Raw genomic sequence first — 87,669 nt, forward strand, 5'->3', positions numbered from 1 at the left:
TTCTTCAGCCGCGATCGAGCCACCAGCGCATCAGCACGTGCGCCACCGCATGGGCAGGCGGTGCGCCAAACGCCTTGCCGCTTTCGCCGCGCCCCACCGCTTCCAGCGCCTCCGCCACCTCTTCGCGCGTGAACCAGCGGACATCCTCCAGTTCGGCGGCGTCGATGGTGATCGCATCGTCATCGGCGAAGGCATGGCAACCGATCATCAGCGAGGACGGGAACGGCCACGGCTGGCTGGCGACATAAGTCACGTCGCGCACGCGCACGCCGGCTTCCTCATGGATTTCGCGAGCCACGGCTTCCTCGATGGATTCGCCCGGCTCCACGAAACCCGCCAAGGTCGAATAGCGCCCCGCCGGGAAGCGCGGCTGGCGGCCCAGCAGGGCGCGCCCCTCATGCTCCACCAGCATGATCGTGACCGGATCGACACGCGGGAAGTGTTCGGCCTGGCAATCGAGATTGGTGCAACTGCGCTGCCAGCCGCCCTTGGCAAGCACGGTGGGATGGCCGCAGACCGCGCAATGGCGGTGGCGGCTGTGCCAGCTCACCAGCGAGCGCGCGCCGCCATAGGCCGCCAGTTCGCCCGGATCGAGCACGGCCATGGCATGCCAGTTCACCGGGGTGGCGAGCGGTCCGCCGGGCGGAACCACTACCGGCACTTCGGCGAAACAGGGCACCGAACCGTCCAGCCCGAGGAAGATCATCTCGCTGCCCGGCTCCGCATCGGCGAGCGTGCCCCAGACCAGCGAACCGTCCTCGGCCAGCACCGCGTCGAGCCCCTCCATCCGCATCAGCCGCGCCTCGGTGGACTGGAGCGCGAAGAGGGCATCGGGATCGTTGCGGATATGATCGGCGCGGTCGAGGTGCGAACCGGCAAAAGCGATGGGCTTGTTCAAGAACGGGTCTCCGGGAGATGCGCGAGCAGGGCCATGACATCGGCCTTCAGCGCGGTCTGGAACTGGGGAATGAGATCGAAGGCGTTTGGCGGCATGAACTGCACGAACAACTGCGAGCGCAGGCCCCGGATCATGTCCACCATGCCCACCGTCCCTGCCGCCCCGGCCCAGCCGAACAGCCCGTTCTCCGCGCCCTTGCCCACGCGCCCGCCCGCGCCGAAGCCGCTGCCAGCCGGAAGCATGGCGGAAAACGCGACGCCGGGGGGCAGCAGGTCGGCGGTGCCGGTCTCCACCGCGCTTTCGGCCAGCACCCGCCTGCCGTCGATCGTGCCGCGCTGGGCAAGCAGGCGCAGAAACCGGTCATAGTCGCGCGGGGTACTGACGAGGCCGGAGCCGCCGAAGGGAAACGCCGGTGTATCGAGGAACACCGAGTTGCCCGGCTCGTCGATCGGCACCAGCACCTTGCCGAGCGCCGCGTAATTGGTGGTGAGGCGCTTCGCCTCTGTTTTGGGCACCTGGAACGCGGTGCTGGCCATCCCCGCCGGTTCGAACAGGGCCTCGCGCAGATAGGCGTCGAAGGGCCGCCCGGTGACGACCTCGATCACCCGGCCCATCAGGTCCAGCCCGAGCGAATAGCTCCAGTGCGTGGCGGGATCGTAGACCAGCGGCACCTCGGCAAGGCGGTCGGCGAACGCGGCAAGGCTGGGTGCGGGCGCAGCATCGGTGAAGCCGGGCACCTTGAAGCGACTCACTTGTCCGGCGGCAAGCCCCTTCGCCTGCATCAATTCGCGGATCGGCCCGGTCTGTACGATCGAATAGCCCAGGCCCGAGGTATGCGTGAGCAGGTGCCGGATCGTGATGGCGCGCGGCGCCGGATGGAGCGCGGCGAGCGAACCGTCGTAACGGTCCTGCACTTTCATCTGCGCGAAACGGGGCAGGATTTCGTGCAGCGGCTGGTCCAGCCCGAGCCTGCCCTGCGCGATCAGATCCATCGCCATGATCCCGGTGACGGGCTTGGTCATCGAATAGATGCGGAACAGGCTGTCGGCGGTGATCGGCGCGGAATCGTTGAACCCTTGCGCGCCGCGCGTGACGAATTCGGGCTCCCGCCCCGGCTGGCCGAGCGAGGCGACCATGCCCGGCAGCAGGCCCGAGCCGATCCACCGTTCCACCAGCGCACGCACGCGGGGCAGGTTCTCGTCCTGCTCCGCAGCCCAGGCGAGATGCGGCATGAGCGCCGCGCCGATCCCGGCAAGTCCCGCCATGTGCAGCAGCGAACGACGGTCGATCCGCGCCTCCAGTCGCCGGCGTTCCGTGCTCATGCGACGGGCGCCCGCGCCAGTGCGGCGGCCTTGGCGAAGAGCGTGGGCAGGCCGGCATCGTCCAGCCGGTCAACCGGCCACCATTCGCCCGCCCCCGGCGGATCGGCCGAAGCCGCGCCGCAATGAACCGAAAGCGAGAGTTGGAGCGAGAAATGCGTGAAGACATGCCCGACCCGGCCCGCGCTTTCCCACGATCCGGGCAAGGGCGCCTCTCCATGCCCGTCCGCCCGCGCGGACCAGCCGTCGTCCGGCAGGGCGCGCATTCCGCCCAGCATTCCTTTGTCCCCGCGGCGCACCAGCCAGACCTTGCCGTCCCGCTCGATCCAGAAGGCGCGGCCCTTGCGGGCAGGCCTGGCCTTCTTCGGCGCCTTGACCGGATAGCGTTCCGGCTCGCCCTCGGCCCTCGCGCGGCAGGGCGAGGACAGCGGGCAAAGCAGGCAGCGGGGGCTGCGCGAGGTGCAGACCGTGGCGCCCATGTCCATCAGCGCCTGCGCAAAGTCTCCGGCGCGGTCCTGCGGGGTGATCGTATCGGCAAGCGCGCGAATTTCCGGCCGCGATCCCGGCAAGGGCGCTGTGACCGCGAAGAGCCGCGTGACCACCCGCTCGACATTGGCATCCACCACCACGGCCCGCCGCCCGAAAGCGATCGCGGCGACGGCGGCGGCGGTATAGGCCCCCAGTCCCGGCAGGGCGCGCAGGCCCTCCTCGGTATCGGGAAACACCCCGCCCCGCGCGGCGACTTCGCGGGCGCAGGCCAGCAGGTTGCGGGCGCGGGCATAATAGCCGAGCCCGCCCACGCCGCCATGACGTCCTCGTCCGATGCGGCGGCCAGGTCCATGACGGTGGGCCAGCGATTCGTGAACCTGGCGAAATAGTCCTTCACCGCCGCCACCGTGGTCTGCTGCAGCATGACCTCGGACAGCCAGACGCGGTAGGGATCGGGGGCCGCCGTGCCGGGAGGGGCGCGCCACGGCAAGGCACGGGCATGGGCATCGTACCAGTCGAGAACCTTGCGGGAGATCGTATCGCGGCTGGCGTCCATCAGCGCCCTATGGCATTGGAGCGGCCACAATGGAACGGGATCAGTTCAAAGGATCGGACAAGGGCGAAACTGCGTCGCCCATGGGCGCCAAGTCCGCGCCTGAAGCCATGCCGAAGCGCGGCGCCCGGGCCGGAACCAAAGCCGGCTCGAAAACCGCGGCCAAGACCAAGCCCAAACCCGCCTCCCCCCGGCTCTACGAGCGCCCGCGCGGCGGCGGAGCCCGCGCTATTTCCGACCTCATGCCCGAAGTGGGCCGCACGGCGTTCCGCCGGTTCGGCTTCATCCAGTCCAGCGTGGTGACGCGCTGGCCCGATATCGTCGGGCTGCGCCATGCGCGCGTCTGCTCGCCCGAATCGATCCGCTTCCCTCCGGGCGAGAAGTGCGACGGCATTCTCCAGCTGGTGGTCCTGCCCGCCCATGCCCCGATGATCCAGCACGTCGTGCCCGAGATCATGGACCGGGTGAACCGCTTCTTCGGCTACATGGCCGTGGCAAAGGTGAAAATCCGGCAAGGCGAGGTCAAGCCGCCGCCCGCCACCCGGCCGAAGGCGCCCCCGCCCTCGCTGAAACCCGTACCCTACGAACTGGGCGAATCGCTGCGCGACATCGGCGATCCCGAGCTTCGCGCGGTGCTCGAATCCCTGGCCCGCAGCCTCGGTGCCCAGGAAGATGCCCAAACGGAAAATCAGGAAAAGCAGTGATGAAGTCCACGTTGCGTCTTGCCGCCCTTGCCGCCTGCGCCCTGCTGAGCGTTGCAGCCGCCAAGCCTGCTTCCACGCCCGTCCGCAAGCCGCTGGCGCCCAGTTCCAACCCCGCCTCCAACTGGGCCAACCAGATCGTCGTCACGCCCGACGGCAGCCATATGTACGGCAACCCGAAGGCCCAGATGCAGCTTACCGAATTCGTGAGCTACACCTGCCCGCACTGCGCGCACTTCAACCGCGAGGCCGATCCTACGCTGCGGCTGACCATGGTGCCCAAGGGCCAGATCGGCGTCACCGTCACCACCCTGCTGCGCAACCCGATCGACCTCACCATCTCGATGCTGACGACCTGCGGCGATCCCAAGCGCTTCTTCGTGCGGCACAATGCCTTCCTCGCCAGCCAGGACAGCTGGATGGGCAAGCTCGAAAAGATGAGCGAGGAACAGGAAAAGCGCTGGTACCAGGGCGCGCTGCCCGATCGCATGAAGGCGATCGCCAGCGACCTGGACTTCTATTCCAAGGTCGCGGCATGGGGCATGAGCCGCACCCAGGCCGACGCCTGCTTCGCGAACGAGGCCGTGTTCGACACGATCAAGCAGCAGCAGGCCACCGTGGCCAAGAGCGGCGTCAACAGCACGCCCAGCTTCATCCTCGACGGCAAGCTGCTCGACACGCACGACTGGGCGGGCCTCTCCAAGGAGATCACCGACAGGATGGCCGCCCGCCGCAAGGGCTCGATCTGACGGTGCGCGCGCGGGCAGCCCGATTTCGGGCGCCCGCTTCGAGGCACCGGCCCATCATCTCGCCGAAAGCACGGAAAACGGGCGGATTCCTGTGGGAAAGCGCCCGTCTTTCCGCCCTCTCCCGCTGTTATCCGCCCAAGCCTTGGGCTAGTTTCCCCGTCCTCTCACAAGGATTCGCTGACATGATCCGCATCACCATGCGCTCCCTCGCCCTCGGAATGATCGCCGCACCGCTCGCACTGGGCCTCGCGTCCTGCGGCAAGAAGGACGAAGGCGCCGGAGAAGCCCCCAAGTCGGCCCAGCCGCTGCCCAAGGTCGCCGCACCCGCCGGCAAGACCTGGGCGGAGGACGTGGTCAAGACGTCGGAAGGCGGCTACCGCATCGGCAACCCGGACGCACCGATCAAGCTCGTCGAATATGGCGCGCTCTCGTGCTCGCACTGCGCGGAATTCGCGCAGAAGGGCTTCGACAAGCTGCGTGACGATTACGTCGCCAGCGGCCGCGTGAGCTACGAACTGCGCTACTTCATGCTCAACGCCTTCGACATTCCGGCCTCGCTGCTCGCCACTTGCGGCGCAACCGAGGCGGTCCTGCCGCTCAGCGAGCAGTTCTGGGCCTGGCAGCCGAACATGTTCCAGAACCTGCAGTCCGCCGGAGACGCGCGGATGAAGCAGATCCAGGACCTGCCCAAGGACCAGCAGATGGCCGCCATCGCCGAAGTGGGCGGCATGACCGAATTCTTCGCCTCGCGCGGGATTTCGCGCGATCAGGGCAAGGCCTGCCTCGCCGATACCGCCAAGGCCAAGGCCTTCGCCGACCAGACCCAGAAAGCCACCACCGAGTTCAAACGTCACAGGCACCCCCACGTTCATCATCAACGGCAACACCGTGGGTTCGATGGGCTGGGAAGAACTCGAAGCCAAGCTGCAGGAAGCCGGCGCGCGCTGACGCGCGCGCCTTTCGTGAACTGATCGAAGCAAGATGCGCATAAGACGGCTCAAGCTCAGCGGTTTCAAGAGCTTCGTTGAACCGGCGGAACTGCGCATCGAGCCCGGGCTGACCGGCGTGGTCGGCCCGAACGGCTGCGGCAAGTCCAACCTCCTCGAAGCGATCCGCTGGGTCATGGGCGAAAGCTCGGCCAAGTCGATGCGCGGCGGCGGCATGGAGGACGTGATCTTCGCGGGCACCGCCACCCGCCCGCCCCGCGCCTTCGCCGAAGTGGTGCTGCAGGCCGAAACCGCGCCGGACGCCAACGGCACGCGCGAGGAACTCGAAGTGGTCCGCCGCATCGAGCGCGGCGCCGGCAGCGCCTATCGCATCAACGGCCGGGACGTGCGCGCCAAGGACGTTTCGCTGGTCTTCGCCGATGCCGCCACCGGCGCGCACAGCCCGGCGCTCGTCAGCCAGGGCCGCATTGCCGCCGTCATCGCCGCCAAGCCCGCCGAACGCCGCGCCATGCTGGAAGAAGCGGCGGGCATCGCCGGCCTGCACGTCCGCCGCAAGGACGCCGAACAGAAGCTGCGCGCCACCGAGGCCAATCTCTCGCGCCTCGAAGACCTCATGGCCGGGCTCGACAAGCAGGTCGCCGGCCTGCGCCGACAGGCCAAGGCGGCAGAGCGTTACAAGGCCCTGTCGGACCAGATCCGCCTGGCCGAAGCCCGCCTGGTCTTCGCCCGCTGGCGCGACGCCGCGCAGGCCGCCGAGGCTGCGCGCAAGGAATCCGAAGGCGCCGAAGCGCGGGTGACCGCCGCACAGGATGCCGCCAGGCAGGCGCAGGATGCGCAGGCCAAGGCCGCCGAAGCGCTCGTCGAAGCGCGTGACGAACTGGCCGACCGCCGCGACGACGCCAGCGCGCAGGGCCACCGCATGGCCACATTGACCAGCCAGCTCGAAGCCGCCGAACAGCGCCTACGGGACCTCGATCGCCAGAAGAACCGGCTCGACGAGGATCGCGGCGACGCCGACCGCATGACCCGCGACGCCGCGGAAGCGCTTGCCCGACTCGAACGCGAACTGGCCGATGGCGCCCGCCAGCTCGAAATCGACGAAGCGCAGCGCCCGCGCCTCGCCAATGCCCTCGAAGGCGCAGACCGCGCCGCTCGCGCCGCCGAACTCGATCTCGCGCAGGCCACCGCCGCGCAGGCCGGGGTAGAGGCCGAATGGCGCATACGCCGAAGCCGAACTCTCGCAGGCGCGCAGCCGGCTGGACCGGCTCGCCGCCGAAGCCGCGCGCCTTGCCGCGCAAGTCGAGGCGCTTGACGCGGCGGGCGATCTCGCGGCCGCCGTCACCGATGCGCGGACCCGGGCCGAAGCCGCCACCGCCGCCCTTGCCACCGCGCGCGAGGGACTGGGCGCGCAGCAGGCCCGCAAGACCGCGCTTCAGGCCGAACGCGATGCCGCCGCATCGACGCTGGCCGGCGCCCGCGCCGACCTGACCGGGATCGAGCGCGAACATAGCGCCCTGCTCAAGGACCGCGAAGCCCGCGCCAAGGGCGCCAAGGCCGCGCATGGCCTGCCGGTCGCGATCGATGCCCTGCGCGTCGCCCCCGGCTACGAACGGGCCGTCGCCGCCGTGCTCGGCCGCGATGCCAAGGCCCCGCTCGGCGAAATCGCCAGTGCGGACGGCCGCTTCTGGACCGGCGCGCAGGCTCCGGCTGCGGTGAAGGACAGCCTGGCCGCCCACGTCACCCGGTGCCCCGCGGAACTCGCGGCGCGCCTTGCCCTCGTCCATGTCGTCGATGAGGACGATGGCCGCCAACTCGGCACCGGCGAATGGCTCGTCACCCGCGCCGGTGCGCTGCGCCGCTGGGACGGTTTCGTCGCGCGCGGCGAAGGCGCGGCCGAAGCGGCCCGGCTGGAGGCGGAAAACCGCTTCGAACAGCTCGCCGCCCAGCTTCCGCCTCTGCGGGAGGCCGTTGCAGCTGCCGAGGCACGGCAGGCCGAAGTACAGCAGCAGCTTTCCGCCCACGCCGCCGCCCTCGTCGCCGCCGAACGCGCGATCGCCGATGCCGCCAATGCCGAACGCGGCGCCCTGCGCGCCGCCGATCAGGCCGAGGATGCCCGCGTCCGCCAGGAAAGCCGCCGCGCCGAGGTAGATCGTGCGCTGGGCGATCTGGCGGAACAACGCCAGGCCGCCGAACAGGACATCGCCGTAGCCGAAGGCAAGCGCTCCGTCCTGCCCGATCCCGAGAAGGGCCGCGCCGGGCTCGAAGCCGCGCGCGAAAAGAACGACAGCGCCCGGGCGACCCTCCAGATTTCCACGGCAACCCTCGCCTCGCACGATCAGGGGCTGGCCGTCGCGCGGGAACGCACCGCCTCGCAGCGCGGCGATATCCGCAACTGGCAGGCACGCGCCGGAGATGCCGCCAACCGCCTCGCCCAGATGGCCGGACGGCTTGAGGAGATCGAGAGCGAGCGTGCCGTCGTGGCCGCGAAGCCCGCTTCGCTCATGGAGCAGATCGAGCAGGGCGAAGCCGTGCGCAATCGCATCGCCGAGGAACTGGGCAAGGCCGAGGCCGCCGTCGCCTTCGTGACGGACGCCGCCCGCAAGGCCGATGCCGCGCTGGCCGCCACGCAGGAACTGCTGGCCAGCGCCCGCGAGCATCGCGCCGGGGCCGCCGCCCGCGCCGAGAACGAGGACGCCCGCCGCGTCGAGATGACCCGCGTTTCGGGCGAGCGCTTCCAGTGCCCGCCGCCCGTCCTGCCCGAGCGTTTCGAATTCGCCCCGGCCGAGGTCGGCGAGGCGCAGGCCGAGATCGCGGCGATGGAACGCCTCGTTGCCGATCGCGAAAGGATCGGTCCGGTCAACCTCGTGGCCGCCACCGAACTTGCGGAGGCGGAAAGCCAGCTTGGCACCAGCATCACCGAAAAGGCGGAGCTGGCCGAGGCGGTGAACCGCCTGCGCGGCTCGATCGGCAATCTCAACCGCGAGGGCCGCGAACGGCTGCGTGCGGCTTTCGAAGCCGTGGACGGCCATTTCCGTCACCTCTTCTCGCGGCTGTTCCAGGGCGGACAGGCCCATCTCGCGCTCGTCGATTCCGACGATCCGCTGGAAGCCGGCCTCGAAATCTTCGCCCAGCCGCCGGGCAAGCGGCTCCAGTCGCTGACGCTGCTTTCGGGCGGCGAACAGGCATTGACCGCCGTGGCCCTGATCTTCGCGCTGTTCCTCACCAATCCCGCGCCGATCTGCGTGCTGGACGAAGTCGACGCCCCGCTGGACGACGCCAATATCGAGCGTTTCTGCGACCTGCTCGAAGCGATGACGCAGGAAACCGACACGCGCTACCTGATCGTCACTCACAATGCGGTGACGATGAGCCGCATGCACCGCCTGTTCGGTGTGACGATGGTGGAAAAGGGCGTTTCGCGGCTGGTCAGCGTCGATCTGGTCGGCGCCGAGGAACTGCTGGCGGCGGAATAAGCCGTGTCGCTCATCGACGGCTACCTGCCCCGCTTCCAGTTCTCGGAAGTTCACGCCTGCCGGATCGCCGCCGATGCGGCGACGATCCTCGATGCCGTCGCGGCCTACAGGCCGGAAGAGGATGCGTTCTTCCGCATCATGATCGGCTTGCGCGAAGTGCCTGCCCGGCTGACCGGGCGGCGCGGCGCGGAGCCTTTCGGAATGCGGAACTTCACCCTGCTGGAGCGCGGCGAGCACGAACTCGTCTACGGGCTGGTCGGGCAGTTCTGGCAGGCCGACTACGGCCTGCGCCAGATCGCAGGCGGCGCGGCCTTCCGGGCTTTCGGCGAAGCGGGTGTCCCGAAGCTGGCGCTCGGTTTCGAACTGGCGCCGGAAGCGGGCGGCACGCACCGGCTGACCACGCGGACCCGGGTGTTCTGCCCGGACGAAGGATCGCGGCGGAAATTCCGGCCATACTGGCTGCTGATCCGTCCGGTGAGCGGGCTCATCCGCAGGCGCATCCTTGCCGCCGTTCGCCAGGCGGCCGAAGCCTGAACCGGCTCAGAGGATACCGGCGTTGCCGACCACCCAGCAGGCCAGCGCCATGACCAGGCCAAGGTCGCGATTGGAGCGGAACCGCGCGAGCGCATTCTCGCCGTCCTCGGTATCGAGGGTAGCGACCTGGAAGCCGAGGTGCAGAGCCACCGGCAGCAGGCCGACCAGCGCCACCCAGTCATGCCGCAGCGTCCAGAAGGCCAGCGCCCAGAACGCTACCGCCAGAAGGTAGAACCCGGCGACACCGCCACGAACGTGGTTGCCGAGACGCAGGGCTGAGGAACGGATGCCAACAACGGCGTCATCCTCGCGGTCCTGAAGCGCGTAGATCGTATCGTAGCCGATGCACCAGAAGATCGACCCGGCATAGAGCGCGGCGATCACCGCGAGATTGTCTCCCCGGATCTCCACCCAGCCGACCAGGGCGCCCCAGGTGAAGACCATGCCCAGCCATGCCTGCGGCCACCAGGTGATCCGCTTCATGAAAGGATAGGCCGCCACCAGGGCAACGCTGCCCAATGCCACGAGCTGCGCCTGCCAGCGCAATTGCAGCAGGACCACGAGACCGATCGCGCAGAGCGACAGCAGCCAGACCCACGCCGCCTTGACGCTGACCTGCCCACTGGCGACCGGGCGCGTCGCGGTGCGGGCCACCTTGCGATCGAGGTCGGCATCGACGATGTCGTTCAGCACGCATCCCGCGCCGCGCATGACGATGGAGCCGAGCAGGAGCCAGAGGACCAGTCCCCAGCGCGCTTCTCCGCCCGCCAGCAGCACGCCCCAGGCGCAAGGCCAGAACAGCAGCCACCAGCCGATCGCCGATCGAAACGGGCCAGCATGGCGTAGGCGCGCGGCTTGGCCGGCAGGGCAGAAATGAGCCCGCGGTGCTGCGTATCCGGGACGAGAAGAGAGTCGCTCACGTCCGGACGAGTAGCTTATCGAAATCGGAATGTCATGGCCGAACGTGCTTAGTGCACATGTGCACGCCCGCGCCCGGTTGCGCCCGCAGCCGCTTCGCGCGACAAGCAGGCCCCCGTTTTCAGGAGTTTCGACAAGACCATGGCCGCCACCCCCGCATGGCCCCCGCGCAGCGCGCCGCGCCTTTTCGTCACCGGCCCGCTGGCCGCGAACGGCAGCGTCGTGATCGATGGCGGGCAGGCGCATTACCTGTCCAAGGTCATGCGAGTCGCACCCGGCGACGCGGTGATCCTGTGCGACGATACAACCGGCGAATGGGCCTGTGCCGTCACCTCCGCCGGCAAGCGCGACGTGATCCTGGAAGTGCGCGACCATTTGCGCGAACGCGAGGCGGTGCCAGACTTCTGGCTCTGCGCGGCGCTGCTCAAGAAGCCCAACTTCGACCTCGTGATGGAGAAGGCGACCGAACTGGGCGTGGCGCGCATCCAGCCGGTCGTCACGCGCCGCTGCGTGGCGGACAAGCTCAACCCCGAACGCGCGCTCACCATCGTGACCGAGGCGGCCGAGCAGTGCGCCCGCACCGCCCTGCCCGAACTGGCCGGGCCGTTGAAGCTGGAAGCGCTCCTGCGGGACTGGCCGGAAGGCCGCACGCTGTTCTTCGCGGACGAGACCGGGGGCGCCCCGGCGGCCGCGCAGTTCGCGGCGCACGCCGGTCCGGCCGCATTGCTGGTCGGGCCTGAGGGCGGGTTCGACGAGGAAGAGCGTGCTCTCATCCGCGCCCATCCGATGGCGCGGGCCATCACGCTGGGGCCCCGGATCCTGCGGGGCGAGACGGCGAGCATCGGCGCCACCGCCTTGTGGATGGCCACCGCGGGCGACTGGTGAAGCACTGCGGCCACGCCTTGCCGAAGCGGTCCGATACCCCGCTGCGAGCGGCAACCGGGAACCGGCGCGCCATGCTTCCGAAACCTCAGGAAACCGCCGTTTCGGAAAGAAACAAACCGCTCGGTACAAAAAGTTGTAGCGTCCGGCGGCGGGCCGCACTAACTCCGCGCCCATGAGCACCCGTGAGGTTTCGGATCGCGAAGATCCGGTGATCGAAAGCCTGGACCAACTCGCCGCGCCGATGGCTGCGGGCGAAAAGCCGCGCGATGCGTGGCGGATCGGTACCGAGCACGAAAAGTTCGTCTACGACACGGGCGATCACCACGCGCCGTCCTATGCCGAAACAGGCGGAATCCGCGACCTGCTGATGGCGCTGACCGAATTCGGCTGGGAACCCATCATCGAGGGCGGCAACGTCATCGCGATGAAGGGCAGCGACGGCACCGTCAGCCTCGAACCGGCGGGCCAGCTCGAACTTTCGGGCGCGCCGCTCGAAAACCTGCACCAGACATGCGCCGAAACCGGCCGCCACCTCGCCCAGGTCAAGACCATCGGCGATCGTATCGGCAAGGCGTTCCTCGGCCTCGGCATGTGGCCCGACAAGACCCGCGCAGAGCTTCCGATCATGCCCAAGGGCCGGTACGACATCATGCTGCGGCACATGCCGCGCGTGGGCTCCATGGGGCTCGACATGATGCTGCGGACCTGCACCATCCAGGTCAACCTCGACTATTCGAGCGAGGCGGACATGGTGAAGAAGTTCCGCACCAGCCTTGCGCTCCAGCCGCTGGCCACCGCGCTGTTCGCGGCCTCTCCCTTCACCGAGGGCAAGCCCAACGGCTTCCTTTCCTACCGCAGCCATATCTGGTCGGACACTGACCCCGCGCGCACCGGCATGCTGCCCTTCGTGTTCGAGGCCGGCTTCGGCTACGAGCGCTACGTCGACTACATGCTCGACGTGCCGATGTACTTCGTGTTCCGCGACGGCAAATACATCGACGCGGCCGGCCATTCCTTCCGCGACTTCCTGAAGGGCGAGCTTTCGGTGCTCCCCGGCGAACGTCCGCGTATCTCGGACTGGACGGACCATCTTTCCACCGCCTTCCCCGAAGTGCGGCTCAAGTCGTTCCTCGAAATGCGCGGTGCCGATGGCGGCCCGTGGGGCCGTATCTGCGCCCTGCCCGCCTTCTGGGTCGCCTGCTCTACGATCAGGCCGCGCTCGACGCCGCCTGGGACCTGGTCAAGGACTGGGACATGGAAGGGCGCGAACGGCTGCGCAATTCGGTTCCGAAACTGGGCCTCGACGCACCGCTGCCCCAGTCGTTCCGCGGCGGCGGCGGCACCCTGCGCGATATCGCGGGCGAAGTGCTGAACATCTCCCGCTCGGGCCTGGCCTCGCGCAACCGCCTCAATGCGGGCGGAGACAACGAGACCGGCTACCTGGAACCGCTGGCCGAGATCGTCGCCACCGGCAAGGTTCCGGCGCAGCGCCTGCTCGACCTCTACAACGGCGAATGGGGCGGCGACCTGTCGAAGGTCTACGCGCTGAAGAGCTTCTAGGAAACCGAAGGGCTAAGGCAGGGGGCCTGGCTCCCCTGCCCTCTTCGCGGCGCCGAGCGCCACCGCGAGGGCCTTCCCCTATTCCGCCGCCTGCGGCTCACGCACTTTCGGCCGCAGCCTTTCGCCCAGCCTCGTCAGCGTCCGCGTGATCGGTGCGTTCCTGGCCATCCAAGCATGATAGGCGCGGTACTTCGCGTCCTCGGCCAGCAGGTGCGCTTCCTCGGTCCGCGCGCGCCAGTAGTAGATGCCGCTCACCACCCCCAGCAGCACGGTGTTGCGCACCATGTCGGTCAGCGCGTGGCTGGTGACGAGGAACGGCAGCGTCGAAGTCCACCAGAACAGGTTCTTCGACAGGTAGGCGGGATGCCGGGTGAAGCGATAGGGCCCGTTGGTCAGCACGCCCCTGTAGGTGAGGTTGGAGAAGCGCAGGCCGAAAGCGAAAGTTGCCCAGGCATAGACCGCGGTGAGGAACACCATGAACCCCGCCCAGAGCCACAGCAGCGCATCGTGGCCCGCCAGCCAGTAGGACCAGCCGGGGGTATTGACCTCGTAGCCCAGCACGTCGGCACGGCCCATGGTGCCCCAGACGAAGGGCGGATAGCACATCAGCGCCGCCACCCAGCCCGCCAGCAGGGGATTGCCGCTGCGGATATGCGCATCGAGCGGACGGAAGGTGAAGATGTAGCCCACAGTGCCGATCTGCACGTCGATCAGGAACAGCAGCGCGATCACCGTAGAGGCGAGCGGGACCGGATCGTGCACCATGGCTCCGAAGTTCGCCTCGACGACCTGTGCGAAGCCGCCGGGCAGGATCGAGATCATGAAGGCGCCGAAGAAGGCCTTGATGGCCCAGGCGCGGCCATGCTTCTTCACCGCCTCGACGTCCCAGGCATCGCGGCCGATCAGCAGGGCGCCGAAGTGCCAGGCCTGATCGCGCGGATCGATCAGCCGGCGATCCAGCCAGAGCACATAGGGGATCGAGAGCACGAAGACCGGCAGCGCCGCCGCGCCGATCACTTCCATCGCGAAGAGGTACTGCCCGTCCCAGTACCAGCGGCCGATGCAGTAGAACACGCCGATCAGCGCCCAGGTGGCCCAGAGCCCGGCCAGCTTGGTGACTGACACGTCCACCGCTTCGGCGAGCGGGCGGCGCAGGTTCCAGTCGATTCCGGTGGAAGGCCGGCGGTGGACCTTGTCCACGAACACGGACCAGAGCGCCATCGCCGTGCCCGTCACGAAAAGCGTGGCGACGGAGGCGTAAGGCCCGCTCATCGGCGCGTGCGGGCCGGGAAGCGCCAGGGCTTCGGCAATGGCGGCCCAGTTGCGACAGACCATGAGCCAGGCAAGCAGCGCCGCCAGCCCGGACAGGCCGACACCGGCGGAAACGTCGCTCGGGGGCAGGTCTTTCGCGGAATTCGGGGCGCTGCTCATGCCGGAGGGACTAGCCGCAATTGGTTAAGGGGTGAGAAACGCAGCGGGATGCGAAAACGGCCCGCGCCTCCGGGGAGGCACGAGCCGTTTTCAGGATGCCGCCGATGGACGGGGCCCATGAGCGGGGCCGTTCAACGATAAGCGCTGATCTGGCCCGAATCGTCCAGCACGTAGAGCGTCTGGTTGGCCACGACCGGTGCCAGCGAAACGGCATCGCTCAGTTCCACGAAGGGCGTCAGCTTGCCGGTCGTGGGATCGACGGTGCCGACTTCGCCGCGCGAATTGGCGACCCACAGCTTGTTCCCGGCGAGCACCGGGCCGACCCAGAAGATCGGACCCTTGCGCTTCTTTTCCTTGGCGTAGCGCGCGAGCTGGGTCAGCCAGCGGACCTTGCCGGTGGTGCGGGCGATCGCGAGGATCTCGGCATGATCGTCCAGCGTGAAGACCCAGTCCCCCACGACGATCGGGGTCGAGATGCCCGCGAGGTTGAGTTCCCAGATGCGCTGCCCGGTGACGAGTTCGTAAGCGGCCATGCGGCCGCCCTGGCCCAGCGCGTAGACACGGCCGCGATCGATGATCGGGTCTGCGTCGACGTCGGTAAGGCTGCCCACTTCGGTCGAGATCGAGGTGCGCGCCAGTGCGTCAGACCAGAGCTGGCGGCCGTTCTCGTAACGGTAGGCCACCAGTTCGCCCGAGGAATAACCCGCGATCACGGTGCCCTGGCCGGCCGCCGGAGCCGCCACGCCGAACACGCCGGCCTGCGAGAGCGAGCCGGACTCGTTCCACAGCACATTGCCGTCGCGGCGTTGAGCGCGAAGATCTGGTTGTCCTGCGAGATCACGTAGACCGAGTTGAACGAGATCGTCGGCGAACCGCGCAGCGGGCCGCCGGGCTTCTTGGTCCAGATCTGGCTGCCGTCCGCCGCCTTGAGCGCGGCCACTTCGCCGAGGCCGGTGGTGACGTAGAGGTTGCCCGAATCGTAGCTGACGCCGCCGCCGAAGATCGACTGCGAACCGTCACCCGAAACGGCGAAGTCCTTGGTCCACAAGTGCGCGCCGGTCTTGGCGTCGAAGGCGTGGACGACGCCCGCGGTGTCCATCACGAAGAGCTTGTCCTCGCCGATGACAGGCGCTGCGGCCAGACGGGCGCGGGGGGTGGAACCGGCAATCTGCGCGGTCCAGACCTTGCCCGGATGGTCGGCCAGCGCGAGGTGGCCGTAGGACTTGCCGGCATTGCCGCCCGCCTGTGCCCATTCGGCATTGGCTTCGGCCGGGGGCAGGATCACCGAGACCGCTTCGAGCGAGGGATCGACCTTCGCACCGCTTTCGATTCGCGAAAGGATCGGCACGCGTTCGCCCACGGTGGGGGTCTTGGGGCCCTTGCTGTTCGACTTGCACCCGGAAAGGCCGGCGACGAGCGCCAGCGCGATCAGCGGAACGACCTTCGCACGGCTGGATTTGAACACCGATGCCGTCATGCGCTTAGTCTCAACCATTGTCATTCTCCGGCGGGCGCGGCAACCGCGCGTCTTGGCATCAGGCTTGCCGATCGGCTCGCCGCGTTCATCGACGACATCCTCGATCGCATCGACGCCGAGCACGGCGGCGAGCTGGCGGGCGCGGCTGCGCAGGCCGGCTTCGACCTGCTCGTCCTTGGCGATAGCGGCGAACAGCGGACCGGCCTGGTCCTGCTTGTTCATCTTGATGTAGGCCATGCCGACCATTTCGCCGGCAACGCCGAACCAGGCATTGCCCGGCGCGGCATAAGGCTTGAGTCGGGCCACGACGTCTTCAGGCTTCATCGCATCGAAATTGACGGCGACGCCGCGCACGGCCGCAAGGTCGCGCAGCGGCTGCGGCGCCTTGGCGTCGTTCGCCACTTCGCCATAGAGCCTGACCGCATCCGGCACGCGCTTCTGTTCGGCGGCGATCCCGGCCAGCAGCAGCTTGGCCGAAGTCGGGCTGCCGCCCGAACCCTGCGCCGCAAGCGGTTCGAGCTTGCCCTTGGCGGCATCGAGGTTGCCCGCCTTCATGCTGTCGAGCGCCTGGACATAGGCCTCGGCATTGGCGTCGCGCTGCTGGGTCTGGCGGTGGCTCCAGTAGAGCCAGCCGCCGAAGGCGAGAAGCGCAAGGACAACCGCCGCGAGCACCGGCTTTCCATAGCGGCTGAAGAAGCCCTCCACCTGGTCCTGGCGCAGGGCATCATCGACCTCGCGCAGGAATACATCCTGCTGCGCGGCGATTCGCTCGGCGGACTTCGGGTTGGACGGCGTGTTGCTGGAAGGAGGCAGAGCCAATTTGCGGGCGCTTTCTGCGGAAATCAGGATGGTTGCCGGGCTGTTTAGCGAATGGCCACGGCTTTTCAACGGTGATGATCGCTGCACCGGTCGGGGTGAAGCCTTGCTGAATGGTGTCCGCGTGTCAAATCAGCCGCTCCCGGCCCAGCGCTTCGCCGTAAGTGCGGCTGTAGGCGGAGAGCATCGCCGCCTCGTCGTAGCGGTCCCGCGCAAGTGCCCGGTTCGCCGCGCCGAGCCGGGCGCGAAGCCGCTCGTCGCCCGCCAGCCGCAGCAGGGTGGAGGCCAGCGCCGCCTCGTCTCCGGGGGGCGTGACGAGCGCCCGATTTTCCACCGATACCATGTCCGCGACATCGCCGACGGCGGGCGAGGCCACCGGCAGCGCCGCCGCCATCGCCTCGACGACGGAGATCGGGAACTGCTCGCTCTCGGAAGACAGCGCGAAAACGTCGAACAGGCCCACCGCATGGGAAGGGTCGGCCACGAAGCCCGGCAGGTGGACCCGGCCCGAAACCCCGCAGCGCGCGGCCTCGGCCTCGATCGCGGCGCGGTCCGGCCCCTCGCCGAGAATCACCAGCCGCCACGGCTCCGGCAGCGGCGCGAAGGCGCGGACCAGCCGCGGAAGGTTCTTCACCGGCCGCAGCCCGGCCAGCGTGCCGACCCAGCGCTCGCCCGGTTGCTTGACGATGCCCGGCAGGACATCGGGCCGCGGACGGTCGAGATAGGCGTCGCAATCGATACCGTTGGTGATCAGCCGCACCCGCCCGCGCGGCTGGCGCCAGGCGGAAAGCGCAATCGCCTCCAGCCGCCGCGAGGGGACTACCAGCGCCGAGGCCCGCCGCAGCGCGATTCGCCGGTAGCGGTTGCGCGCGGGCTTGAGCCCTGCCGCCTCGTCCTCGTTGAAGCCGTCCTCGTGATGGACCAGCGGCGGCAGCCCCAGCAGACCGCTGAACAGGCCATGCGCCATGACCGCGTCCATCGCCCCCCAGTTGTAGGTCAGCACGAGATCGAAGTCCGCCATCGCCTTGGCGATCCGCCAGAGACGCGCGGGCGCGGGGCGCCCCTGGAGGCCGGGAAAATCTTCCGGGAATGTCACATCGAGCGCCGGATCGAGCACGATCGCCGCCCCGTGCGCGCCCGGCTGGGCCGAAACCACCGCATGGGCGATGCGCGGCCCGAACAGGTTCATCAGCCGCACCGCGCGCAGTTCCTTGCCGCCGGCGGCAAAGCTCGAATGAAGATGGAGAATGCGCAAGGCCGATGCCGGTCCGGCTCAGGGAACCTGGGCGAGCAGCCGCTCGATCGCGTCCATCGCCTCCGGCTCGTCCAGCGTCGGGGCATGGCCGACGTTTTCCAGCGTCACCGCCTCGGTCCCCGGCAGGCGGCGCAGCATCTTTTCCAGAGTGGCGGCGGAAAGCAGGTCGGACAGGTCGCCGCGCAGCACCAGCACCGGACGGCCCGCCAGCGCTTCCCATGCCGGCCAGAGATCGGGCTGGTCGTCCACGTCGTACCCAAGGAAGGGTTCGGCGATCTTCATGTCGTAATCGAAGACCACGCGCCCCGAATTGGACAGCGTCATCAGCCGCTTGGCGCGCCCGATCCAGAAATCCAGCGGCTGGCCGGGATGAGCTTCGCCCTGGTTGTCCTCCAGCGCGCGCGCGGCATGGACCCAAGTGGGATAGCTGCGGCCCTGCCCGACATAGTCCTTGATCCGCTCCACCCCGGCAGGTTCGAGGAATGGCCCCACGTCGTTGATGACGGCGGCGACGATCCGTTCGGGAAACATCGTCGCCAGCCCCATCGTCATCAACCCGCCCAGCGAGGTGCCGATGGCCACGAAACGGTCGATCCCTTCCTGTTCCAGCAGCGCGAGCAGGTCCTCGCCATATTGCAGCGGGTTGTAAGTGGCCGAATCGCGGGCATATTCGCTATCGCCCCGGCCGCGCATGTCCGGGCAGATCACGCGCCAGCGGGGCGAGAGGACTTGCGCCACATTCTCGAAGTCCCGGGCGTTGCGGGTAAGGCCGTGGAGACAGACGATCGGCGGTTTTCCTTCGGATTCGCCCGGATAATCGCGAAAATGCAGCTTCAGACCATCGCGGCTCGACCAGAACCGATCCTCATAACCCGTCATGCCGAAGCTGCGACCTCCTGTTCGCCCGCCTTGCTAGACCGGCCTTGCATCGCCACTATCGCCTGATGCGAAGCGAACCGCAAGCAAGTGCCTATCGTCCTGCCCCGCGTATCGAGGCGATTTCCGACTGGATCGCCAGTCCCGTGAGCGCCGCGGCGTTTCCGGCCCATACCCTGCGCTTCCGCAATGACCGGTGGGCGCGGGCAGTCGGGCTGGACGGGCTGGACGATGCCGGCTGGACCGCGCATTTCGGCCGCTTCGAACCGCTGCCCGGCAATCTCCCGCAGCCGCTGGCGCTGCGCTATCACGGCCACCAGTTCCGCGTTTTACAATCCCGACATCGGCGATGGGCGGGGCTTTCTCTTCGCCCAGTTGCTCGACGGGGCCGGAAACGGAACCGGCCGCGTGCTCGACCTCGGCACCAAGGGATCGGGCCAGACCCCCTACAGCCGCGAAGGCGACGGAAGGCTGACGCTGAAGGGCGCGGTGCGCGAAATCCTCGCCACCGAAATGCTGGAGGCGCTGGGCGTCCATACCAGCAAGACCTTCTCGGTGATCGAGACCGGCGAGGAACTCTGGCGCGGCGACGAACCCTCGCCCACCCGTTCGGCGGTCATGGTGCGGCTCAGCCAGGGCCATATCCGCATCGGCACCTTCCAGCGCCTGCTGGCACTGGAAGAACGCGACCACATGGCCGCGCTCGTCGCCTATTGCCTGGAAACCTTCCCCGGCGGCCCGCCGCCCGAGGATGCGCCCGGGCGCGAGCAGCCCGCGGTGATCCTGCTGCACCAGGTGGTGGAGCGCATGGCGGACCTCGCCGCGAGCTGGATGGTCGCGGGCTTCGTCCACGGCGTGCTCAATACCGACAACATGAACATCTCGGGCGAAAGTTTCGATTATGGCCCCTGGCGCTGGCTCCCGCACTGGGACCCGCGCTTCACCGCCGCCTATTTCGACCGAACCGGCCTCTATGCCTTCGGCCGCCAGCCGGAAGCGGTGCTGTGGAACTGCGGCCAGCTCGCCATGGCGCTGCGCCTGCTGGTGGGAACCGCCCCGCTGGTGGCCGCGCTGGACCGTTTCGCCCCGCTCTACCAGGAAGCGATGAGCCGCCGGTTCGCCTGGCGTCTCGGCGTGGTGCCGCAGGGGGTGAAGGACGATGCCGCGCTGATCCAGGCGGCCGAGCAGGCCATGGTCGCCACCGGCGAGGCGCCGGAGCAGTTCTTCTTCCGCCATCGCGGCGGGCGTGACGGCGGGAACGACCTGTTCGGCCAGCTCATGCACAATTATCGCCCCGCCGCGACGGCGGACGATCCCTTCTGGAAGCGCAAGGCCCCGCCCGGCATCCTGATCGACGAGGTGGAACGCATCTGGGCGGAGATCGACCAGCATGACGACTGGTCCGCGCTTCACGGGAAAGTGGACGAAATCCGGGAGCTTGGCCGCCAGCTCGGCCCGGCGCCCGCCCCCGCCGGCCACCCCTTCCCCGCCTGAGCGACAAAGGATTACAGGTCCTGTTAGCTTCCCGGTAGGGAACTTGTGCAAGAGCATGTGCTGCAGCGAGTTACCCAAGCCAACGGATCAGCCAAAGTCATGGGCGGTACAGCCACGAGGCCGGCGCAGGATGCCACCAGAGATCAGGAAACCACCGAAACCGTGAACAATGCGGACATCGTTTCCCACGAACCGGCTACCGGCGCGGAAATCTGGCGGGGCAAGCCCTGCAACGTGGACGAGGTGGTGGACCGCGCGCGGCGGGCCTGGCCGAACTGGGCCGCGCTGCCGCTGGCCACCCGCATCGAACTGCTGCGCCGCTTCGCCAACGAAGTGCGCAAGGATGCCGACCGGCTGGCCGTCACGATCGCCCGCGAAGTGGGCAAGCCGCTGTGGGAGGCCCGCGCCGAAGTCGAGAACGTGATCGCCAAGGTCGAAGTCTCGATCCGCGCCTATGCCGAGCGTACCAGCCAGCGCAAGCTGGACTCCGCGCTCCAGGGCACCATGGCGGTCCGCCACAAGCCGCACGGCGTGCTCGTCGTGCTGGGACCGTACAATCTCCCGGCCCACTTGCCCAACGCCCACATCGTGCCCGCCCTGATCGCGGGCAACGCGGTGATCTTCAAGCCGAGCGAGAAAGCCCCCGCCACCGGGGAAATGCTGGCGCGCTGCTTCCACCGCGCCGGGATTTCCGCCTCGGTCATGCAGCTTGCGGTGGGCGGCCCGCTCGAAGGGCAGGACTTCGTGGCGCATGGCGGGGTGGACGGGGTGCTGTTCACCGGCTCGGCCAATACCGGCATCTCGATCAACCGCCGCCTCGCCGCCCGTCCGGACAAGCTGGTCGCGCTGGAAATGGGCGGCAACAACCCGATCGTCCTGTGGGACACCCCCAAGCTGACCGATGCCGCCGCGCTCATCGTCCAGTCGGCTTTCGCGGGCGCGGGGCAGCGCTGCACCGCCGCGCGGCGGCTGATCGTGAAGGGCGCGATCTACGACGCCGCGATCGCCGAAGTGAAGGCGCTGGCCGACCGGCTCATCGTCGGCGCCCCGTTCGACGAACCGGCACCCTTCATGGGCCCGATGATCGACAACATGGCGGCGGACGGGCTGACAGAAAGCTTCCTCTATCTGCTGAGCAACGGCGGCAAGGCGATCAAGCATCTTGTCCGCCCGGACGACGCGCTGCCCTTCCTCAGCCCCGCCATCATCGACACCACCGCGATGAAGGACCGCCCCGACGTGGAACTGTTCGGGCCGATCCTCCAGGTGATCCGCGTGGACGATTTCGACGAGGCGATCGCCGAGGCCAACAATACCCGCTTCGGCCTTGCCGCATCGCTCGTCGGCGGCAGCCCGCAGGACTACAACCGCTTCTGGGCGAACGTTCGGGCGGGCATCGTCAACTGGAACCGCACGACCACCGGCCCCAGCCACGCCGCGCCGATGGGCGGCATCGGCCTTTCGGGCAATCACCGTCCCTCGGGCTATTATGCGGCGGATTACTGCGCCTATCCGGTCGCCTCGGGCGAGATGGAACAGCCGCGCGCGGTGATCGGCGTGGGACTGAAATAGGGCCTCACTGGCCCGAGGTCACCAGGTCCACTTCCGTCACGCCGTTCGCCAGCTTGCGGGCATATACCACATAGGCCAGCGCGCCCTTGCGGCCGCCGATCGCGTGATCGGCCCCGTCGACCCGGTATTCCGCGCTGTATCCGCCCTTCTGCGCCATCGCGTAATAGAACGAGATCACGTCTGCGGGGCTGACGGCGGTGCCGTAGTTGACCACCCGCAGGGCGCAGCCTTCCGTGTCGGTTCCGGCCGCTTCCTGCACCGCGCCGCGGGGATAGACCGGAAGCGCGGCGGGCAGCTTCGTGGCCCAGCTGTCGGAATAGCGGACCTTGCCCGCGCAGTCGGTCTTCGCGCGCGGCTGGCCTGCGTGACCCGCGCCGCGCTCGCCGCGCCTTCGGCCAGCGGGGATGCCGAACCCTTCTGCGTTGCCGGGGCCGCGCCCAGCGCGCCGCCGGCCGCTTCGGCCGCGGCCTTCTTCGCAGCGGCGACAGCCTCGGGAGAGCGGGCGGCGGCGGGCAGAACGATGCCGTTCCCGCTCGCAGCCGGTGCCGGGTTCCTGCCGCCGGTCATCTCGGGATCGACGACGATCCGGTCCCCCAGCCCGCCCGCCAGCGCGGGATCGCTTGCCTCGTCCACCGGCTTCTTCTCGTGCGAATCGCAGCCCGCCAGCAGCAGCGCGGCGCCCATGCCGGCGAGGAGGAGAGAAGTGCGGCCCATGGAGGGATGTCTGGCCTTCATCGTCGCGTCCTTTTCCCGCCGGGGCCAGGATCTTGCGAGCGGCACTGCGGCATGAATATCTGCCGTCCAGCCTTCCCGGCAATTGGCGCGAAGACAAGGGGCCGCGCCCTCCGATCGCGGCCGCGTCCCAATTCGGGATGCCCGCCACCGGCTTCGTCAACCCATGGAAAAGCGCGGAAACCATGCGGCGTGAACAGGTCGAGGGCGCCCGCAGCCCAAAGGCCACGGACGCCCTCTCCCACCCGCCCCCAACCAAATGGAGCCCGGGAGGTCTCCCCCCGCCAGTCGCCGTCCTCGCGGGGGAAGCCAGTCAGTATTCGGGTGGCTTAGCGGCAGCGCGAGCCGCCACGGTCGACCTCGCGGCCCAGCAGGGCACCGCCGACCGCACCCAGCAAGGTGCCGGTGGTGCGATCACCGCGGCTGTCGATCTCGCGGCCCAGCAGGGCGCCCGCCGCACCGCCTACCAGCAGGCCGGTGGTGCCATTGGAGCGACGGCAGTAGTCGCGACCGTCGCGACCGCGCCAGGTGTCCCCGCGATAACCGCGATTGTCGCGGTAGTAGCGGTCCCGGCTGCCGTAGCCGCGACGATAATCCTCGCGCGAGTAGCGCTGGCGGCCATGTTCGTAAGTCTGCTCGCCGGGAGCCTGGAAGCTGGCGGGGCCGAAGCTGGTCGCGGCCGAAGCGGGCATCGCGGTGGCCAGGCTGGCAGAGGCGGCGGCGAGAGCGGCGGCCTTGAAGAATGCGTTCATTTCGAATCTCCTCGTCATTGCGGGAGGGGCTTGTTGGCCTCGATCCGCTGTATGCATTCATCTTTAGGGCACCCAAGCTGAACGAAGCGCAACGCGGCTGTCAGAATTCGCGATATCGACGAGGCGAGGGACGTGTTGCGACGAACCGCTTGCCGCAAGGCATTCCGGCACTTATCGCGACCGGCCACCAAGCGAAGGTTTCCCATGCGACACGTCTCCCAGAACCCCGGCCGCCAGTCGGGCGGACTCCTGCAGGCATTGGGCGCCTATTTCATCTGGTGCCTGTTCCCGCTCTACTTCGCGGCGCTGCATACGGTGGCCCCGTTCGAGGTCGTGGCCTGGCGGCTGCTGTTCACCCTGCCGTTCTGCCTCATCATGGTCGCGGTGCTGCGCCAGGGGCCGCAACTGCGCGCCGCACTCGGCAATCCGCGCATCCTGGGCGCGCTGGCGCTGAGCGGGCTGCTGATCGGCACCAACTGGCTGGTCTACGTGATCGCCGTGCTCGAAGGCCACGTGCTGGCCGCCAGCCTCGGCTACTACATCAATCCGCTGGTGAACGTGCTGGCCGGCACGATCTTCCTGCGCGAGCGGTTGACGCGGCTGCAATGGCTGGCGGTGATCCTGGCCGGGGTCGGCGTTGCCATGCTGGCCTGGGGCGCGATCGACACGCTGTGGATCAGCCTCAGCCTCGCGCTGAGCTTCGCGGGCTATGGCCTCGTGCGCAAGCTGGCACCGGTCGAAGCCCTGCCGGGCCTCACCGTGGAAACGCTGGTGCTGCTGGTGCCGGCGCTGGGGATGCTGGGCTGGCAGGCGCAAGCCCGGCCGGGCTCGCCATGGGGCAGGCGCCGACCACCAGCATCCTGCTTGCCTGCGCAGGGATCGTTACCGGCGTTCCGCTGCTGCTTTTTGCAAGCGCGGCGCGGCGGCTGGATTTCTCGGTGCTCGGCTTCATCCAGTTCGTGACGCCCACGGGCGTGTTCCTGCTCGGCCTCTTCGCCTTCGGCGAGCCGCTCAAGCGGGTGCAGGTCTACTGCTTCCTGTTCATCTGGACCGCCATCGCCGTGTTCTGCTGGGACCTGCTTTCGCGCAAGCGCAAGGTCGCCGCAGCCTGAACCGCTGCCGTCAGGCGCGCCTGCCGCGCTGGAGAAGCGCCTGAACGAAGGCGTCGAGATCGTCCACCTCGACGTCGAGCACTTCGTCCCACTCGGCCAGCAGCGCCTCGATATCCGCGCGCGTATAGGGATCGGGCGCCTTGTGCTGCACTTTCGGCGCGCGGTGCGGCCAGGGGTGGCCGGTGAGGTTATTGTATATCCACCCGAACTGGCTGAGAATCACGACATTGAGCGCCAGCGGAACGAGATAGCTGATGCCCCAGGCCTGGCTGCCCGTGGCCCCCAGCGCATAGAGCAGCGCGCAGGCACCGCCCGGAGGGTGCAGGCTGCGGGTGAGCGACATGGCCGCGATCGCCAGCCCCACCGCAACCGCGCCTGCCAGCCACGGATCGCCCAGCAGGTGGCCCACCGCCAGCCCGACCATCGCGGAAATGAGATTGCGCCGATCACGGACCACGGCTGCGCCAGCGGGCTGGCGGGAACGCAGAACACGAGCACGGTCGAGGCGCCGAGCGGCGCGACGAGAAACGGCAGCGCCGCCAGTTCCGAACTCTGCAGCAGCCAGGTGACACCGCCGGCAATGGCGATTCCCAACATGCCGCCGAAAGCCCCGCGCATCCAGCCGAGGCGCCCCAGCCCGCCGCGCGCCAAGCCGCCGCGCAATATCGTCATCAATCCCGCCGCCACCGGCCCCGCTCTCCATTACAGTGCGAACGGGCGGCCTATGGACGAGTCGCCCAGCCATGGCGAGGCGAGTCGTGCTTGGGCACCGGAAAGCCGGTGTGTGACGGGCTTCGTCATCCTCGCCGCGCCATGCTGCCGCAAATAGGCCACGATCGCGTGTTTGCCTGCGCTCTCCCGATGGAGCGCCCCATGCCCGCGATCGACGCCGCACCTGCTGTCCCCGCTGCCGAGCAGACGATCGACGCCTTCGACCTCAGGCAGTTGCGCGCCCCGCCGGATGCCCGGTTCAGCGCCGTGCGCCCGCGCTGCCCCGAAGCGCGCTCGGGAGAGATCGTGGTCTGCGCGCCAGACCCGGAGCGGGAACGGCTACGCCCGCTCCCCGAAGGCTATGACATTCCCGAAGGTCCGCCCCGGCTGGAGATGAAGCTGGATGAAACCACCAGCGCCGATGTGCATCTGGAAGCCCAGGTCTTTCCCAACGGCACGGTCAGCAACCGGCTGATGGTGGGCCTGAAGAAGAAGTTCTGAAGCACCTTGGCCACATGAAAAGCCCGTCCGCCCGAGGGAAAGGCGGACCGGGCCCGTTGGGCGTCCCGGCGACAGGAGGGGGAAGTGTCCGGGACGCTTATAGGGTTCAGGCGAACTTGCCGGCCCGGGCGATCTCGGCCACCGGCTTGCGGCCCGAGGCCACTTCGCGTTCCTGAAGGAATTCGGGAAGCTGGCTCTTGTCGCCGATCCGGCCGATGGCGAAGGCCGCTTCAAGGCGGTGATCGGCGGGAATGCCAAGCGCCTGCTCGGCCTCGCCGAACTTCAGCCCGGTCATGCCATGCGTATGGTAGCCCAGCGCCTGCGCCTGGAGCGCCGCCAGCGCCCATACCGCACCGGCATCGAAGCTGTGGCTGTGATTGTCCGAATTGCCCTTGTCCGAGCGCATCTGGCTATCGGACACGACATAGACGAGCGCCGAGGCGTCCTTGGCCCAGCCCTGGTTGAACTCGATCAGCTGCGAAAGCAGCAGGTCCCAGTTGGCATCGCCCTTCTTCGCATAGAGGAAGGTCCAGGGCTGCACGTTGTAGGCCGAAGGCGCCCAGCCGGCAGCCTCGAAGATCACGTCGAGGTCTTCCTGCGAAATCTCGCTGCCATCGAAGGCGCGCGGCGACCAGCGGTTGACGATCAGCTTCTCGACCTTGGGATGGGCAGTACGTCCGGTCATGTCGATTTCCTTGGTTGATGAGAATGTTGGGAGAGAAAGGGAGATTCAGGCCGCGTCGACCAGGACGAGCTCGGCATCCTCGATGGCGGTGACGGTGATGGTATCGAGCCCGGTGATCGCCACGCCGTCGCGCGGCTGCGCTTCGACATCGCCCACCAGGATGCGGCCCTTCGCGGAAACCAGATAGGCATGGCGCCCGCGCCCGGTTTCGTAAGTGACGGTGTCGCCCGCCTTGACGGTGGCACCCAGCACGCGGGCATCGGCTCGGATCGGCAGCGCGTCCTCATCCCCGGCGATGCCGCTGGCGAGAGTCACGAAGCGACCGGTGCGATCGTCCTTCGGGAACGGCCGCGCCCCCCAGCCCGGAGCCTCGCCCCGCTGGTCCGGCAGGATCAGATCTGGAACAGGGTGGTCGCCTCGTCCTCGAGATTGAACTCGGAATGGACGATGCCGGTCCCCGCGCTCATCACCTGGACGTCACGCGCGTGCGCCGCTTGTTGCCAAGCTGTCCTGATGCGTGATCGCCCCGGTACGGACATAAGTGATGATTTCCATGTCGCGGTGCGGGTGCGGCGGGAAACCCGAACGCGGGCCGATGGTATCGTCGTTCCAGACCCTCAGGCGCCCCCAGTTGGTGCGGGCCGGATCGTGGTAATCGGCGAAGGAAAAATGGTGATGGGCATCGAGCCAGCCGTGATCGGCGGCTCCGAGGCTAGCGAAGGGACGAACTTCGATCATGTGGCCCTCCTGGGTCAGTTTGTGTGCCGTTCTGTGCCCCCTAGGTAGCGCTTGCCGAGCCACCGGATAATTGGGATAAAATCGATCGAGATGTTCAACTAAACTGAAGGCTTCTTCTACCGATGGTCGATATCGCGCCGCCCAGCCTCGATCACTTGCGCACCTTCCTGCTCGTCGTCGAGGAAGGCAGCTTCGGCGGCGCGGCCCGCAAGCTGGGCCGCGCGATCTCGGTGGTGAGCTATGCCATCGCCCAGCTCGAAACCCAGCTCGACGTCCGCCTGTTCGAACGGGAAGGCTCGCGAAAACCGAAGCTTACCGAGCAGGGACGCGCCTTGCTGAGCGAGGCCCATGCCATCGCCGACGATGTCGACGCCCTGCTCGCCAAGGTGCGCAGCCTGCGGCAGGGACTGGAAGCGGAACTCTCGCTGGCGGTGGATGTCATGGTGCCGGGCAACGTGCTGGCAAAGCTGCTGCGCGACTTTCAGGTGATGTTCCCGAGCGTCCCCCTCCGCCTCCATGTGGAAGCGCTGGGCGCCGTCGCCGCGCTGGTGCTGGACAGCCGCGCGACTCTTGCCATCGCCGGGCCCGATATCCTCGATCTTCCCGAAATCCAGCGCGAAACCGTGGGTTCTGTCGAGATGGTGCCGGTGGCCGCCCCCGGCCATCCGCTCGCCGTGCCCGGCCCGATCGCCCCGGGTGAGGCGCGCAAGCACCTGCAACTCGTGCTGACCGATCGCTCTCCATTGACGGAAGGCCGGGACTTTTCGGTCTTCAGCCCCCGGTCCTGGCGCCTCGCCGATCTCGGCGCCAAACATGCCCTGCTCAAGGAGGGAATTGGCTGGGGATCGATGCCGCGCCACCGGATTTCCGCCGATCTTGCCAGCGGCGAACTGGTCGAACTCCACCTGCCCGAACGGCCGACTATCGACTATGCCCTCGTCGCCCTGTGGCGCAAGGACAGTCCGCCCGGCCCCGCCGCCGTCTGGGTTCTCGACGAGATTCGCGAACGTCTCGCGAACTGCGCGCCGATCGCCGCCCCTGCTTCCCCCAATCGGACACTTGCGTAGCTCGCGGCGCTGCCCCACTTATCGGCCATGACCGCCAGCCGCCTGTTCGACCGCGCCGTGATCCGGCTTTCCCCCCGCCCCGATTCGAACGAAGATGTCGCCGAATTCCTGCAAGGCCTCGTCACCGCCGACGTGACGAAAGTGCTGCCCACCTGGGCTGCGCTCCTTTCCCCGCAGGGCAAGGCGCTGTTCGACTTCCTCGTCTGGCCCGGCGGCAACGGCCTGCTGATCGATTGCGAGGCGGAAGCTGCCGACGCGCTCGTCAAGCGACTGTCGATGTACCGCCTGCGCCGCGCCATAGACATCGTTCGTGACGATACGCTGGCCATCCACTGGCGCCCCCACACCGGCGACGGCGCCGCGCCCGACCCCCGGCATCACGCCTTGGCGAACGCTGGATCGCGCCGTCGACCCCACCGATCCTTCCGAATCCGAAGGCGCCGACCTTGCCTGGCGTGCACACCGGCTTGCCATGGGCGTGCCGGAAGGCCGCGCCGAGCTTGGTGACGGCGAAACGCTCTGGCTGGAATGCAACGCCGTGGAACTGAACGGCGTAAGCTTCACCAAGGGCTGCTATGTCGGGCAGGAAAATACCGCGCGCATGAACTGGCGGCAGAAGGTCAACCGCCGCCTGATCGTGGTCCCGCTCGCCCGCTCCGACGAAAAACGTCGCCGCGCGGCCTATCCCGAACTGGGCTTTGCCGTGGATCATCTGCGAGTGGAGGACATCGACCCCCAGCTCGCGCCGAAGTGGCTCGAACTCCAGGTCTGACCGTCCACCCCTGAAAGCCGAAAGCGATCAGGCCATCATCGCCGCGCCGTTCGCCGCATTCACCGGCGCGCGGTGCTCGAGATCGGCCACGTAGATCCGCGCGCTGACCGGCATTCCCCGACCAACACTGAACCGCTCGCGGTCCTCACCGCTGTCCGCAAAGCCCGATGCCTCCAACACGCCCAAGGTTGCGGGATTGTCGGCAAAGTGGCTCGCCACGATGCGGCGGTGGCCCAGTGTCCGGGCCTGGTCCAGCACGGCGCGAACCGCTTCTCCGGCAAATCCCTTTCCCCGGTGGGACGGCACAATCCAGTAGCCGAGCTCGATGTCGCCCTCGATACGGCCCAGACCGATCCCGCCCACGAGTTGAGGGCCATCCGGCGCGCGCAAGTACATGAAGAAATGCGGCAGGCGCGGATCGCGCGGCTTGCCGAGATATTCGCGCATGGCGCGACTGGAGCGCGGCATTTCGCCAACACCCAGATTACGCTGAACGGCTTCATCCGAAATGGCTTCGACCAGTTCGTCGAAGTCTTCCGGCCAGCCGGGCCTCAGAAACAGTCTCTCCGTGCGGACGAACATGTGACGGTTCTCCGTTATCTCTTTTTCCGCGGCAGCCCCTATGCACAAAGCTCCGGCCCAATGCACGGCTTTTGCTATGCTCCGGGCCTCTGCCGCGACCAAGCCGCGCTATCGCGCCGATATGGCTGGAAAGACTGAAATGAGGAGGCGGTGCAGCCCCGGCGACAAGGCGCCGGGGCTGCACCGATCATGCGGCGCGCTGACGCGCGATGCCGGATCCGCCGCCAAGACCGGTATTGCCGCGATCATCATCGCAATCGCTGGGCGAATCGAACTCCAGCGCATATTCGCGCGCCGGATAGGCCATGCCGCGGCTTTCGCTGAACCGCTCGACCAGGCGTCCTGTCCGGTGGAAACCGGATTTCTCGAGCACGCGGCCGGATGCCGGGTTATCGATGAAATGGCTGGCAACGATCCGCTTGTGCCCGATCGCCCGAGCGAGCGAGAGGACGGCGCGCACCGCCTCGCTCGCGAAGCCCTGCCCCCAGTGATCGCGTGCAATCCAGTAGCCGAGATTCACTTCGCCATCGAGATCGGACAGGCCGATGCAACCGACCAGCCGCGAACCATGGGCGCTGGGCTCCGTGATCAGGAAACGCGGGAGCAGCATGTCCTGATCGGTGCCCAGGAAACGCCGTGCATCCTCGCTGGTGTAAGGCCAGGGCGCCTTGGCGAGATTGCGGACGACCTTTTCGTCGTCGATCAGCGCCAGCAGTTCTTCCCAGTCCTCGGGCCATCCAGGCCGCAGGAACAGCCGTTCGCTGCGAATGAACATAGTGTATCTCCACTCATCCGCCCCGCGCCATCGGTATCAGAAGCGCGTGACATTGCGATTACGCACAACGCGCGAAGGCCCTGAAATATCCGCGCAAATTCGTAAGAAAGTGTACGGATCGGTCGCCTTGCGAACGATTGTGCGGTGCTGTGAGGGAGACACGAAAAGAGGGAGACGGGTAGGCCCCTCTCCCTCGATCAGCCGATCACGAAAATCGGCGGGGCCATCCCGTCAGGATGGCCCTTTTATCGACCATCCGATTATTCGGCGGCTTCTGCCATGACGTCTACGGAGACGTACTTACGGCCCTGCTTGCCGTCGTGGAAACGCACGCGACCTTCGGCGGTGGCGAACAGGGTGTGGTCCTTGCCGATGCCGACGTTCACGCCCGGATACACACGGGTACCGCGCTGACGAATGATGATGTTGCCGCCGATCACTTCCTGACCGCCGAACTTCTTCACGCCAAGACGGCGGCCTGCAGAGTCGCGACCGTTACGCGACGAACCGCCAGCTTTCTTATGTGCCATTGTTCAGTCCTTCCGATCTTTGGCTCAGGCGACAGACACGATGCGCAGCAGCGTAAGCTGCTGGCGGTGACCGTTCTTGCGGCGATAGTTATGGCGGCGGCGCTTCTTGAACACCACGACCTTTTCGCTCTTGGCCTGTGCGATGATCTCGGCCGAAACCGTGATCTTCGAGGCGTCAGCGACTTCGCCGTCGTTGCCGGCGAGCAGAACGTCGCCCAGCGTGATGGTCTCACCGGCTTCACCAGCCAGCTTTTCAACCGCGATCTTGTCTCCGGCGGCAACCCGATACTGCTTGCCGCCCGTGCGCACAACTGCGAACATGGTGCCCTTACCTAATCTCAATGAGCCCTAAACAGGCCGAAACAACTCTGCCCCGGCCGCTCTGGTCCAGGAAGGAACCGTGGAGCCTTGCGGGCGACGCACCGGCATCCCATTTGCACGGGGTACCGGAAAGAAGGGTGCCGTTAGTCCACCACCCGATTCGTGTCAACCAAGGAGTGGCCCGGGTCCGGCTGCGAAACGCGATTCAACCGTGATTGAGGCTCGCGATCAGCCATGGCCATGCTATGTCATGCCCATGACCCGTACACCAGTCCGTTTTCTGCCGCCGATCCCGCATCTCTGCCTGACTTTGGCGCTGCCCCTGGGGCTTGCGGCCTGCTCGACGGCGGGAAGCTATCCCTCGCTGGCCTATCGGGGGGCCGAACGCAGCGCCTTGCCCGCGCCGGCGGAACCCGCGCCGCCGCCCGTCCAGCTTCCCCCGCCGAGCACCGATCTCACCACGCGAATCAGCGGACTCGTCACGGCGGCCCAGGATGCAGACCGTCAGTTCGCATCGAAGCGCCCCGCCGCCGAACGGGCGGTGAGCGCCGCGGCCCGCGCTGCGCGGACGAGCGATTCCTGGGTTTCGGCCCAAGTCGCCGTTTCCGCACTTCAGGCCAGCCGCGACACTGCCGTTGCCGCTCTCGCGGATCTCGATTCGCTTTATGCCGATGCGCGCACCGCCGCCCCTACCGACGAATCCCCCAGCACCAGGGCCATCGATACCGCGCGCAGCAGGTCCAGGGTCTCGTGAATGCCCAGAACGACATCATCTCGGGCCTCGATGCCCGACTGAGGAACTGAAACGGAAAAACCCCTCCCTCTTGACGAGGGAGGGGTCTCCGAAGCGCCCGATCCTTGTCCGAAAGCCCCCCGGCCCGGACAGGTGGATCAGTTGAAGGCGACGATGACGGCGACGGCCAGTCCCCAACCCAGGATCAGCACGGGAAGCAGGAGGACCTGAATGGTCGCCTCGCCCGCGGTCAACCTTCCGCTCAGAGTTTCGACGCCGCGCGCGCGGAACTGCCCCCAGTCTGGCGTCGCGGTGCGATTGTCGGGCTTCATGCGCGTCCAGTAACCGGCAAGGCCGAAGGCAAAGACGACGAAGCCCGCGAAAATCACCATCGGTATCGCAAGTTCCGAATTGAGGAACGAGGCAGCCATGACACCGATGAACCCCAGGTAGAGCGCCACTGTCGCGATATAGAGCCCCGTCGGCAGGCCGAAGCCGCGATCGACGACCGTCGCCGCCCGGACCTGCGGGGCATCGATGGCGACGGCAAGTTCCCGAAGTTGCTGCAAATCGAGACGCTGCGACATGGCACTGGCTCCCTTGAGAGACGATCTCCCTGTGGGATCAGCTATGCACCGTGCGGGGCCCGATGAAATTGACGAGGGTCAAACGGAAGGTGAAGTACGCTGCATCCGCGCGAAATTTCGTTCCCGCCGTCAGGCCCAGCGGGCCAGATCCTCGATATCCTGTTCGCGAGGCTCGATCCAGCGCCACTCCCCGGCGACTTTTTCACGCTTCCAGAACCATGATTCGCTCTTGAGATGGTCCATCGCGAAATCCGCGGCGACGAAAGCATCGCGGCGATGCCGCGCCGCTGCCGCGACCAGGACGATCGGTTCTCCCGGCACCATCGTTCCACTGCGATGAACCACGAGCAGCCCGTGCAGCGTCCAGCGCGCCAGTACACGCGCCGCCAGCGCTTCCATCGCAGGAAGCGTGAGCGGTTCATAATGACGCAGTTCGAGCGCTTCCACGCCGCCTCCCTCGCGAACCTGCCCGAGAAAACTGACGATACCACCAGCCTGCGGCCGCGCGGCGGTGAAATCCCGCAGCAGTGACGCCGGATCGAAAGCCCCGGTCAAGAGGCGGACATCACCGGCCATGTCAGCCACCGGAAACCGGCGGCAGGAAGGCGATCTCGTCGCCCTCGCCCAGTTCCGGCTGACCTTCGCCGCTCAGGACGACTCCGTTCACGGCAACCCTTACCCGCGAACCCCGCAAGGCATCGGCCAATCCCGCCTCCAGCGCACCGATGACCTCCGCCAGCGTGGGCAAGAACGGAACGGCAAGAGAGGCAGCACCTGCCGCATCCTCCAACCGGCCCAGGAACACGAGACGCAGTGCCATCGTCAACCGCCCGTCATCGACATGTGGCGCGCCAGCGCAGGTGCCGCTCCGCGCGCATCGATCGCGAAATTGTGCCGCGCCGGCTTGATCTTCATGGCCATGTCGAGCGCCTCGTCCAACGCAGCCTCGGGATGCTCGCTGCGCAAGGCGGCCCGCAAGTCCACCCGCTCGTTACCACCGAGGCAGGCGTAAAGCTGGCCCGTCGCCGTCACGCGGATGCGGTTGCACCCCTCGCAGAAGTTCTGGGTAAGCGGCGTTATCAGTCCGATGCGCCCGCCGGTTTCCGCCACGTCGAAATAACGCGCCGGTCCGCCCGTGCGGTGCTGGCTGGGTACCAGCGTCCAGCGTCGTTCCAGATCTTCGCGAACCGAGGAAAGCGGCAGATAGTGATCGAAACGATCCTCCTCCACCTCGCCAAGCGGCATGACCTCAATCAGGGTCGATTCGAAACCCTGCCCATGCGCCCAGGCGACGATTTCGGGAATCTCGGCCTCGTTCAGGCCTTTCAGCGCGACGGTGTTGATCTTGACGCGCAGGCCGGCCGCCTTGGCCGCCGCCAGCCCTTCCAGCACTTGCGGCAGCGAATCGCGATGCGTCAGCCTGGCGAAGCCCGCACGGTCCAGCGTGTCCAGCGAGACATTGATCCGCTGGATCCCGGCAGCGGCCAGATCGTCGGCAAATTCGGCCAGCCGGGTTCCGTTGGTCGTGAGGGTCAATTCCTCCAGCCCATCGCCCAGCTTGCGGCCAAGGGCCTGTACCAGGTCGATCATGTCCCGCCGGACAAGCGGTTCTCCGCCGGTCAGCCGCAGGCGGGTAATGCCACGGCCGATGAAACCGAGCGCCATGCGGTGCAGTTCGTCAAGACTGAGAACATCCTTCTTCGGAAGGAAGGTCATGCGTTCGGGCATGCAATAGGCGCAGCGCAAGTCACACCTGTCAGTCACCGAGAGCCGCAAATAGGTGATGCGGCGCTGGAACTGGTCGACAAGGGGCGAACATGTTCTCATTGCTACGGTTATAGTAAGGCCCCCGCGCCCTTTCCAGCAAGCGAAAGGTATTGCCCCGTCACGGCGGGCGCCAGATTCAGCCACTCGGCCGCGGCGGCTATCGCCTCGGCATCGTCGCCCGCAAGCCCATTGACGCGGCGCGGCGCATGTTCGCGGGCAAGCCCCTGCACGGCAGCGAGCCGCCAGCCACGATGGGCATGGCCGGCGGCCGTGAAGACCAGAACCAGCGACGTCTCGCCCCCTGCCAGTACCGAGCGGGCTTCGGCCAGGGCGCCGGCGTGAAACTGCGCGGCGGCATCGAGCGGATCATCCGCCAATGGTCCAACGCGCAGGATCATGGTTCAGCGACGCAGCCGCGTAAGCGTCATGCCGATCTTCTCGCCGGCTTCTGCGATGGCCAGCTTGACGATCTTCACCGTTACCGCCTCAACCCGCTCGTCCTGAAGGAACAGCGTTTCGCAGACGTGATCGGCCACCGCCTCGATCAGCTTGAAGTGGACACCCTGCGGCAGCGCTTCGCTGGCTGCGAACTTGAGATCCATGTAGTTCTTGCTGGCGGTCAGCGGCGTGTCCGGCGCGTAGTGATCGGCGGGCTTCATGTGCACGGTGATCGTGAAGCGCAGCGGCTGCGGCTTGCCGGTCTCTTCCGAATAGATGCCGGTGAGGACATCGTGTTCGAAATCGGCGACTTCGAGAATGAGCGAATCGGTCATGGCATTGGAGTGCATGGCGGGGGCCCTTAGCCGTTATTTCGCCAGCGCGCGAAGATTGCGGTGGGGAGGAGACGGCCCTCCCCGTCTTCGCGCACGGCGAGGTCGCCATGCTCGATCGTGCCGGGCAGGTCGCGGAACAGTTCCTCCATCAGCCCCGCCAGCGCCAATGACGACATGCGCACGGCATAGACGGTTAGAAACAGGAACTTGCTGTCCGCGTCGAGCAGTTGGCGGCAATCGGCAAGCAGGCCGGGAAGGTTTTCCTCCAGGCGCCAGGTTTCGCCGGTAGGGCCGCGGCCGAACTTCGGCGGATCGAGAATGATCCCGTCATAGCGTTTGCCCCGGCGCACTTCGCGCGCGGTGAACTTGGCTGCATCGTCGATCAGCCAGCGCACCGGACGATCTCCCAGCCCGGCCAGTTCCGCATTCTCACGCGCCTGGGCGACGGACTTCTTGGAGGCATCGACGTGCGTGACCGGGCCATGGGCCGACAGCGCAAGCGTGCCGACGCCGGTGTAGCCGAAGAGGTTCAGCGTGCTGGCATCGTCTTGCCCGGCAAGCATGTCCCGCATCCAGTCCCACACCGGGGCCATGTCCGGGAAGAACCCCAGATGGCGAAACGGCGTGCACTGCGCGGTGAAGCCGACTTCGTTCCAGGCAAGCGGCCAGCCTTCGCGCGGAACCATCTTGTCGAACAGCCACCGGCCGCCGCCATCCTCGTCAGAGCCCGGCACGAATTCGCCGTGCGAATCCCAGTTCTCGAGCCGCGGCGTCCACATCGCCTGCGGTTCGGGGCGCACGAAGCGGTAGCTGCCGTAGCGTTCCAGCTTGCGTCCGTGCCCCGAATCGACGAGGCCATAGTCATCCCAGCCCTCCCCTGCGAGGATCAGCGGCTGGGTTGCGATGTCTGCCATGGAGCCCTCTGTCAGACCTTCGGGGTCGCGTGCTCGGCCACGAACGCGGCGATCGCCTCGTAGTCGCCCGGCAGTTCGACGCACTTTTCCTCGCGCTCGAACAAGTCGCCCACGCGGGCGGGCAGCCCGGAACGCTGACCGGTCGCGCGCTCTACCGCGTCCGGGAACTTGGCGGGATGCGCCGTCGCCAGCGTTACGACGGGAACGGCAGCGTCGATCCCGGCGGACCGCGCGGCGAACAGGCCGCAAGCGGTGTGCGGGTCGATCAGTTCGCCGCAGTTTTCCCAGGCCCAGCGGATCGCCTGCGCCATTTCGTCACCATCGGCGCGGGCAGACTGGAACAGTGCCGCGACACCTTCGCGCTGGGCTTCGGTGAGCTTCATGGCCCTGGTCGCCTCGAACCCTGCCATCTGCGCAGCCAGCGCGGCGCCATCGCGGCGGCCCAGATCGAACAGGAGGCGTTCGAAGTTGGACGAAACCTGGATGTCCATCGAGGGTGCGGCAGTTGGCGTGACAGTGCCCTGCGAATAGTCGCCTTCGGCCAGCGCACGGTGAAGGATGTCGTTGACGTTGGTGGCAACGATCAGCTTCTCGACCGGCAAGCCCATCTGCGCGGCGACGTATCCGGCGAACACATCGCCGAAGTTGCCGGTAGGCACCGAGAAAGCGACCTTGCGGTGCGGTGCGCCAAGCTGGAGACCTGCAGCAAAGTAATAGACCACCTGGGCCATCAGGCGCGCCCAGTTGATAGAGTTCACGGCGCCGATCGCGAAGCGTCCCGTCACGTCGCGATCGTTGAACATGCGCTTCACCATCGCCTGCGCATCGTCGAAAGAGCCGTCGATGGCGATGTTGTGGACGTTCGGTGCCAGCACCGTCGTCATCTGGCGGCGCTGCACATCGGAGACACGGCCGTGCGGGTGGATCATGAAGATATCGACCTTGGCCCGTCCGGCCACCGCGTCGATCGCCGCCGAACCGGTGTCGCCCGAAGTCGCGCCGACAATGGTCAGGTTACGCTCCGAGCGGCCGAGAAATTCCTCGAACAGCAGGCCCAGCAGCTGCAGCGCCACGTCCTTGAAAGCCAGTGTCGGCCCGTGGAACAGTTCCAGCACCCACTGCTGCTCGTCCAGCTGCTTGAGCGGCGTTACCGCCTTGTGCGCGAAGCGGCCGTAAGCCTGGGTCGTCAGCTCCAGCAGGCGGTCGTACGTCAGGCTTCCCTCGACGAAGGGGAACATGATCTTCGCCGCCAGCTCTGCATAAGGCAGGCCCGCCATGGCCGCGATTTCGTCAGCCGAAAAGCGAGGCCACTCGCGCGGAACATAAAGACCGCCGTCGGAAGCCAGGCCGGCCAGTGTCGCGCCTTCGAAATCGAGCGCGGGAGCGCTGCCACGGGTGCTGATATAGTCCATCGGGCGCGGTTAGCGGCAGGGGCGCGAAATGAAAAGCCTGTCGTGCAGGTTGGGCAAGAACAATTCCTAAAGCTGGCCGAGGCGAAATTTCATTCCGGGCTCCGCCTTGCGGTCAGGGCCGGCGCCCTTTCGCCAATGCAAGAACGTAGATGACCAGAGCCGTCGCCGCGAAAAAGAACCACTGCACGGCGTAGGACAAGTGATTGTTCGGTATCTCGGCAGGATCGGGAATGGCGTTCGCCTCCAGCCCCGCCAATGGAGGCGCAGCGACGAGCCTCGGTCCGGGTGCGATCACACCGTGGACCTCGCCCCCTGCCCAGCCGCCGGCGGCCATGGGCATGCGCGACCATCCGAGTACGACCAAGGCCTTCGTTCCGTCTGCCAAAGTGCAGTCGGCGGTCTGCGCGGCGCCCGATTCGTCCTTGGCATTGCGCCCGGCAATGCTCGAATGGCCGGTGACGACAGCGCATTCGAGCCGAGCGCGGCGGTACAGGAAGCCCTGCTGCTTTTCCTTGCTGCGCGGCCATTCCACTTCGCCGGGCAATTTTTGCGCGCTGGCATAACTGGAAAGCAGCGCTTCCTTTTCGTGAAGGCGCTGCAATTGCCAGAAGCCGAGCCCCACCATCAGCCCTGCGGCGGCGAGCACGACCAGGGTCGAGAAAATGGGAATGCGGTGCATCGTGCTTCCTCGAATCGGGGCCTGCCCCGGATCAGTGTTCCGAAACCGAAAGGGGCAGCCGACGCGAAGTCGGACTGCCCCTTTCGATCGGATCGCCATCGCCCGAATCGGGCGGCAGCATCAATGCGTCGGGTAACCCCAGCCGCCCCAGATGTAGATGGCGACAAAGAGGAACAGCCACACCACGTCGACGAAGTGCCAGTACCACGCAGCAGCTTCGAAACCGAAGTGCTGACGCGGCGTGAAGTCGCCGTTGTACGCACGCTTCAGGCAGACGATCAGCATGATGGTGCCGACGATGACGTGGAAGCCGTGGAAGCCCGTCGCCATGTAGAACGCCGAACCATAGGTGTTCTGGCCGAAGGGGAACGGCGCGTGAACGTATTCATAGGCCTGGATGCAGGAGAACAGCACGCCAAGAAGGATGGTTGCCCAGAGGCCCTTCTTCAGGCCTTCGCGATCCCCATGGATCAGCGCGTGATGCGCCCAGGTTACCGTGGTGCCCGAGCAGAGCAGGATCAGCGTGTTCAGCAAGGGCAGGTCGAACGGGTCCATGACCGCCTCGATCGCCTTGGGCGGCCACTGTCCACCGACCGCTTCGGAAAGCGTCGAGGGGAACAGCGAAAAATCGAAGAAGGCCCAGAACCAGCCGACGAAGAACATCACTTCCGAAGCGATGAACAGGATCATGCCGTAGCGCTGATGAAGCTGCACGACCGGCGTGTGGTCGCCCGCGTGCGCTTCCTTGATGATCTTCGAGAACCACATGAACATCGAGGCGATCAGGATGGCAAGGCCCAGCCAGGGCACGAACTTGCCGCCCGCCATGTCATGCATGAACAGGACCATCCCCGACGTGAATGTCAGCGCGCCGATGGTGGTGGCCAGCGGCGCGATGTCCGGCGGAAGAATGTGGTAATCGTGATTCTTGGTACCGGCCATGGTGCCTTCTTCCCCGTTCTCGAAACTTCGGTGTTCGATTCTTCCGGTGGGGTAATGCTCCCCCCGTGATTTGTTTCCCGCCCCGGGACTTAACCGCCCGTTTGGCTGTGGTCCAGTGTCTTTGCATCGGAGACGCTGGTGACATGGAAGGTGTAGCTGAGCGTGATCTGCTCCACGTCCTTGTTGTCGGGATCGTTCAGGATTGCCGGATCGACGTAGTAGATCACCGGCATCTTCACCGCTTCGCCCGGCTGGAGCGTCTGCTCGGTGAAGCAGAAGCACTGGATCTTGTTGAAGTAGCGCGCCGCCTGCTCAGGCTCGACATTGAAGCTCGCCGTGCCGGTGATCACCTTGTCGGAATCGTTTTTGGCCCAGAAAAGCGCCATATCGCGCTCACCGATGGTCACGGTGTCGGTGCGCTGGAGTGGCTTGAACTGCCACGGCATGCCTCGTTCGACATTGGCGTCGAAGCGGATCGACATGGTCTTGTCCGTCACCTGCACGGCTGCCGCCTGCGTCTCGTCCACACGGCGCGTAGTCCCGTTGTAGCCGGTAACCTGGCAGAAGATGCGATAGAGCGGGACGGAAGCGTAACCGAGGCCCAGCATCAGCAACGCCATCGACAGGGCGATGAAAGCGACGCGCCGGTTGCTGCGGACAGGTGCGATCGCCGTCTCCATCAGCCCATCTTCGCGATCGAGATGAAGAACACCAGCACCACGAACGCCGCGAGGCTGAGCGCCAGCACCCGGTTCCGGCTCCGCCGAATCTGCTCCGGCGTGCGGATATCGGGCGTTCCGGGTTCTGGTTGCGGGATGTCGTTCATGCTTCGATCTTTCACAGGACGATGAAGCGATCCACCACCAGCGCCGCGAACAGCACGAAGAGGTAGAGCACGGAATAGGCGAAGAGCTGCTTTTCCGGCTTCATCGTATCCTCGAGTCCGCTGCGTTCCCGCAGCCCGACACGAACGGAGAACGCCAGGAACAGCGTGGAAAGCACGATCGCGGAAACCCCGTAGACGGCCCCGGCACCGCCGATCCACCATGGCAGCACCGAAAGCGGCAGCAGGAGGATGGCGTAGAGCAGGATCTGGCGGCGCGTGGCCTTCTCGCCCGCGACGACCGGCATCATCGGGATGCCGACCTTGGCGTAATCGCTTTTGACGAACAGCGCGAGCGCCCAGAAATGCGGCGGGGTCCAGAAGAATATGATGGCAAAGAGCAACACCGGCATCAGCGTGACATGTCCGGTCGCGGCAACCCAACCGATCAACGGAGGGAACGCGCCGGCGCCGCCACCGATCACGATGTTCTGCGGCGTGCGCGGCTTCAGCCAGATCGTGTAGATCACGGCATAATAGATGATCGAGATCGCAAGGATCGCAGCAGGAAGCCAGCCGACCGCGAAGCCCATCAGGAATACCGAGACGGCGCAGAGCACGCCCGCGAAATCGCGCGCCGTGGTGCGGTCGAGACGGCCCTGCGGCAGGGGGCGCTTCGAAGTGCGCTTCATCCCGGCGTCAAGATCCGCTTCCCACCATTGGTTGAGCGCGGCCGCCCCTCCCGCGCCCATGGCGATGCACAGGATCGCGGTGAACGCGAGAACAGGATTGATCCGCTCAGGCGCGGCAAGCAGGCCGCAAAGGCCGGTGAAAATGACCAGGCTCATCACCCGCGGCTTGGTCAGCGCGAAGAGATCGCGCCAGTCGGCCGGGAGCGGAGCGGCGGCAGTAGTGGGACTCGTAGTCATCATGGTGCTTGGCCCCATACACCCGCAAAGGCCCGAAAAGCGAGGGCCTGGGAACCGGTCGTCGTCCCGGCACTCGACGAGAGAGGCTCGATCAGTGGTGAGCCGCATCCTCGATCACGGGGAGCGTCTCGAACTGGTGGAACGGCGGCGGGCTGGTCAGCGTCCACTCAAGCGTGGTCGCACCTTCACCCCAATAGCTGTCCTCGGCCTTGCGACCGGCCAGGAAAGCATAGGCGATGTTGATGAACCAGACCACGAGGCTGGTCGCCATGACCATGTAGCCGATCGTCGCGACGTGGTTCCAGTGCTGGTACGCCTCAGCATAGTCCGGATAGCGGCGCGGCATGCCCTGCAGCCCGAGGAAGTGCATCGGGAAGAAGATCATGTTCACGCCGACGAAGAAGATCCAGAAATGGACGTGAGCGAGGAACTCGGAATGCATCCGGCCGCTCATCTTCGGGAACCAGTAGTAGAACCCGGCGAAGAGCGCAGTGACGGCACCCAGTGAGAGCACGTAGTGGAAATGCGCCACGACGTAGTAGGTGTCGTGCAGCACGTCGTCGACGCCGCCGTTCGCCAGCACCACGCCGGTCACGCCGCCGACGGTGAAGAGGAAGATGAAGCCGATCGCCCAGACCATCGGGCTCTTGAACTCGACCGAACCGCCCCACATCGTCGCGATCCACGAGAAGATCTTGATGCCCGTAGGCACCGCGATGACCATGGTGGCGGCGGTGAAGTACATCTTCGTGTTCACCGACATGCCGGTGGCGTACATGTGGTGTGCCCAGACGATGAAGCCGACGACACCGATCGCGACCATCGCATAGGCCATGCCGAGGTAGCCAAACACCGGCTTCTTCGAGAAGGTCGAGATGATCTGCGAGATGATGCCGAAGCCGGGCAGGATCATGATGTAGACTTCGGGGTGACCGAAGAACCAGAACAGGTGCTGGTAAAGCACCGGATCGCCGCCGCCCGAAGGATCGAAGAAGGTGGTGCCGAAGTTGCGGTCGGTCAGCAGCATGGTGATCGCAGCGGCCAGAACCGGCAGCGAGAGCAACAACAGGAACGCGGTAACCAGCATCGACCACACGAAGAGCGGCATCTTGTGCATGGTCATGCCGGGGGCACGCATGTTGAAGATCGTGGTGATGAAGTTGATCGCGCCCATGATCGAGCCGGCGCCCGAAAGGTGCAGCGCGAAGATGCCGAAGTCGACCGCGGGTCCGGGCGAGCCGGTGGTCGAGAGCGGGGCATAGACGGTCCAGCCCGTACCCGCGCCAAGCCCCGTGCCACCAGGCACGAAGGCCGAGCACAGCAGCGAGATGAAGCCCGCCACGGTCAGCCAGAACGAAATGTTGTTCATGCGCGGGAAGGCCATGTCCGGCGCGCCGATCATGAGCGGCACGAACCAGTTGCCGAAGCCGCCGATCATCGCCGGCATGACCATGAAGAACACCATGATGAGGCCATGGGCCGTTATCAGGACGTTCCAGACATGCAGCGTGGAGTTGAAGTCAGGGTTGGTCGCGCCGAACCAGCGGGCGAAGATATCCAGGTACTGGATGCCCGGTTCGGCCAGTTCGACGCGCATCATGCCCGAAAAGGCGCCGCCGATGATCCCCGCGATGATCGCGAAGATCAGGTACATCGTTCCGATGTCCTTGTGGTTGGTGGACATGAACCAGCGCGCGAAAAAGCTCGGCTTATGGTCGTGATCTGCGTGTCCGTGGTGATCCACGTGACCTTGGAAATGCTCTGGAGCGGTGGTTGCCATGGTTGGACCCTGTCCTTCGATTCGCTCTTATTCGGCTGCGGCTGTCGCGTCGGAGGCGGCTGCCTCCGTCGCTTCGGCCGTGGCGACTGCGGCAGGGGCCGCTGCGGTGGATGCTGCCGGCGCAACTGCGGCGGCAGGCTTGGCCTGACCATCGATCACGCCGCCGGCGTGGGACAGCACCCAGGCATCGTATTGTGCACGGGGAAGCGCTTCGACCGCGATCGGCATGTAGCCGTGCTTGGCGCCGCACAGTTCCGAGCACTGGCCGTAGTAGACCCCGGGCTTCTCGACCAGGAGCACCTTCTCGTTGATGCGGCCGGGAACGGCGTCGAGCTTGAACCACAGCGAGGGCACCGCAAACGAGTGAATCACGTCGGCTGCGGTGATCTGGAGCCGGATCGGTTCACCCACCGGCACGACCATGCGGTTGTCGACCTCAAGGTGCGAGGGACCGTCCCAGGGCTTGGAACCCACTTCGCGCACGCCGTTGTTGATGACCGGCTGACCGGGAAGGTTGAGCATGTTCGAGACGACTTCGAAGTCGCCATTGTCGGGGTAACCGTAAGTCCAGAACCATTGGTTGCCCGTGACCTTGATGGTCAGCGCGCCTTTCTGGGCCGGCTTGTACTGCTTGGCGATCAGGTCGATCGAGGGAACCGCGATGCCGATCAGGATCAGCACCGGAACCAGGGTCCATACCACTTCGAGGATCGTGTTGTGGCTGGTTTTCGACGCGACCGGGTTGGCGCGGCGATTGAAGCGCACCGCGATGATCACCAGCAGCAGCAGGACGAAGAGCGTGATCGCCGTGATGATCGGCATGAGCACGCCATCATGGATCCACTCGCCATATTCGCCGAGCTTGGAAAATTGTTGCTGGAGACCGATTCCGCCTTCGACCGGCATGCCGATACCCGGCGTCGGCTTCATCGGCGTATAGCCGGCCACCGCTGCGGGTGCCGCATCGGAAGCACCTGCCGCCGCAAGCGCCGGAACGGTGAAAAGCGCCAGAACTCCGGCTGAAACGATACCGAGAGCCTTTGCAGCCTCGCCCAAGGTACGAACGGTTTTGCCCAATATCATGGTTATAGCGCTTCCGTTTTCTTTATGAACGCGCAGTGAGTCGCCTCCCAAGCGCGCACCCCTATTGCGGAGGCTTTGTGCCCCCCTTCACCGGGGGCTATACGCGGCCTTGCCGCCCGTCTCAAGCGCCTCTAGGGGATTTTTGACGCGCGGGGCCTCGCCGCCGTGCCAGAACATTGCAAATTGCACCAAAGGATTACCCCCCGATGCAGGAAGAAGAAGTCCTCGCCGAGTTCCGCGCCAGCAAGGCTTTGCTTGAGGGGCATTTCCTGCTTTCCTCGGGCCGACACAGTGCGCACTACCTGCAATGCGCCCGTGTTCTGATGAACCCCGACCGCGCCGCGAGACTCGCCGTCGCGCTCGCCGCAAAACTCCCCCACGATATTCGCAAGTCCATCACCAAGGTCGTTTCCCCGGCGATGGGCGGGGTCATCATCGGCCAGGAAATGGGCCGCGCGCTTCAGGTCGACGCGATGTTCGTCGAGCGCCCCACCGGCACGTTCGAACTGCGCCGCGGCTTTGCCCTCGAACCGGGCGACAAGGTGCTGATGGTCGAGGACGTGGTCACGACCGGCCTGTCCAGCCGCGAGGCGATCAAGGCGATCGAGGAAGCCGGCGGCGAAGTGGTTGCGGCAGCCTCGCTGGTTGATCGCACGGCCGGCGCCGTCGATCTCGGGGTGCCGTTCTTCCCACTCGTCGCGCTCAACTTCCCGACTTACGCCGATGACGAAGTTCCGGCCGAACTGGCCGCCAAGCCCGCAACCAAGCCCGGCAGCCGGGCACAGGTCTGAGCCTCTAGGGGGAAGCGATGGTGAGCAGCGTTCTCAATCCGGGGCGGCTTCGCCTCGGCGTCAACATCGACCATGTGGCCACCATCCGCAACGCGCGCGGCGGCGAGCACCCCGATCCGGCGCGCGCCGCCCGGATCGTCGCCGAGGCCGGCGGCGACGGCATCACCGTGCATCTGCGCGAAGATCGCCGCCACATCCGCGACGAAGACCTCGAACGCGTGGCGACTGCAACCGGGTTGCCGATCAACCTGGAAATGGCGGCAACGACGAGATGCTCGAGATCGCCCTGCGCCATCGCCCTCATGCCGCGTGCATCGTGCCGGAACGGCGCGAGGAGCGCACCACCGAAGGCGGACTGGACGCCGCCGGCCTGCACAACAGGCTTGCCCCGATCGTCTCGCGCCTCTCGGACGCCGGCATTCGCGTGAGCCTGTTCATCGCCCCGGAAGCGCGCCAGATCGAAGCGGCCATGAAGCTTGGCGCGCCGGTGGTCGAGTTCCACACCGGCGAATATGCCCATGCCACCGGCGCCGACGTCGCCACCGAACTCAGGCGGATCGCCGACATGGCCGCGCTGGCGGCCAAGAACGGCATCGAGCCCCATGCCGGGCACGGCCTTACTTACGAGAATGTCCAGCCGATTGCCGCGATTCCGCAACTGGCGGAACTCAACATCGGCCACTACCTTATCGGCGAGGCGATATTCTGCGGGCTCGACGCCAGCGTGCGCAAGATGCGCGCCCTGATGGACGAGGTCAGGTAAAAAGGACCCGGCATTCCATGATCATCGGCCTCGGCTCGGACTTGTGCAACATCGAGCGAATCCAGAACTCGCTCGACAGGTTCGGTGAGCGTTTCGAGAACCGCGTCTTCACCGAGCTGGAGCGCACCAAGGCCAATCGCCGGCCTTTCACCAAGGCCGGCACCCTGGCGAAGCGGTTCGCGGCGAAGGAAGCGTTTTCCAAGGCGGTCGGGACCGGCTTCAAGGCCGGAGTGTTCATGAAGGACATCGGAGTGGCCAATGCCCCGTCCGGCGCGCCCACCCTGGCTCTCACCGGCGGGGCGAAGACGCGGCTTGATTCCCTGATTCCCGCCGGTCATGAAGCCGTGGTTCACCTCACGCTCACCGACGATCATCCATGGGCGCAGGCCTTCGTAATCATCGAAGCACGCCCGATTCCCCATTCCTGACGCCGAGTATCCCCGGGACATGATTCACCAGCCCACGCCGACTTCCAGCGAGGTCCCCATGAAGGCTCCTCCGGCGACGGAAAAGGTCAACTGGCTTCACGAATTTCGCGGACTGGCGCTGATGCTGGTGGGCGTGCTCGCGTTCCACTCGCTGATCGCCAAGCCGTTCTACATTCCGTCGATCTCGATGATGCCGGGGTTGCTGGTGGGGGACCGTCTGGTCGTTTCCAAATATCCCTATGGCTGGAACTGGTCATCGGCCAGCTTCCACATGCTCCCGCGCAGCACCCGGCGCATTCTGGGCCAGACACCGGAATACGGCGACATCGTCATCGTCGTGCCCGGCAATCGCAAGGCCGATCTCATCAAGCGCGTGGTTGCGCTCCCGGGTGATCGGATTGCGGTCATCAATGGGCGCATCCGGCTGAACGGCCGCTTCGTTCCGCGCGAGGTTGAGCCGCCGGTGCGCCTTGCCGCCGACGATTCGCTGCGCTGCGAAGGCGATGCCGAACCCGGCCACTGCTATGACGGCTTCGAACAGTTCCGTACCCGCCTGCCGAGCGGCAAGGAAGTTTACGAGATGCCGACCTATCGTGAAACATTGCCGAACGGCGCCAGTTATGACGTGATCGACTACATCGACCAGGAACTGGACGATTATCCGGAGATCAAGGTGCCAGAAGGCCACGTTTTCCTGATGGGTGATGACCGCGACCGTTCGGCAGACAGCCGTGCGCCGTTCGAAACCGACATGTTCGGCCAGCCCGGCGGTGGCCTGGGCGGGCCAGTGCCCCTCTCCGACATTGGCGGAAGAGCGGAATTCGTCACGTTCTCGCTCGACGGAACCCAGACCTGGAATCCGCTGACCTGGTGGGGCGCACTGCGGCCCGGCCGATCGTTCTCCAGCCTGCGTCCCCCGGTGGACGAGACCAAGGCCTGGAAATGATGGCAACGGGGGCGGAAGACGAAACGGGGACCGACATCGCCGAGCGCGCCGGCCCCACCGATATTTCCGATCCCCTGATCCGCACGGAGGCCCGCAGGGCGTTCGTCTGGATCGGCATGGCCGCCCTGCTGGCGCTGGCTGTCTTTCTTTCCCAATCGCTGCTCGTGATCTTCGGCGGCATCGTGTTCGGTGCCCTGATCGACGGCGGCGCCCGCCTGCTGGGCAAGATACTCAAGATTCCGCGCGGATGGCGCGTGGGCCTCGTGCTGCTCTTCGCCATGCTGTTCCTGCTCTGGGTCGCACGCTTCGCCGGCAGCCAGATCGCACTTCAGGCAGCCGAACTTCCGGCCACCATCGAAAGCCAGTTCCGCCACGGGCTCAACTGGCTTCATGCGCACGGGATTCAACCGCGCGTCACCGAGCTTCGCGGCATGGCGCAGGAAGCAGTCGGCGGGATCGGGCAGGTGACACGCGTGGTCGGCGGCCTGATCGGCGTGTTCACGACACTGTTCCTGATCCTTGTCCTTGGCATCTACTTCGCCATGGAGCCGCGCCTCTATCGCCGCGGCGTGGGCTGGATGCTCCCGATCGACCGGCGCGACCATTTCGAGGCGACGGTCAAGGTCATGGGCCAGGCCCTGCGCCGGCTGCTGTTCGGGCGCCTGATCGGCATGACCGTGGAGGGCCTGTTCACCTGGGCGATGCTGCAATTCTACGGCGTGCCGATGGCGGCACTGCTTGGCCTCATCACCGGCCTCCTGGCCTTCCTGCCCAATATCGGCGCCCCGATCTCGGGCATGATCATGGTGCTCGTCGGCTTTTCGGGCGGCTACGAGATGGGGCTCTACACGATCTTCGTCTATCTGCTGATACACCTGATCGACGGCTATCTCATCGTACCGATGATCGCCCGCAAGACCGTGGACCTGCCTCCCGCCCTGGTGCTCGCGGCACAGCTCATCATGGGGGTGCTGTTCGGGCTGCTGGGGCTTGCGCTGGCCGATCCGCTGGTGGCGATGATAAAGATCTGGCTCGAACGCGAAGCTGCCCGCAACGGTGAGGATGGAGAGCATACCCTTGATCGTGGCGCTCCGGATACCGGCGCTTGACCGTCACGCACCGGCGGGCAAGACCCTGAACCATGGCTCGCAAGTTCCTCTACGCAATCGCCGTTATCGTCGCACTGCTGATCGGTTCGCTGGTGGCCCTGCGCCTGTGGTCGGATCGGCTCACGGAAATGGCGTTCGTGCCGAACGTGACCTTCGCGTCGCAGCAGAAGCTCGGGCCTGAAGCCTGGCGAGATCCGCACATGTGGATTTCCCGGCCGGGGATCGAAAACGATCCGGCCCACTGGCTTCCACCCGGCGTGATCCCACCCGCCAAGCCCCTGCCGGTCGCGGTGTTCTTCGTCCATCCCACCAGCCTGATCGATCGCAGCGCATGGAACGCCAGCTTCACGGACAAGGTTTCGCAGGACCGCGCCGCCCTGTTCGTGAAAGGCATGGCGAGCCCGTTCAACGCCGCGGGCGAATTATGGGCACCCCGCTACCGCCAGGCCGCCATCGGCGCGTTCCTCACCGGGGAGAAGCCGGCGAACGAGGCCATCGATCTCGCCTATTCGGATGTCCTGGCCGCATTCGACACTTTCGTGAAGGCCGTGCCCGGCAACCGCCCGATCGTGCTGGCCGGACACAGCCAGGGCGCCTTCCTCCTGCGCCGTCTCATGCGCGACCGGGTGGCGGGAACGCCGCTCGCGCGCCGTATCATCGCCGCCTACGTGATAGGGTGGCCGGTCTCGCTGGCCCATGACCTGCCGAAGATGGGCCTTCCCGCCTGCCGGAACGCCGATGACGTCAATTGCGTGGTGAGCTGGCTTTCGGTGGCCGATCCCGCCGATACGCAGATGCTGCTGAAAGCCTATGCCCGCCGGACCGGGCTCGATGGGCAGAGCGTGGCCGCCAGCCCGTTTCTCTGCACCAATCCGATCACCGGCACCGACGGGGGAAGCGCCGATGCAGCGGCCAACCTCGGCACTCTGGTACCCGATTTCGCCACGGCGACCGGAACCTTGGCGAAGGCGACGATCCCCGCCGCTTGCGGTACCGACAATTTTCTCCACATCGGCCCGCCTCCCGCACTCGAGATGGGCCCTTACGTTCTTCCCGGAAACAACTACCATCTCTATGACGTGACCCTGTTCTGGGCGAACCTTCGCGCGGACTTCGAAGGACGGGTTGCGAAATGGCAGAAGGCACAGTGATCACCGCGAGCGCGCTGGATTATCGCGATGCCCTGCCCGAAACCGGCGGCGCGCTGCTGGGGCTCGATCTCGGCACCCAAACGATCGGCACCGCTTTCTGCGATGCAGGCTGGCGCTTCGCTTCGCCCGGCAAGACGCTCAAACGGGGCAAGTTCGGCGCGGACAAGGAACTGCTGATGGAACTGGTCCGTGAACGTTCCATCAAGGGCATCGTCATCGGCCTCCCCCTCAACATGGACGGGTCCGAAGGCCCGCGGTCCCAGTCCAGCCGCGCCTATGCGCGCAACCTCTCCGCACTGGGCCTGCCTATCCTGCTCTGGGACGAACGCTGGTCCACTTCCGGCGCGGAACGCGGGCTGATCGAACAGGACATGAGCCGGGCCAAGCGCGCCACCCGCATCGATTCCGCGGCTGCCGCCGTCATCCTGCAAGGCGCGATCGACGCGATGGCGGGTGGGCTCTTCTAGGTCGTAAACTGACGCGCCGCTTGCTCCCTTCTCCGTTTTCGTGCTTCGGCAGCCACCCACCGGCTGCCGCACTGCTCCGCATCCCTCCAGACCGCATCGCGCAAAGCGGCATCCGCGGTCCCGCTCGCCAAGGCATCCCACGCGACCAGCCGCATGCGGTCGCTCGGGTGCGATTTTCCGAAGCGGCTCGCGATGTCCAGCGCCTCTTCCCCGCCCAGTGCCACGGCGATGCGCAGGAAACTCTCGCTCGGGCCATGTCCCAGCACGCGGGTAACGGTGCCACGCTCGATATCGAACTCGCAGTGATCCATCCACGCCTGCCCAGGCTGTGTATGCACGAGGTTCAGCGCCACCGAGAGGGATGCCGGAGGGTGCTGCACATGAACGTCGCGCTGCGCCCGGTAATGGACGATGCGGCCCTGCTCCAGCACGAGAGGTCCTTGCGGACGTAGTTGCACCGACTGCGACATGCCACGATACGGCTTCGCGATCGTACTCATACTCATCCGAGAGATACCCCGGGCCGAAATATCCCAGCGCCAGCAGGTCGTAGTTATGATCGTGCGCCTGTCCGTAGCCGAAAGCCTCCGGCCCGCTGGCACGGAACTGGGAATCACCGGGCGCCGGCCAGATTCTCGCGTTAAGGAAGAAATTGCCTTGTCCCGGCGTGACCAGCATGATCGATTCCGGCCCCACGCCTGCAAGCGCATCGGCGCCATCGGGAACCGGCGAAAGGCCGGCTAGCATGTCCACGAGCAGGTCGCCCAGGAACGTCCGATCGTTACCGAGCCGCTGCAACCAGTTGGCGGCGTGGGAAAGACTGACCTCCTCGCGCGGATCGAAACCCCAGCCCGAGATCGCGTCGACAAACTCCGCGAGCGAAGCCACCGTCGGGTCGCGCATCGCCATTACCCGCGCCATTGGGCCACCTTTTCCAGTTCCGGCCACTGGACGAGCAACGACCGACGCAGCTCTTTGGCCGGCGACGCGAGCACAGCGTCGTCGCTTGCCGCCACATTGCCCAGCAGCACCATGCCCGCCCGCGTGTCGAGCGCAAGGATGGCCCGCAGCGCCTGCCAGCGCAGCTCCGCAGCCCCATCTCCAAGCGCAATTTTCGACATCAGCGGCACCGCATCACGCCGGCCCAGCGCCGCAAGCACGGCCATCGCCATGTCGAGCCGGGTCTGTTCCAGACGTGCGGCCGCCCTGCGTATCAGCGCGCCATCGGCCAGGCCGTATTCACGCACGGCATCGGTTTCAGGAACGAACCTCTGTAGGCGCAGCACGACGAGACTGCGCGCACGGAACGGACCTGATGCGCTTGCCGCGATCCGTCCCGGTAAAGCCGCGTTCCCGCGCGCAGCGGGACAGTTTCCCGGTGGAATTCCGCCTGTTTATCCGAGACGGGAATGCGTTCGATCCGCTCCGCCTGCCCCTCCCCCGCAAGAACCAGAGCCCAAGTCTCCAGCCCCGCGAATTCGACGGTCTCTGGCGCCGGCTGGAGTTGCAGCGCTCTTTCATCGTAAAGGGAAAGCGCCAGGGTGGCGTTCCCGGTATGAGCGAGCAGGACGGTATCAACCACCTCCCGGCGGCTGTGACGGAGCGGTAATTGCCCCAGGGGATATCGCCGCAGCACCGAAAGTACCCGGCCAACGAGATCATCCACGAAAGTCCGTGCCGAAACGCCGTCAGCGGTGAACAGTGCACTCAGCGGCTGACAGTCCTCGAACCTTTCCCCGCGCCCGAAGCGGTCCATCGCCGCCAGGGTCGGTGCGGCGCCGGGCACGGCCCGCCAATCGGCCACTGCCTGGGCGAGTTCGCGTTGCCCCTCGGTCCATTGCGCGTCTGGGGAAAGCGCCTGAAATGCGTCCTGCTGCATTCTATGCGACCAGTATCACGTACCCGGATGCAGTTCGTAAAGGCAGGGGACAAGAAGCGCACGATTGTCATCTAGGCATTGCAGGCGGTCACGATCCGCAAGGGTACCGTGAAGTGCAACTGGACTATCGAGATCGGGAAGCAGGGCAAGATCGATCTGCGGCAACTCAAAAATCATTGAATCCGTTCGCTGCAAAACATCCCCCTTCGGCACTGATGAACCGCCGTAAATAACAAGGTTGCCGCACACCCGCCTTCCGGCTTAATTAATTTCCTGCAATTGTAAATATACAATTAACCGACGTAATTGACCATCAATATTGTCGCACTTTGGATGTCTTATGGGAATCAACCTGAGGAGGCCGCGCGCAGCACGATCGTCAGGCCCTCGGCGGATGCAACCGCCCCGTCATCGGCCGGGATCGGAAAACGGCCCGCATCGGCGCGGGCGCGTTCCAGCACGGCTGACGGAACAGCCGGTTCATGCATGACCCGGTCTGCCGATCCCAGAAGCCGGGCCTCTCGCAAGGTCAAGTCTTCGGGGTCCGCGCTTCGCAGCCGGATTTCCACCATGCCGGTCGAGACAGGGGTCGCATTCGCCAGCCAGCCTTCGATACGCGCTGCGCTCTGCTCCACCAGCGGATCGAGCGGGCCGCCCTCACCCAGCGCGGCATCAAGGGCGCGCCGCCGCTCACCGGCATCGGGAAAACGCGTCCGCAACGCTGCACGGGCAGAGAACAGCCCTTGCGCGAGCGCGCCCAGCGTCTGCGGCAAGAGCATCTCCAGCCGCAGGCGGAGTTGCTTCGCCAGCCCTGCCGAAGCCCCGCCCGTACCGATCGCCAGCAGAACCGGCGTCCGATCGAGAATCGACGGCACAGTGAAATCGCATAGTGCGGGCCGATCCGGCACATTGACCAGGAGCCCGGCTTCCCGCGCGCGCGCCGCGTCGGCCAGTGCCAGCGCCTCGTCCTCATGCGCGACAAAGGCTATTCGCGCGCCTTCGAGGATCCCCTGCCCAAGGCTTGCGACAGAGCGCGCGCCAGCCCGTTCCACCAGGCGGCGCTTGGCTTCCGCCGCTTCGCCCGCTCCCAGCACCACCACCGGTTGGCCGGTGAGGCGGTGGAACAGCGGTAAACTTTCAATCATGAAAAACGGCCTCGATAGGAACGACGGACTGCGCCGTTCCTATCCGTTCAGGCCATGATTGTCGAAGCCCGCGGGACTGTTCCGGGTCAGGCCAGCCACTCCGGCACGGTTTCCGCCGCGAGGATCGTTTCCGGCTCGATCCGGGCGGCAACGATCGCCCACTTGTCTCCGTCAACCATCACTTCGGGCACCAGCGCACGGCTGTTGTAGGTGTTCGCCATGGTCGCACCATAGGCGCCTGCCGTGCGGAAGATCGCCAGATCGCCCGATACGACCTCATCGATCTCGCGGCCCATGGCAAAAGTATCGGAGCTTTCGCAGATGGGTCCGACGATGTTGGCGGTCATGGTCCTGCCGTTGGGCTTCACTGCCGCGAAGTCGTGCCAGGCATCGTACATGGCGGGGCGCGCAAGATCGTTCATCGCCGCATCGACCACGACAAAGGGATTCACCGCGCCTTCCTTGACCCGGACGACTTCGGTAACGAGCACGCCGGAATTCCCGGTGATCACACGGCCCGGCTCGAACATCAGGGTGACGCCCCAGTCCTTCGCCACCGATGCGACCATCGCGCCGTAGTCCTGCGGTGTCGGCAGCGAATCGGTGGCCTTGTAAGGCACGCCCAGCCCGCCGCCGAGATCCATGTGCGTCACCGAATGACCTTCGGCACGGATCGCCTCCATCAGCTCGCCCATCTTGATGAAGGCGAGGCGCGAGGGTTCGAGATCGGAAATCTGGCTGCCGATATGAACCGCAAGGCCCTTCATATCCAGCCCGGCCAGCCCCGAGAGACGAGCATAGATCCCGGCCGCACGGTCATAGGCAACGCCGAACTTGTTGTCCGCCTTGCCGGTGGAAATCTTGGCGTGCGTGCGCGCATCCACATCCGGATTGACCCGCAGGGCGCAAGGCGCGCGCAGGCCGAGTGCGGCGGCGATCTCCGCCAGTTCCACACCTTCTTCCTCGCTTTCGAGATTGAACTGGCCGATCCCTGCCTTCACAGCGGCGGTCAGCTCGCGGCGGGTCTTGCCCACGCCCGAGAACACGATGTCCCCGGCAGGAATTCCCGCAGCGAGGGCACGGTTCATTTCACCCTCGGATACGACGTCGGCACCGTAACCTTCCCTGGCAAGCAGGCGAAGCACCGCAAGATTCGGGTTGGACTTCACGGCGAAGGCGATGTGCACCTTTGGCAGTTCCGCCAGCGCTTCGCGGAACACGCGTGCATGGCGGCTGAGCGTGCTGCGGGAATAGACGTAAACTGGCGTGCCGACTTCGGCGGCAATCGCAGCCAGCGGCACGTCTTCGGCGAAAAGCTCGCCGTTCGTGAGTTCGAAATGGTCCATGGTCGTCTCGGCTAAGGCATTTTCGAGCCAGGCGAACGGCCCGGCCCACGAAAACGCGGCAAACAGGAAAGAGGCTTATTCCGGGGGCGGGAGGTCGAAAGGATCGTCCTCACGCGATTCCGAGCGGGTGCGCAATTCGACGCTGCGCTCGGGTATCGCCAGCGTGGGCGTATTGAGCAGCTCCGCGCTGCCCGGTTTCTGCTCGCGACCATAGGGCGCGGGCGGAAGCTGCTGCCCCGGTTTCAGCGCGAGCGCGGACCGCTGGCCGCAGGCCGAAAGGGCGAGAAACAGGATCAGGGCAGCCGTCTTGCGCATTCAGATCACTCCAGACCGAGCGCGAGCCGGGCTTCGGCCACGCGCAGGCGTACCTGCTCGGGCGCGGTGCCACCGTGCGACTTGCGCGCGGCGACCGAAGCCTCGACCGAGAGCGCCTTGAATACGCGCTCGTCGATGCGGCTGTCGATGGCCTTGAGGTCTTCCAGCGGCAATTGGTCCAGCGCGACACTGCGCTGCTCGGCCAGCTTTACCGCCGAACCGGTGATGTGGTGCGCCTCGCGGAAGGGAATGTTGCCTTCGCGCACCAGCCAGTCGGCCAGATCGGTGGCAGTGGCGAAGCCCAGTTCGGCGGCGCCGCGCATGCGATCGGTGCGGAAGCGGGTTTCCGCAACCATGCCGGTCATCGCCGCGATCGACAGCGCCAGCAGGCTGGCCGCCTCGAAGACCGGCGGCTTGTCGTCCTGCATGTCCTTCGAATAGGCCAGCGGCAGACCCTTCATGGTGATCATCAGGCTGGTGAGGCAGCCAACGATCCGGCCCGAATGGCCCCGCACCAGTTCGGCAGCGTCCGGGTTCTTCTTCTGCGGCATGATCGAGCTGCCCGTGGACAGCGAATCGGGCAGTGCCACGAAACCGAAGGGCTGGCTGGCCCAGATGATGAATTCTTCGGCCAGACGCGAAAGGTGCAGCGAGCACTGGCTGGCCGCCATCAGGTAATCGAGCGCGAAATCGCGGTCCGACACCGAATCGAGACTGTTGTCGGTCGGCGCGTCGAAGCCGAGCGCCTGCGCGGTCATCGTGCGGTCGATCGGGAACCCGGTTCCGGCAAGCGCCGCGGCACCGAGCGGGCTGCGGTTCATGCGCTTGCGAGCGTCGGCAAACCGCGAACGGTCGCGGCCGATCATCTCGTAATAGGCCATGAGGTGATGGCCCAGCGTCACCGGCTGCGCGGTCTGGAGATGGGTGAAGCCGGGCATGATCGAATCGGCATGCTCACCGGCACGGGCGACGAGCGCCTTCTGGAGCGCTGCGAGACCCGCATCGGCCTGATCGACGGCATCGCGCACCCAGAGCCGGAAATCGGTCGCCACCTGGTCGTTACGCGAACGGGCGGTGTGGAGGCGTCCTGCAACCGGGCCGATCAGTTCGGCAAGGCGACCCTCGGTGGTCATGTGAATGTCTTCAAGGTCCCAGTTTTCGGGAACTCCGGAGACTTCGTACTCGGCCGCAACTTGATCGAGGCCATCGCGAATCGTGATCGCGTCCTCGGCCGAAACCACGCCGCAAGCCCCCAGCATCGCGACGTGCGCCTTGCTGGCCGCGATGTCCTGCCGCCACAATGCCTTGTCGAAGGGGATCGAGGCATTTATCTCGCGCATGATTGCAGACGGTCCACCTTCGAACCGTCCCCCCCACATCTGGTTGGAGCCTGCCGCCTTGCTGTCTTCCAAATCGCTCAAGTCGCTCGTCCTGTGTTCCATCGCGGGGGCAGGCGCCCTCCTGGCCGCGGGCTGCGATAGGCAAAGCGGGAAGGACGCGCAACAGGAGGCTTCGGCGCAAGCTTCCGAAAGCGCCGCGCCGGCGGCCGCAAAGCCTGCTGGCAAGCTGGACCGTTCGCACAAGGGCGATCCGATGCCGGACGTGACCCTGGTGGACAATACCGGGGAGAGCCTCGACCTCATGTCGCTGAAGGGCAAGCCGCTGCTGGTAAACCTCTGGGCGACCTGGTGCGCCCCCTGCATCGCGGAAATGCCGACTCTTGAAGCCCTTGCCAAAGACCCCAACGGGCCGGTGCAGATCCTGCCGATCTCCGAGGATACCGGAGACACCTACAAGGTCGTGGAGATCCTTCGTCGCCGCAAGCTGGACAATATCCAGCCCTGGGTGGACGAAAACGGCGACCTCGGCTTCCAGTACGGCGGCAACCTGCCCGTAACGGTCCTGTTCGACAGCCAGGGCCGCGAGGTCTGGCGCTACACGGGCGGCAACGACTGGAGCTCGCCGGAAGCAGCCAAGTTGCTGGCGGAAGCCAAATAGGCGGATCGGGGGCCCGCGGGGCCGGGAGAACCATGGTCATGCTCGTGCGGGCGCCGCGTCTTGGCAGGACCGGCACAAGGCGCCGCTGATCCGCTTCAGGCGGTCTTGACGAGTTCCGCCAGCCGCGAACCAGCCGGCGGATAGCCCGCCGGTGTCGCTCCAGTAAACCAGATCAGCCGCCCCTGCGCCGCTTCCGGCACAACGGCGAAACGCGTCTCGGTATCTCCGGTCAACGGGAGCCCCTTGCCGCGCAAGTATTGCGCGGCGGCTGTGGCATCACGAACCTTGAAGACGAGGTGCCGGATTCCCTTCACCTCGCGCGCATGGACGGAAACGGCGTCGCTCTGCTTGCGTCCTGCCAGAACTTCGAGGACGGTATCGCCTATTGCAAAGGCGGCACAGCCCCCCTCGGGCAGTGCTCTTTCGCCAAGTTCCGGCAACCCGAGTTTCCCGTGGAACATTTCGCGCGCATCGTTCAGCGATGGCACGGAAAGGCCGATGGCCTGCAATCCCTCGATCCCCAGCGGATGCCCGTCCCGCCACTTCGCCGCGCTCCACGACGGATCGCGGCGAGGATCGCCGGGCATGTCCTGCTTCACGATCTCCAGCCGCAAGCCCATGACCTGTCCGCGCGGGATCAGGAAATAGAAGGCTTCCATACCCGGATCGTAATGCCGCTTGAAGCCGCGCGCCGCGAACCAGGCGTCTGCCGCCGCCAGGTCGTTCGTCTTGAGGGCGATGCCGATCCAGCGGTTCTCCCCTGCCGAGCGCCGTAGCATGTCGCCGAGCGGATGCCCCGGTTCCGCGCCTCGACCGGCCGGGGCGATCGGGATCAACATGGTGTCGCCCACCATCAGCAAGCTCTCTTCGCGATCGAGACCGAGCTTTTCGGTTTCCGGCGTTATCAATATCTCGTGCGCGGTCTCCGCGCCGAACACCTCGCGAAAGAACGCGTCGCAAGCGGGACGCAGGCCATTGTCGGCAAGCGCCCAGCTTACGTGAACCAGCGGCATTCCCTCCATCGGCTGGGGCCGATCAGTAGGTTTCGGGGCTGCCCGAGCCCATGAACCTGGCAAGGTTCATGTGCAGGCTCGCCACTGAGCGTTCCATGTAGGGGTTGGGCTGCGCGCCCCGGAAACCGACGTTTTTCATGCCTTGCTGGACGGCAGCCATGTTGGCGAAGTCCTGCTGGAGAACAGGCGGCCAGTCATTGGGGGCGGTGTATTCCCATTCCGTTTCGGGAGCTTCACCCTCGGGCCAGAGTTCGTAGACGGCAGCCTCGAAGATGCACTTGTCCGGATCGGCGCCATAGGGCCGTGCCTGATAGCAGAGCATGTTGTTGACCGCGTGGCCGATCTGGAAGTTCGGGAAGATCTGCCAGGCCGTGCCCGCCTGGGCGGTGTGCTGCGGATCGACCTGCGCCCACACCACGCCGCGTTCAGCGTCTTCCTTGCGCGCGGTGCCGATCCAGTAGGCCGACACTTCCGCCGCCGGGGTGCCTTCGGGCAGTTCGTCCTTGAGGCGGTTGGCAACGCCGACCAGTGTCATCGTCGTGTTGGTATTGGCATTCGCCCAGGTGAAATTCTGCATTTCCGCCGTGGTGAGCCGCGGGTCCTCGCCCGCGCCGAGGCGCAGTTTTCCGGAGTCTTCCTCCTGCCCCTTGGGCGCTTCGTAGCCGATGTTGGAGTGCAGTCCCTGGTTGCGGGCCCAGCCGCGGAACTGGCCGAATTCCATGAATTCGGGGTGCGTGGTGGAAACATGGTAGGTTTCGCAGAAGGCCTCCATCGCGACCTTCCAGTTGCACTCGAACACCACCCATTTGCGCCAGCGGGGACGCATGTTTTCAAGGCCATAGGGGTCGAGCATGCCCGCTGCCGGGTGGAGATATTCGGCCAGCGGCATGCAATCGGGGTCGAGATTGATCCAGACCCAACCGCCCCAGAGACCGACCTGAACGACACCTAGATCGGCCTGACCGCCACAGAGCCGCCCCTGCCAGTCTTCCTGATGTTCTAGATAGGTGTTGGCCCCGTCCAGCCCGAAGGTCCAGCCATGATAGCCGCAGATGAAGTTGCGGCGCGTGCCCCTGGCATTGCGCATTCCCGGCGGGGTATCGACCAGCTTGCGGCCGCGGTGCGGGCAGACATTGTGGAAAGCGCGTATCTCGGTTTCCGAGGCCCGGACCACGATCACCGAATCGTCGAGGATGTCGAAAGTGATGAAATCGCCGACTTCGGGAATGTCTTCCAGGCGCCCCGCCTGAAGCCAGACCTTGCGCCACAGCCTGTCGCGTTCGGCCTTGGCGTATTCCGGTGAAACGTAGGCCTCGGCCGGAACGCGGACCGGGACGGTCAGGTCCTCGGCAGCCTGCACGATCGTGCCAATTTCACCCATGCGTTCTCATCCCGTTATCTTCGCGCCGATTTGCGCCCGTTATCCCATTATTCGCACAGCGGAGCAAATCGCCGTGGCGCTACCGCGTTCACGCCGGCGCGAAAGCGAGGCTGCGGCGCGGCAGCGTGCCGATCGCCAGACTGCTTGCCGCCATCATGCCGATCGCCAGCCAGAGGAAGCTCTCGTAGCTTCCCGTCCGGTCGTGGATCACCGCCGCCGCGAGCGGACCGATGGCCGTGCCGATCGACAGCGCCGCCAGCACCCCGCCATAGAGGCCGCCGAAGTTCCGAAGCCCGAAATGCCGGGTGATGAGGTAGACGACGACGTCGATCTCGGCCCCCAGGGTCAGGCCGATCAGCGCCGAGGCCAGCGTCAGCGCCGCCAGCGAAGTGCCGGAACCCAGCAACAGGCCGCAGCCCGCCACCGGCAGCAGGAACACCGCCGCGCCGACCAGCGAAGCCGGGAAACGATCGAGCAGGACGCCCGTGCCCAGCCGCCCCGCCAGCGAGAACCAGCCGACGAACGAGGCGATGGCCGCCGCCGTCATCGGGTCTGCCCCCCGGTCTCCCAGGATCGAGACGAAGTGGACGACCAGGGCAATGATCGTGAACGTGAACAGCAGGCTTGCCGCGAACAGGCGGTGGTAGACGCTGGAGCGCAGCCCTTCGCCCAGCGAAGCGCCGGGCAAATCGCGCCGGACCGGCGCCTTGGCGGCCCTGCTGCGATCGTGCGCGCCGCGGAAGAACATGAGGATCGCCGGGAAGGCGAGGAGGAACCACAGCCCGCCGTGAACCGCAAAGGCCAGCCGCCAGCCGAAAGTCCTGATCGCCCATGTCCCCAGGATCGGGAACAGGCCCGCCGCGATGGAGGCGCCGCAAAGCGTCACCGCCAGGGCCAGCCCGCGCGAAAGTTCGAAGCGCGAAGCCACCGCGCTGGTCCAGACCGAAGCCTGCACCGGCAGCGAGACCATTGCGATCAGGCCCCACAGCAGGTACCACTGCGAAAGGCTTGCCCCCACCGTGCCGAGCAGCGCGAAGGCCAGCGTCAGCAGCACCGCGCCGATCACCCCGAACCTGCGCGGACCGAACCGGTCGACCGCAAGGCCGATGAACACGCCGCCCACGGCCTGCACCAGGGTTGCGATGGTGAGCCCGAAGGTCACTTCGGTGCGGCTCCAGCCCATCGCTTCGGCCACCGGGCCGATGTACGGTCCGATGCCGTAGATATGGATCACGCTGGTGGCATAGCCGAGGCCGGCCGCCACCGGCACCAGCCCGTATTTTCCCCACTCCTGCCGAGCCGATGCCGCCTCAGTCACCGTAGGAAAGCTCCACCCGCGTGGGCTCGCCGTTCGGGCCCATCGGCGAATCGTATTCGATGCAGGTACAGACCGGATTGGCGTGGCCGGCGAAGAGTTTCTCCTCGTCCGCCATTGTCATCGGCCGGCGCGCGGGATCGCTGATGATCGCCTGCGAGCGTTCGAAGTCCTCGCGGCTGTTCCACCAGATTTCCATCACGCAGTCATAGCCGGGATCGTGGATCTCGCCGGTGATCGGGTTCTTCTCCGGCACCAGATAGCGCCGGACGTAGCGCACCGCGCCGGGGATCGCCGGCGCCGCGCCCATCTTCTTCGAGAGCTGCGAATGCTGGTTTTCATAGTAGTCCATGAACGCGTCCATGGTCATGTCGGCGCGCTTGCGGAAAAAGCAGAGCTGCTTGAGCATGATTACGCCTTCCTCAGCGCCAGGACGCTGCCTTCGAGATCGGCGCAGATCCACACCGTGCCGTCCGGCCCCACATCGAGCCCGGTCATGTTGCCCATCGGCCCGCACATGTCGCCGACCCCGCCGAGCGGCCGGGGATCGGTGCCTTCGGGCGTGCCTACCGGCAGGTCCGAGGCGATCACCTGCCGCGCGCCGCCGGACAGATCGCACTGCACGACCTCCCGCCGCTTCACGTCGAGCACGGTGACGATGCCGTCGCGCACGGCCAGTCCTTCGGGCCGGACGAGATCGTCGAGCACCGTTTCGGTGCGCCCGCCGACCAGCCTGACCACCCGGCCCGCTCCGCTTTCGGCCACATAGACGGTACCGTCCCCGGCAACGGCGACGCCCTTGGGCCGGTCCAGCCCGGAGGCCAGTTCCTCGACCCGCCCGCCATCGGCCGAATGGACCTTGCCGGTGCCGTATTCCGCGAAGACCACCGCGCCCGAAGGGGCCAGCGCCACACCCATCAACTGGTCGAAACCGCTCGCCAGAACCTCGCTCGCCGGGCCGCGGGGTGGAACCTGGCCACATCGCCATTGGCGGTGGTGACGATCATCGTTCCTGCCCCCGCCGCAACGACCCCGCGCGAGTAGCCGGGGAAATTCGGGCTGAACAACATGCCTTCCAGCTTGGCCATCTCGCCCGCGCGCAGCGAGAAGACGAAGCCGCCGTCGGCGATCCACAGCACGCCGTCCTCGCCCATCGCCACGTCGAGCGGCCATTGCAGGCCCTTCTCGACCAGCGGCTTCACCAGCCCGCCCGCGCTTCGGGGCGTGGTGATCTCATGGATCGAGCCCAGGATGTGCGAGACGAACAGGCGGTCCCCCACGAAAGTGCAATTGTCCAGCCCCGCGCCGATATCGGCCAGCACCGTCTTCTCGCCGGTGCGCGGATCGATCCGCAGCACCTGGCCGCTGGCGACCTGGGTGGAGACGATCATGCCCTGCGCGTCGAATTTCAGCGAATCCGGCACGCCAAGGTCGCCGCAGACCACTTCCGGCTCGCCGCGCCCGTCAAGATCGACCCGCCAGATCGCGTTGGCGCCCATCACCGGCATGTAGAGCTTGCCGTCGGGGCCGACCTCGAAGGCATTGGGCATCGGCACGTTATCGGCAATCACCCGCGCGCCGCCGCCCTCGCGGTCCAGTTCGACGACTTGCGCGCCGATGTGGCAGCCCGCCGCGATCAGGCGGCCTTGCGAAAAGGTGATCGGGTTGGCCACCGGCAGGTCCGCGATCACGGCGCTGCTGCCGTCGGGGCGCAGCACCGAAACGCGGCCTTCGGTGATCTCGGTGGCGTAGAGATTGCCCGCATCGTCGAACACGAGATCGTCCGGGGCGGTGATCGCGCCGCCCATCTCGCTCACCACTTCCACCGCGCCGCTGTCGGGATCGATCGCCGAAACGCGGCTGCCCGCGACTTGCGCCACATAGATGCGCCCATCGGCGCCCGTGCGCAGGCCGTTGGCGCCGTTGAGGCGCGAAGGCGGGGTCAGCCGGTGCAGCGTCCAGCCTTCGGCCGGGCGGGCGGAGACGACGCCGTGATTGCGTCCTGCGGGTTCGAGCATCGTCAAGAATGTCCTCTCGTCCGGCCCTGCTGCGGCCGTTCTTTTGCGTGCCGAGCCTATCCAGCGTGTCCGGGGCAGGCAACGCGGTGACCGGGACGAAGCGCCTGGGAACGCGCACTATCGCCCCGCGACGTTGCGCGGCTTTGTTCGATTGCCCCGCCCCGCCCTGTACGCATATTCGATCGACAGACGGAAAAGAGACCACCCCGATCAGGGACGGTCGGCCGGGAGAGTTCCATGGAAGAGATGCGCTTTGACGGCCGCGTGGCGGTGATTACCGGAGCCGGCCGCGGCCTTGGCCGGGCCTATGCGCTGCTGTTGGCGGCGCGCGGGGCCAAAGTGGTGGTCAACGATCTGGGCGGTGCGATCCGGGGCGACCTCGATGCACCGGGCGCCGACGAGAGTGTGGCGCAGAGCGTGGTGGACGAGATCGTGGCGGCGGGCGGCGAGGCCATCGCCAATACCGATTCCGTCTCCACCCCCGAAGGCGGCAAGGCCATCGTCCAGGCCGCGCTGGACCAATGGGGCCGGATCGACGTGCTGGTCCACAATGCCGGAAACGTGCGCTACGGCTCGATCCGCGAGCTTTCCGCCGCAGACCTTCACGCCGTGCTCGACGTTCACCTGCTCGGCGCCTTCCACGTCGTGCAGGCCGCGTTCGGGCCGATGTGCGATGCCGGTTACGGGCGCATCGTTCTGACCAGTTCGGTCGGCGGGCTCTACGGCAACCTCAACTGCGTGAACTACGGCATGTCGAAGTCGGCGATGCTGGGCCTCTCCAACATCGCCGCGCTCGAGGGCGAGGCGCACAACGTGAAGTGCAACGTGATCGTGCCCGGCGCGGTGACGCGCATGGCCGAGGGGCTCGACATTTCGCAGTATCCGCCGATGGACCCCGAACTCGTGACGCCGGTGGTCGGCTGGCTCTCGCACGAGCAATGCCCGGTCACCGGAGAGACCTTCGCCTCGATGGCGGGCCGCGTGGCGCGCATGTTCGTGGCGGAGACGCGCGGCGTCTATCGCCCGGAGTGGACGATCGAGGACGTGGCCGCCGCTGCCGATGCCTTCCGCGACAAGGCCGAAGTGCTCGATTTCGGGCTTCACGGGCATGTCGATCACATCGGCTACTCGTTCCGGATGGCGACGGCGGGCGCCGATGCGTGACCGGGCTTAATGAACAACATTGTTGACAACTAACTGCCGGCTGCGCCAGATTCGGCAGCAACGGGCGACCGGAGCAGAGTCGCCACCCAAGAGGATGCCCATTCGATGGAAATGACCTGCCTCAAGACCGACGTGCCAAGCCCCGAGGAACTCGACATCCCGGCGCTGAAGGCCAAGTATCGCCAGGAGCGCGACAAGCGCATGCGGCGCGAGGGCGGCGAGCAGTACGTGCGGCCCACCGAAGACTTTTCCGACAATTACGCCCACGATCCCTTCACCCCGGTGGCCGAGCGTGAGCCGATCGTCGAGGATCTGGACGTCGCCATCCTCGGCGCCGGTTTCTCGGGCATTCTGGCCGGCTACCACCTGCACAAGCAGGGCGTTTCCAACGTGCGCAACATCGATCACGCCGGCGGCTTCGGCGGCGTATGGTACTGGAACCGCTATCCCGGCGTGCAGTGCGACAACGACGCCTACTGCTACCTGCCGCTGCTGGAAGAAACGGGCTTCATGCCCAGCAAGAAGTTCTCGGACGGCTGGGAAATCCAGCAGTACTGCCAGGACATGGCCGAGCGGTTCGACCTCGTGGACAAGGCGCTGTTCCACACGCTCGTCACCTCGATCCAGTGGGACGAAAGCATCAAGCGCTGGCACGTGAAAACCAACCGCGGCGACGACATTCGCGCCCGTTTCGTGGTCATGGCCGGCGGCGTGATGAACATGCCCAAGCTGCCCGGCATCCCCGGCATCCACGACTTCAAGGGCAAGATGTTCCACACCAGCCGCTGGGAGCATGACTATACCGGCGGTTCGTGGACCGCGCCGGAGCTGGAAAAGCTCAAGGACAAGCGCGTCGCCATCGTCGGCACCGGGGCTACCGCCGTGCAGGCGGTGCCCTACCTCGGCAAGTACGCCAAGCATCTCTTCGTGCTCCAGCGCACGCCGTCGAACATCGACGAACGCCCCAATCCGCCGACCGACCCGGACTGGGCCGCCTCGCTCGCGCCGGGCTGGCAGCAGGAGCGCATGGCGAACTTCCACCGCGCCGCGCAGCAGTTCTTCCTGCCGGGCGAGCCTGACCTGATCTGCGACATCTGGACCGAGATCAGCCGCAACCTCGCCGTCGAACTGGCGGAGGAAGGCTGGCCCGCGCTCGATCCGCTGGAGTTCATGGATCGCCGCGAAGTCGTGGACTTCCAGGTGATGGAACGCCTGCGCCGCCGTGTCGATGCCATCGTGCAGGACGAGGAAACGGCCGAGAAGCTCAAGCCGTGGTTCCGCTTCATGTGCAAGCGGCCGCTTTCCAACAACGAGTTCTACCCGACCTTCAACCAGCCCAACGTCACGCTGATCGACGTTTCGGGCACCCAGGGCGTGGAACGGATGACCGAGAAGGGCTTCATCGCCGATGGCGTGGAGCACGAGGTTGACCTGATGATCTTCGCCTCCGGCTTCGAAGTGACCAGCGACCTGAAGCGCCGCTGGGGCATCGACACGGTGGAAGGACGCGGCGGCAAGTCGATCTACGACCACTGGACCAACGGCGCGAGCACGTTCCACGGCGTGATCACCGACGAATTCCCGGCGATGTTCTACATGGGCTACATCCAGGGCGCCACGAACTCCTCCACGACTGAGCAGTTCGGCCGCCAGGCGGAGCACATCGGCTTCATGGTGGGCGAAACCCTGCGCCGCGGCGCCAGCACCGTCGCCGCCACCAGGGAGGGCGTCGAAGGCTACTGCGCGCACTGCAAGGAAAACGAAGTCGACATGTCCGGCTTCCAGAACGACTGCACGCCCAGCTACTTCAACAACGAGGGCGACAAGGAACTGAAGTGGGCCCTGTTCCGCGGCTATCTGCCCGGCTGGGACGCCTTCCGCGACATGCTGGCCGACTGGCGCGGCAGCAAGGAACTGGACGGGGTAAGGTTCGAGGCCTGATTCTCGAATAGCCCTTTCCGGCCGGGGGCGCGGGTTTCGCCCGCCCCCGGCCAGCATTTACCCGACGCGGCGGCGATGGTGCCGGCGGCGGCGGCAATTCCCGGACGGAACCGGCGTAACGCCGAACTCCGCACTTGCCGAGGCCGCCGCGCGGGCATCGCCGCCGACATGACCGCGCCGACCGACCGCACCGCCCTTCTTGCCGGCCTCTCCATCGTCGTGGCGCAGGCCTCGATCAATCTCGGCGCCGCTTTCGCCAAGAGCCTGTTCCCGATCGTCGGGCCGGAAGGCGTCGCCGCCCTGCGCACCGCGATTTCGGCCGCGATCCTGCTGGCCATAGCCCGCCCCTGGCGCAGCCGCATGAGCGGGCGGCAATTGGGCTGGCTGCTGGTCTACGGGCTCGTGCTGGGCGGCATGAACCTGATGATCTACTGGGCGTTCCGGCGCATCCCCATTGGCATTGGCGTTGCCATCGAGATTTGCGGACCGCTCGGCGTGGTCCTGGCGACCTCGCGTTCGCTGCGGGATTTTCTCTGGCTCGGCCTGGCGCTCGGCGGACTGGCGCTGCTGATCCCCTGGCCGGGACGCGCCGCCCCGCTCGATCTGGCCGGGATCGGCTTCGCGCTTGGCGCGGCGGCCTGCTGGGCGCTCTATATCCTTTGCGGGAAACGCGCAGCGCAAGTCGGCAGTTCGACGGCGGTCTCCATCGGGATGACGGTGGCCTGCCTCGTCACCGTGCCCTTCGGGATCGCTTCGGCTCCGGCCAGCCTGCCGCTGCCCGCGCTCGGCCTCGGGTTCGTCGTCGCGATCCTGTCCAGCGCCTTGCCCTACATGCTTGAAATGCGGGCGATGACGCAGCTCCCCAGCCGGATCGTCGGCCTGCTCAGCAGCATGGCCCCCGCACTCGGCGCGATCGTCGGCTTCGCGGTTCTGGGCGAGCGGCTGACCGGGCTGCAATGGCTGGCGGTGGCAATGATGATCGCGGCAAGCGCGGGCTGTTCGCTCGCCGCCCGGTCCCCCGTGGCAAGCCCCCGCGACGAGGCGATGGCCTGAACCGCCGCCTCAGCCCTCGATATCGAGCTGCCGCAGCACTTCGGCTATCGCGCGCGGATCGCTGGCGAACCCGAGGTGCGAACAACGGATGGCCACGGCGCGGTCGCGCTCGTGCGGCCATCCGCAGGCGGAGCGCGGATGAATCACCCCGTCGCGCGGGCTCCACAATGCGATGGTCGGTACGGGCGGCTTCGCGGCGAAATCGCAGTCGATCGGCGGTGCGTCCACCGAATGGCCGGTGACCACCTGATAGGCCCGCCAGGCATTGTTGGCGCGCGGATCGCCGGAAAAGGGCGTGCCCATCGTCACCACCTTGCCCACGCTGTCCGGCTCGCGGCGGGCGATCTCGCGGGCGAACCAGGCCCCCCAGGCTCCAGCCGACCAGCGTGACAGGCGCCCGGTGCCGCCGCGCCAGCGCGCCGACGCGGCGCATCAGGAACTCGAAGTTGGTCTGGTTGGGGCCGAAGTTGAAGCCGAGCCCCCATTCGTGCACGTCATGCCCGGCCTGGGCGAGGGCCTCGGCCATCGGCTTCATCCGGTTGGGATGGGCGCCGAAGCCGGGAAGCAGCATGACCGGCTGGGGATGAAGCGCTTTCTCGACGCCGAGCAGCTTCGCGCCGCGGCTGCGGAGAGACGCGAGTTCCGCCAGGAACAGGCGAAGCGACGGCTTGCGGACGCCTTCGGGATGCGGTTCGCGCGCCAGCGCGCGCGGCGCGCGATGGCGCTGCGCATGACGCCGAACTGCCGGGGGGCCGGACCGTTCACGCCCCTGCGGACTCCTGTCCGATCGACCGCCGACATGCTGTCATCCCTGCCGCCTTCACTCCTTGCAGTCGCCGACCCGCGTGGTCGTCATGTGCATCGTCATCTTCATCTGTCCGTTCTGGGCGCCTGCGCGGTTCCCGTCATGTCCATGGCCACGGTGATGTCCGAACTGTCCTCGGCCACTTTGCCGTTCAGCGTCATGACCGCCTTGCCGCCGTCCTTCGCCGTGCAGTTCATCTGGGCATCGAGCTTGCCGCCATCAACGGTGAAGCGCGAATAAGCGCATTCCTTGTCCTTATCGACACTCTCGAACATGTCGCGGTAGCCTTTGTCGGACTGTTCCCTGGTCAGGCAGAACTCGCTGACCTTCTCCTTGGCCAGCATCGCCTTCATCTGGTCGACGGTTTCCTTCGGCATTCCCGGCAGGTCGATCCCGGTAACCGCGATCTTCTGGCTGTACTGGCCGGGCTTGGGACGATCCAGCTTGGCGGCTTCCTGCTTCACCTCGTCGATCGATTTCGCGCCCTCGGCCTCGTGGCCGGAGTCCTTCGAACCGCAACCGGCAGCCAGCATTGCCAGACCGATCGCCGCGGTCATCGTCACGTATCGCTTCATCTCGCCTTGATCCTTCGCACCATCCCCGGATGTGAGCGGGGTACCATCGGCGCGTCGTCACTGCCAACGACTCATTGCGGGCGCGTGGCATATACCCCATATGTTCTCCCATGGCAGAACTGATCATTCGCCGGGGCCTTGAGGAACCGGACACCTCGGGCACGTTCGTCCCTCACAAACCGCAGCGTCCCGACAAGTCGATGCCGGGCAGGCCGTTCAAGGTCGTTTCCGAATACGAACCCAACGGCGACCAGCCCACCGCCATCGCCGACCTCGTCTCGACCGCCGAAGAGGGCGAGAAGACGCAGGTGCTGCTGGGCGTCACCGGCTCGGGCAAGACCTTCACCATGGCCAAGGTGATCGAGGAACTGCAGCGCCCGGCGCTGATCCTCGCGCCGAACAAGATCCTCGCCGCGCAGCTCTATGCCGAAATGAAGGACTTCTTCCCCGAGAACGCGGTCGAGTATTTCGTCTCCTACTACGACTATTACCAGCCAGAGGCCTATGTCGCCCGGTCGGACACCTACATCGAGAAGGAAAGCTCGGTGAACGAGGCGATCGACCGGATGCGCCACTCGGCCACGCGGGCATTGCTGGAGCGGGACGACGTGATCATCGTCGCCTCGGTCTCGTGCCTCTACGGGATCGGCTCGGTCGAGACGTATTCGGCCATGATCTTCGACCTCAAGACCGGCGACACGCAGGACCAGCGCGAGATCATCCGCAAGCTGGTCGCCCTCCAGTACAAGCGCAACGATGCGGCCTTCACGCGCGGCACCTTCCGCGTGCGCGGGGACAACCTGGAACTGTTCCCCTCCCACCTTGAGGACACCGCCTGGCGCATCTCGTTCTTCGGGGACGAGATCGAGGAAATCGCCGAATTCGATCCGCTCACCGGCAAGAAGGGCTCCGCGCTCGAAAAAGTGCGGGTCTACGCGAACTCGCACTATGTCACGCCGGGGCCGACGATGAAGCAGGCCAGCGAGGCGATCCGCTTCGAACTGACCGAGCGTCTGAAGGAACTCGAAGCCGAAGGCCGCCTGCTGGAAGCCCAGCGGCTGGAGCAGCGCACCAATTTCGACCTCGAGATGATCGCCGCCACCGGCAGTTGCGCGGGGATCGAGAACTATTCGCGCTTCCTCACCGGCCGCATGCCGGGCGAACCGCCGCCGACGCTGTTCGAATATCTGCCGGACAATGCGCTGCTGTTCGTGGACGAAAGCCATCAGACGGTGCCGCAGATCGGCGCCATGTCGAAGGGCGATCACCGCCGCAAGATCACCCTTGCCGAATACGGCTTCCGCCTGCCCAGTTGCATCGACAACCGCCCGCTGCGCTTCAACGAATGGGATGCGATGCGCCCGCAGACCATCGCCGTCTCGGCCACGCCCGGCCACTGGGAGATGGACCAGAGCGGCGGCGTCTTCGCCGAACAGGTGATCCGCCCCACCGGCCTGATCGACCCGCCGGTGGAGATCCGCCCGGTCGAGGATCAGGTGCAGGACTGCATCGTCGAATGCAAGACCACGGCGGAGCGCGGCTATCGCACCCTCGTCACCACCCTCACCAAGCGCATGGCGGAGGATCTCACCGAATTCATGCACGAGGCCGGCGTGCGCGTGCGCTACATGCACAGCGACGTCGAGACGCTGGAACGTATCGAACTTATCCGCGACCTGCGCATGGGGGTCTACGATGTGTTGGTGGGCATCAACCTCCTTCGCGAGGGGCTCGACATTCCCGAATGCGGGCTGGTCTGCATCCTCGATGCCGACAAGGAAGGCTTCCTGCGCAGCGAAACCTCGCTGATCCAGACCATCGGCCGCGCCGCGCGCAACGTGGATGGCCGCGTGATCCTCTATGCCGACCGCATGACCGGATCGATGGAACGCGCCATCGCCGAAACCGACCGCCGCCGCACGCGCCAGGAAGAATACAACACCGAGCACGGCATCACCCCGCAGACGATCAAGCGCCGCATCGCCGATATCGTGGCGGACACCGCCAGCCGCGACGGCGTGCTGATCGACATCGACGCGGAAGGGCAGAACAACCTCGTCGGCCACAACTTGCGCGCTTATATCGAGGAACTCGAACAGAAGATGCGCAATGCCGCAGCCGACCTCGAATTCGAGGAAGCCGGCCGCCTGCGCGACGAGATTCGCCGCCTGGAAGCCAGCGAACTCGGCATCCCGGACGATCACAAGAAAGCCCCGATCGTCGGCCGCAGCAACGAGGGCAAGCCGGGGACGCGCAAGACGCGCTATGGAAAATCCCAGAAAAAGCGGTGGGGCAGCTGAGGCAAGGCCGGTTCACGGAAGACGGGGTTGCTCATCCGCGCATCCGCCGATGCCGGATGGCAAAATGCCCGGGAGCCTGAAGAACAGGTCCCGGGCAGTGTCAGGATGGCTTGTCGCCGATCCTTCGGGTCGCAGGGTTATCCTGTACTGATTCCAGGGCGGCGGCATACCATGTTCATGGTACTTTCCCGGAAGATCCATCGCATAACGGTACTTGTTAAGTACTGTTACCCGCCCCATGATATCGTTTGTGGGCATTGACAGGGACCAGTCTCGCGCAGGCGATCTTGCGGAGCTTTTCACGCGCGCACCGTTCGAGGATGCAGGGTGGGACAAGGCGCTGAAGGCGCTTGCCAGTGAAACCGGCTCCTCGCGTGCGCAGCTTCTGGCGCTGGGTGACCGCAACACCGCCTTCAACTGGGTGACGGACAGCGACCAGACCTTCATCGACGAGTTCGTCTCGATCGGCGGTTACCGGCCCGACGTGAACTACCGGGTCGCCGCCACGCGCCCGCCGCTCGAACTGTCATGGGAAGCGCATTACGCGGCGGCGCGCGCCGTTTCCACCAATGAGAGCTATCTCGACTATGTGCGCCGCCACGATGCCGAATTCGGCGTCCAGATGGTGCTGAGCCAGCGCCCCCGCGTACTGTTCGGGATCGCCGCGCTGCATGGCACCCGGGACGGCCCGACGACCGAGGCCCAGCGCGAGGTCTTCGCCCGGATCGGGCCGACCGTGCTGGACGCCATCCGGCTTCAGGATTCCATAGAGCATCAGGGCGCGGCGCTCCTGCAAGGATCGCTCGAAGCCATGAGCAGCGCCGCGATCCTTCTCGACGCGGTGGGCAAGGTCTGTGGAATGACTGGCGCCGCCCGCGACCTGCTGGGCCCACGAACGCTGCAGGTTCGCGCCAGGGTGCTTCGCGCCGCGCGGCAGGACGTGGACCTTGCGCTCCAGACGCAGATCGGCGCGGCCCTTGCCGGCACCCGCACCGGACCGGCCGATCTCTGGCTGCACGCCGACGAAGGCCCGGTCCTGCTCGACGTCCGCACCCTGCCGCGGCAGGACTGGACCTTCGGTTTCGCGCCGCGCGTGATCGTCACGCTGCGCGCGCCGATCACGCCCGCCAATGTCCCGCCGCAGCGGCTGGCAGACGCCCTGAAGCTGACCATGGCCGAAGCCGAAGTCGTCATGTTGCTGGCGCAGGGCCATTCGCGGCAGATCATCGCCGGAATGAGAAACGTCAGCGTCCAGACCGTGGTGGCCCAGTTGCGCACGATCTTCCAGAAATGCGGCGTCAATCGCGAGGCGGAACTGGTCGCCACGGCAGGATCGGTGATAGAAATGGTGTCGCGATAAGGGGAACGGACCAGGCGGATTCTGTCATGCATCCGCCGCAACCGTGTGTTTGGACTTTGCACTGGATTCGTCGCCCCCGGAGGCCGACTGGCGCTTCCAACGTCATTCAGAAACGAAGAGGATGCCCATGCGCATTGAGAGTCCCGAGCTTCGCTCCAAGGTCATGCCGGCAGAAGAGGCCGCGCGCCTGATCGAAAGCGGCACCGCCGTGGGCATGAGCGGCTTTACCGGCTCGGGTTATCCCAAGGCCGTGCCGCTTGCCCTTGCCGCCCATATCGAGGCCGAACACGCCGCGGGCCGCGCCTTCAAGGTGCGCATGTGGACCGGCGCCTCGACCGGCCCCGAGCTCGACGGCGCGCTGGCCAAGGCCGACGGAATCGAGTTCCGCCTGCCCTACAATTCCGATCCCATCGCCCGCGAACGCATCAACAAGGGCGAGATGAACTACTTCGACATGCACTTGTCGCAGGTCGCGCCGATGGCCTGGCAGGGCTTCCTCGGCCCGCTCGACACCGCGGTGATCGAAGTGGCCGGCATCCGCGCCGACGGCAGCCTGATCCCCTCCTCCTCGGTGGGCAACAACAAGACCTGGCTCGACCGCGCCTCCAAGGTGATCCTCGAAGTGAATTCGTGGCAGAACGAGGCGCTGGAGGGCATGCACGACATCTATTACGGCACCGCCCTGCCGCCCGCGCGCGTGCCGATCCCGCTGGTGAAGCCCGATGACCGCATCGGCGAACCCTACCTCAAGGTCGATCCCGCCAAGGTCGTCGCCGTGGTCGAGACCGACCGGCCGGACCGCAACGCCCCGTTCAGCCCGCCGGACGAGAAGGCCAGGGCGATCGCCGGCCACATCCTCGAATTCCTGAGCCACGAAGTGAAGCTGGGCCGCCTGCCCTCGGCACTGCTGCCGATCCAGTCGGGCGTGGGCAATATCGCCAATGCCGTGCTGACCGGCCTTGTGGATTCGCCGTTCGATGCGCTGACTTCCTACACCGAAGTGATCCAGGACGGCATGCTGGACCTGCTGGATTCCGGCAAGCTGCGCATGGCCTCGGCCACCGCCTTCTCGCTCAGCCCCGAGGCCGCCGCGCGCGTCAATGCGGACATGCACCGCTACCGCGACAAGATGATCCTGCGCCCGCAGGAAATCTCCAACCACCCCGAACTGATCCGCCGCCTCGGCTGCATCGCCATGAACGGGCTGATCGAGGCGGACATCTACGGCGCCGTGAATTCCACCCACGTCATGGGTTCGCGCATCCAGAACGGCATCGGCGGTTCGGGCGATTTCGCGCGCAATGCCTATATCTCGATCTTCATGACGCCCTCCACCGCCAAGGGCGGCAAGATCTCGGCCATCGTGCCGCAGGCCAGCCATGTCGATCACATCAACCAGGACGTGCAGGTGATCGTCACCGAGCAGGGCCTGGCCGACCTTCGCGGCCTCAGCCCGCGGGAGCGCGCCAAGGTCATCATCGCCAACTGCGCGCACCCGGACTATCGCCCGCTGCTGGAAGACTATTACGCCCGCGCGCTCAAGGGCTCCTACGGCCTCCAGTCGCCCTCGCTGCCGGGCGAGGCGCTGTCCTGGCACCAGCGCTTCATCGAGACGGGATCGATGCTGCCCTGAACGGTTTCGGACGGCACCCCCGAGCCGTCCGAACGCTGGCCTGCCCTGCCTTCCGATGGCTTAACCCATGGCCAATCCCCGGAAGGCAGGACGGGCCAGGCACCATTTTTTCCGGTCCGAACCCTTGTCGTATACTATCTTCGAGTTCTAGGTATCGCCCCATGAGCGCCCGTTCGGGCGCAGTCCAAAAGGGGTCGTTCCTTTCATGCGCAAAGTTTCGCTGGCCTGCCTGGCCATGGTTCTCGCCGCCACCTCGTTCCCGGCCTTCGCGGCCGCAAAGCCCGCCGACAGCGCCGAAGCGAAGAAGGGCGACGATGCGAAGGGCGACGAACTCCCCATGCTGCCCGCGCCCAAGTCGATCAAGCAGAGCGCGGTGATCGGCGGCAAGACCGTGAATTACGTCGCCACCGTCGGCGCGCTGCCGATCAAGGACGAGAAGGGCAAGACCATCGGCGAGGTGGTCTACACCGCCTACACCGTGCCCGGCGCGCCCACTTCGCGCCCCGTGACCTTCGCGTTCAACGGCGGCCCCGGCGCGGCCTCGGTCTACCTGAACCTCGGCGCCATCGGCCCCAAGCGCGTCCAGTTCGGCGCGCAGGGCGATGCCCCATCCGATCCGGCCGTGCTGCATGACAACCCGAACTCGTGGCTGGACTTCACCGACCTCGTCTTCATCGACCCGATCGGCACCGGCTTCTCGCGCAGCCGCGTCGACGCCGAGGAGACCAAGAAGGCGTTCTACACCTCCGAGAACGACATCAAGTACCTCAGCCGCGTGGTCTACGACTGGCTGAACCAGAACGGCCGCCTGACCAGCCGCAAGTACCTTTCGGGCGAGAGCTACGGCGGCTACCGCGTGCCGCGCCTGGCCTATTACCTGCAGACGCAGATGGGCGTGGGCATCTCGGGCATGACGCTGGTTTCGCCCTATCTCGATCCGCCCGCCATCGGCGAGGACGACGCGCTTTCGCCGCTGCCCTGGATGATCAACCTGCCCGCCATGGTCGCAGGCCACTTCGAACGTCAGGGCAACCTGAGCGAGGCTTCGATGGCCCCCGTCGAACAGTACATCCGCACCCAGTACGTGCAGGACTTCCTGGCCGGCCCGCAGGACAAGGCCGCGACCGACCGCCTCTCGGCCAAAGTGGCGGAACTGACCGGGCTCGATCCGGCCCTCGTGCGCCGCATGGACGGCCGCGTGGATATCGGCACCTACTTGCGCGAAATCCGCCGCGACCAGGGTCTTGTCGGTTCGGTCTACGATTCCAACTTCACCGCCTACGATCCCTTCCCGGCCAGCGCCCGCCCGCAGTACAGCGACCCGCTGCTGACCACCCTGATCGCGCCGACGACTTCGGCGATGGTGGACTTCGTGACGCGTCAGGTCGGCTGGAAGGTCGATGCGCGCTACAACGCACTGTCCTATGAAGTGAACAACGCCTGGGAACGCGACGACAGCGACAATCCGGTCAAGGACCTGCGCCAGGCGATCTCGATCGACCCGAAGATGACCGTCGACATCGTTCACGGCTGGGACGATCTCTCGTGCCCCTACTTCGGTTCGCGCCTGATCATGTCGCAGATGCCGCAGTTCGGCCGCCCGGACCGCGTGCGACTGCACATGTACCCCGGCGGGCACATGTTCTACTCGCGCACGGACAGCGGCGCGGCGCTCCGCCGCGATATCCTCGAAAGCTACCGCGCGGCGTCGTGACGCAAGAAAAACGGGGCTGCGGACGATCCCGCAGCCCCGTTTTCTGCCGCCCGGGCGGCATAGGAAAGGGACGCTTGCGAGCGTCCCTTTTTCGCGTTCAGAGCTTGCCGAACTTTTCTTCGTAAGCGCCGGTGTCCCCGCCGGAGAGCAGGCGTGCCTGTTCCACCCAGCTATCGCGGCGCGGACGGCCCGCGAAGGCCCCCAGCTTGCCGTCCAGCTCATCGAGATCGGCATCGGTCCAGGCGGCGATCTGCTCGAAGCGGGTCACGCCGAGCGCGGTCAGCAACGTGAGCATCTTGGGGCCGAGGCCCTTGATCTTGCGCAAGTCGTCGCCCTCGCTCGCCGGCGCGGCGGCAGGTGCGGGCGCGACTTCGGCGGGCTCAGGCGCCGGAGCCTCGGGCTCGGGCGTAGGCTCAGGTACAGGCGTAGGCGCGGGCGCAGGCGCCGCTTCCGGCTCGGCCGCGATGGTCTGCGGCGGCGGGGTGGCCGCATCCACTTCCTGCTGCGCGGCCACGGCGATCACTTCGCCGATCCCGGCCATCGTCCCCGCCATGGCAGGCGGATCGATATGGACGGGCGCGGTGAACTGCGCAGCGGGCGGCGCATCGTCTATCAGGGCCTGATTGCGCTGCGCGGGCGCGGCGCCTTCGTCCAGCACGTCGGGACGATGGGCGCGGGGCGCGGGCTTGGAGGCGCGCGCGAACAGCCAGTAGGCGACGACGATGCCGACCAGCAACGCGACGATGAAGATCAGCCAGTTGGCCTCGATCATTTGCACCACAACTTATCCCTTCCGGTTCCAGACCAGCCAGCCGATGCCGAAACCCGCCATGTAGGTCAGCAGCACCGAAACGGCCATTTCAAGCCATAGCGGCATCGGCGGCTCCTTTCATCGTAATTTGCACGGTCATTCGGCACCCGGCGTATCGATCGGGGTTGGCTTGACCGGGGCCGAGGCGATCACCGAAAACTCGATCCGGCGATTGGCAGGGTCGAGCGGGTCCAGACCTTCTATGGGCGTCTTCGATCCCAGCCCTGCCGCGCGCAGGCCGTCGGCGGGAATGCCGCGGCCGATCAATGCCCAGCGCACCGATTCCGCGCGGGCGAGCGAAAGCGCCTTGTTCGCCTGCGGGTTGCCGGTGGCGTCGGTATGCCCGGTCACCGCGATGATGCTGCCCACGCAGGGACGCAGGGCCCTGGCCACTTCGTCGAGCAGGCGTTCGCTGACGGGATCGATCCGGGCGCTGGCCTCGGTGAAGCGGATCGTGCGCGAGGCGAGGATGGCCTCCACGTCGTCCTGGCAGCGCAGCCGGGTGCCGCCGGTGCCGTCACCCTCGCTCGACCAGGTGATTCCGCCGATGCCCGGTACTTCGGTCACGGCGGCGGCAACGCGGGTGCGGGTCTCGGCGTCCAGCCCCTTGCCGCCCGAAAGCACCGGATGGCGCGTCAGCCAGCCGTAGCGGTCGCGGAAGGCGAGATCGACGCCGCTTCCGCCCGCCCGGTCGCGCACGATTTCCGCCTGCCGTTCCAGATTGCCGATGAAGATCGGCCCGCGCACTCTCGTCGCAACAAAGGAAAGCGCCAGACATAATGCGGCGCCGGCGGCAACGATGGATGCGCGGCGGGGGTTCATGAAGGCAGCCTAGACGAAATGAAGTGCCGGAGGGAACACCTGAAAATACGGATCAGGCGGCCTTTGTCTTCTGGAACAGCTTGCGGTCCTCGGGACCGAAGGCCTTCTTCCAGATAACGAGGAAGTAGGACCCCAGGATCGCGGGAATGCCGAAGGCCAGCTCCGCCCATTCCGGCAGGAACTGCGTGGCGAGATAGCCCAGTACGACCGCCGGAACCGCTGCCCATACCAGCGCCCAGCGCCAGTTGTTGATCGGCTCCCGGAGATAGTTCGCCAGCATCTTGGACTTCACCAGCGAGGCGAAGCCCAGCGCCGTCATCAGCGCGGCCGCCGCCGTCGCCGCCTGATAGAGCGAATTGTAGCCCAGCTTCTGCATCGCCAGAATGCCGCCCAGCGTCAGCACCGCCTGCAGCGCGATGGTGACGAGCGAGACCACGAGGTTCCTCATGCGTGCGACATAGACCAGCGCCGCTTCGCTGACGACGGCGGTGGCCGCCACCACTTCGGCGGCGAGCAGGAACGCCAGCGCCCCGGTGCCGCCCACGAATTCGCGGCCGACCAGACCCATCACGCCCTCGCCGGGAATGCCCAGCGCAAGCGCGATTCCCGCCTGCGCGGCGGTGATCCAGAAGCCCACCTGGCAAACCTGCCGGGCGATGGCCGCATAGTCCCGCTGCTTGAGGTTGCGGGTGATGACGGGGCCGAGCACCGGCTCGAAGCTGGTCTTGAGCTTCTGCGGCAGGCTGGCGACCTGCTGCGCGGCGTAGTAGACGCCGACGGCCGAGGACGGCGCGAGGAAGCCCAGCAGGAACAGGTCCACGCGGCGCGTGCCCCATTCGATCGTGTCGGCCAGCGCGATCGGCAGCGAACGGATGGCGAGCGCCTGCATCTGGCGCGGGCGCGGGCGCCAGCCCTGCGGCAATCCATATTCGCGGAAGAAGGGAATGAAGGCGGTGATCGCGGCGGCGACGATCGAACCCATGTAGGCGATCGACAGCCCGCTCTCGGGCGCCAGCCAGATCATCGCGCCCGCCAGGATCGAGATGACCCATGGCTCCACGATCGCGCGCGACCATACCGTGGGCGTTACCCGCAGCCGGTAGGCCAGCGCCGCCAGCCAGATCTCGGTCATCGTCAGCGGCAGGATGGCGATCACCATCAGCCGGTCGATCTGGGTATAATGGCCGCCCGGGAACATCGGCGCGGGCACGAACCAGAAGAACAGCGACGCCGCGCAGGAGGCGATCACCGCCAGGATCATGCCGTCGGCAATGACGTTGGCCGGGTGGACCTGCCCTTCGGTATCGGAAAGGCGCTGCGCCAGGCCGCGCTTCTCGCCCATGGTGCAGATCATCGAGGTCAGTTCGATCACCACCAGCGCCGAGGCGAAGCGGCCCAGCGCCGCAGGTCCGTAGACCGAGGCGCGACCGGCGATGAACAGGAAGGGGATGCGCGCGGCAAGGCGCAGGAAGAACCCGAAGAGATTGGTTCGCCCGCCCTTGGCCAGCGCCGCAATATCGTCGTGTTCCTTGCTTGCCTGCTCCGCTGCGGTGCGGGTCACGATACCGTCGCTCAAGAACGCTGCTCCTGCTCGGCGCGAAGCGGGCGCGAAAGGATCTGCGCAACGACCTCGCCCGCCGGAACCTTGCCTTCCAGCAGGCGGCTGACGGCCTCGGCGATCGGCATCTCGATACCGTCGCGGCGCGCCAGTTCGGCCAGCACCGGCGCGGTGGCGGCGCCTTCGGCCACCGAATTCTTGCCCGAAAGCGCTTCGGCCGCCGTCAGCCCCTGCCCGAGCGCAAGGCCGAGCGAGAAATTGCGGCTGGAAGTAGAGGAACAGGTCAGCACGAGATCTCCAAGGCCGCAGAGCCCGGACAGCGTTTCCACCCGCGCGCCGCGCGCCACGCCGAAGCGCAGCATTTCGGCATAGCCGCGCGCGATCAGCGCGGCGCGGGCGTTCTGGCCGAGCTTGAGGCCGTCGACCACGCCGCAGGCGATGGCCAGCACGTTCTTCACGGCGCCGCCGATCTCCGCGCCGATCACGTCGTCGGAATAATAGGGGCGCAGCGAAGGCCGCGCGATCAGCGGCGACAGGCGCCGCCACTGCGCATCGCCGCCCGCGCAGGCGAGCGTCACCGCCGTCGGCAGGCCGGCAGCCACTTCATGCGCGAACGTCGGGCCGGAAAGGACCGCGATCTGGCCATGCGGCACGGCCTGCGCGGCCACGTCCGCCATGAGACGGCCGGTGCCGGCCTCAATGCCCTTGGCGCAGAGCACGAGATCGCCCGAAAAGCCCAGCGGCGGAAGCTGGGCAAGCACACCGCCAAGGAACTGCGCGGGAACCACCGCGAGCAGCACCGGAAGCGCCGCCAGGTCGGCCAGGTTCGACGTGGCTCGCACGGTTTCGGCAAGGGCTGCGCCCGGCAGGTAGACTTCGTTGCGCCGGTCGGCGTTGATGCGCTCTGCCAGTTCCGGCTCGCGCGCCCAGAGCAGCACGTCGCTGCCGTCCCCCGCGAGCGACTGCGCCAGGGCGGTGCCCCAGGCGCCCGCCCCGATCACTCCGATTCCCGCGCTCATGCCTTCACCCCCGCGCCGCGCACGGTCTCGGCATCGGGATCGAGCGGCCAGCGCGGACGCGCCGCCACATCGAGCGGATCGGACTGGCCCATGGCGAACCGCTCCACGCCCGCCCAGGCGATCATCGCGGCGTTATCGGTGCAGAGGCCCAGCGGCGGAGCGACGAAATCGAGGTCATGCTCGGCGGCGAGGGCTTCGAGCGCGGCACGGATCGCCTTGTTGGCGGCCACGCCCCCGGCGACGACCAGCGCGTTCAGCTTGCCGTATTCCGGGCCGACCGAGGCCAGCGCGCGGCGGGCGCGGTCCATCAGGCAGTCTATCGCGGCCTGCTGGAACGAGGCGGCGATATCGGCATCGGCATATTGGCCGGATTGCTTGGCGCGCATGACCGCGCTCTTCAGCCCGGCGAAGGAGAAATGCGGCTCGTCCGAACCCTTCAGCGGACGCGGCAGCGGCACCGCCCTGGCATTGCCTTCCAGCGCCAGCCGTTCCATCGCCGGTCCGCCCGGATAGCCGAGGCCCAGCAGCTTGGCGGACTTGTCGAAAGCCTCGCCCAGCGCGTCGTCGATGGTGGTGGCAAGGCGGCGGAACCGGCCGACGCCTTCCACCAGCAGGATCTGGCAGTGACCGCCCGATACCAGCAGCAGGAGATAGGGATAGGCAAGCTCGCCGTCGGCAAGGCGCGGCGACAGCGCATGGCCTTCGAGGTGGTTGACCGCGATCAGCGGCTTGCCCGTCGCCATGGCGAGCGCCTTGGCCGTGACCAGCCCCACCATCACCCCGCCGATCAGTCCGGGTCCGGCCGTGGCGGCGATGGCATCCACGTCGTCCAGCGTCATCCCGGCATCCGCCAGGGTCGCCTCGATCAGCGGCGCGATCCGCTCGGCATGCGCGCGCGCGGCGATTTCGGGCACGACGCCGCCGTAAGGCCGATGCGCCTCGTCCTGCGAGGCGATGCGCTGGGCGAGGATCCTGCGGTCGCTGGTTACCAGCGACGCCGCCGTCTCGTCGCACGAGCTTTCGATGCCCAGTACCGTCCGCATTGTATCTTTCCCTGAACGACCCTTCCACTGGACGACATTGGCGGGTAGCACAACCCGCCGATGACGACGCAAACTGACACGCAAAAACAAAGCTTCCGCCTCGGCACCCGCCGCTCGCCGCTGGCGATGGCTCAGGCCGAGGAAACACGCGACCGGCTGGCCGCCGCTCACGGAATCGATCCCGCGCATATAGAGATCGTTGCCGTGACCGCCAGCGGCGATCGCATTCAGGACCGCGCGCTGGCCGAAATCGGTGGAAAGGCGCTGTGGACGAAGGAACTCGACGCCTGGCTGGCGGACGGCGAGATCGATTTCGCGGTCCATTCGGCCAAGGACGTGGAGACGATTCGCCCCGAAGCCTTCGCGATCGGCGCGATTCTCCCGCGGGAAGACGTGCGCGACGTGCTGGTCGGGGCCGAGAGCATCCGCGCCCTGCCGCAAGGCGCGGTCGTGGGCACCAGCGCCCCGCGCCGGGCCGCGCAGCTTCTCCACGCGCGGCCGGACTGCAAGGTCGTGACGTTCCGCGGCAATGTCGCCACCCGCCTCGCCAAGCTGGCCGCCGGAGAGGCCGATGCCACGTTCCTCGCAGCCGCCGGACTTAAGCGGCTGGGCGAGACCGGCACCGGCCACCCGCTGGGCGAAGAGGACTGGCTGCCCGCTCCCGCCCAGGCCGCGATCATGGTCGAATGCCGTGCCGACGATGCCCGCACCCGCGCTTTCCTCGCCGCCGTGGACGATGCCCAGAGCCGCGCCTCGGTGCTTGCCGAACGTGCCCTGCTTGCCGGCCTTGGCGGCAATTGCCACAGCCCGATCGCCGTGCTCACCCGGCACGACGGCGCCAACCTCGCGATGCGGGCCGCGCTCTACAGCCCGGACGGCGCCGAAAAGGTCGAGGGAGAGGCCAGCTTCCCGCTTTCCGATCGCGATGGTCCGGCGCGCCTCGCCGCCGACCTGCTCGCCCGCGCGGTTCCGGCCATCGCCGTCCACTTCACCGGGGCGGGCTGAGGCGGCGATGCCGCCCGTCATCGTCATCCGGCCCGAACCCGGCACTGCCATGACCGTGGCGGCGGCAAGGGCCATGGGGCTCGATGCCCGCGCCTTTCCGCTGTTCGCGGTTCGCGCCCTGCCCTGGTCTCTGGTGCCGCGCAGCGAAATCGACGCCGTCCTGCTCGGCAGCGCCAATGCCCTGCGCCATGGCGGCCCCGCACTCGGCGCCTATCGCGGCCTGCCCGCGTACGCGGTGGGGGACCGGACGGCGCAGGCCGCCCGCGACGCCGGTCTGGACGTGGTGCGCACGGGCAGCGGCGGACTGCAATCGGTGCTGGGAAACCTCGCCCCCGGCCATGGCCGCCTGCTGCGATTGGCCGGACGCGAGCACACCATCCTCGACGTGCCCGCCGATCGCACCGTGATAACCCGCGAAGTCTACGCCAGCGAAAGCCTTCCCCTGCCGGCCGGACTGGCCGAAACGCTGAAGGAACCCGCCGTGGTCCTGCTCCATTCCGCCGAGGCGGCGGGGCATTTCGTGGGCGAGTGCGACCGGATCGGCATCGGCCGCGCGGGAATCGCCCTGGCCTGCATCGGCCCGCGCGTTGCCGGGCGGGCGGGGTCAGGCTGGGCCGCCCTGCGCAGCGCCGCGCTCCCCAACGACACTGCGCTGCTGGCCATGGCCCTGGAGATATGCCAAGACTTCCCCTCGGGATCGTAAACTGACAGAACCAGACTTGATGCAGGATTTCACCTCGCCACAACCTCATTCGTCCTCACGCCCGCGTTCGCGCGGAGGTGTATTCTTCGTTGCCCTGATTGCTTTCCTGCTGGGAGGCGCGCTGGTCGCCTGGGCAGCGGCAAGCGGGGAACTGGCAAAAATCCTGCCGCAACGGGCCATGCCGCAAGGCGAAACCGCGCCGCAGCCAGAGCAGGCCACGCCCTCTCGCCCGCAAGTACCGATGGCCACGGCGCCTTCGTCACCGGCGCAGCTGGCCGCGCTGGGATCGGTCGAAGGGCGGCTCGCGCTGCTTGAGGACCGGCTTTCCCGCATAGATTTCCAGACCGGCGCCGCCTCGGGCAATGCCGCCCGCGCCGAGGGCCTGCTGATCGCCTTCGCCGCGCGCCGCATGGTCGATCGCGGCGAACCGCTGAGCTACGTCGCCGACCAGCTTCGCCTGCGCTTTACCAATGCCCAGCCCCGCGCGGTGCAGACGGTGATCGAATTCTCGAAGAACCCCGTCACCATCGACGAACTCTCCGCCCGTCTCGAAGCGCTGTCGCCCGAACTCAGCGAGACGCAGAGCAACGAAAGCCTCTGGCAGAAGGCGCGCCGCGAACTGTCGAGCCTTTTCGTGGTGCGCCGCGAATCCTCCACCCTCCTGACGCCCACCGCCCGCATCGACCGCGCCCGCCTGATGCTGAGCGCCCGCCGCATCGGCAATGCCATCAGCGAAGTGGAGCGCCTGCCCAATGCGCAGGCCGCCCAGACCTGGACCGCCGATGCGCACCGCTATCAGGACGTGCAGGACGCGCTCAACCTGCTCGAAACCACCGCCATGCTCGAACCACGCCGCCTGACCGACGCCGAAGGGCACACGGTGGACCAGCCGAGCCCGCTGGCGACACCGGGCGTGCTGCCGACCGACCTGCCTTCGGCGGATGCTTCGGAAGCGGCTCCGTCCGAATAAGGGTGAATGCGAGGGGTAGGCAGGGGGGCGTGAAGCCCCTTATCCCTGCAGAAGCTCCGGCAAGGCGCCCGACATCCCGCGCGCCTCATCCATGAAGAAGCGCTTGAGGCTGGGCAGGCGCTGCACCGCACCCATGCCGAGGCGGCGCGCCGCGCTGGGCAGGCGGCCGGGAATGCCAAACAGGCGGGTCAGCCCGTCCGTCACCGACATCACCATGAACGTATCGAGGCTGCGCCACTTCTCGTAACGCGCCAGCAACTGCGCATCGCCCGGCTCAAGGCCAAGGCGCATGCCTTCGGTGAGCACTTCGACCAGCGCGCCGACGTCGCGCAGGCCCAGATTGAGGCCCTGCCCGGCGATCGGGTGCATGCCGTGAGCCGCATCGCCGATCACCGCAAGGCGCTCGTCGATCACATGTCCGGCGTGATGGAAACGCAGCGGATAGCTCATGCGCGGCGCGGAAAGCGTGATCTTGCCGAGCACGCCGTGCATCCGGCTTTCCACTTCGTTGAGGAACATGGCGTCCGGCATGGCGATGATCCCGGCGGCATCCTTTTCCGCCACCGTCCAGACCAGCGCGCTGCGATGGCGGCCCTGATCGTCATCAAGCAGCGGCAGCAGCGCGAACGGTCCCGCCGGGTAGAAGATTTCCCAGGCCGTGTTTGCGTGCGATTTCTCGTGGAACAGCCCGGTCACCATGGCGCGGTGTTTGTAGTCCCACTTGGCCAGCGCGAAGCGGGCCTCGTCGCGCGTGGGCGACTGGCGGCCCTCGGCGGCGACCAGCAGGCTCGCGCCGAGCACGCGGCCGTCCGAAAGCTCCACCTCGACACCGTGCGGCCCCCGGTCGCGCCGGACCGCTTCGGTGCGGACGTGCCAGGCGATGTTCTTCTCCTCACGCGCGGCGGCGAACAGGGCTAGGCGCAAGTCGCGATTGGCGAACATGCGGCCCAGCGAGCCTTCCTCGGGCTTGGGCGTGAAATCGATCCGGCCCGGCTTCATCGAATCGGTGACGGCGATCGAATCGATCGGGCAACCGAGATCTTTCAGCGCAGGCGCGAGGCCGATGTTGGTGAAGAGGTTCCAGCTCGCCGTCGAAATTGCCGAGGCCCGGCCGTCCGCGCCTTCGGCAGTGAGATCGGCCGGGTCGCCCGGTCGATGACGTGGCTGGTGATACCCGCCCGGGCCGCGGCAAGCGCCAGCGTCATGCCGACGAGGCCGCCGCCCAGGATGATCAGGTCGCGGTGTTCCGCCTTTTGGTCGTGCTTCGCTGCAGAGTCGTTCATCGACGGCAGCTATCGGCCTCTCCGGCGTCGATGTCGAGACACCTTCCGTCCCAGGTGCCGGCCGGCGCGGTCAGACCCACCGTCGCGGCAAGGGTGGGCGCGATGTCCACCGTCTCCACCGGGGTCGGCTGTTCGAAACCGGTCATGCCCTTGCGCCAGAACAGCATCGGCACGCGGCGATCGTAGTCCCACGGGCTGCCGTGCGAGGCGACCTTGAACGGCTTGGCCTCGCCCGGCACGACCCCGCGCACGGTCAGCATCTGCACTTCGCCCGAGCGCCCCGGCACGAAGGAGGCGCGGACCTTCTGCTCCATCGTCCAGTCCTGCGGATTGCCCTTGGGCTGGGGCCACTGCATGATCTGGTCCTGCGTATAGACAGCGGCGATCTGCGGATTGGCCTTCAGGCGCGCGACGAGCGCGGCCATGACCTTCTGCTTCTGTCCGGCCGTCAGTTCGGACGAGAACCAGACGCTGCCCGCCTCGCCCGCACCGTAGAACAGCGGGCCGTTCTTCACGGTCACGCCGGTATCCTGCGAGACGGCGGCGGCCAGTTTTCCGGCGGTGAGAGCGGGATCGATGCGGGTGGCATCGGGATTGCCGCGCAGCTTCTGCCGCTCGGGCGCATCGAAGCCGCCGTGATCGGCGCTGAGCACGACCTCGTAATCGATCCCGCGCGCATCGAGCGCGTCGAACAGGCTGCCGATGGCCTCATCCAGCACGTTCATCTGGATGCACATTTCCACGCCCTCAGTGCCGAAGGCATGGCCGACCTTGTCCGTAGCCGAGAAACTGACGGAGAGCACGTCGGGCACGGCATCCTTGCCCATGCCCAATTCATCCACCATGCGCACGGCCATCTCGGCGGTGGCGGTGTCCACGCGCGGGCCGTTGGCGTAGGACTTGAAGTCCCCGGCGGCCAGCGGGAAACGGTACGTGCCGATGGTGAAGTCCTTGATCGGCGTCGCCCGATCGACACTGCCGCACCAGCCCGGCACCGCCAGCGGGCCGTCACCGGCCGCGACGCGCTTCGCCATGACCGCGTTTTCGGTCTCAGCCGCCTTGCTGATCCTGCGGTTCTCGAATGTGGTGAAGCCCTTGGCGCCGATCCAGTAGACGGCGTCCGTGTCATGGCCGCTCATCATCACTGCGGCGCGGTCCTTGGCGGAGACGGCTGCGTTGATGGTCGCGGGATTGCGCTTCTTCATGAGGTCGCCCAGCGTCGGCGCCTTGAGGTGCGCGGGGCTGACCACCGGATTGTCCGGCGTGGACCGGGGGTTGGTCTCGTCCTCGACGCAGTAGACTTCCTTTTCGGCGCGGGCGATGCCGGGCTGGTACCACGAATTCGCGGTAATGCCGGTGCGCGAAGGGTGCACACCGGTCAGCAGCGTCGAATGGCCGGGGCAGGTCTCGGTGGCGGCGTGGGATTGGAAGCCCGAGGGGAACACCGCCCCTTGCAGCAGGCGCGTGAAGCCCCTGGTGAAATGCTCGCGGTACTGGGCGAAGAGGTCGGCCGAGAACTGGTCCACCGAAATCGCGACAATCAGCCGGGGCTCGCCCTGCGGCGCGGGCGCGGAAGCAGCGGCCACCGGTGCTTCCTGCGCCAGTGCGGGGGCCGAAACGGCCAGTGCCGCAACCAGGGCCAGCGGAGCGAGCGACGAGGAAAGCAGGCGCATCGGGGGGACTTCCTTGAAATGTCGATGCAATGGGCGCAGATGCATCGATGTCTGCAATGCGTGGGCGACGCAAGCGCCCCCAACGCACGGGAGTTTCATGAAAAAGCGCCGCTATCGCCTGTTTATGGCACTCATGTGTCAAATGCTGGCGCTCTTTCTTGCCCCGCTCGCCGCCAAGGCCGCTCCCGCCCACATCGCCGCCGAACTGGTGGCCGGTCCGGCGGCGGCGCCGGGCGGCGAAAGCACCATCGCCATTCACATGACACCGGCGCAAGGCTGGCACGGCTACTGGTCGAACCCCGGCGACGCCGGCCTCGGCATGCAGCTCGACTGGACCCTGCCTGACGGGGCGAAAGCCGGCAGCCCGCGCTATCCGGTACCGCAGACGCTGGTGGTTTCCGGACTGATGAACCACGTCTTCGAAAGCGACTACGCGGTGCTCGTGCCCTTCACGGTTCCGGCGGATGCCGTGCCCGGAAGCCGCGTGCCGGTCCGCCTCCATGCCGAATGCTCGCCTGCACCGAACAGATCTGCGTGCCCGAACGTGCCGACCTCGCCGTTGAGGTGCCGGTGGCCGCCAAGGCCGAGACCGGCGCGGATCCGCGCTTTGCCGAATGGCTGCGCCGCCTCCCCGCCCCGCTCGACGCCGCCGCCACCTTCAGCCTCGACGAGCGCACGGTGCGCCTCGCCATCCCGCTTCCCGCCGCCACTCCGCTGGATGACCCGCACGTCTTCATCGGCGAGGACAAGCTGGCGGACTATGCCGGCAACCAGCAATTCGCCTGGAAGGGCGACATGCTGATCGTCACGCTCCCCCGCACGAAGCTCGACCCGCGCGGCGCGGATGTCCTGACCGGGGTGCTGCGCCTCAATCCCGCGGGAGACGGCATCGCCTTCACCGCTCGCGCGGGGACGGTGCCGACAGGCGGCACGCCGCTCGCCGCCGATGCCGCCGCGCCCGAACTGCCCTCGCTGCCGCTGCTCCTGCTCGCCGCGCTGGCGGGCGGGTTGCTGCTCAACGTCATGCCCTGCGTTTTTCCGATTCTCAGCCTCAAGGCGCTGAGCCTCGCCGCGCGGGCGAGAGCGAGAGCCATGCCCGGATCGAGGGACTTGCCTATGCGGCGGGCGTCATCACCGCCTGCCTCGGGCTTGGCGCGCTGCTGCTGGCGCTGCGCGCAGGCGGCGAGCAGGTCGGCTGGGCGTTCCAGTTGCAGGAGCCGCTGGTGGTCGTGAGCCTTCTGCTGCTCGCCTCGGTCATCACCGCCAACCTTATGGGCCTGTTCGAGTTCACGGTCCCCGGCTTCGTGTCCGGCGGTTCGCCCTCCAGCTTCACCCGGGGCGCTTTCGCCACCGGCCTGCTCGCCGCTTTCGTGGCGACGCCCTGCACCGGACCGTTCATGGCTTCGGCGATGGGCGCGGCGCTGCTGCTGCCGGTATTGCCGGCAATGACCCTGTTCGCCGCGCTCGGCCTCGGCATCGCCCTGCCCTTCCTGGCGGTGGCCTTCGTCCCGGCGCTGCGCAAGCGGCTGCCCCGGCCCGGCGGCTGGATGGTGACGTTCCGCCACTGGATGGCGCTGCCGATGGGCCTGACCGCGCTGGCACTGGCATGGCTGACCTGGAAGGCCGGAGGCACCGTATTCGTGCTGGGCGCTCTTGTGGGCCTGATCGCGATCCTTGCCATCCTCCTGGCGGCGGGCCGCGCCCAGCGCCGGGGCAAGGCCGCCCGCCCCTTCGCCGTGCTTGCCCTTGCCGCCGCCGCCATCGTGCTGGCCGTGCTGCCCCGCCCCGCCCCGCCTGAAGAGCGCATCGAATCGCTGCTGGCGGCAAAGCCCTTCAGCGAGAAGGCACTGGCCGATGCGCGCGCCGCCGGAAAGCCGGTGTTCGTCTGGATGACCGCCGACTGGTGCCTCACCTGCAAGGTCAACGAACAGGTCGCCATCGAGCGCGAGGAAACGCGCGCCGCCTTCGAAAAGGCCGGCGTCGTCGTGCTGCGGGGGGACTGGACCCGCCGCGATCCGGAGATCACCCGCTACCTCACCGCGCAAGGCGCAGCAGGCGTGCCGCTTTACGTCTGGTACGCAAATGGCGGTAAGGCGGAGCAATTGCCGCAAGTGCTGACCCCGGCGCTTCTCGCCGAAAAGGCCGAAGGCTGAACGGCTGGCCTTCGCCCGACCGCCGATAGGCACCCGTCCATCGATATGGCCCTGTCGCCCCGGCAGGGCTCATGATGAAGTGACGTGACCGGGACGTGTACCGAGCCGACCGGCGCAGGCGCCGGGAGTACCGTCCATGGCTCGAAGTCCGATTTCGGCTGATTCCCACACCGCCACTTCGCGCGGTGCGCAGTGTATTGGTCGTAGCCGGCTTCACCGGTCGTTATGGCCGTAGACCCGGCATCCGGGGATCCACCGGAAGAAACGGACCTGAAGCGGGAACGGCGCCCCCTGCTCGGCCTCACCATCGCCATCGCCTTTTCGGCAACATTCTGGATCATGCTTGCCGTGTGGCTGCTCTAGGGTCAGGAC

76 protein-coding genes and 14 pseudogenes are annotated in these 87,669 nt (G+C 66.7%); 33 read left to right on the forward strand and 57 right to left on the reverse strand.

Annotation, left to right across the window (positions count from 1 at the left end; all coding sequences use genetic code 11):
- Positions 1-4: 4 nt before the first annotated feature.
- From nudC to mutY, 3 genes and pseudogenes are all read right to left on the reverse strand, one after another.
- Positions 5-898, reverse strand: coding sequence for an NAD(+) diphosphatase (gene nudC / locus ADT71_RS11735; RefSeq protein ID WP_054437034.1), 894 nt, complete (start codon positions 896-898; stop codon positions 5-7).
- Complete coding sequence (locus ADT71_RS11740; RefSeq protein WP_054437037.1) at positions 895-2,220, reverse strand: serine hydrolase; 1,326 nt, start codon at positions 2,218-2,220, stop codon at positions 895-897. Before ADT71_RS11740 ends, nudC begins: the two co-directional genes overlap by 4 nt.
- Positions 2,217-3,262, reverse strand: a pseudogene (gene mutY, locus ADT71_RS11745) (A/G-specific adenine glycosylase). Before mutY ends, ADT71_RS11740 begins: the two are co-directional and overlap by 4 nt.
- A gap of 107 nt (positions 3,263-3,369) precedes the next feature.
- On the opposite strand from mutY, the gene ADT71_RS11750 reads away from it, so the two are divergent.
- The 5 genes and pseudogenes from ADT71_RS11750 (at position 3,370) to ADT71_RS11770 (ending at position 9,663) form a co-directional block, all read left to right on the forward strand.
- Positions 3,370-3,963 carry a DUF721 domain-containing protein gene (locus tag ADT71_RS11750; protein ID WP_054437183.1) on the forward strand — a complete coding sequence of 198 codons (594 nt, stop codon included), beginning with the start codon at positions 3,370-3,372 and terminating at the stop codon, positions 3,961-3,963.
- A complete protein-coding gene (locus ADT71_RS11755; RefSeq protein WP_054437040.1) occupies positions 3,963-4,709 on the forward strand; it encodes a thioredoxin domain-containing protein in 747 nt (248 codons plus the stop codon). The genes ADT71_RS11750 and ADT71_RS11755 overlap by 1 nt, the downstream gene beginning before the upstream one ends.
- Positions 4,710-4,891: 182 nt before the next feature.
- Positions 4,892-5,680, forward strand: coding sequence for a thioredoxin domain-containing protein (locus tag ADT71_RS11760; RefSeq protein WP_369818238.1), 789 nt, complete (start codon positions 4,892-4,894; stop codon positions 5,678-5,680).
- A 10-nt stretch (positions 5,681-5,690) separates the two neighbouring features.
- Positions 5,691-9,129: pseudogene (gene smc, locus ADT71_RS11765) on the forward strand (chromosome segregation protein SMC).
- Positions 9,130-9,132: 3 nt separating this feature from the next.
- Positions 9,133-9,663, forward strand: a complete 531-nt coding sequence (locus ADT71_RS11770; protein WP_054437044.1) for a hypothetical protein — start codon at positions 9,133-9,135, stop codon at positions 9,661-9,663.
- Between the two features lie 6 nt (positions 9,664-9,669).
- Here ADT71_RS11770 and ubiA read toward each other — a convergent pair.
- Positions 9,670-10,583: pseudogene (gene ubiA, locus ADT71_RS11775) on the reverse strand (4-hydroxybenzoate octaprenyltransferase).
- Between the two features lie 139 nt (positions 10,584-10,722).
- Between ubiA and ADT71_RS11780 the strand changes: the two are divergent.
- On the forward strand, positions 10,723-11,466 hold the full coding sequence (locus ADT71_RS11780; protein WP_054437046.1) for a 16S rRNA (uracil(1498)-N(3))-methyltransferase: 744 nt from the start codon (positions 10,723-10,725) through the stop codon (positions 11,464-11,466).
- A 172-nt stretch (positions 11,467-11,638) separates the two neighbouring features.
- Positions 11,639-13,026 (forward strand): annotated as a pseudogene (locus ADT71_RS11785) (glutamate--cysteine ligase).
- A 78-nt stretch (positions 13,027-13,104) separates the two neighbouring features.
- On the opposite strand, the gene ADT71_RS11790 reads toward ADT71_RS11785, so the two are convergent.
- From ADT71_RS11790 to ADT71_RS11810, 5 genes and pseudogenes are all read right to left on the reverse strand, one after another.
- The gene (locus ADT71_RS11790) at positions 13,105-14,457 is read right to left on the reverse strand and encodes an isoprenylcysteine carboxylmethyltransferase family protein (RefSeq protein ID WP_054437049.1); all 1,353 of its coding nucleotides are present in this window, start codon (positions 14,455-14,457) and stop codon (positions 13,105-13,107) included.
- A 131-nt stretch (positions 14,458-14,588) separates the two neighbouring features.
- Positions 14,589-15,934, reverse strand: a pseudogene (locus ADT71_RS11795) (PQQ-binding-like beta-propeller repeat protein).
- Positions 15,935-16,138: 204 nt separating this feature from the next.
- A pseudogene (locus ADT71_RS11800) lies at positions 16,139-16,840 on the reverse strand (tetratricopeptide repeat protein); the annotation flags it as partial.
- 37 nt (positions 16,841-16,877) lie between these two features.
- Positions 16,878-18,005 (reverse strand): glycosyltransferase family 4 protein, encoded by a 1,128-nt coding sequence (locus ADT71_RS11805; RefSeq protein WP_054437052.1) that lies wholly within the window; start codon positions 18,003-18,005, stop codon positions 16,878-16,880.
- Between the two features lie 18 nt (positions 18,006-18,023).
- Positions 18,024-18,884, reverse strand: coding sequence for an alpha/beta fold hydrolase (locus tag ADT71_RS11810; RefSeq protein ID WP_054437054.1), 861 nt, complete (start codon positions 18,882-18,884; stop codon positions 18,024-18,026).
- 65 nt (positions 18,885-18,949) lie between these two features.
- On the opposite strand from ADT71_RS11810, the pseudogene ADT71_RS11815 reads away from it, so the two are divergent.
- Together ADT71_RS11815 and ADT71_RS11820 are read left to right on the forward strand one after the other, a co-directional pair.
- Positions 18,950-20,375 (forward strand): annotated as a pseudogene (locus ADT71_RS11815) (protein adenylyltransferase SelO family protein).
- Positions 20,376-20,537: 162 nt separating this feature from the next.
- Positions 20,538-21,947: a succinylglutamate-semialdehyde dehydrogenase gene (locus ADT71_RS11820; protein WP_054437185.1), complete on the forward strand. Its 1,410-nt coding sequence runs from the start codon at positions 20,538-20,540 to the stop codon at positions 21,945-21,947.
- 4 nt (positions 21,948-21,951) lie between these two features.
- Here the strand turns inward: ADT71_RS11820 and ADT71_RS33565 are convergent, their stop codons facing one another.
- From ADT71_RS33565 to ADT71_RS11830, 3 genes are all read right to left on the reverse strand, one after another.
- Positions 21,952-22,161, reverse strand: a complete 210-nt coding sequence (locus tag ADT71_RS33565) for a hypothetical protein (protein WP_231635829.1) — start codon at positions 22,159-22,161, stop codon at positions 21,952-21,954.
- Positions 22,122-22,682 (reverse strand): hypothetical protein, encoded by a 561-nt coding sequence (locus ADT71_RS11825; RefSeq protein ID WP_231635830.1) that lies wholly within the window; start codon positions 22,680-22,682, stop codon positions 22,122-22,124. Before ADT71_RS11825 ends, ADT71_RS33565 begins: the two co-directional genes overlap by 40 nt.
- Positions 22,683-23,008: 326 nt before the next feature.
- Complete coding sequence (locus tag ADT71_RS11830) at positions 23,009-23,431, reverse strand: glycine zipper 2TM domain-containing protein (RefSeq protein WP_054437056.1); 423 nt, start codon at positions 23,429-23,431, stop codon at positions 23,009-23,011.
- A gap of 204 nt (positions 23,432-23,635) precedes the next feature.
- On the opposite strand from ADT71_RS11830, the pseudogene rarD reads away from it, so the two are divergent.
- Positions 23,636-24,543: pseudogene (rarD, locus tag ADT71_RS11835) on the forward strand (EamA family transporter RarD).
- 10 nt (positions 24,544-24,553) lie between these two features.
- Here rarD and ADT71_RS11840 read toward each other — a convergent pair.
- Positions 24,554-25,215 (reverse strand): annotated as a pseudogene (locus ADT71_RS11840) (HPP family protein).
- Positions 25,216-25,416: 201 nt separating this feature from the next.
- On the opposite strand from ADT71_RS11840, the gene ADT71_RS11845 reads away from it, so the two are divergent.
- The gene (locus tag ADT71_RS11845; protein ID WP_054437188.1) at positions 25,417-25,755 is read left to right on the forward strand and encodes a hypothetical protein; all 339 of its coding nucleotides are present in this window, start codon (positions 25,417-25,419) and stop codon (positions 25,753-25,755) included.
- Positions 25,756-25,861: 106 nt separating this feature from the next.
- Here the strand turns inward: ADT71_RS11845 and ADT71_RS11850 are convergent, their stop codons facing one another.
- Positions 25,862-26,440 (reverse strand): nitroreductase family protein, encoded by a 579-nt coding sequence (locus ADT71_RS11850; protein WP_054437057.1) that lies wholly within the window; start codon positions 26,438-26,440, stop codon positions 25,862-25,864.
- 45 nt (positions 26,441-26,485) lie between these two features.
- A pseudogene (locus ADT71_RS11855) lies at positions 26,486-27,178 on the reverse strand (pirin family protein).
- Positions 27,179-27,300: 122 nt separating this feature from the next.
- On the opposite strand from ADT71_RS11855, the gene ADT71_RS11860 reads away from it, so the two are divergent.
- Positions 27,301-28,245 (forward strand): LysR family transcriptional regulator, encoded by a 945-nt coding sequence (locus ADT71_RS11860; protein ID WP_054437059.1) that lies wholly within the window; start codon positions 27,301-27,303, stop codon positions 28,243-28,245.
- 27 nt (positions 28,246-28,272) lie between these two features.
- Positions 28,273-29,017: pseudogene (locus ADT71_RS11865) on the forward strand (folate-binding protein YgfZ).
- A gap of 27 nt (positions 29,018-29,044) precedes the next feature.
- Here the strand turns inward: ADT71_RS11865 and ADT71_RS11870 are convergent.
- The 4 genes from ADT71_RS11870 to rplU form a co-directional block, all read right to left on the reverse strand.
- Positions 29,045-29,599, reverse strand: a complete 555-nt coding sequence (locus tag ADT71_RS11870; RefSeq protein WP_054437061.1) for a GNAT family N-acetyltransferase — start codon at positions 29,597-29,599, stop codon at positions 29,045-29,047.
- 187 nt (positions 29,600-29,786) lie between these two features.
- Positions 29,787-30,374, reverse strand: a complete 588-nt coding sequence (locus ADT71_RS11875) for a GNAT family N-acetyltransferase (RefSeq protein ID WP_054437063.1) — start codon at positions 30,372-30,374, stop codon at positions 29,787-29,789.
- Between the two features lie 260 nt (positions 30,375-30,634).
- Positions 30,635-30,904: a 50S ribosomal protein L27 gene (gene rpmA / locus ADT71_RS11880; protein ID WP_054437066.1), complete on the reverse strand. Its 270-nt coding sequence runs from the start codon at positions 30,902-30,904 to the stop codon at positions 30,635-30,637.
- A 24-nt stretch (positions 30,905-30,928) separates the two neighbouring features.
- Positions 30,929-31,225, reverse strand: a complete 297-nt coding sequence (gene rplU, locus ADT71_RS11885; protein ID WP_054437070.1) for a 50S ribosomal protein L21 — start codon at positions 31,223-31,225, stop codon at positions 30,929-30,931.
- A 256-nt stretch (positions 31,226-31,481) separates the two neighbouring features.
- On the opposite strand from rplU, the gene ADT71_RS11890 reads away from it, so the two are divergent.
- Entirely contained in the window at positions 31,482-31,979 is a 498-nt protein-coding gene (locus ADT71_RS11890; RefSeq protein ID WP_231635831.1) for a hypothetical protein, read from the forward strand.
- A 137-nt stretch (positions 31,980-32,116) separates the two neighbouring features.
- Here the strand turns inward: ADT71_RS11890 and ADT71_RS11895 are convergent, their stop codons facing one another.
- The 15 genes from ADT71_RS11895 to coxB all read right to left on the reverse strand — a co-directional run bounded on the left by ADT71_RS11895 (position 32,117) and on the right by coxB (position 43,647).
- Entirely contained in the window at positions 32,117-32,545 is a 429-nt protein-coding gene (locus ADT71_RS11895; protein ID WP_054437073.1) for a hypothetical protein, read from the reverse strand.
- A 129-nt stretch (positions 32,546-32,674) separates the two neighbouring features.
- Entirely contained in the window at positions 32,675-33,121 is a 447-nt protein-coding gene (locus ADT71_RS11900) for a molybdenum cofactor biosynthesis protein MoaE (RefSeq protein WP_054437075.1), read from the reverse strand.
- Position 33,122: 1 nt separating this feature from the next.
- Positions 33,123-33,365, reverse strand: a complete 243-nt coding sequence (locus ADT71_RS11905) for a MoaD/ThiS family protein (RefSeq protein ID WP_054437078.1) — start codon at positions 33,363-33,365, stop codon at positions 33,123-33,125.
- Positions 33,366-33,367: 2 nt separating this feature from the next.
- Positions 33,368-34,372, reverse strand: a complete 1,005-nt coding sequence (moaA, locus tag ADT71_RS11910; RefSeq protein WP_054437081.1) for a GTP 3',8-cyclase MoaA — start codon at positions 34,370-34,372, stop codon at positions 33,368-33,370.
- A gap of 8 nt (positions 34,373-34,380) precedes the next feature.
- Complete coding sequence (locus ADT71_RS11915) at positions 34,381-34,710, reverse strand: Rossmann fold domain-containing protein (protein WP_054437084.1); 330 nt, start codon at positions 34,708-34,710, stop codon at positions 34,381-34,383.
- Between the two features lie 3 nt (positions 34,711-34,713).
- Positions 34,714-35,085: a dihydroneopterin aldolase gene (locus tag ADT71_RS11920; protein WP_054437087.1), complete on the reverse strand. Its 372-nt coding sequence runs from the start codon at positions 35,083-35,085 to the stop codon at positions 34,714-34,716.
- Positions 35,086-35,111: 26 nt separating this feature from the next.
- Positions 35,112-35,999, reverse strand: coding sequence for a class I SAM-dependent methyltransferase (locus tag ADT71_RS11925; protein WP_054437090.1), 888 nt, complete (start codon positions 35,997-35,999; stop codon positions 35,112-35,114).
- Positions 36,000-36,010: 11 nt separating this feature from the next.
- Positions 36,011-37,411, reverse strand: coding sequence for a threonine synthase (gene thrC / locus ADT71_RS11930; protein ID WP_054437093.1), 1,401 nt, complete (start codon positions 37,409-37,411; stop codon positions 36,011-36,013).
- Positions 37,412-37,523: 112 nt separating this feature from the next.
- Positions 37,524-38,090: an SURF1 family protein gene (locus ADT71_RS11935; RefSeq protein WP_054437096.1), complete on the reverse strand. Its 567-nt coding sequence runs from the start codon at positions 38,088-38,090 to the stop codon at positions 37,524-37,526.
- A gap of 120 nt (positions 38,091-38,210) precedes the next feature.
- Entirely contained in the window at positions 38,211-39,032 is an 822-nt protein-coding gene (locus ADT71_RS11940) for a cytochrome c oxidase subunit 3 (RefSeq protein ID WP_054437098.1), read from the reverse strand.
- Positions 39,033-39,121: 89 nt separating this feature from the next.
- Entirely contained in the window at positions 39,122-39,712 is a 591-nt protein-coding gene (locus ADT71_RS11945) for a cytochrome c oxidase assembly protein (protein WP_054437101.1), read from the reverse strand.
- Positions 39,712-39,858 (reverse strand): hypothetical protein, encoded by a 147-nt coding sequence (locus ADT71_RS32085; RefSeq protein ID WP_165913272.1) that lies wholly within the window; start codon positions 39,856-39,858, stop codon positions 39,712-39,714. The genes ADT71_RS11945 and ADT71_RS32085 overlap by 1 nt, the downstream gene beginning before the upstream one ends.
- A gap of 11 nt (positions 39,859-39,869) precedes the next feature.
- Positions 39,870-40,787: a heme o synthase gene (locus ADT71_RS11950; RefSeq protein WP_054437104.1), complete on the reverse strand. Its 918-nt coding sequence runs from the start codon at positions 40,785-40,787 to the stop codon at positions 39,870-39,872.
- A gap of 88 nt (positions 40,788-40,875) precedes the next feature.
- Positions 40,876-42,564 (reverse strand): cytochrome c oxidase subunit I, encoded by a 1,689-nt coding sequence (gene ctaD / locus ADT71_RS11955; RefSeq protein WP_054437107.1) that lies wholly within the window; start codon positions 42,562-42,564, stop codon positions 40,876-40,878.
- 27 nt (positions 42,565-42,591) lie between these two features.
- Positions 42,592-43,647: a cytochrome c oxidase subunit II gene (gene coxB / locus ADT71_RS11960; RefSeq protein WP_054437109.1), complete on the reverse strand. Its 1,056-nt coding sequence runs from the start codon at positions 43,645-43,647 to the stop codon at positions 42,592-42,594.
- A 206-nt stretch (positions 43,648-43,853) separates the two neighbouring features.
- Here coxB and pyrE point away from each other — a divergent pair, with 206 nt between their 5' ends.
- From pyrE to ruvX, 7 genes and pseudogenes are all read left to right on the forward strand, one after another.
- Positions 43,854-44,438 (forward strand): orotate phosphoribosyltransferase, encoded by a 585-nt coding sequence (gene pyrE / locus ADT71_RS11965; protein ID WP_054437112.1) that lies wholly within the window; start codon positions 43,854-43,856, stop codon positions 44,436-44,438.
- A 17-nt stretch (positions 44,439-44,455) separates the two neighbouring features.
- Positions 44,456-45,201 (forward strand): annotated as a pseudogene (locus tag ADT71_RS11970) (pyridoxine 5'-phosphate synthase).
- 17 nt (positions 45,202-45,218) lie between these two features.
- Entirely contained in the window at positions 45,219-45,629 is a 411-nt protein-coding gene (gene acpS / locus ADT71_RS11975) for a holo-ACP synthase (RefSeq protein WP_054437114.1), read from the forward strand.
- A 58-nt stretch (positions 45,630-45,687) separates the two neighbouring features.
- Positions 45,688-46,575, forward strand: coding sequence for a signal peptidase I (gene lepB, locus ADT71_RS11980; RefSeq protein WP_231635832.1), 888 nt, complete (start codon positions 45,688-45,690; stop codon positions 46,573-46,575).
- Positions 46,572-47,684 (forward strand): AI-2E family transporter, encoded by a 1,113-nt coding sequence (locus tag ADT71_RS11985; RefSeq protein WP_054437121.1) that lies wholly within the window; start codon positions 46,572-46,574, stop codon positions 47,682-47,684. The genes lepB and ADT71_RS11985 overlap by 4 nt, the downstream gene beginning before the upstream one ends.
- Positions 47,685-47,716: 32 nt before the next feature.
- Positions 47,717-48,835: a DUF3089 domain-containing protein gene (locus tag ADT71_RS11990; RefSeq protein ID WP_054437124.1), complete on the forward strand. Its 1,119-nt coding sequence runs from the start codon at positions 47,717-47,719 to the stop codon at positions 48,833-48,835.
- On the forward strand, positions 48,817-49,302 hold the full coding sequence (gene ruvX / locus ADT71_RS11995) for a Holliday junction resolvase RuvX (RefSeq protein ID WP_054437127.1): 486 nt from the start codon (positions 48,817-48,819) through the stop codon (positions 49,300-49,302). Before ADT71_RS11990 ends, ruvX begins: the two co-directional genes overlap by 19 nt.
- On the opposite strand, the gene ADT71_RS33570 is transcribed toward ruvX, so the two are convergent.
- The 8 genes from ADT71_RS33570 to argH form a co-directional block, all read right to left on the reverse strand.
- Positions 49,299-49,808, reverse strand: a complete 510-nt coding sequence (locus tag ADT71_RS33570; RefSeq protein ID WP_231635833.1) for a hypothetical protein — start codon at positions 49,806-49,808, stop codon at positions 49,299-49,301. The two genes, ruvX and ADT71_RS33570, sit on opposite strands and share 4 nt — an antisense overlap.
- A 402-nt stretch (positions 49,809-50,210) precedes the next feature.
- A complete protein-coding gene (locus tag ADT71_RS12005) occupies positions 50,211-50,549 on the reverse strand; it encodes a hypothetical protein (protein ID WP_054437130.1) in 339 nt (112 codons plus the stop codon).
- Positions 50,516-51,181 (reverse strand): hypothetical protein, encoded by a 666-nt coding sequence (locus ADT71_RS12010; RefSeq protein ID WP_054437133.1) that lies wholly within the window; start codon positions 51,179-51,181, stop codon positions 50,516-50,518. Before ADT71_RS12010 ends, ADT71_RS12005 begins: the two co-directional genes overlap by 34 nt.
- A 15-nt stretch (positions 51,182-51,196) precedes the next feature.
- Positions 51,197-51,430 carry a hypothetical protein gene (locus ADT71_RS31330; RefSeq protein WP_132469437.1) on the reverse strand — a complete coding sequence of 78 codons (234 nt, stop codon included), beginning with the start codon at positions 51,428-51,430 and terminating at the stop codon, positions 51,197-51,199.
- A gap of 98 nt (positions 51,431-51,528) precedes the next feature.
- Entirely contained in the window at positions 51,529-52,326 is a 798-nt protein-coding gene (locus ADT71_RS12015) for a bifunctional precorrin-2 dehydrogenase/sirohydrochlorin ferrochelatase (RefSeq protein WP_054437136.1), read from the reverse strand.
- A gap of 86 nt (positions 52,327-52,412) precedes the next feature.
- Entirely contained in the window at positions 52,413-53,672 is a 1,260-nt protein-coding gene (gene lysA, locus ADT71_RS12020) for a diaminopimelate decarboxylase (protein ID WP_054437140.1), read from the reverse strand.
- A gap of 75 nt (positions 53,673-53,747) precedes the next feature.
- Complete coding sequence (locus ADT71_RS12025) at positions 53,748-53,987, reverse strand: hypothetical protein (RefSeq protein ID WP_054437144.1); 240 nt, start codon at positions 53,985-53,987, stop codon at positions 53,748-53,750.
- Between the two features lie 5 nt (positions 53,988-53,992).
- A complete protein-coding gene (gene argH, locus ADT71_RS12030) occupies positions 53,993-55,366 on the reverse strand; it encodes an argininosuccinate lyase (protein WP_054437147.1) in 1,374 nt (457 codons plus the stop codon).
- Between the two features lie 19 nt (positions 55,367-55,385).
- Between argH and ADT71_RS12035 the strand changes: the two genes are divergently transcribed.
- Entirely contained in the window at positions 55,386-55,985 is a 600-nt protein-coding gene (locus ADT71_RS12035; protein WP_054437150.1) for a TlpA disulfide reductase family protein, read from the forward strand.
- Between the two features lie 95 nt (positions 55,986-56,080).
- Here the strand turns inward: ADT71_RS12035 and ADT71_RS12040 are convergent, their stop codons facing one another.
- From ADT71_RS12040 to ADT71_RS12060, 6 genes are all read right to left on the reverse strand, one after another.
- On the reverse strand, positions 56,081-56,998 hold the full coding sequence (locus ADT71_RS12040; RefSeq protein WP_054437190.1) for a glyoxalase: 918 nt from the start codon (positions 56,996-56,998) through the stop codon (positions 56,081-56,083).
- Between the two features lie 22 nt (positions 56,999-57,020).
- Entirely contained in the window at positions 57,021-58,379 is a 1,359-nt protein-coding gene (locus ADT71_RS12045; RefSeq protein WP_054437154.1) for an SRPBCC family protein, read from the reverse strand.
- Positions 58,380-58,467: 88 nt separating this feature from the next.
- Positions 58,468-59,697, reverse strand: a complete 1,230-nt coding sequence (locus ADT71_RS12050; RefSeq protein ID WP_054437156.1) for an MFS transporter — start codon at positions 59,695-59,697, stop codon at positions 58,468-58,470.
- Complete coding sequence (locus tag ADT71_RS12055) at positions 59,690-60,103, reverse strand: EthD domain-containing protein (RefSeq protein ID WP_054437160.1); 414 nt, start codon at positions 60,101-60,103, stop codon at positions 59,690-59,692. Before ADT71_RS12055 ends, ADT71_RS12050 begins: the two co-directional genes overlap by 8 nt.
- A 2-nt stretch (positions 60,104-60,105) precedes the next feature.
- On the reverse strand, positions 60,106-60,612 hold the full coding sequence (locus ADT71_RS33575; RefSeq protein ID WP_231635834.1) for a hypothetical protein: 507 nt from the start codon (positions 60,610-60,612) through the stop codon (positions 60,106-60,108).
- Complete coding sequence (locus tag ADT71_RS12060) at positions 60,612-61,712, reverse strand: SMP-30/gluconolactonase/LRE family protein (protein WP_231635839.1); 1,101 nt, start codon at positions 61,710-61,712, stop codon at positions 60,612-60,614. Before ADT71_RS12060 ends, ADT71_RS33575 begins: the two co-directional genes overlap by 1 nt.
- Before the next feature lie 237 nt (positions 61,713-61,949).
- On the opposite strand from ADT71_RS12060, the gene ADT71_RS12065 reads away from it, so the two are divergent.
- The 3 genes from ADT71_RS12065 (at position 61,950) to ADT71_RS12075 (ending at position 65,870) form a co-directional block, all read left to right on the forward strand.
- The gene (locus ADT71_RS12065) at positions 61,950-62,876 is read left to right on the forward strand and encodes an SDR family NAD(P)-dependent oxidoreductase (RefSeq protein WP_054437163.1); all 927 of its coding nucleotides are present in this window, start codon (positions 61,950-61,952) and stop codon (positions 62,874-62,876) included.
- Between the two features lie 105 nt (positions 62,877-62,981).
- Positions 62,982-64,817, forward strand: a complete 1,836-nt coding sequence (locus ADT71_RS12070; protein ID WP_231635835.1) for an NAD(P)/FAD-dependent oxidoreductase — start codon at positions 62,982-62,984, stop codon at positions 64,815-64,817.
- 168 nt (positions 64,818-64,985) lie between these two features.
- The gene (locus tag ADT71_RS12075; RefSeq protein WP_054437195.1) at positions 64,986-65,870 is read left to right on the forward strand and encodes a DMT family transporter; all 885 of its coding nucleotides are present in this window, start codon (positions 64,986-64,988) and stop codon (positions 65,868-65,870) included.
- A gap of 9 nt (positions 65,871-65,879) precedes the next feature.
- Here ADT71_RS12075 and ADT71_RS33580 read toward each other — a convergent pair whose 3' ends face one another.
- Complete coding sequence (locus ADT71_RS33580) at positions 65,880-66,191, reverse strand: hypothetical protein (RefSeq protein ID WP_231635836.1); 312 nt, start codon at positions 66,189-66,191, stop codon at positions 65,880-65,882.
- Between the two features lie 549 nt (positions 66,192-66,740).
- Positions 66,741-67,250 carry a DUF3617 domain-containing protein gene (locus ADT71_RS12085; protein WP_231635837.1) on the reverse strand — a complete coding sequence of 170 codons (510 nt, stop codon included), beginning with the start codon at positions 67,248-67,250 and terminating at the stop codon, positions 66,741-66,743.
- 110 nt (positions 67,251-67,360) lie between these two features.
- Here ADT71_RS12085 and uvrB point away from each other — a divergent pair, with 110 nt between their 5' ends.
- The 4 genes from uvrB to ADT71_RS12105 all read left to right on the forward strand — a co-directional run bounded on the left by uvrB (position 67,361) and on the right by ADT71_RS12105 (position 74,257).
- The gene (gene uvrB / locus ADT71_RS12090; protein WP_054437165.1) at positions 67,361-69,550 is read left to right on the forward strand and encodes an excinuclease ABC subunit UvrB; all 2,190 of its coding nucleotides are present in this window, start codon (positions 67,361-67,363) and stop codon (positions 69,548-69,550) included.
- Positions 69,551-69,800: 250 nt separating this feature from the next.
- On the forward strand, positions 69,801-70,910 hold the full coding sequence (locus tag ADT71_RS12095; protein ID WP_231635838.1) for a LuxR C-terminal-related transcriptional regulator: 1,110 nt from the start codon (positions 69,801-69,803) through the stop codon (positions 70,908-70,910).
- A gap of 127 nt (positions 70,911-71,037) precedes the next feature.
- Entirely contained in the window at positions 71,038-72,543 is a 1,506-nt protein-coding gene (locus tag ADT71_RS12100) for an acetyl-CoA hydrolase/transferase family protein (protein ID WP_369818239.1), read from the forward strand.
- Positions 72,544-72,748: 205 nt separating this feature from the next.
- Positions 72,749-74,257, forward strand: a complete 1,509-nt coding sequence (locus tag ADT71_RS12105) for a S10 family peptidase (RefSeq protein WP_054437167.1) — start codon at positions 72,749-72,751, stop codon at positions 74,255-74,257.
- Positions 74,258-74,354: 97 nt separating this feature from the next.
- Here the strand turns inward: ADT71_RS12105 and ADT71_RS12110 are convergent, their stop codons facing one another.
- From ADT71_RS12110 to tsaD, 5 genes are all read right to left on the reverse strand, one after another.
- Positions 74,355-75,029: a hypothetical protein gene (locus tag ADT71_RS12110; RefSeq protein ID WP_054437201.1), complete on the reverse strand. Its 675-nt coding sequence runs from the start codon at positions 75,027-75,029 to the stop codon at positions 74,355-74,357.
- 135 nt (positions 75,030-75,164) lie between these two features.
- Positions 75,165-75,890: an OmpA family protein gene (locus tag ADT71_RS12115; RefSeq protein ID WP_054437169.1), complete on the reverse strand. Its 726-nt coding sequence runs from the start codon at positions 75,888-75,890 to the stop codon at positions 75,165-75,167.
- A gap of 52 nt (positions 75,891-75,942) precedes the next feature.
- Positions 75,943-77,466 carry a lipopolysaccharide biosynthesis protein gene (locus ADT71_RS12120; RefSeq protein WP_054437171.1) on the reverse strand — a complete coding sequence of 508 codons (1,524 nt, stop codon included), beginning with the start codon at positions 77,464-77,466 and terminating at the stop codon, positions 75,943-75,945.
- Positions 77,463-78,467 (reverse strand): NAD(P)H-dependent glycerol-3-phosphate dehydrogenase, encoded by a 1,005-nt coding sequence (locus ADT71_RS12125; protein ID WP_054437173.1) that lies wholly within the window; start codon positions 78,465-78,467, stop codon positions 77,463-77,465. Before ADT71_RS12125 ends, ADT71_RS12120 begins: the two co-directional genes overlap by 4 nt.
- Positions 78,464-79,510: a tRNA (adenosine(37)-N6)-threonylcarbamoyltransferase complex transferase subunit TsaD gene (tsaD, locus tag ADT71_RS12130; RefSeq protein ID WP_054437175.1), complete on the reverse strand. Its 1,047-nt coding sequence runs from the start codon at positions 79,508-79,510 to the stop codon at positions 78,464-78,466. Before tsaD ends, ADT71_RS12125 begins: the two co-directional genes overlap by 4 nt.
- 60 nt (positions 79,511-79,570) lie before the next feature.
- On the opposite strand from tsaD, the gene hemC reads away from it, so the two are divergent.
- The 3 genes from hemC to ADT71_RS12145 are packed head-to-tail and all read left to right on the forward strand — an operon-like array spanning position 79,571 to position 82,188.
- A complete protein-coding gene (hemC, locus tag ADT71_RS12135) occupies positions 79,571-80,515 on the forward strand; it encodes a hydroxymethylbilane synthase (protein WP_082370305.1) in 945 nt (314 codons plus the stop codon).
- A 7-nt stretch (positions 80,516-80,522) separates the two neighbouring features.
- Positions 80,523-81,218, forward strand: coding sequence for a uroporphyrinogen-III synthase (locus tag ADT71_RS12140; RefSeq protein WP_054437177.1), 696 nt, complete (start codon positions 80,523-80,525; stop codon positions 81,216-81,218).
- Positions 81,219-81,237: 19 nt separating this feature from the next.
- The gene (locus ADT71_RS12145; protein ID WP_054437179.1) at positions 81,238-82,188 is read left to right on the forward strand and encodes a hypothetical protein; all 951 of its coding nucleotides are present in this window, start codon (positions 81,238-81,240) and stop codon (positions 82,186-82,188) included.
- Positions 82,189-82,227: 39 nt separating this feature from the next.
- Here ADT71_RS12145 and ADT71_RS12150 read toward each other — a convergent pair.
- Positions 82,228-83,471: pseudogene (locus ADT71_RS12150) on the reverse strand (FAD-dependent monooxygenase).
- On the reverse strand, positions 83,468-85,144 hold the full coding sequence (locus ADT71_RS12155; RefSeq protein ID WP_054437181.1) for an alkaline phosphatase family protein: 1,677 nt from the start codon (positions 85,142-85,144) through the stop codon (positions 83,468-83,470). Before ADT71_RS12155 ends, ADT71_RS12150 begins: the two are co-directional and overlap by 4 nt.
- Positions 85,145-85,241: 97 nt before the next feature.
- Between ADT71_RS12155 and ADT71_RS12160 the strand changes: the two are divergent.
- Positions 85,242-87,297 (forward strand): annotated as a pseudogene (locus ADT71_RS12160) (protein-disulfide reductase DsbD family protein).
- The last annotated feature ends 372 nt before the right edge of the window (positions 87,298-87,669 follow it).

Source organism: Novosphingobium sp. ST904 (genome assembly GCF_001298105.1).
GTDB lineage: Bacteria > Pseudomonadota > Alphaproteobacteria > Sphingomonadales > Sphingomonadaceae > Novosphingobium.

Coding starts and splice junctions, on each gene's coding strand:
- moaA (WP_054437081.1), bottom strand. CDS start 34,372: ATGAGAACATGTTCGCCCCTTGTCGACCAGTTCCAGCGCCGCATCACC.
- tsaD (WP_054437175.1), bottom strand. CDS start 79,510: ATGCGGACGGTACTGGGCATCGAAAGCTCGTGCGACGAGACGGCGGCG.
- ADT71_RS12105 (WP_054437167.1), top strand. CDS start 72,749: ATGCGCAAAGTTTCGCTGGCCTGCCTGGCCATGGTTCTCGCCGCCACC.
- ADT71_RS32085 (WP_165913272.1), bottom strand. CDS start 39,858: ATGAACGACATCCCGCAACCAGAACCCGGAACGCCCGATATCCGCACG.
- ADT71_RS33570 (WP_231635833.1), bottom strand. CDS start 49,808: ATGAGTATGAGTACGATCGCGAAGCCGTATCGTGGCATGTCGCAGTCG.
- ctaD (WP_054437107.1), bottom strand. CDS start 42,564: ATGGCAACCACCGCTCCAGAGCATTTCCAAGGTCACGTGGATCACCAC.
- ADT71_RS11780 (WP_054437046.1), top strand. CDS start 10,723: ATGGCCGCCACCCCCGCATGGCCCCCGCGCAGCGCGCCGCGCCTTTTC.
- thrC (WP_054437093.1), bottom strand. CDS start 37,411: ATGGACTATATCAGCACCCGTGGCAGCGCTCCCGCGCTCGATTTCGAA.
- ADT71_RS11925 (WP_054437090.1), bottom strand. CDS start 35,999: ATGGCAGACATCGCAACCCAGCCGCTGATCCTCGCAGGGGAGGGCTGG.
- argH (WP_054437147.1), bottom strand. CDS start 55,366: ATGTGGGGGGGACGGTTCGAAGGTGGACCGTCTGCAATCATGCGCGAG.
- ADT71_RS12100 (WP_369818239.1), top strand. CDS start 71,038: ATGCGCATTGAGAGTCCCGAGCTTCGCTCCAAGGTCATGCCGGCAGAA.
- ADT71_RS11875 (WP_054437063.1), bottom strand. CDS start 30,374: ATGTTCATTCGCAGCGAACGGCTGTTCCTGCGGCCTGGATGGCCCGAG.
- ADT71_RS12140 (WP_054437177.1), top strand. CDS start 80,523: ATGCCGCCCGTCATCGTCATCCGGCCCGAACCCGGCACTGCCATGACC.
- ADT71_RS12015 (WP_054437136.1), bottom strand. CDS start 52,326: ATGATTGAAAGTTTACCGCTGTTCCACCGCCTCACCGGCCAACCGGTG.
- ADT71_RS11945 (WP_054437101.1), bottom strand. CDS start 39,712: ATGGAGACGGCGATCGCACCTGTCCGCAGCAACCGGCGCGTCGCTTTC.
- ADT71_RS11810 (WP_054437054.1), bottom strand. CDS start 18,884: ATGACGGGTTATGAGGATCGGTTCTGGTCGAGCCGCGATGGTCTGAAG.
- uvrB (WP_054437165.1), top strand. CDS start 67,361: ATGGCAGAACTGATCATTCGCCGGGGCCTTGAGGAACCGGACACCTCG.
- ADT71_RS11900 (WP_054437075.1), bottom strand. CDS start 33,121: ATGGCCGGTGATGTCCGCCTCTTGACCGGGGCTTTCGATCCGGCGTCA.
- ADT71_RS11890 (WP_231635831.1), top strand. CDS start 31,482: ATGACCCGTACACCAGTCCGTTTTCTGCCGCCGATCCCGCATCTCTGC.
- lepB (WP_231635832.1), top strand. CDS start 45,688: ATGAAGGCTCCTCCGGCGACGGAAAAGGTCAACTGGCTTCACGAATTT.
- ADT71_RS11920 (WP_054437087.1), bottom strand. CDS start 35,085: ATGACCGATTCGCTCATTCTCGAAGTCGCCGATTTCGAACACGATGTC.
- ADT71_RS12055 (WP_054437160.1), bottom strand. CDS start 60,103: ATGCTCAAGCAGCTCTGCTTTTTCCGCAAGCGCGCCGACATGACCATG.
- ADT71_RS11755 (WP_054437040.1), top strand. CDS start 3,963: ATGAAGTCCACGTTGCGTCTTGCCGCCCTTGCCGCCTGCGCCCTGCTG.
- ADT71_RS11870 (WP_054437061.1), bottom strand. CDS start 29,599: ATGTTCGTCCGCACGGAGAGACTGTTTCTGAGGCCCGGCTGGCCGGAA.
- ADT71_RS12060 (WP_231635839.1), bottom strand. CDS start 61,712: ATGCTCGAACCCGCAGGACGCAATCACGGCGTCGTCTCCGCCCGCCCG.
- ADT71_RS12155 (WP_054437181.1), bottom strand. CDS start 85,144: ATGCGCCTGCTTTCCTCGTCGCTCGCTCCGCTGGCCCTGGTTGCGGCA.
- ADT71_RS12065 (WP_054437163.1), top strand. CDS start 61,950: ATGGAAGAGATGCGCTTTGACGGCCGCGTGGCGGTGATTACCGGAGCC.
- pyrE (WP_054437112.1), top strand. CDS start 43,854: ATGCAGGAAGAAGAAGTCCTCGCCGAGTTCCGCGCCAGCAAGGCTTTG.
- ADT71_RS11940 (WP_054437098.1), bottom strand. CDS start 39,032: ATGGCCGGTACCAAGAATCACGATTACCACATTCTTCCGCCGGACATC.
- ADT71_RS11990 (WP_054437124.1), top strand. CDS start 47,717: ATGGCTCGCAAGTTCCTCTACGCAATCGCCGTTATCGTCGCACTGCTG.
- lysA (WP_054437140.1), bottom strand. CDS start 53,672: ATGGACCATTTCGAACTCACGAACGGCGAGCTTTTCGCCGAAGACGTG.
- ADT71_RS12075 (WP_054437195.1), top strand. CDS start 64,986: ATGACCGCGCCGACCGACCGCACCGCCCTTCTTGCCGGCCTCTCCATC.
- ADT71_RS11760 (WP_369818238.1), top strand. CDS start 4,892: ATGATCCGCATCACCATGCGCTCCCTCGCCCTCGGAATGATCGCCGCA.
- ADT71_RS11895 (WP_054437073.1), bottom strand. CDS start 32,545: ATGTCGCAGCGTCTCGATTTGCAGCAACTTCGGGAACTTGCCGTCGCC.
- ADT71_RS12010 (WP_054437133.1), bottom strand. CDS start 51,181: ATGCAGCAGGACGCATTTCAGGCGCTTTCCCCAGACGCGCAATGGACC.
- ADT71_RS11790 (WP_054437049.1), bottom strand. CDS start 14,457: ATGAGCAGCGCCCCGAATTCCGCGAAAGACCTGCCCCCGAGCGACGTT.
- rpmA (WP_054437066.1), bottom strand. CDS start 30,904: ATGGCACATAAGAAAGCTGGCGGTTCGTCGCGTAACGGTCGCGACTCT.
- ADT71_RS12045 (WP_054437154.1), bottom strand. CDS start 58,379: ATGGGTGAAATTGGCACGATCGTGCAGGCTGCCGAGGACCTGACCGTC.
- ADT71_RS12145 (WP_054437179.1), top strand. CDS start 81,238: ATGCAGGATTTCACCTCGCCACAACCTCATTCGTCCTCACGCCCGCGT.
- ADT71_RS11985 (WP_054437121.1), top strand. CDS start 46,572: ATGATGGCAACGGGGGCGGAAGACGAAACGGGGACCGACATCGCCGAG.
- ADT71_RS12125 (WP_054437173.1), bottom strand. CDS start 78,467: ATGAGCGCGGGAATCGGAGTGATCGGGGCGGGCGCCTGGGGCACCGCC.
- hemC (WP_082370305.1), top strand. CDS start 79,571: ATGACGACGCAAACTGACACGCAAAAACAAAGCTTCCGCCTCGGCACC.
- ADT71_RS11860 (WP_054437059.1), top strand. CDS start 27,301: ATGGTCGATATCGCGCCGCCCAGCCTCGATCACTTGCGCACCTTCCTG.
- ADT71_RS11915 (WP_054437084.1), bottom strand. CDS start 34,710: ATGATCCTGCGCGTTGGACCATTGGCGGATGATCCGCTCGATGCCGCC.
- ADT71_RS11845 (WP_054437188.1), top strand. CDS start 25,417: ATGCCCGCGATCGACGCCGCACCTGCTGTCCCCGCTGCCGAGCAGACG.
- ADT71_RS11935 (WP_054437096.1), bottom strand. CDS start 38,090: ATGCACCGCATTCCCATTTTCTCGACCCTGGTCGTGCTCGCCGCCGCA.
- ADT71_RS12085 (WP_231635837.1), bottom strand. CDS start 67,250: ATGAAGCGATACGTGACGATGACCGCGGCGATCGGTCTGGCAATGCTG.
- ADT71_RS12110 (WP_054437201.1), bottom strand. CDS start 75,029: ATGATCGAGGCCAACTGGCTGATCTTCATCGTCGCGTTGCTGGTCGGC.
- ADT71_RS11905 (WP_054437078.1), bottom strand. CDS start 33,365: ATGGCACTGCGTCTCGTGTTCCTGGGCCGGTTGGAGGATGCGGCAGGT.
- rplU (WP_054437070.1), bottom strand. CDS start 31,225: ATGTTCGCAGTTGTGCGCACGGGCGGCAAGCAGTATCGGGTTGCCGCC.
- ADT71_RS11950 (WP_054437104.1), bottom strand. CDS start 40,787: ATGATGACTACGAGTCCCACTACTGCCGCCGCTCCGCTCCCGGCCGAC.
- ADT71_RS11750 (WP_054437183.1), top strand. CDS start 3,370: ATGCCGAAGCGCGGCGCCCGGGCCGGAACCAAAGCCGGCTCGAAAACC.
- ADT71_RS11740 (WP_054437037.1), bottom strand. CDS start 2,220: ATGAGCACGGAACGCCGGCGACTGGAGGCGCGGATCGACCGTCGTTCG.
- ADT71_RS12115 (WP_054437169.1), bottom strand. CDS start 75,890: ATGAACCCCCGCCGCGCATCCATCGTTGCCGCCGGCGCCGCATTATGT.
- ruvX (WP_054437127.1), top strand. CDS start 48,817: ATGGCAGAAGGCACAGTGATCACCGCGAGCGCGCTGGATTATCGCGAT.
- ADT71_RS33575 (WP_231635834.1), bottom strand. CDS start 60,612: ATGGGTGTGGCGCTGGCCCCTTCGGGCGCGGTGGTCTTCGCGGAATAC.
- ADT71_RS11830 (WP_054437056.1), bottom strand. CDS start 23,431: ATGAACGCATTCTTCAAGGCCGCCGCTCTCGCCGCCGCCTCTGCCAGC.
- ADT71_RS12040 (WP_054437190.1), bottom strand. CDS start 56,998: ATGCCGCTGGTTCACGTAAGCTGGGCGCTTGCCGACAATGGCCTGCGT.
- acpS (WP_054437114.1), top strand. CDS start 45,219: ATGATCATCGGCCTCGGCTCGGACTTGTGCAACATCGAGCGAATCCAG.
- ADT71_RS11825 (WP_231635830.1), bottom strand. CDS start 22,682: ATGAAGGCCAGACATCCCTCCATGGGCCGCACTTCTCTCCTCCTCGCC.
- ADT71_RS11850 (WP_054437057.1), bottom strand. CDS start 26,440: ATGACCGGACGTACTGCCCATCCCAAGGTCGAGAAGCTGATCGTCAAC.
- ADT71_RS12025 (WP_054437144.1), bottom strand. CDS start 53,987: ATGCGCAAGACGGCTGCCCTGATCCTGTTTCTCGCCCTTTCGGCCTGC.
- ADT71_RS12070 (WP_231635835.1), top strand. CDS start 62,982: ATGGAAATGACCTGCCTCAAGACCGACGTGCCAAGCCCCGAGGAACTC.
- coxB (WP_054437109.1), bottom strand. CDS start 43,647: ATGATATTGGGCAAAACCGTTCGTACCTTGGGCGAGGCTGCAAAGGCT.